Raw genomic sequence first — 114691 nt, forward strand, 5'->3', positions numbered from 1 at the left:
GACATCTCTGGAGCTTCCTCGCCGGGCTGGTGGTGGCGCCCATCACCTGGGTGCTCGTCACACTGGGGCAGGACGGGTCGAGCCGGACGGTCGACCGCTGGGTGGAGACCGGCACGTTCAACACCGCCAACCTGATCGAGCCAGCCGTGTACCTCGGTGTCGGCGGCGTCCTGCTGGGCCTGCTGGCCACGCTGCGCTTCTCGCCGCTCGGTCCGCTGGTGGCCGGATTGCTGCTGGTCACCCCGTACATCGGGATGTTCGTGGCGCCCTTCGCGGTACGGGACGCGATCCCGTACGAGTGGAAGGTGGCCGGCGATCCGTTGCCGCTGCGGCTGCCCGTGGAGAACGGCACACTCTTCCTGATCGGCCTGCTGCTGCTGATGGCGACCTTCAGCGTGCAGCGTTGGCGGCAGTGGCCGCGCCCCGCCACCGAGCCGGCCGTGGCGCCGGTGTCCGCGCCGGGCGCCGGCCCCCGCGACGACGACTTCACGCTCACCGACTGGCCGTCCCACACCACCCCGGAGCGCGACACCGCCCCGCTCACTCTGGGTTACCCGGCCGAGTCGACACCGACCGAGCCGTTGCCGCGCCGGGTGGGTGGCGAGTCGCCCTGGTCCGCCCCGCCGCGCGGCCAGCCGCGCCCGGAGGACAACACCACGGAGATTCGCTGATCGTCGGGCGGGCCGGGCAACCGGCCCGCCCGATTTCTAGTGCACGGCGACCGCCAGGTCCGGGTCGACGGTGCCGAGGTCGGCGCGGGGCACGACGAGGAGCATGACGATCAGCGCGGCGGCCATGCCGCCCGCGATGACGATCGCCATCGGTACGCTCCCGGCGCCGAACAGGCCCGCCAGCGGCGCCGAGAGGGCGCCGACACCGAACTGCACGGCACCGAGTAGCGCGGCGGCGGTACCGGCGGCCGCACTGTGCCGGCTCATGGCCAGCGCCGGAGCGTTCGGCAGGGCCAGGCCCGCCGCGGCCAGGACCAGCCACAGCGACGCGAGCAAAGTGCCCAGGCCACCGAAGCCGGTGGCCGCGAACATGACGAGCAGGAGGCCGGCCGCCGTTCCCGCGATGAGCGCGCTGACCAGGATCTGCTGCGGGGTGTAGCGGCGCAGCAGCCGGACGTTGAACTGGGTGGCCGCGATCAGGCCGACGGCACCGGCCCCGAAGGCCAGGCCGAACTGCTGCTCGTCGAGGCCGTACTCCCGTTGGAGCACGAACGACGACCCCGCGACGTACGCGAACAGGGCCGCCATCGCCAGCCCGGCGACCAGCACCAACCCGACGAACGCCCGGTCGTTGAGCAGCCCCCGGTAGTCGCGCAGGGTGGCAACGATCCCTCCGTGCCGCCGACGCGCCACCGGGAGGGTCTCCGGGAGCCGCCGCGCCGCCACGACGATCAGCAACGCGCCCAACACCGCCAGCGCCGCGAAGACGCCCCGCCAGTCGGTCCAGCTCAGCAGGCCGCTGCCCAGGGTCGGCGCGAGGATGGGGGCCAGGCCCATGACGAGCATCAGCCGGGAGAAGATCCGGGCGAACGACGCGCCACTGAACAGGTCGCGGACGACGGCGGTCGCGACCACGGTGGCGGCCGCGACGCCCAGCCCCTGCAGGACACGCAGCGCGCCGAGCACGGCGATGGTGGGCGCGAAGACGCACAGCACGGAGGCCACGATGTGCGCGGCCAGCCCGGCCAGCAGCGGCACCCGCCGTCCGACCACATCGGAGAGCGGCCCGATCAGCAACTGGCCCAGCGCCAGGCCGACAAGCGTGCCGGTCAGCGTCAACTGCACGGCGGTCTCGGTGGTCTGCAACCCGGCCGTGATGGCGGGCAGCGCGGGCAGGTACATGTCGATGGTCAACGGCCCGATGGCGATCAACGCACCGAGCACGAGGACGAGTTGCGCTCGCTGACGGTTGGTCATCAGGTCACCGGGCAGCACCTCCCCGGTCGTGGGCGGGGGTGCCGTGCGAGTGCCCGGTTCGGTCTGGTCCACCAACTGCTTCATCATCTCGGTCTCTCTGCGGAAGCTTCTACGTCGTTACGGCGTCAGCGCGTCCGCAACTGCCGGGCGTGTGTCGGCAACGCCCGCAGCCCGTACGACGTTCCCGCTGTGGGGGGCATCACGCCGCGTCGGCCCGATCCGAGTACGGAAGAAATGTGACCGGGGTCACCGTCGGGCCAGAACCGAAGTGGAGGGTCGCATCGTCTTGCCTGTCGTGAGACGAAGTCTGGACGGACTCGACGAGGGTGAGTTGCTTCGCCGCGTCGCCCGCGGCGACCGGCGTGCCTTCGACGCACTGTACCGGCGTACCGCCCCGTGGCTGACCACGCGGCTCCGTCGGCGGTGCGCCGACGAGGACGTGGTGGCCGAGGTGTTGCAGGAGACGTACCTGGCGGTGTGGCGGTCGGCCGGCAGCCAGGCGCAGTCCGCGGGCTCCGGCAGCGCGGTGGGCTGGTTGTGGACGATCGCCGCGCACCGGCTTGTCGACGCGTTCCGCCACCGGGCCCGACGGGAGCGGATTCCGTCGGTGCAGACCTACGACGCCGTGGCTCCGGCGGCCGAGGAGGAGGCGCTCGCTGGTGGGTTGGACGCCAACCTGGAACAGGCCCTGCAGGCACTGCCGGCGGAGCTGCGTCAGGTGCTGCGCGCGATGGTCCTCGACGGGTTGACCGTGCGGGAGACCTCGCTGCTGCTCGGCATGCCGGAAGGAACCGTGAAGACCCGCGCGCGGCGGGCCCGGATCGCGCTGCGGGAGGCGCTGTCATGACCACTCATCCCACCAAGACGATGATCTCCGAGTACGCCTCGGGTGGTCACGGCGTCGACGACACGACCAGCTGGGCGGTCGAGGCGCACCTGGAGTCCTGCGCCGCCTGCCGGGCGGTCCTGGCCGACGCGGTCGACCCCGCCACCCGTGACCTGCTGGACCGGGTGGCCGACGGCATCGCCACCGGAATCGCCACCGGCCCTGCTCCGGTGCGCCGGCGGCGACTGCGGCGGACCGGGGTCGCCGGGCGGATCCTGCCGTGGCTGGCCACCGCCGCCGGCCTGATGCTGGCCGCGGTGCTCTTCGAGACGACCTTCGACAACCTGCCGTCGCTGGTGCTGCTCATCGCGCCGATGGCACCGCTGCTACCGGTGGCCGCGCTCTGGAGCCGGCGACTCGATCCGGCCTGGGAGCTGATGGCGACCATGCCGCGTACCGGGTTGGCACTGCTGCTGCGCCGCACGTTGGCGGTCCTGGTGGCGGTCATCCCGGTGCTGGCCGTGGCGGGCTGGGGCACCGGGCACTCCCCGGGTCTCTGGCTGCTGCCGGCGCTGGGCTTCACCGCCGGGGCGCTGGCGCTGGGCGGACTGGTGGGGGTGGACCGCGCCGCCGCCGTACTGGCCCTCACCTGGTCCGCGGGTGTCGTGACGCCGAGTCTGGCCGGCGGGCGGCTCCCGGCCGTCCTCGCGGACAGCAGCTCGCCCTGGTGGGCCGCCAGCACCGTGGCGCTGGTAGCCGTGGTGCTCGTCCTGGCCCGGCGACGTCCGCTCGGAGAACCTCCCCGCACGTCGTGACCAGCTGACAACACGAACCACAGACCGAATGGAGACGTCATGATGCGTATCGTCAGCGCGGCGGAGACCAGACCGTCCACCCATCCGTGGGCGGTGCGAACCGAGGAGTTGCAGGTCCGAGCCGGACGACACCTGGCGGTCAACGGGCTGGACCTGGCGTTGGGCACCGGCGTGCACGGGTTGCTCGGCCCCAACGGCGCCGGCAAGACGACGTTGATGCGAGCGCTCGCCACGGTGGTGAAGCCCGCCGGTGGCCGGTTGAGCCTGCTCGGCGAGGACATCACCGCCAAGGCGGACCTCCGTCGGGTCCGGCGTGGCCTGGGCTACCTGCCGCAGCACTTCGGCTTCTACCCGCGCTTCACCGTCCGGGAGTTCGTCGAATACATGGCCTGGCTCAAGGAGATGCCGAAGACGGTCATCCCGGGCGCGGTGCAACGGGCCGTCGAACGGGTCGGCCTCGCCGACCGCGCCGACTCCCGGATGAAGACGCTCTCCGGCGGGATGCTGCGCCGCGCCGGCATCGCCCAGGCGATCGTCAACGATCCGGAGGTGCTGCTGCTCGACGAGCCGACGGTCGGCCTGGACCCGGAGCAGCGCCTCGACTTCCGCGAGCTGTTGCGCGAGATCGGTCTGGACAGCTGCGTGCTCGTCTCCACCCACCTGGTCGAGGACGTCGCGGTGGCCTGCACCGACGTGGTGCTGGTCCACGAGGGTCGCCTGGTGTGGCAGGGCACCACCGGGCAACTGGCCCAGCAGGGCGGCGCGGACGATGCGGGCGACAGCGCCACCGAACGTGGCTACTCGGCGCTGCTGCGCTCCCACCGTGGGCAGGTGCCGGCATGACCGGGCGCATCCTGCGCATCGAGCTACGCCGGTCGGCGGCGCTGGGCGTCGCGCTGCTGTTGCTGGTGACTGGCGTGCCGTTGCTGCTCACGTCCACCCAGTTCTTCACCGGCCGGTGGATGCAACTGGCGGTCATCGCGCGGTCGATGCTCGTGCTCCTGCTGCCGCTGGCGCTCGCCGGTGGGGCGTGGCTGGGTCGGCGCGACGCCCGGTACCGGGTCGGCGAGTTGTTCACCAGCACCGCTCGACCCCGGTGGCACCGCACCACGGTGACCGCCAGCGCGCTCGCGATCACGGTGGTGGCCGCGTACATCCTGGTGTGTCTCGTCGCGGCCGGCTGGGTGGTGCCGACGGCGCACTACTTCCCGGGCGCCACCATCGTCGTCGCCGCCGTCGGTGTTCCGGCCCTGATCGCCGCCGGCTGGCTCGGCATGGCCGCCGGTCGGGCCGTACCCCGGGTGATCACCGCACCCGTCGTCGCGGTGGCCGGGTTCGCCCTGCTCGGGCTCGTCCCCGAACTCGTGGCGCAGCCCGACCCCGACACGGCGGTCATCCGGCCCGAACCTGCGGCGCTGCTGCTCATCCCGGTCATCAACGAACTCGACGACTTCCAGACGATCATGCCGCGGGTCAGCGCGCTCCAGACGTTGTGGCTGGTGGCGCTCGCCGCCACCGGACTGCTGCTGCTGGGCACGGTCCGCCGCCGAGCCATCGCGCTGGCCGTCCTCCCGGCGGTGCTCGGCGCCGCGGTGGCCGTACCGCTCCTGCCCATCGGCGGCACACGCGGGGCAGCGGTCGTCGACCCGGCCGCCATCGAGCTGGTCTGTGACAACGCCGGCCCGCAGGTCTGCGTGACGCGGGTACACGCCGAGCTGCTGCCCGACGTCGTCGGCCCGGCCCGCCAGGCTCTCGCCATGATGGCGGCCAAGCTGCCCAACGCACCCGTCCGGGCGGTGCAGACCCAGCAGGTCACCTACTGGGCGCGGCTGGACCCGCGAGCGGCACCGGCACCGCACTCCGCCGACACGATCGTCTTCGACACCCCCTCGTTCGACCGCCTCGGCCGCGCCGACCTGTCCGGCGACTACTTCCTGCCGTCCCTGCTCGAGGCCGCCTGGCAGCAGGAGTGCGCCGAACAGTCGATTCAGGGCGACGAGTACCGGGCCCGGATCGTCGCCGCCGCCTGGCTGACCGGCCGACCACCGGCCCCGACCGGATGGGACCCCACGGAGGTGGAGCGGCTGGTGGGCGCGTACCAGGCGCTGGTGAGTCTCCCGGAGGCCGAGCAGCGGCGTCGGATGGCGGCGGCCCGCGAGGCGGCACTGGCCTGCCAGGGCGACGGCCTCGTGGCGGTCCTGCCCGAGGGCCAGCCGTGAGGTGGCTTCAGCTCCACCTACGCTCCCGCCGGGTCCCCCTCGCGCTGACCACCGCGACCGCGCTCATCACGGTGGCGTGGGCCCTGTCGCTGGCCTACACCGACTCGACGACCATCAACACCCGCACGGCCAGCCTCGTCATCATGCTGGCGGTGGTCGCGGCCGGCACCACCCTCGGCGGCGCCGACGACGCCCTCGACCGCACCGCGGCGGTCAACTGGCCGCTGCGACGCGCCGGGCACCTGCTGCTCGCCGTCGCCACGATCACCGCCCTGCTGGCCCTCAGCACGGTCACCGACGCGCACTACGAACCGTTCAGCCTGATGCTGCGCAACACCGCCGGGCTCCTCGGGCTCACCGCCCTCGGTGCCGCCCTGTTCGGTGCCGCCCTGTCGTGGATCTGCCCGCTGACCTGGACCCTCATCGCGGTCCTGCCGCTGCTGGGTCCGAGCGGGGACCTGCGGGTACAGGTCGCCGGATGGCTGATCCAACCCGCCGGCACCACCGCCGCCACCGTCTGCGCCGCCACCCTGGCGGTGGTCGGTCTGCTCGCGTACGCGCTGCGTGGCGGCCCGCTGCGGCCCGCCGTGGAGATGTCCCTCGACAGGTGACGGGCCGCCTCGCCGGGTCGATCGCGAGCGGGCGGCGGGTGGGGACCGATGCCGGTCCCCACCCGCCGCCCCAGCTCACCGCAGGCCGAAGGCCCGGGTGATGCGCTGCTCCACGCTGTTGCCCCGGGCGTCCCGGGCCGTGGCGCGCAGGGTGACGAAACCTGCCGTACGCGGGGCGTCGATCCGCGTACGCCAACCGTCACCCTTGTGCTGGAGGTTGGCGTGGTGCCAGCTCGCACCGTCGTCGTAGGACACGTCCAGCGTCACCGTCCGGATGGCGGACGCCTCGGTCGCCGTCGGCAGGTGCAGTGCGGTGACGGTGAGGTCGGCGTTGCGCTTCGCCCTGCCGTCGACATCGGTGTCGACGGCGTAGTCGAGCTGGATCAGGGACGGTTCCCACGCCAGGACGCCAGGTTTGATCCGGGCGGAGGTGAAGCCCCATTCCGTCCTGGTGGCGGTGGAGTACGGGCCGGCCCAGCCGTCCCGCCTGTTGTCCGACACGAGTCGGTACGGCAGCGGCTCCGGGCTGAGGACGCTGCTGCTCATCATCGGGTGGAAACGATCGGCCTCGCCGACGAGCGTGTCGCCCTGGTAGAGCCGAAGGCTGTTGTCGACGGCCATGTTGCCGGAGGTGCTGCCCTCGTGCGCGGTGCCCGAGTCGCCCCAGCCGGGGATCAGTGCGGAGATCGCGTCACCGTCCCCCCGGAAGACGGTGTTGGTGGTCAGCAGCCGAGGCCGTTGCACCGGGCCGAACCACCGCTCCTGCTGGACCGAACCGGCCCGATAGGTGGTGGGCGCCGTCTGCTGGGACTGCTCGTCCGGCACCGCGACGTTCGTGGTCCACCGCGTCCCGGCGCTGACCCAGTCGGTGCGGTCGCCGCGCGCCGCGACCTCGTGGTAGTCGAGGCCGCTCATCGATCCCGACGCGGTGAGGCCGTTGCGCGTCTCCACCGCCCGGCCGGGACGCCAGTTGCGCAGGGACATGTCGACCCGGGCCAGTTCACGCTTGGTGACCCGCTGGGCGAGGTCCGCCGGGATGGCACCGACGTAGTCGCGGATCAGGTCGTAGACGTACTCGGTGGTCGGGTGGGAGGTGACGTCGAGCCGGACCCGCTTCTCGCGCGTGATCCGGGTGATCAACTGCTCACCCTCGTCCCGGGTGAGGGTGGCCACGGTGACCGGCGGCGGGTCCTGGGGCACCCACACCGAACCCGGCCACGCCGCGAGGCGCCCGGCGCCGTCGTTCACCACGAGCAGGAGACGAGCGCCGGCGGCCGCCGCCGCCGCGGCCTGCCTCTCCACGGGTACGGCGTCGTTGCGGCGTACCACGGCGGCCTTGCCACGGGCGTTCAGCGTGGCGTAGCCGCTGCTGTCCCCGTCGCCGGCGAACACCGCGTCGAGGTGCTGATCACCGCGGGGCAGCGGCGTCGCGGCCCGCTGCACCCGAAGGTCGTCGTAGTCACGGCCGTCGTCCGTCACCGTCACCGCGGGCTGCACCGTGCGCCACTGGGTGCTGAAGCTGAACGTACCCGTCGTGACCCCACGGTCGCTGGGCAGCACCCAGACGCTGTCGTGCGCGGGATCCAGGAGCCAGCCGTCGGTCCAGACGTTGCCGCCGAATCCGCGGGACACCTCGATGCGGGCGCCGTCCAGGGTCGACTCCTGCGGCGTGGTCACCGAGACCCGGCGGGCCTTGGTGGCGTCGAACGCGACGGTGCGGTCCTGGTCGAGGGTGATCTCCGGTACCGGCAGCACGGCGAGCCCGCGCGAGTTCGGCCCGTTCGCGCCCTCGACCTCGGTCCTGAGCCACGCCGCGTACGTGCCGGCGGGAAGCCGCAGCTCCAGGGTGCCACTGGCGTCGATCTGCTGCTGGAGGACGGTGTTGTCCTGCCCGAGCAGGAGGAGGTCTCCGCCTGTCGGTCTGCCACCCCGGTCCTTGGCCGTGAAGGTGAGGCGGTGGCGTACGCCCTCCCGGCCGATGGCGAGCGCGGTGCGGGTGCGGACCGCGCCGGAGGCATCGGTGGCGGTGAGGAAGCCCGCGAGGGGGTTGTCGGCCGGTACGCGGTCGAAGTCCGTGGCCACGGTCACCGAGGTGACGCCGCGCGCCGGGACGGTGATCTGCCGGGACGACAGGGTGAAGAGGTTATTCGGGGCACCGTCGACGGTCGCGGCGAGGTCGAGGGTGACAGCGTTGTCACTGAGGTTGCGATAACTGACCTCCCGTTCGACCGTGCCCTCGGGGGCGGTCGGCCACTCGGGGTACCCGAAGTCGGCGCTGGTGCTGGCGACGACGGACGCGCCCGTGGTCGCGGCGATGTCCAGTCGACCGTTGCCGCCCTGGTACGGGTTGAGGCCGGCGAGCGGCTTCGCGGTGCTGACCAGAGCTTCCTTGAGCTGCTTCCCGCTGAAGTCGGGATGTTGGGCGGCCAGCAGCGCGGCGGCGCCGGCGACGTGCGGGGTGGCCATCGAGGTGCCGTCGCCGAGGCGGTACCAGCCTTCGCCGGCGGAGGCCTGCGAGCGGGCGGCCAGGACGCCGACACCGGGCGCGGTGAGGTCGGGCTTGAGGGCCCGGTCGCCGATCCGCGGACCCTGGCTGGAGAAGTCGGCGAGGGTGTCGTTGCCGTCGACGGCGCCGACGGTCAGCGCGGCGTCCGCACTGCCGGGGCTGCCGATCGTGTACTGACTGGGACCGGTGTTTCCGGCCGCGACGACGAACAGCGCGCCGGTCTCTTCGCTCAGCTCGTTGAGCGCCACACTCATCGGGTCGGTGCCGTCGGTGGGGTCGGCCCCGAGGCTCATGTTGACGATCTTGGCGTGCTGCTCGCGGACGGCCCACTCCATGCCGCTGATGATCCAGGAGTCCTGGCCGGAGTTGTTGTCGCCGAGGACCTTGCCGACGTGCAGCCGTACGCCCGGGGCGACGCCCTTCTCCGTGCCGCCCGAGGCCGCGCCGGTGCCGGCGATCGTGGAGGCGACGTGCGTACCGTGGCCGAAGACGTCCCTGACCGTCTCGCCGGGAACGAAGGACTCGGTGGCGGCGATCTGGCCGGCGAAGTCCGGGTGGCTGACGTCGATGCCGGTGTCCAGGACGGCGACGTCGACGCCCTTGCCGGTGTTCCCGGACGCCCAGACCTGCGGGGCACCGACCTGCGCGGTGCTGTCGGCGAGGTCGGCCTCGACCTTGCCGTCCAGCCAGATCTTCGCGATGCCGCCGCGGAGAGCGGGCCGCCCGCCGGTGGAACGGGCGGTCGCCTCCCCGCCGCCGGTGATCGACGACCAGAAGGTCTCCGATCGGTCGACGTTCAGGGCGGCGCCCTGGATGCTGTCCAGCCGACGAACGTCGCGGGCGCCCGCGGGCGCCGAGGCGCTACGGGAACGGGCGGCGGCAGCGGTGTAGGTGACGATCAGCGGAAGGTGGTCGCGCCGCGCGTCGTCGTAGCCGTCCGCCAGCAACTCCGAGAGATTGAACAGTTGCTTGTCGAGCAGCCCGGCGCCCACGTACGCCAGCACGCCGTGCGGGTAGACGTAGGTGTCCCCTCCCACCCGGGACGAGGTGAACCCGGTCAGCCGTCCCTCGGCGTCTCGCACCTGTGGGCTGAGACTTCCGTCGGCCGACCGGGTGGCGGTGACCTTCTCCCCGGTGATCAGGGTGACGGTGGGGGTGGTCGCGGGAGCCGGGGGTGCGGCAGACGCGTGGGCGGATGGGGCCGAGGGGGCAGCGGGGCCGGGTGCGGCCAGGGCGGGCGACGGGGCGAGCACCGCGAGCGCGGTGCACAGCGCTATCGGCAGTCGTCCGCGCAGACGTGGAGGTAGCAATACGATTCCTCAAGTTGATCAACACAGGAAAGGCAGATGCTAATCTCCCGGCCGCTTGTTTCCGCTGTGGATCTTGGATGTTTCGCGACGGGTGGGCACCGGCGGTCGAACCCGCCCCGAGCACCACATCGATAGGATGCCGTCGATGAGAGTTCTCCACTGGATTCCGGCAACCCCAGACGATGCCGTGCCACTGGCGGCTCTCTTTCGACGGGCCGAGGCGCACGCCCCCGTCGGCCTCGATCAACGCGCCGAGGACGCCGGCAGACGGCTGGCGAGCCTCGGTCCGGACCTCGCTCGGCACACCCTCGTCGGCGTCGCTGACGACGGGGCCGTCGCCGCGTACGCGGAAGCGGCTGACATGGGGGCTCGCACGGCAACGTAAACCCGGGCGGCCACCCCGGCTGTCTGCCTCATCGAAGGCGTCGCGGCACGCGTCGCGCAACGCCTCCTCGCGATGACCGCCGCGATCCGGCACAACCTGGCCACCGGCCCACCCGTAACCAAGTCCTTGATCGCCTACGGGCGGCACGCAGCCGTCAGGCAGTGGCCTGGCCAGGCATCGGTCCGACCCGTCAGCCCCGGAAACGACGCAGGCGGTAGCAGCGCCGGGCGGAGCGGCAGTTACAGGCGGGGGGACCGGTGAGTCGCGCGACCGTCCGCGATGGCCGGTCCGGACCCCGGACCGGCGCCGAGGGTGCCGGATCACTCCGGCGTCCTCCGACTCAACCTCGGGACGGGCGGACGGCGTTGATACGGGTAGGACGCAGAAGGGGGCAGGATGAGTGGAGCGGACAGGTACGCCGGGTTCCGCGAGTTCGCCCTCGCGCGCGGACCGGCCCTCTCGCGGACAGCCTACCTACTCGTCGGCGATCACCAGGAGGCGCAGGACCTGCTTCAGGAGGCGCTGGCGAAGACGGCCCGGCACTGGCGTCGGGTGCAGGCCGGCGGCCACCCGGAAGCCTACGTCCGCACGGTGATGCTCAATCAGCTTCGCTCCTGGCGCCGCCGGCGGCGACCCACCGAGGTGACCTCCGAGCGGGTTCCCGACGCGGCGTCCGGCGACGACCTCGCCAGCGACACCGCCGTGCGGGTCACGGTGGCATGCGCACTCGCTACCCTGCCCGCGCGCCAGCGGGCGGCGCTGTACCTGCGCTTCTACGAAGATCTGTCGGAAGTGGAGACCGCCCGTCTACTCGGGTGCAGCGTCGGCACTGTGAAGCGGCACGTCCACGACGCCCTGGTCCGCCTGCGACGGCACATCCCCTCGACTCCGCCCACCGCGCTCGAAGGCGTCCAGCCGTCGGAGGTTGACCATGTCTGATGCGTTCCGTCGTGTTTACCAAGATCTGGCCGAGCACGGCCGCAACTACGCCGATCCCGACCGGGCGATCGCCGTCGCTCGGCGCCGCCGAATGAACCTCACGGTCGGGGTGTCTGCCTGCGCCGGGGTCCTTGCGGTGGTGACGGCGGCGGGGGTCGTCATGCAACCGTTCGGGGAGGTCGGACCGACCACGCCGGGGTCGACAGCCTCCGGCAGGCCGGCCGGCCTCGCACCGCCGGCGGTCGATCCGCTCGCCCCGGCGCCAGCACTGCCGTCCACGGGCGTCGGCCACGCCACTCTCGTCTACGCCACGTGCGCGGCCGGTTGCGCACCACGGCTTCTGCTCCCGGACGGCCAGCAGTTCACGCTTCCGGTGGCCAGTCCGATCGGCGTGGCCCTGTCCCCCGACGGACGGTGGTTGGGCTATCCCGACGCAAGCCGGTACCTGGTACGCGACCTGAAGGGCGGGCAAGTCCTGTCGATCGAGCCGAAGTCCACGGGTGGTCGGGTCACCGGACGGGCTTGGGCGCCGGACTCGGGCTGGCTCCTCCTCGACGAATCCGCGTCGGCAGAAGGCGGAGAGTTCGTCCTCGTCCGTCTGAGCTCCGGCACGCAGCGACGGATCCCGGGGTCACCAACCGAGGTGATCGGGGTGATGCGGGGAGGCGAACCGCTGTCTATCCCACGCCGGCGGGATCAGACGCGCCTGACCACGCTGACCGTCACCGCCGGCCTGGCGGGCACATCGCCCCCGGTCACGGTCGAGGTCGGGGACCGGATCGGACCCGACGAAACGATCGACCGGTCCGGCATGTTGTATCCGAGCCGCGACGACAGCCGGCTACGGGTCGTCGTCACGACGATGGACGGTGATCGTCCTACTCGGGTGCTCGATGTCGACCGGAGCGGTCGGGTCCACTCCGAGCAGCAGGTACCGATGGACTCCGGCCGCTGGTACGTCATCGGCTCGGACGGCGAGCGGATCTTTCTCGGCCGGCAGGTCAATCTGAGCTCGGACGGCCCTCGGACGATCGTGCTGTCGATGGACGGCCTCAACCTGCGTGAGGTGGCCACCCTCCCGCAGGACGCCATCGTGGTGATGCCCGGCGGACGCACCGGCTGACCCAAACTCGGCTGCGGTACCGCACCTGTGCGGCAGCCCCGGAGGGGGACATGTTGCGGGTTGGCGACCCTCTTAGGGGAGAATGACACAACGGCGGCAGCGGGCCTCGTACGTGTAGGTCCCGTCGTCCGGCAGCGCGGTTGACGGCGCGAGTTCTCGGATCATCGGCTTGCCGTCCTCGAGTACCTGCGTGTGTGTCGCGTCGAGAGACCGACAGACGTCGCACACCGCACGCCGATACAGCACCTTCGCTGGCGCCAGTTCGAACAGCGCCTTCACCGGAGCGAACAGGCATCCCCGGTGATCCAGATCGATGCCGGCGACGACGACCTGAATTCCCGAACGGACCGCGGCACCCAGCACGGCGATGTCATCGACGGTAAACATGTGGATCTCGTCGACGCCAATGACTTCGACCTCAGCGTCGGCGGCGCCTCCAAGTGAGCTGACCTTGACCGTCTGCAAACTGCCCCCGGAACGTGAGGTCACCGCAATGTCCCGGCTGTGCCGAGTTGACTGGTAGATCCGGTGCGGGATGCCGGCGTGCCGGAGCGGAGACAGCAGGCTGATCATTTCCAGCGACTTGCCGCCCTTGACCGGGCCGAGGATAACCGTCAGGTCCATGGGCCCAACCCTGCCATCAACCACCCCGCTTACGGTCGGCACCCACTCGCCCCGAGACCGCTCTTACACCGCGAGGGACAGCCCGGGTCGCGCCGCCGTCCAGGACCTACCCGGAACGGCAGGCTCGGATCATCGAGCGATCCGCGAGCGGCTCACCGCACTGGCGCGAGCAGCCGGCCGCCCTTCAGGGCCGCCTCGGTGCCGGTCCAGCGTGCCTGAAACAGCCGGTCGTGCGAGACCACCACCACCGCGCCGGAATAGTTGGCAAGTGCCTGCTCCAACTCCTCGACCAGCATCAGCGACAGGTGGTTCGTGGGCTCGTCGAGCAGCAGCACGTCGGCCTCGACGGCCAGCAGGCGGGCCAGAGCCAGCCGGCGCCGCTGCCCGACGGACAGCGCGCCGACCGGTTTGTCGAAGTCACCGGCGCGGAACAGGCCCAGCGATTCCAGCCGCTCGGCGTGCTCCTGGCGGGTGCCGACGCGGCCGGACGCAAACGCCGACAGCAGGCTGTGCGATGGGGCACCGACCGCGCTCTCCTGCGGCAGGTACCCCCGACGCCCCCGGCGCCGCACCGTCCCTTCGTCCGGGGTCAGCACACCGGCCAGCACATCGAGCAGGGTCGACTTGCCGGCCCCGTTCGGCCCGGTGACCAGCAGCCGCTCACCGGCGGTGACGGTCAGCTCCGGCACCCACAGCCGGCCGGCGACCCGGACGCCGCACGCTGTGAGGACGGTGCCCTCCCGAACTGCCGCGTCGAGCGGCGCGTGCAAGCGCAGCGGGTCCGGCGGTCGGGGCACCGGTTCGGCGTGCAGTCGGTGGAGGCGTTCGGCGGCGCTGCGTACCCGGGTGGAGATCGACGCTTGGACTCGGCGGCCGTCACCGTTGTACTTGCACTTGTTGTGGTCCCTGATGGCGCGGCCGGGCGCCACCCGGTACGCCGTCGTCGTGCCCCAGTCGGTCCAGTGTGCGATCTCGGCGGTCCACTCCGCGTGGGCCTGCTCCCACCGCTGCCGCGCCGCCCGCTTCTCGGCGAGGTATCCGGCGTAACCGTTGCCGTAGCGCACCACCGTGCCCCGGTCCCCGTCGACCTCCAGGATCGTGGTGGCCACCCGCTGCAGCAGCAGCCGGTCGTGGGTCACCACCACGAGCGTGCCCCGGTGCCGGCGCAGCCGGTCCTCCAGCCAGGCCAGCGCCGTCCCGTCGAGGTTGTTGGTGGGCTCGTCGAGCAGCAGCAGTTCGGGGTCGGCCGACAGCACCCCGGCCAGCGCGAGCCGCGCCCGTTGCCCACCGGAGAGCGTGCCGAGTGCCCGGTCCGGCGTCAGCTCGCCGATCCCGAGGGCGGACATCGCCGCCCGCACCTGCGCATCGGCCCGATATCCGCCGCGCAGTTCATAAGCGGTGACCATTTCTCCGTACGCGTGGAGTAGCCCAGCCTCGCCGGCGCTGAGCTCCTGCTCCGCCTGAGTGATCCGGCGCTGGAGGTCGCGCAGGTCCGCGAGCGCCGCGTCGATCGCGTCGGCGACTGTGGCCGTGTCCGGCAGGTCGAGGACCTGGCCGAGGTATCCGATCCCGCCGTCGGCGGTGACCACTATCTCGCCCTCGTCCGGTAGCTCTTGCCCGGCGAGCAGCCGCAGGAGGGTGGACTTCCCGGCGCCGTTCTCGCCTACCACGGCGGCCCGTTCGCCGTCGCGGACGGTGCCGGACACCGCGTTCAGCACCCGGCCGTGGGCGTACGCCTTACTCACCGCGTGCAGTGTGAGTTGGGTGGACATGGCACTCCTCTCCGGCGATCAGGCCCGGACGCGGCCGTCGAGCAGGGTCAGTTCGGGGCCCTGCCAGCCGCGGCGCAGCCAGCGGTCGTGGGAGGCGACGACGACGCCGCCCGGCGCGCTGCGCAGCGCCTCTTCCAGCTCCTCCACCAGGCGCAGCGACAGATGGTTGGTGGGTTCGTCGAGCAGCAGAACGTCCGGCGGCCGGGCCATCAGCATTGCCAGGGCGACCCGGCGGCGCTGGCCGGTTGAGAGTTGTCCGATCGGCCGTTCCACGTCACCGCCGACCAGCAGGCCGAGCCGGGACAGCGGCACCGCGGGGTCGTCGCCGGCCGCCTCGGCGTAATACGAGTGGGCAGTCCGCTGCGGGTCGGGGAACTCGACGTCCTGCTCGAGCAGCGCGACGCGCAGCCCCTCCGACCGGTACGCGGCGCCAGCGTCCGGCTCCAGGTCACCGGCGAGCACCCGCAGCAGCGTCGACTTGCCAGCCCCGTTGGGCCCGGTGATCAGCAGACGCTCGCCGGTCGCGACGGTCAGGTCGTCGATCTTGAGCCGGCCGTCGACGCGTACCCCGCGCAGCGAAACACTGCCCTCGTGCGGGCCGAGCCCGGTCACCGCGGCGGTGAGGCTGAGCTGGGCCGGGGGCCGCTTGGCCTGGTCGGCGGTGAGTTCGTCCAGACGCTGCTGGGCGTTGCGCACCCGCCGGGAGATCTGTTTCTGGACTCGGCTGCCGTGCCGGTCGTACCCAATCTTGTTGTTGTCCTTGATGGAGCGTGCGTGGTTGACGTCGGGCGCGGTGGTGGCCACGGCCTGTCGCAGCTCCTTCAATTCTTTCTGCTCGGCCGCGTACTGCTGCTCCCAACGCGCCCGCTCGCGGCGTTTGACCTCGAGGTAGTCGGAGTAGGTGCCGCCGTAGCGGGTGACACCTCCCCGGGACGGGTCGAGGTCGACGATGTCGGTGCAGGTCCCGTCGAGGAATGCCCGATCGTGCGAGGCCACCACTACCGCGCCCGGAAGTTCGGCCAGCCGCTGCTCCAGGAAGCTGACCGCTTCCTCGTCGAGGTGGTTGGTCGGCTCGTCCAGCAGCAGCGCCCGCGGCTGCCGGATCAACAGCGCTGCCAGGCCGAGGCGCGTGCGCTGCCCACCGGAGAGCGAGCCGAGCGGACGGGTCATGTCCGTAACGGATAGACCGAGGCCGTCGAGCACCAGCTTCGCCCGGTGGTCGGCGTCCCAGAGGCCGTGGCCCTCAGCCCAGCCGAGTAGATCCCCGTACTCGGTGAGGGCAGCCTCGTCGTCGGGCCGCTCGGCCAGGATCTCACCGAGATCGTCGAGCCGGTCGCGGACTCGGTGGAACTCCTGGAGCGCGTCGTCGACGACGGCGCCGAGCGGGGCATCAGCCGGGAACGGAAACTCCTGACGAAGAAACTCGGTATCGGCCGCGCGCTGCACCTCACCGCTGTCCGGCTCCTCCTCGCCGGCGAGCAACCGCAGCAGGGTGGACTTGCCGACCCCGTTCTCACCGACCAGGCCCAGCCGCTGGCCGGGCCCCGCGGAGAGCGAGACACCGTCGAGAACGATGCGATCGCCGTAGACCTTCACCAGGTCTTGGGCATGCAGAACAGACACGTTTGACACGCGGACACCAATCGCCGAATCAAGTGGGGATCGACTGCCCGCCGGGGCTCGACAACCACGAGAAGGTGGCGTGCCACGGCAGCGGGCTGGGTGCGTGTCAGTAGATCACCCGGCCATACTCACACGAACCAGGCAACCCGACAACCTGTTTGCCGGGCCGCCGAGACGGTTCCGCAGCGTCCGCGACCCACGACGGCATGCCGATGCGGCGCACCGTCACCGGCTGCACGAGCTGCCTGGGCTGCTACAACTTCGCCGCTCGGCGCAAGGGCCACCTGCCCGGCGGGCACCGCTCTCGACATCCGGCGCAGCCGAAAAATCCGCAGAGCAACCGGCCGGATACGAGATGTGACCGAGTCGATCGACTCGGTCACATCCGCTCTGAGCTGCAAAACAGCCGCAATCAGCCCTTCAGCAGCTCCCGTGCCATGACGATCCGCTGCACCTGGTTCGTTCCTTCGTAGATCTGGGTGATCTTGGCGTCGCGCATCATCCGCTCGAGCGGGTAGTCCCGCGTGTAGCCGTAACCGCCGAGCAACTGCACCGCGTCCGTGGTGATCTCCATGGCGGCGTCCGAGGCGAAGCACTTGGCCGCCGCGCCGAAGTAGGTCAGATCGGCGTCGCCACGCTCGGACTTGCCGGCAGCCGCGTAGGTGAGCTGCCGGGCAGCCTCCAGCTTCATGCCCATGTCGGCGAGCATGAACTGGATGCCCTGGAACTCAGCGATCGCCTTGCCGAACTGACGGCGCTCAGCCACGTACCCCTTGGCGTAGTCGAGCGCGCCCTGCGCGATCCCGACGGCCTGCGCGGCGATGGTGACCCGGGTGTGGTCCAGGGTCTTCATCGCGGTGGCGAAGCCGGTGCCCTCCGCGCCGATCATCCGGTCGGCGGGGATCCGCACGTTGTCGAGGTAGACCTCGCGGGTGGGCGAGCCCTTGATGCCGAGCTTCTTCTCCGGTGCGCCGAAGCTCACACCGGCGTCGGACTTCTCCACGACGAAGGCCGAGATGCCCCGGGATCGGGCGGCCGGGTCGGTGACGGCGAAGACGGTGTAGTACTCGGAGACACCCGCATTGGTGATCCACCGCTTCACGCCGTTGAGCACCCAGTGATCCCCGTCACGCACTGCCCGGGTCGTCATCGACGCGGCGTCGCTGCCCGCCTCCGGCTCGGAGAGGCAGTACGAGAACATCGCGTCCCCGGCCGCGACCGGCGTCAGGTAACGGCGCTTGAGGTCCTCGGAACCGGACAACAACAGCGGCATGGTGCCGAGTTTGTTCACCGCCGGGATCAGCGAGGAGGACGCGCAGGCGCGGGCCACCTCCTCGATCACGATGGCGGTGGCCAGCGCGTCCGCGCCCGCGCCGCCGTACTCCTCGGGGATGTGCGGGGCGTGGAAGTCGGCTGCCCGCAGTGCTTCGTAGGACGCCTTGGGGAACTCCCCGGTCTCGTCGGCCTCGGCGGCGTGCGGGGCCACCTTCGCCGTGCAGACCTCTCGGACCGCGTCCCGGATCGCCTGGTGCTCCTCGGGCAACCGGTAGACGTCGAACGACTCGCCTGCGGCCATGTTGGGTCCCTTCCCTTCACCGCTATCATGCGCAGTCTGTGGCGACTCCTGACCGCCGACCGCGCAGACTGAAGACTAGCTACTGCAGTTCAGGTGATGTTACCGGCGCGTAGGTATGGGCATGAGGGTGCACCCAGGCCGCTGGGCAATGATGGAGGACAACAGTGAGCCACCCCTCCGGTGCCCCGCCAGGCGCCGCAGCAGAATGCGACGCGACGACGCGCCGCCAGTGCGAGCGGAGAAGACAGGCGTGACGATCCCCTACCCCACCATCCAGCCGACCCCCGCCATCGCCGCGGTGACACCGCCCTCAGGCGCGCCTCGACCGCGGGTGACGTTCCTGGGAACCGGCTACCTAGGTGCGACGTACGCCATCTGTTACGCCGAACTGGGCTACGACGTGCTCGGATTCGACGTCGACGCGGACAAGATCGCGATGCTGAACGCTGGTCAGGTGCCGATCCACGAGCCCGGCCTGGACGAGTTGCTGCGGCGTAACCTCGCCGCCGGCCGCCTCCGGTTCAGCACCGACATCGCCGAGACCGCCGACTTCGGTGACGTGCACTTCATCTGCGTCGGCACCCCGCAGCGGGCCGACGGCATGGGCGCCGACCTGTCGTACGTCGAGGCGTCGGTCACCAGCCTCGCGCAGCACCTCACCCGCAAGGCGCTGATCGTCGGCAAGTCCACCGTGCCGGTCGGCACCGCCGAGTGGGTGGAGCAGCTGGTCGGCAAGCACACCCCCGGAGACCTGGGCGTCGAGGTGGCGTGGAGCCCCGAGTTCCTCCAGGAGGGCTTCGCCGTCGACGACGTCCTGCGCCCCAACCGGATCGTGGTCGGCGTGAAGAGCGAGTGGGCCAACGGCATGCTCTACGCCGCGCACAAGGGCGTGTTCGACCTGGCCGCCACCGAGGACCGCGAGGTGCCCCTGGTGGTCACCGACTTCGCCACCGCCGAGCTGGTCAAGGTCGCCGCGAACGCCTTCCTGGCCACCAAGATCTCCTTCATCAACGCGATGGCCGAGGTCTGCGAGGCCTCCGGTGGCGACGTCACCCAACTCGCCCGCGCGATCGGCTACGACCCCCGGATCGGCAACCGGTTCCTCCAGGCCGGCCTCGGCTTCGGCGGCGCCTGCCTGCCCAAGGACATCCGGGCCTTCCAGGCCCGGGCCCAGGAGTTGGGCGCCGGCGAGGCGTTGCGCTTCCTGCACGAGGTCGACCTGATCAACCTGCGCCGTCGTACCCGGGTGCTGCAACTCGCCTCGGATCTGCTCGGCCGCCGCTCCGGTCCGGCCGGCCCGGACTTCTCCGGCACCCGGATCGCCGTGCTCGGTGCGACCTTCAAGCCCAACACCGACGACGTCCGCGACGCTCCGGCGCTCGCCGTCGCCGCGTTGTTGCACAAGGCCGGCGCCGAGGTGCACGTGTACGACCCGCAGGGCAGCGAGAACGCCCGCCGCGCAGTGCCCGAGCTGATCTACGAGAGCGGCATCAACGAGGCGGTCACCGGCGCGGACCTGGTCTGCGTCCTCACCGAGTGGGCCGACTTCCGCAACGCCGACCCGGTCGTCCTCGGCGAGTTGGTCAACGGTCGCAAGGTGGTCGACGGTCGTAACTGCCTCGACTCGGCCCTCTGGACCCAGGCCGGCTGGGAGTACCGGGGCATGGGCCGCCCCTGATCGGACCACCCCACCGGCCGGCCATCGAACGTATCGGTGGCCGGCCGGTGTCGTTGTTTGCCCCGGACCCGCCGACAAGAGTCGAAATCCGGGCCAGCTTTGGGCATGCTGCGACAGTGGGAGTCCACAGTGCGGGTGGAGGGGTGTCGTGGCGAACTTTCAATGCTCCTCGTGCGGCCGGGAGATCAAACCGGCCGTCCACTGCCCACACTGCGGGGCTGACCAGCCGCAGTGGGTCGAGCACCTGGCGGACATCGAGCGTTCGATCGCGGAGATGAAGCGGCGCGACGCCGCCATCGCCAGCGAGCAGCGGCAGATCGCCGCGAAGATGCAGGCCGCGCTCTTCCAGCGGGACATCCTCGCCCACGCCGGTGAGGAGCGGCTCAAGCAGGCCACCCGGCCGCGCCGCGTGCTCCGCCGCCGCCCCGGCCGGCGCCCATCGGCCGCCGGTGCCTCGGTGCCGCCCCGGGTCCCCCGGCAGGGCACCCCGTCCGCCCCCGAGGACCCGCCGCCGCCTCCACCGAGGCCGAGCTGGCTGGACGCGGACGACCCGGCGCACCCACCGGAAGCCTCGTCGCGCGAAGTACAGAACATCCCCCTCGGGCTGGGCGCGTTGCTGCTCGCGGTGGCCGCGGTGGTCTTCGCCGCCGTCGCCACCAGCTCGATGGACGCGCTGGCCCGGCTCGGCATCCTGCTCCTGGCCACGGTGCTGATGCTGCTCGCCCCACCGGTGCTGGCCCGGCGTGGGCTCACCTCCACCGCCGAGACCATCGCCGCGGTCGGCCTGCTGCTGGTGCCGCTCGCCGGCAACGCCCTCTGGGCCGTGGACCGGATCGGCGCGGGCGGCGCCTCCGGCACCGTCTTCGCCGGGGTGCTCTTCGCGGTCACCGCGGGAGTCGCCTTCGGGTACGCCGGCTGGACCGGTCTACGCGCACCCCGCTTCGCCACCGTGCTCGCCGCGCAGCCGGTGCTGCCGCTGTTGGCGTACGACCAGATCACCGGCCCGGGTGGCTGGGCGCTGGTGCTGGCCCTGGTCGCCCTCGTCGACCTCTGGCTGGCCCGCTCCGGCGTGGCCCTGGAACGCCCCGTCCGGCAGGATCTGCCACCGTCGGACACCACGTCCGCGCCCCGCCAACGCGGCGCCGAGACCCGGCCGGAGGGCGACGCGGAGGAGGCCGCCGAGCTGATCGACGCCAGCACGGGTTCGACCGACACCCGGCCGAGCCGCCCGGTCCCCGGGCTGGGCGAGCTGACCTGGGTGCTGCACGCGGTGGCGGTCGCGGTCGCCCTGGCGTACGCGGTCACCGCCCTGCTCCGGGCACAGACCGTGCCGACCGCGACCGGCGCCGGGGTGGTGCTGCTGCTGGCCGCCACGATCGGGCTGGCCGGCGCGCTGGTGCTGCGTCGCGCGCCGCTGCCCGACGTCGCGGCGGGCATCGTCACGCTGGCCGTGATCGGCGCGCTGAGCCGCATCGCCTCGGTGGCCTTCCCGGGCCGGGCGCTGCTGCTGATCGCCGCGGTCATCACGGTGACCGGGCTGGCCGTGCGCGCGGTCCCCGAGGCGGCCCGACGCGGCCCGCAGCTCGCCTCGGCGGTGGCGCTGACCGTCAGCGGGCTGGTGGTCGCCGGTGGCGCGCTACGCGCCGGGTTGGCGCCGGTCCGGGCGGCACTGCCCGCCTGGGATGCCGACCTCGACCGGTTTCCGGCCGCGCTGGCCGCCGCGGTCGGGCCGACCACCTGGCAGCTCGCGGGTGCCGCCTTCCTGCTCACCATCGCGGCGGTGCTGGCCCTGCCGGCGGAGATCCGCCGGGAGTTCGCGGTCGCCGGCGCGGCGCTGACCGCGCTCGCCGTGCCGGCCTCGCTCGGTCTCGGTTGGGCCGCGGCACCCTGGCCGATGGTGATCACCGCGATCGGCATCGGGGTCATCGGGCTCTCCGCCCGCACCGACCGAGCGGCGGCGGCGCACGCCATCGGAGCGGCCGTGGTGGGCCTGCTCGGCGCCGGTGCCAGCCTGTCGCGCCCCGCGCTCACCGCAGCGGTCCTGCTCACCCTGTTCACGGCCGGCACGCTTGTCGCGCTGGCACCCCGGATCCGGATCGCCTCGGCCGCCTCCGACACGGTCACCGCCTGGGCCGCCGGAGGGGCTGCGTTCGCGCTGCCCGGGGCGGTGGCCGCGTTCGTGGCCGCCACCGTGCCCACCGACCCGACCCCCACCCCGGCCAGCCTCCGCGAGGTGACCGTCCCGGTGCTGGCAGCCAGCTTCCTGGCGGTCTGCGTGACCCTCGGCTACGCCGCCGTCGTGCAGGTCTCCCAGCGCCGCATCCCCGCACCGCTGTCGGTCGGCACCGGGCTGGGCGCGTTGCTGGTCACCGCCGCCGCGTTCGGAGCGCCCGGCGCGACCGTCGCCGACGCCTGGGTGGGCGCTTTGCTGCTGGTCGCCGCAGTGCTGCTGTTCCTGGCCCCATCCATCGACGCCGGCCGTCGCGCCGACCTCACCCTCGACGGCTCGGACCTGGCCGCCGCGGCGGTCACCACCGCCCTGATCGCCACGCTGGTACGGATCGGGGCGGTACTCGCCCCGGGCGGGCAGTTGGCGATGGCCGCCGCACTGGTCCTGGTGGTCGCCGTGGGAGCACGCACCATGCCGGAGGAGTGGCGACGCGGACCAATCCTCGGCCTCGCCGCCGGCGGTCTCCTCATCGGCGTACTCGCCGGCTGGTCGGCGATTCGCGGTGGGGTCGGTGTGCTGGCCACCCCCGGCCCGATCTGGCAGGGCGACCTGAGCGGCTGGCCGGCCGCGCCCGTTGGCGGGGCCACCTGGCAGGCACCTGTCGCGTTGGCGCTGCTGGCCCTCGCCGCCGGCATCCTGCTCCCGCCGCCCTGGCGGTGGGACGTGTCCGGCGCGGCCGTGGTGCTCGCCACGATCGGCGCGCCGGCCGCGTTCGATCTGGCCTGGTGGTCGCCGGTCCTGGTCGGCGCAACTGTCGCCACCGTCTACGGGATGGCGGCGGCAGCCAGCGAGGAGGCGCGCGCCGGGCTGTCCCGGGCGACCGTGGCCGGAGTGGTCGCGCTGCACGCCGCCGGAGCCGGCCTGGTCCAGCCCTGGACGACCGCACTGGCCCTGGGCAGCATCGCGCTGATCGGCGTGGTGGTGGCGACGGTGGCACGCGTCCTGGCCGGCCCACAGGTGGCCGACATCGACACCGAGGGGATGCCGCCGCACCTGGTGCAGATCGGTGGCGCGGCGATCGGTGCGGCCGTGCTGGCCCTCCCCGGCGCGGTGGCGGCACTGGCCGCCGAATTCGAGAACTCGGCGCAGGTGGTGCTGACCGCCGCGCTGGCCGCGTCCAGCCTCGGCCTCGCCGCCGTGGCCGCGGTCCGCCGTCAGGTGCCGCAATATCTGCCCTGGGTCAGCGTCGCGGTGGTCGGCGGGGCCAGCATCAGCGCCCTCGCCGCCATCCCCACCGGCCTTCCCGCGGGCGTCTACGCGGCTGCCGCCGCGCTGCTCGGTGTGCTGGCCGAGCTGATCCGAGCGGCCACCGTGCCGCCCACCGGCTCCGCCCAGCCGGTTCGGCGCTGGGCGGTACGGCTCGACGGCGCGCTCCGGCGACTGCCGGACGACCCGGAACGACGCCGGTGGCGGGTCAACCCGGCCGCGGGTGCACTGGCCGCGGCGGCCCTGCCGACCGCCCTGGCCCTCGCCTCGATCGCACCGGCGCTGGTCACCGCGCTGGTCGAGCCCCACCGCACCCTGACCCGGATCTGGCAGGGTCCGCTGCCGGAGCTGCTCACCCCGCCGCCGGACGTGGTCAACCCGACGCACGTGTTGACGGCGCTGCTGCTCACCGCGACCGCCGCGCTGGCCGCCACCGGGTTCAGCGGCGGGCGGCGGTCCCGGGCCGTGCCGGTGGTGCTGCCCGGGGCAGCCGTCACCCTGCTGATCGCACCCATCGCGTTGGGTCGGGGCTGGCCCGCCAGCACGGTCGCCGCGCTCTCCGTCTTCACCATCGCGATGCTCGGTCTCGCGCTGACCCCACCGCCGCCGCTGGCCGAGCGGGCCCGCTCGCTGCGGCTGGCCCGGGTGCTGGTGTTCGTCATCGGTCTGGCCGGCGGCAGCGCCGGACTCGCCGGCAGTCTGGCCGATCGGCAGTTGACCCTGTTCACCCTCGGCAGCGCTGTCGCGGTGGGGGCGGTGGGGGCGGTGTTCGGCACCACCCAGCGGGCGCGCATCCTCGGTTGGCTCTTCGCCTCACTCATGGCGCAGCTCTTCGTCCTCACCGCCGGCCTGGTCGCCGGGCTGGCCGCGGTCTGGTCCGCGTTCGGGGTGCTCGCGGTCGGGGCGGTCCTGCAGGTGCTCGCCGCGACCCTGCCCCGGCTGCGCCGTCCCGAGGCGCAGCGGGAGGCGTCCACCGTGGAGTGGACCGGTTACGCCGCCGCGCTCATCGCGTTGGCCCTCGCCTTCGACTCGCCCCGACACATCGCCGCCCTGCTGGCCGCCTGGGGTGCGGTCCTCGGCGTGGCGGCGACCCGGCCCGGCCGCCGGCCGGTGGAACGTCGGATCCTGTTCTGGGCCGTGGTGATCTGCGAGATCACCGCGTGGTGGATCCTGATGCGGGTCGCCGACGTGGCGCTGCCCGAGGCGTACACGCTGCCGTTCGCCGCGCTGGCCCTGCTCGTCGGGGTCCTGGAGCTGCGCCACCGACCGGACCTGAGCAGTTGGGTGGCGTACGGACCGGCGCTGGTCGCCGCCTTCGTGCCGACGCTGGCCATCGTGCTGGCCACCGAGTCCAGCACGGTACGGCAGATGCTGCTGCTGCTCGGTGCGGTCGCAGTGTTGATCTTCGGCTCGTCCAGCCGGCAGCAGGCACCGGTGATCGTCGGCGCGTCGGTCACCGCGATCGCCGCGATCCACGCGCTGGTGAGCCTCGGCCCGTGGCTGGCGCTCATCCCGGTGGGCATCCTGCTACTCGTGCTCGGCGCGAGCAACGAGCGCCGCCGCCGCGCCCAGGAACGCCTCCAGACCGCCCTGCGCGGCATGAGATGAATCGGAGGGTCACGGCGGCGTGGGTGCGTGGGGGCGGTGAGTGGGCCGGGTTCGTGGGGGCGGTGAGTGGGCCGGGTTCGTGGGGGCGGTGAGTGGGCCGGGTGCGTGGGGCCTCGCGGGGGTACGGCTAGCGCAGGGTTGCCTGGAGGGCGGCTTCCTTGTCGGCCACCAGCTTCTCCAGGTTCTGCTGGTAGGTCGTCATGCTGGCGCGCAGGGTTTCGTCGTGGGCGCCGAGGATCCGTACGGCGAGCAGGCCCGCGTTGCGGGCGTTGCCGATCGACACGGTGGCGACCGGGATCCCGGCCGGCATCTGCACGATGGACAGCAGCGAGTCCATGCCGTCGAGGTGCTTCAGCGGCACCGGCACACCGATCACCGGCAGCGGCGTCACCGAGGCGACCATGCCCGGCAGGGCGGCGGCACCGCCAGCCCCGGCGATGATCACCTTGAGGCCCCGGTCGGCGGCGTCCCGGCCGTACTCGATCATCGCCACCGGAGTGCGGTGCGCCGAGATGACCCGCACCTCGTACGCCACGCCGAAGTCGTCCAACACCTCGGCGGCGGCGCGCATGGTCGGCCAGTCCGAGTCGCTACCCATGATCAAGCCGACCGTGCTCACCGAGGTCTCCTTCTCGACCGAGGGGCTCACTCGTGCCCCTCGCGCAACCAGCGGGCGGCCCGCGCGGCCCGCGCCCGTACGTCGTCCAGGTCGTCGCCGAGCACCGTGACGTGCCCGACCTTGCGGCCCGGTCGCACCTGCTTGCCGTAGAGGTGCACCTTGGCGCCGGGCTCGGCGGCGAAGAGGTGGTGCAGCCGCTCGTCGATCGAGATGCCGCCCGGCTCTCCACCGAGCACGTTCGCCATCACCACCACCGGCGCGGTCAGCGAGGTGTCACCCATCGGGTAGTCCAGCACCGCCCGCAGGTGCTGCTCGAACTGCGAGGTCCGGGAACCCTCGATGGTCCAGTGCCCGGAGTTGTGCGGGCGCATCGCCAGCTCGTTGACCACGATCGCGGGCCGGCCGGCGTCGTCGCGCACCTCGAACAGCTCCACGGCCAGCAGGCCGATCACCCCGAGCGCGGTGGCCAGGTCGATGGCGAGTTGCTGGGCGGAGACCGCCAGCTCCTCGTCCAGGCCGGGCGCCGGGGCCAGCACCTCCACGTTGATGCCGTCCCGCTGCACCGTCTCCACCACCGGGTACGCGGCCACCTGACCGAACGGCGACCGGGCGACCTGCACGGCCAGCTCCCGACGCAACGGCACCCGCTCCTCGACGATCAGCCGGGTGCCGCCGGCGAGCAGCGTCGCGGCCAGCTCGCTGGCCTGGGTGGCGTCGTCGACCATCCACACGCCCCGGCCGTCGTAGCCACCGCGCGCCGCCTTCAGCACCACCGGCCAGCCGACCTGCTCGCCGAAACCGACGAGGTCGGCGGGCGCACCGACCGGCCGCCACGCCGGGTTGGGCGCACCCAGCTCGGTCAGGCGTTCCCGCATGACCTGCTTGTCCTGGGCGTGCAGCAGCGCGTCCGCCGGCGGATAGAGGGTCACCCCTTCCGCCGTCAGCGTGCGGATGTGCTCGGAGGGCACGTGCTCGTGGTCGAAGGTGACCACATCACAGCCCTTGGCGAAGGTGCGCAGGGCGGCCAGGTCGGTGTGGTCGCCGTACTGGACGTCGGCGGCGACCAACGCCGCGCCGTCGTCGGGGGCGGTCGCGAGCACACGCAGTGACTGGCCGAGGGCGATCGCGGCCTGGTGGGTCATCCGGGCCAACTGGCCGCCACCCACCATGCCGACAACAGGCAGACCGGTACGGGAATCCATAGCGCGGCCAGCCTATCCGGGGCCTCGGCACGCCCACCCGGTGGGCCGGCGACCCGCCCCGGAAGCGCCGCGGCGGCCGCCCGTCGTGCGGCGTGGGCAACTACGGTGCGCTCAGCCGAGCTCGGCGACCAGCTCCTCGGCGGAGGTGACCGGCCGTTGGCAGACGAACCCCCGGCAGACGTACGCGGCGGACCGCCCGTCGACAAGCGGACGGTCCGCGAGCAGCGGCACCCCGGGCTGGTCCGGTTGCCCGGCGACGACCACCGCCCCGGGCGGGGCGTGCCGGTGGGCCGCGGCCACCAGGGGATCACCCGCCGGGTCGTCCGTCACCACGGCGATCTCGAACGGCCCGGAGAGCAGCGCCTCACCGACCATTGCCGCGTACCCGGTGAACCGGGGGTGCTGCCCGACGATCGGCGCGACAGTGGCGAGCGCCGCCTCGGCGGCCTCCCGGTAGCGCGGCTCCCCGCTCAGCGCCGAGTACGCGACCAGCCCGGCGACCAACGCCGACCGTCCGGACGGGGTGGCGTTGTCGGTCGGGTCAGCGGGCCGGGCGACCAGCCGCTCCGCGTCGTCGGCGGTGTCGTAGAAGGCGCCACCGGGCGCGGCGAAGCGCGCCAGCGCGGTGTCCAGCAGCTCGCCGGCCAGCGTGAGCCAGCGCCCCTCGCCGGTGAGCTGGTGCAGCGCGCAGAAGGCCTCCGCCACACAGCCGTAGTCCTCCAGGACGCCGGCCGGCTCGCCGACCTTGCCGTCCCGGGAGACCCGGCGCAGGCGGCCGTCCACCAGGTGCACGGTGGCCAGGTGTTCGGCGGCGTCGCGCATCGCGCCGTCGGCGACGATCGTCACGCCGTCCATCAGGTTGGCGTCCTCGTCCTGCGGGGAAGCGGACAACGCGGCCACCTGGAGGAACTCGACGACGGCGGTGATCGCCAGGCCGTTCCAGGCGGCCACCACCTTGTCGTCGCGGGCCGGCTGCGGGCGGGTGTCCCGGGCGCTGAGGAGCCGCCCGACCACCTGCTGCCAGCGGGACCGCACCTCGGGTGCGGCGTCGTCGACGTCCCGGGCGAGCCTGAGCACGCTCATGCCGTGCTCAAAGGTGCCCTCGTCGGTCACCGTGAACAGGTCGGCGGCGAACCGGCCGTCCTCCTCGCCCAGCGCCTCGACGAGCTGCGCGGGTGTCCAGGCGTAGGTGAGCCCCTCGACGCCCTCGGTGTCGGCGTCCAGCGCGGACAGGAAGCCCTCCCCCGGCCGGTGCAGCTCGTCGGCGAGGAAGCGGGCGGTGTCCCGGGCCACCCGGCGGGCCAGCGGGTCACCGGTGAGCCGCCACAGCTGGGTGTAGACCCGCAGCAGCAGCGCGTTGTCGTAGAGCATCTTCTCGAAGTGCGGCACCGTCCAGTGCGCGTCCACCGAGTAGCGGGCGAAGCCGCCGGCGAGCTGGTCGTAGATGCCACCACGGGCCATCGCCTCGGCGGTGTGCCGGGTCATCTCCAGGCTGCGCGGGTCGCCCGTGCGCTGGTGGTGGCGCAGCAGGAACAGCAGGTTCATGTGCGGTGGGAACTTCGGGGCGCCGCCGAAACCGCCGTTCGTCGCGTCGTACTCGCTGGCCAGCCTGCCGGCCGCGGCGTCGAGCAGCGGCGCGTCCAGCGGGGCGGTGGGGCCACCCACGGCCTGTGCGCCACCGATGGCCTCGACCACCGCGGCGCCCTGGCGCACCACCGCCTCGCGCTGCTCCCGCCAGGCGGTGCTGACCGACTGGAGCAACTGCATGAAGTTCGTCCGCGGGAAGTAGGTGCCGCAGAAGAACGGGGTGCCGTCCGGGGCGGCGAAGACGGTCATCGGCCAGCCGCCCTGGCCGGTCATCGCCTGGGTCGCGGTCATGTAGACCGCGTCCACGTCCGGGCGCTCCTCACGATCCACCTTGATCGACACGAAGTTGTCGTTCAACAGGGCCGCCACCTGCTCGTTCTCGAACGACTCGTGCGCCATCACATGACACCAGTGACACGCCGCGTAGCCCACCGAGATGAGCACCGGAACGTCGCGCCGTCTCGCCTCGGCGAACGCCTCGTCCGACCAGGGCCACCAGTCGACCGGGTTGTCGGCGTGCTGGAGCAGGTACGGGGAGGTGGCGTCGACGAGTCGGTTCACCCGACGACCATAACCAGCCGCGGCGCGGACCGCGCGGGCTCCACCCGAGCCGGTCAGGAGGCGCCGTCGGCGCGCAGCCGGAACACGTTCGACTCCGCCGAGTCACGCAGCGACCCGAGCACCGCGCCGATCTTGTCGGCCGGCATCGGCTTGAAGAAGTGGTAACCCTGCGCCGAGGTGCAGCCCAGCTCGGCCAGGGCCAGCCGCTGCTCGGCGGTCTCCACCCCTTCGGCGACCACGCGCAGCCCCAACTCGTGGGCGAGCCCCACAGTCGTCCGTACGATCGCGGCGGCCTCCGGCGAGTCCGTCATCCGGATCACGAACGAGCGGTCCACCTTCAGCTCGTCCACCGCGATCCGGGTGAGGAAGGTCAGCGACGAGAAGCCGGTGCCGAAGTCGTCGACGGCGAGCTGCACGCCCATCGACCGGAGCGTGGCCAGCACCTCGTCGATGATTTCCAGTTCACTCATCACCACCGTCTCGGTGATCTCCAGGACCAGCCGGTGCGGTGGCACCTGATGTCGGCGCAACACCTCGGCGATCTCCGCCGGCAACCGGGGATCGAGCAGGCTGCGCGCCGACAGGTTGACCGAGATCGGGACGTCGAGCCCCTCCCGGGCCCAACTCGCGGCCACGCCGAGAGCCTTGTCGAGCACGTAGCGGGTGAAGGTGCCGAGCTGCTCGCTGTTTTCCACCGGCCGGATGAAGTCGGCCGGACCCAGCCATCCGCGCCGGGGATGCTGCCAGCGGATCAGCGCCTCCACCCCGGTGGGCGCACCGGTGGCCAGGTCGACAGCCGGTTGCAACGCCAGCACCAACTGGTCGTCGACCTTCAGCGCCTCGCGTAGCTCGGCCAGCAGGGCAAGCTGGTCGGTGCTTGCCGCGTCGCGGGTGCCGTCGTACGCGGCGACGTTGCCGCCGCCCTCCTTGGCCTGGTACATGGCGATGTCGGCCCGGCGCAGCAGCTCGGTCAGGTCGGCGGTGCCGGCGTCGGCCACCACCACCCCGACGGAAACCTCGATCGACATCCGGACGCCGGCCACCTCGGTCGGCGCGGCCAGTCGTTCGGCGATCTCGCGGGCCTGCCGCAGTGCGTGAGCCATCGGGGCGGCCCGGTCCCCGAGCACCGGCACCGCGGTGAGCAGCAGAGCGAACTCGTCGCCGCCGAGGCGGCCGAGCAGGTCACCGGGGCGGGCCAGCGCACTGAGCCGGTTCGCGGTCAGTCGCAGCAACTGGTCGCCGGCGGCGTGACCGAGGGTGTCGTTGACTTCCTTGAACTGGTTGATGTCCAGCAGCAGCAGCGCCACCGGGTGATCGTGTGCGAGTTGTCGCAGCGACTGATCGCCCTTGCCGAGCATCGCCGCCCGGTTCGCCAGCCCGGTGAGCGGGTCGTGCACCGCCTCGTACGACGAACGGGCGGTGACCAGCCGCAGCTCCCGGTGGGTCGCGGCGTCGTGCAGCGCGGCGGCGAGCGCGTCACCGAACGCGGCCACCGCATCGCGTTCCCGGGCGTTGGGCGGAGCAGATCGCGGGAACCGGACCCGCAGCCGACCCACCGGCGCGGCACCCACCGACAGTGCCCGACTCAGCTCGTGTTCGTCCGGCTCGGACCGGTCTGGCGGGTCCGTCTCCCGGTCGACGAACTGGCCGGTGGCGTCTCCCCGGTACCGGTGCCACCGGCCGTCGGTCCGAGCGACGTCGATGTCCACGAGTTCGGCGTTGAACAGCGTCAGCGCGCCGGTGACCGCCGCACTGGCCACACCTCGTTCGTCGAGCTGGTTGAGGGCCGCGGTGGCTTCGGCGAACGCTCGCCAGGTGCGGTGCTCCTGATCGGAGCGCAGCCGGTAGCGGTAGGTCTGTTGCAGGAGCCAGAGCAGCGGTGGGAGCAGCAGCAACCACCGTGGGTCGAGCTCCATCAGGGCGACGACGACGAGGCCGACCGCGACGTTGCCGACGAACATCAGGAGTTTGCCGCGCAGCGCGGCGAGCAGTGGCGGCCCGATCGGCAGCCCGTGCCGCAGGCCGAGCGTCACCCCACCCAGCCAGGCGGTCACCAGGAGGTAGGTCACCGACCCGGCGATCACGGCCGACGCCAGCATCGGGGTGGGCGGGGCGAGCAACGGCCGCCCGAGCGCGGTGGCCACGGAGGCGGCCAGTGCCGTCGCGGCGGCCAGCGACGCGGCGATCCGGAGGACATCGAGGGCCGGACGGCGGTCGTTGTGCAGGGAGAGAATCGTCCAGGCCAGGCCGGTGCCGAGCAGCGTGGCGGACGGCAGCCAGCCGGCCGGCGTCAGATGAAGGCAGACGATCAACGCCGCCTCGCCCCAGGTGATGCTGACCATGCCCGCCGACGACCGGAAGCGCAGCCGGGCGAGCTGGGCGAGCGCGAGGACGGCGACCGCGATGCCGAATCGGGCCGGCCCGCCGAGGGGATCGTCGGCCGGCAACCGGGCGGGAAGGGTCAACCCCACCGCGGAGGCGGCCAGGGCTGTCAGGGTGACGGCGGCGGTGAGCACGAGCAGACGGCCCGGTGTGCCCCGCACCCCGAGCCGGTCAGACGAGCGGCCGGCCGGACCGGAGGTCATCGACCTCCCCCGTCAGTCGACCGACCGACGGTACGGCGGGCGGCCGGTGCTGTGCGTGTCATCGGCGCCCCCTCCCGCACACGGCTCGGAGACTTTTGGTCCCTCGGCGGAAGGCTAAGGCAAACCGGGTGGCCGCAACAGGGGGCGACCACCCGGTTCGGCGTGATTCACGCGCTGGCTACCCGTTCCGGTGCTGCTGGTGCCCATTGGGACCGGTGGCGGATGAATCACGCCCGGTGGTCCCGTCTGTCGGATCGACGACTGAAGCGTCGACCCTGGTCGGGTCGGACGGCGTCGCCTGCTGCGGGAACCGGTCCGGCAGGCGGCGCAGCCGGGCGTTCATGTTGCGGATCAGCAGGATGGTCGCGGCGGCCAGCAGCAGGATGAGGAACAGGCCCATCGGCCCGGCCAGACCACCCGTGCGGGTGTCTCCGAAGTTGTTCTCCGCGAGCACCTGGGCAGCGGTCAGCATGGCGTTCCTCCGATGTGCGGTTGGTAACCAGGGTAGCTCTGCCCGGAATCAGCGCGCGTGCGCCGTCTCCCGCACCCCCGCGAAGAGATCGGACTCGGGCAGCGGGCTGTCGACCATTGATCGGGCCAGCTCGAAGTCCTCGGTCGGCCAGGCGCGGCGCTGCAACTCCATCGGCACGTGGAACCAGAAGCCGTCCGGGTCGACCTGGGTGGCGTGGGCGCGCAGCGCGTCGTCGCGGACGGGGAAGAACTCGGAGCACTCCACCCGCGTGGTGATCCGTGGACCCTTGTCGGGCCGGTCCTCCCAGCGCTTGATCCACTCCTCGTAGGGCGACTCCTTGCCCGCGGCCAGCATGCCCTCGTGCAACGCCATGATCTTGGCCTTGGAGAAGCCGATGTCGTAGTAGAGCTTCAACGGCTGCCAGGGCGCGCCCAGCTCCGGGTAGCGCTCCGGGTCGCCGGCGGCCTCGAACGCGGCCACGCTCACCTTGTGGCACATGATGTGGTCCGGGTGCGGGTAGCCACCCTCCTCGTCGTACGTGGTCACCACGTGCGGACGGAACTCGCGCATCAGCCGCACCAGTGGGCCGGCGGCCACCTCGACGTCCTGCAGGGCGAAACAGCCCTCGGGCAGCGGCGGCAGCGGGTCACCCTCGGGCAGCCCGGAGTCGACGAAGCCGAGCCAGGCCTGCTCGACGCCGAGGATCGCCCGGGCGGCGTCCATCTCGGCGCGGCGGATCTCGCCGATGTTGGCCCAGACGTCGGGACGGTCGAGCTTGGGGTTGAGCACGCTGCCGCGCTCCCCACCGGTGCACGTCACGACCAGGACGTCCACGCCCTCGGCGACGTACTTGGCCATGGTCGCCGCACCCTTGCTCGACTCGTCGTCGGGGTGCGCGTGCACGGCCATGAGTCGCAGCTGCTCTGCCAACTTCGGCACTCCTCGTCTGTGCCGGCCGGTGGACCCGACCGGGCTCGACCGGCTGACCTGCCGGGATCGTTGCTCACCGCACCCTGTCGCCGGCCAGCACCGCAGGGCATGACCTGCCATTCCTGCCGCTGGACCGGGTGGGAGGATGGACCTTGTCATTCTTGCCGATGCTGCCGACAACAACGCCAGGAGATACCCGCCGGTGACCGAGACGCACGCCACAATTTCACCCGGCGCTCCGGTTTTCCCCGCCGGACGCTACGGCCGTCGCCGCGCACCTGGCGGCGAACGCCGACGCAGCCTGCTCGCCGCGCTGGTGCTGCTGGCGCTCGTGGCGACGCTGACCGTGATCTCGGTGCGGCTCTACCGCCAGTACGGCGACCCGGTCTACGACGCCCAGGTCATCACTTACACCGACATCACAGACACCCAGGTGCTTGTCGACTTTCGGGTGACCGTGCCGGCGGGCGGCTCAGCGGTCTGCGTACTGCGCGCCCGGGACCGCGCGGGGGCCGAGGTGGCCCGTGACCAGATCACCGTCACCGCCCGGCCTGGCGACCGGCACGTCACGACCCAGCACCGCCTGACCACCACCGCGCGGCCGTTCATCGGCGAGGTTCTGCGCTGCCGACCCCCGTCCTGAGCTGCCACAACAGCCTCAGCGACCGGCCTCGGAGGGTGCCTACCCGGGGTGTCGGAACCGGACACCGGCGGTAATGGCCGACACGCTGTGTCGTACCGCACTGGTAACTTGGTAGTTCACCTGTCAGCCAGCCACGCACATCTGAGGAGAACGCCTGTGTCCACTGGCAACGAGGCGCCCGCCACCTGGCTGTCCCAGGACGCGCACGACCGCCTCCAGGCCGAGCTCGACGAGCACATCGCCAACCGCCCGGCGATCGCCGCCGAGATCAACGCTCGGCGCGAGGAGGGCGACCTGCGGGAGAACGGCGGCTACCACGCCGCCCGCGAGGAGCAGGGCAAGGCCGAGGGACGCATTCGCTACCTCCAGGAGTTGCTGCGTACCGCGAAGGTCGGCGAGGCGCCGTCCGCGGACGCGGTGTCGCCCGGCATGGTCGTGACGATCTACTTCGACGACGACGCCGACGACACCGAGACCTTCCTGCTCGGCTCGCGCGAGATCGCGGCCACCACCGACCTGACCGTCTACAGCCCCGAGTCCGCGCTCGGCAAGGCGATCCTGGGCGGTCGGCCCGGGCAGACCTGCACCTACACGGCACCCAGTGGCGCCGACATCAAGGTGACAGTGGTCAGCTTCGAGCCCTTCTCCGGCTGACGTCGCCGGCTGCACCGCAGGCCCAGACGCACCGCCCCGAGGCGTGACACCCACCGGTGTCACGCCTCGGCGGCGAAGACCACCTGGTAGCCGCTGGCCCGCAGCGCGCTGATCAGCGTGTCCGAGTGCTCCACGCCCCGGGTCTCCACCGACAGCGCCACCTCCACCTCGCCGAGACTGAGGTGCGGGTTGGCGCGCTGGTGCTCCACGTCCACCACGTTGGCCCGGTGCTCGGCGATCTGACTGAGCAGCGACGCCAGTTGTCCCGGCCGGTCCGAGCAGCGCACGGTCACCCGCAGGTAGCGGCCCGCGGCGGCCAGACCGTGCTCGATCACCCGGAGCATCAGCAGCGGGTCGATGTTGCCGCCGGAGAGCACCGCGACCACCGGCGTCTCCACCTCGACCACGCCGGCCAGCAACGCGGCGACGCCGACCGCCCCGGCCGGCTCGACGACCTGCTTACCGCGCTCCAGCAACATCAACAGCGCCCGGGAGATGTCCTCCTCGGAAACCGTGACGATCTCGTCGACGAGCTTGCGCACATGGTTGAAGGTGATCTCACCGGGCCGACCGACCGCGATGCCGTCGGCGATGGTGAAGAACGCCGGCAGCCGGACCGGCTCCCCGGCCACCAGCGAGGGAGGAAACGCCGCCGCGCCGGCCGCCTGGACGCCGATGATCCGGACGTCCGGTCGCAACGCCTTCACGGCGACCGCCATGCCCGAGATGAGACCGCCGCCGCCGACCCCGGTGATGATCGTCTTCACGTCCGGGCACTGTTCGAGGATCTCCAGCGCGACCGTGCCCTGACCGGCGATCACGTCCGGGTGGTCGAACGGGTGGATCAGCACCGCTCCGGTGCGCTCGGCGTAGGTGTGCGCGGCGACAAGTGACTCGTCGACGGTGTTGCCGGCGAACTCGACCTGCGCGCCGTACCCCTTGGTCGCGGCCACCTTCGGCAGCGGCGCGTTGACCGGCATGAAGACGGTGGCACGCGTGCCGACCAGGCCCGCGGCGAGAGCCACGCCCTGCGCGTGGTTGCCCGCGCTCGCCGCGACCACGCCGCGCTCCCGCTCCGCCGCCGACAACCGGGAGATCCGCACGTACGCGCCGCGCACCTTGTACGAGCCGGCGCGCTGCACGTTCTCGCACTTGAGCCAGGTCGGCCCGCCCAGCGCCGCGCTGAGCGGGCGGGAGGGCTCCAGCGGGGTGGTCCGGATGACACCGGCGAGCAGTTCCCGTGCAGCCCGCACGTCGTCGAGACCGACCAGTTCCGTCATGCCCCGATCGTGCCACCCGCCTCCGGAGCCCTCTGCGGCGACACCGCTTCCGGCAAAGGCCCCCGCTCCCGTTCGACGGCTGATCCACTCGACATCACCGAAACCGCGGTATCAACCTCGTGTGACAGCGCGGTTTCAGCAATCCCGTGTCGATCATGCCCGGGACGAGGCCTCCGGACCCACGGGCGGAGCCACCGGACCTGCGGGCGGAGCCACCGGACCCGCAGGCGGAGCCACCGGCCAGGCCTGAACCGCTGGCCAGCCGGGGGCGGCCGGCCATGCGGGCTGCGCGCGGGCGATGCGGGCCTCCTGTGCGGCGGAAATCCGCTGGATCAGCAGGTAGAACGTCACGGCGGCGAGCACACAGGCCACCGCCGGCACCGCGTTGCGAAGGAACGAGTCCCGGTAGTAGTCGGCGTACGCCTGATAGTCGCCGGCGGTGGCGGGGGTCTCCGGCAGGGCGTCGTAGGCTCGGCTGTCGAGGCGACTGGCCAACCTCTCGCCGACGCTGAACACCAGCCAGGAACTCCACCAGACGATCACCAGGGGCGGGGTGACCCGCCGCCAGAGGCTGTCCCGCGCGACGTTGCCCACCACGCGGGCCGGCACCACGAAGTTCGCGAACGGCACCAGCCAACCGGCGATCGCCCACCCGGCGCCCAGCGTCGGCAGCGCACCCGGGAACGCGTCGGTGTTCTTCCGCGCCCGCCACGTCCAGATGATCACCAGCACGGCGGCGGTAAGGTACGCCACCACCATGGGCAGCGCCGCCAGCACGCCGACGACCGCCGCACCGAGCAGCAGATCCGGGTCGTTGTCGGCCTGTGCCCGCCGGGACATCGCCCACCCGAGCAGCGGGGAGAGTGCCACCAGGAGGTAGAGCACCGCAGTCGCGCCGACCGCGATGCGCGCGGCCAGCCCGATGCCGCGTACGGAGTAGGTCGGCAGCCCCGGAGTGACGGCGGGTTGGCCGAGCGGCGTGTGGCAACGCTGACACTCGTGGAACGCGGAGGACGCGGTGTCCCCGCAGGTCTGGCAACGCATGGCTGTCTCCCGCTCAGAGCGACGGTGCGCGCACACCGTAGACGATCAGGCGGCAGCCGGCGACCCTGTTCCGACCCGGGGGTAACCGGGAGCGTGACGAGTCCACGGCGCGGCCATCTCGAACTGGCCGGCCACCCCGAGCAGCAGCAGTTCCGAGCCGGGCGGACCGACGAGCTGCACGGCGACCGGCAGACCGTCCGGGCGGCGGCCGACCGGCACCACGATCGCCGGCAGACCGGCGATGTTCCACGGTGCGGCGTACGGGGCGTACCGGATGTTGGCCGTCATGTTCGCCCGCCAGGACCGGTCGGACCAGCGGGCCGCCTCCGGTGGCGCGCTGGCCAGCGCCGGGGTGAGCAGCAGGTCGACCGAGTGGTCGGTGAAGAAGTCGACCGACCGTTGCCGCCACGCGGCCCGGTCGGCCTCCCGCACGTAGCCGCGACGCTGCGCCCACTCGCCCAGCGCGACATGCCGTCGGGTACGTCGTTGCAGGCCACGGCGGTCCAACCCGGCGGCCCGCACGTCGGTGGCGGCGGCGGCGAACCAGGTGGCGATGCCCTGCAGGCCCAGCGCGGTGGGGTAGACCGGATCGGCCGGCACCGTGTCGTGCCCGGCGGCGGCGAGGAGCCGACCGGCGGCGGCGACCGCGTCCCGGTTGGGCGCGTCCGGTGCGACACCCCGCACCGGGGAGCGCAGCGAGACACCCACCCGCAGCCGCTGCGGCGGAACCAGCTTCTCGGGACGCCGGCCGGCGAGCACCGAGAAGCCCACCGCCGCGTCGGCGACCGTGCTGGTCAGCATGCCGTGCTCGGTGAGGCCGAACCAGTCGTCCGTGCCGAGCTGGCAGGGGACCACGCCCCGACCCGGCTTGAGCCCGACCAGCCCGCAACAGGCCGCCGGGATCCGGATCGAGCCGAGGCCGTCGTTGCCGTGCGCGATCGGCACCAGCCCGGCGGCCACCGCGGCGGCCGCGCCGCCGGAGGAACCACCGGGGGTACGCGTGCTGTCCCACGGGTTGCGGGTCACCGCGCTGTCGTCGTCGGTGAGCGCCCACAGCCCCAGCTCCGGCATCCGGGTCACACCGAGGATCACCGCACCGGCGCCGCGCAGCCGACGTACCACCTCGTGGTCGGCCTCCGCCACGTCGCTGCGGGCGGCGGCCGAACCGTTCCAGGTGGGCAGACCGGCGACCGGAGTGTTCTCCTTGACCGCCACGGGCACCCCGGCCAGTGGCAGGTTGGCCAGGTCCTCCTGCTCGTCGACCTTCTCCGCCTCGGTGATCGCCTCGCCACCGCGAACGGCGCGGAACGCGGCCAGCTCACGGTCGGCTCGGGAGATGTATTCGAGGTGGTCGGCGACGACCTGGGTCGCCGAGACGTCACCTCGGCGTACGCCCCGGGCGATCTGCTTGGCGGTCGCCCCGACCCAGGTCGCCATGATGTCCTGCACGGCCATCCTCCCCCAGCGGTCAGCCCAGCGCCTGCTCCAGATCGGCGAGTAGGTCGTCGACCGTCTCGATGCCGACAGACAGTCGCACGAGATCGCCGGGAACTTCAAGCGGCGAGCCGGCAGCACTTGCGTGTGTCATCCGACCCGGGTGCTCGATCAGGGATTCCACGCCGCCCAGCGACTCGGCGAGCACGAAGAGCTTGGCGCGGTTGCAGATGTCCACCGCGTGCTCCTCACCACCGGCGGCACGGAACGAGATCATGCCGCCGAACCGGCGCATCTGCTTGGCCGCGACCTCGTGACCGGGGTGCGAGGGCAGCCCCGGATAGAGCACCTCGGCGACCTTGGCGTGCCCGTCGAGGTACGCGGCGAGCCGCTCGGCGTTGTCGCAGTGCCGGTCCATGCGTACCCCGAGGGTCTTGATGCCGCGCAGGGTGAGCCAGGCGTCGAAGGGGCCGTTGATCGCGCCCATCGCGTTCTGGTGGTAGCGCAACTCCTCGCCGAGCGCGGTGTCCGCGACGACAAGCGCGCCGCCGACCACGTCGGAGTGCCCGCCGATGTACTTGGTGGTGGAGTGCACCACCACGTCCGCGCCGAGCGCGAGCGGCTGTTGCAGGTACGGCGAGGCGAAGGTGTTGTCCACCACGAGCAGCGCGCCCGCGTCGTGTGCCACGGCGGCCAGGGCGGCGATGTCGGCGATGCTCAGCAGTGGGTTGGTCGGCGTCTCCAGCCAGACGATCTTCGTGCGGCCGGGCCGCACCGCCGCCCGGATCGCCGCCGGGTCGGAGACCTTCGCCGGGGTGAACTCCAGGCCCCAGCGCTGGGCGACCCGGGCGAACAGCCGGTACGTGCCGCCGTAGGCGTCGTCCGGGATCACCACGTGGTCGCCCGGCTGGCAGACGGCCCGCAGCAGGGCGTCCTCGGCCGCCAGACCGCTGGCGAAGGTGAGCCCCACCGGCCCGCCCTCCAGCGCGGCCAGGCACTCCTGGAGCGCGTCCCGGGTCGGGTTGCCCGAGCGGCTGTACTCGTAGCCGAGCCGGGGCGCGCCCACGGCGTCCTGGGCGTACGTGCTGGTCTGGTAGATCGGTGGAATCACCGCGCCGGTCCGCGCCTCGGGGTCCTGACCGGCGTGGATCGCGAGCGTGTCGAAGCCGTGGTTCATTCTGGTGAGGCTAGTGCCCCGCCGGAGTTGACTGGAACGGAACCCGCGCTCCCGGGCGCGGGGCCGGACCGTCTGGCCCGGCCCCGCGTACGCCGACCATCCGTCGGCGGGCCGGTCAGCCGGCCGGAACGGGCAGGACGTGCAGGGTGACCGGGTGGTCCCCGGTCCAGTCGTAGGAGACCGCGTAGACCCGGGCTCCGTTGGGCGCCCAGGCCAGCGCTCCCGGGCTGAGGTCGTCGTTCAGCTCGAAGTGGGCCAGCTCGGTGCCGTCGACCCGGAAGACGAACACGTCCGGGTCGTAGGAGGCGTCCGCTCCGCCGGCGATCCTGGTGCCGTCGCGGGACACCTCGACCGCATTCGGGTACGCACCGGTGGGATAGGTCACGGACGGGGTGCTGATGTCGGCGAACGGGAACGCCTGCACCACGTACGGGGCGCCGGACGCGGTGAAGACGGTGGTGCCGGTGGGGTCGAGCGCGACGTCCTGCAGGTTGCTGCCGACCGCCATGAAGTCGTTCTCCCTGGGCGCGCTCAGTGCTCCCCCGGTGCCGATCGTGTACGCGTACACCGACGCGGGGCTCAACCCGGGCTGCCCGGCCAGGAGCACCGAACGATTCTGGCTGGCGGCGGTCAGCAGCGGGGCGTCGTAGAAGTCCTGACCGGTGGCCACCCCGGTGGTCACCACTGCCGGTTGCCGGCCCAGATCGATCCGGCCGATGTTGCCGCCCCACTGGTCACAGCCGTAACCGAACCACAGGTACCGCCCGGTCAACGCGAGCGACGACGGGCACTCCCCCGCGCCGGTGTCGTACCGGGCCGACTCGGCAAGCGTTCCGGTGTTGAAGGCGGCGATGGCGTTGGCGCTGGGCAGCGCCACGTAGAGCGTCTGCCGGTCGGCGCTGAGCAGCAGGTCGCTGGGGCCGGGAAGCCCCGACAGGGTGCCGATCACCGTGCCCGTCGCGCTGGTCACCACGACCTCGGTCGAGGAGTAGCCGCCGCTGACGAAGACCCGGTCACCGGCCGACACCACGTCGGCCACGCCCGGCAGTGACAGCGGGGTGGCCGTCTGCGCGGGAGCTGCCTGGGCGGGAGTCGAGATCGTGGCGGTCAGCAGGCCGACGGTCAGGGCGGCCAGCGCCAGGGTCGGACCTCTTCTGATCTGCAAGGTGCGTCCTTTCGGAGTCTCGACGAGCGAGACCGCGACGGCCCGGGGTCCTGAGGTCGCAACGGAATCGGATCGTCGTCGTGAGGGCGCAGTCCAAGCGGCAGCCCGCCTCGGCCGATCGGCCGGGCGTCGCTGCCGCGACAGCACGTCACCCCCGTGTGCTTATCCAGACCGGTCAATGATTATCACAGTCGATGCGCGCGTGGGGGGCACCGTGATCCGTCGGCTCGTCGGCATAGCCTGAGCGGATGAGTGGGTGCGTGTTCTGCGGGATCGTGGCGGGTGAGGTGCCGGCGTTCCGGGTCGCCGACACCCCGGACGGGGTGGCGTTCCTGGACACCCGGCCGGTGTTCAAGGGACACGTGCTGGTGGTGCCCCGAGTCCACCTGGTGACCCTGGCCGAGTTGCCGGCGGACCTGCTGCCCGGCTACTTCGCGCTGGTGCAGCGCCTGGCGGTGGCCGTGGAGACCAGTCTGGGCGCCGGCGGGACGTTCGTGGCGATGAACAACAAGGTGTCCCAGTCCGTCCCGCACCTGCACACCCACGTGGTCCCGCGCACCAAGGGCGACGGGCTGCGGGGCTTCTTCTGGCCGCGCACCCGCTACGAGGACGACGCCGAGGCCGAGGCCTACGCGGACCGCGTCGCCGCCGCACTCCCGGACGGGGCCTGACTCACACCGGCGCGGGTAAGGAAGGTGGACCCACCGGTGTTACACGCTGGGAGAGGTACGAGAGGAGATCCCCACGTGTTTTTGCGCCGTATGAACGCTGAGATGGTTTCGCCCGACCAGGCCCTGCCGGGCCGTCCGATCGCCATGCCGGTCGCCGACCGCCACGAGGTGCTGGGCACCCCGCTGAAGGGCCCGTTCCCGGAGGGCCTGCAGGTCGCGGTCTTCGGCATGGGCTGTTTCTGGGGAGCCGAGCGGCTGTTCTGGACGCTGCCGGGCGTCTACACCACCTCCGCCGGCTACGCGGGTGGCATCACCAAGAACCCGACGTACGAGGAGACGTGTTCCGGCCGGACCGGGCACGCCGAGGTCGTCCAGGTGGTGTACGACCCCAGCAAGATCAACTATGAGGACCTGCTGAAGGTCTTCTGGGAGAACCACGACCCGACCCAGGGCATGCGCCAGGGCAACGACGTGGGCACCCAGTACCGCTCGGCGATCTACACGACCACCGACGAGCAGCGGGCCATCGCGGAGTCGTCCCGGGACGCGTTCCAGCCGATCGTGAACCGGGCCGGCAAGGGTGAGATCACCACCGAGATCGCCCCGCTCGGCGACTATTTCTTTGCCGAGGACTACCACCAGCAGTACCTCGCGCCGACCAAGAACCCGAACGGGTACTGCAACCACGGCCCGAACGGCCTGAGCTGCCCGGTCGGCGTGGCCCGAGTCGGCGGCTGAACCGAGGCGTTAGGCTGAATCGAACATAGGGAGGGCACGATGAGCGGCGACAGCGCTAGCCGTCCGTACGGTTACGCCAAACCGGTCGTCGTGCCCGAATCCCTTGATCAGCTTTGCGGGCCGACATCCGGCACAGTCCAGCTACCACGCCACTTGAAGTGGTCCGGCAACCCTCGTTACGACCTAACGCAGCCCGGGCGCATCGGCGACCTGTACCGGACGGTCCTCAATGAGGCTGCGAGTCCGGCCGACCTCCACACCTACGTCAGCCGCGACTCCCTGATCCAGCTCTGGCCGTCAATGTGGTTACCCCAGGCCGTTCGCCGAGCCTGGGAAGAACGCTTCCCTCAACTCCGCAGCGCCCCTCCCCGCGCAGCCTGAACGATGCTGCCCAGTCATCTAAAGATCACCAGGATCGCTCTCGGTGCGGCCGGCCGGTTTGGCTTCGCCCTGGCCGGTGGATACGCGGTGAGCGCTCACGGGATGGGAAGTCGGCTCAGCGGCGACGTGGATCTCTTCACTGATCGGAATGACACGTTTGCCCGCCTGCTCGTCTACGGCAATGATCCAGGCGGGGAGCCGGACAAGCTGGAGATGTCGGCGGACTGGCGAGCGCACGCTCCGGTCATGTCCCCCGTCGGCCCTGTTCTCCATCCCGACGACGCCGTCGCGAACAAGATGTGTGCGCTCTTCGGCCGCGCCGAGGCTCGAGACTTCCTCGACGTGGACGCCGCGCTGCTGAGCGGCCAATACACGAGGGAACGCCTACTCGAGCTGGCTGCGGCTGCGGATCCCGGCTTCGACCCGCGTGCCTTCGCGGACGCACTGGGCGCGTTGACCCAGATCACGGACGAGGACTTCGACTGCTACGGCCTACCGGCCGCCGAGCTACCCGCCGTCCGCGACCGGTTCGCGCACTGGCGACGCGAACTCACCGACACTCCGTAGGCGCAGCGGCTGAGACCGCGTCTGCCTGTTCACATGCAATGCCCGGCCGCCGATGAGGTGGCCGGGCATTCCCGTCTGACCCTGTGATCGAAATCCGTTGCCGACCCCGCCCGGAACTCGATAACGTGGCCGTACACGTGAAAGGAGGTGGTCCAGACTTGTATAGCAATCGGACTCGTGAGGTGGCTGTCAGCTAGCCGCTGTCCTCGACAGTGATCGGTCCGCCGCAAGGCGGGCACCAGCACCATCGTCGAGACCGTGTGGCAGCGGTGCGGCGAATCCACGACAGCCACCCGACCCCCGGGGTGCCGGCCAAGTCCAGCCGGCCCGCGCACCTGCGCGGAGCGCCCCGGGGGTCGCTCCATCTCCGGGGAGCGGCGATGTCCATGCGCGAGCTGGTGATCCTCGGAACGGCCAGCCAGGCGCCGACCCGTCAGCGCAACCACAACGGGTACGTGTTGCGCTGGGACGACGAGGTGATCCTCTTCGACCCGGGTGAGGGCAGCCAGCGTCAGCTCCTGCACACCACGGTCACGGCCACCGACCTGACCCGGATCTGCGTCACCCACTTCCACGGCGACCACTGCCTCGGCCTGCCCGGCACCATCCAGCGGCTCTCCCTGGACCGGGTGCCGCACCCGGTCGCCGTGCACTTCCCGGCGGGCGGCGCCGAGTACTTCGCCCGGCTGCGGCACGCCACCTCCTTCTACGAGACCGCCGAGTTGCAGGTCACCCCGATCGAGGAGGACGGGCAGCGGATCGCGCTGCGCTGCGGCACGCTGGAGGCACGCCGGCTGCGGCACCCCATCGAGACGTACGGCTATCGCCTGGTCGAGCCGGACGGCCACCGGATGCTGCCGGAGCAACTGGCCGCGTACGGCATCAGAGGGCCGGCTGTCGGCGAGCTGATCCGCGTCGGGCACCTGGACCTCGACGGGCGTCGCGTCACCCGCGACGAGGTGAGCGTGCCCCGGCCGGGCCAGCGGTTCGCGTTCGTGATGGACACCGGCCTCTGCGACGGGGTGTACGCCCTCGCCGAGCACGCCGACCTGCTGGTCATCGAGTCGACCTTCCTGGAGTCGGAGGCCGCGCTCGCCGCCGAGGTCGGCCACCTGACCGCGGCGCAAGCCGCCCGGGTGGCCACCGAGTCCGGGGTACGCCGGCTCGTGCTCACCCATTTCTCCCAGCGCTACTCGGACCCGCGCCGGTTCCACGACGAGGCCCGCGCACACTTCGACGGTGACCTGATCATCGCCGAGGACCTGACCACGGTGCAGCTCCCACCCCGCCGGGTAGCCTCGACCGGATGATCGTCACGCTCCGCCCCGCGACCGCTCGCGACCTGATGGCGGTGGGCGCCCTGCACCAGCGCTCCCGGGTCGCCGCGTACTCGGCCTTCCTGCCGGCCGAGGCGTTGGTCGACCCGACGCCGGAGGCGATGGGGCGGTACTGGGCGGAGCGGTGGCAGTGGGAGCGGGAAAACCACCGGATGACCGTGGCCGAGCGGGCCGGGACGCTTGTCGGGTTCAGCTACCTGGGTCCGGACGACGAGGACGACCCGACCACCGGACTGCTCAACGCGATCCACCTCGACCCGGCCGAGCAGGGCCGGGGCACCGGCCGCCTGCTCATGGTGGACGCCCTGGACGCCATGCGGGCGCAGGGCTGGCGACGCGCGGTGCTCTGGGTGCTGGCCCAGAACGCGCGCGCCCGCGCCTTCTACGAGCGCGGTGGCTGGACCCCCACGGGCGACGAACGGGACGAAGCAATCGGATCAGCACAAACCCGCCAACTCCGCTACACCCGCCCCCTCTAAGCACCACCCCCAACCCCCACCCCCACCCCCACCCCAACCCCGACCCCGACCCCGACCCCGACCCCGTCGATCTTGGAGTTGTGGTGGGGACTTTGGGCATGGGTGCCCGAATTGCGCACCACCACAACTCCTTGATCGACCAGGCAGGGTGGGTGGGTGGGTGGGTAGGTGGGTGGGTAGGTGGGTGGGTGGGTGGGGCAGGGTTGGGGTTGGGGTTGGGGTTGGGTTAGTGGGCGCCCAGGTGGGCCAGGAGGTCCTGGCGGGTCAGGACGCCCTTGGGCTTGCCGTCGACCAGGACCAGGGCGGCGTCGGACTTCTCCAGCAGGCCCACCGCCTCGCTCACCGGCTGACCGCCACCGATCATCGGCAGCGGGTCGCCCATGTGCCGCTCGATGGTGTCGTGCAGGTGGGCCTGGCCGGTGAAGAGCGCGTCGAGCAGGTCCCGCTCGGCGATCGAGCCGGCCACCTCACCGGTCACCACCGGCGGCTCGGCCTTGAGGACCGGCAGCTGCGAGACGCCGTACTCGCGCATGTAGTCGATGGCGTCGCGGACCGTCTCGGTCGGGTGCACGTGCACCAGCTCGGGCAGCCCGCCCGGCTTGCTGGCCAGCGCGTCGGCAACGGTCGGCTCGGCGCCGGAGTTGTCGAGGAAGCCGTACCGGGCCATCCACGAGTCGTTGAAGATCTTGGAAAGGTAGCCCCGGCCGCCGTCCGGCAGCAGCACCACCACCACGTCGTCCGGGCCGGCCTTGCGGGCGACCTCCAGCGCGGCGACCACGGCCATACCGCAGGAGCCGCCGACCAGCAGCCCCTCCTCGCGGGCCAACCGCCGGGTCATCTCGAAGGAGGCCTTGTCGGAGACCTCGACGATCTCGTCGGCGACACCCTGGTCGTACGTCTCCGGCCAGAAGTCCTCGCCGACGCCCTCCACCAGGTAGGGCCGGCCGGTGCCGCCGGAGTAGACCGAACCCTCCGGGTCGGCCCCGATGATGCGCACCCGACCCTCGGACGCCTCCTTGAGGTAGCGCCCGATGCCGGAGATGGTGCCGCCGGTGCCGACGCCGGTCACGAAGTGGGTCAGCCCACCCTCGGTCTGCTTCCACAGCTCCGGGCCGGTGGTCTCGTAGTGCGAGCGCGGGTTGGCCGGGTTGCTGTACTGGTTGGGCTTCCAGGCGCCGGGAATCTCCCGGGTCAGCCGGTCGGAGACGTTGTAGTACGAGCGCGGATCCTCCGGGGCGACGGCGGTCGGGCAGACCACCACCTCGGCGCCGTACGCCCGGAGCACGTCCTGCTTGTCCTGGCTGACCTTGTCCGGGCAGACGAAGACGCACTTGTAGCCCTTGAGCTGGGCCACCAGGGCCAGCCCGACGCCGGTGTTGCCGCTGGTCGGCTCGACGATGGTGCCGCCGGGCTTGAGCAGGCCGGCGGCCTCGGCGTCCTCCACCATCCGCAGCGCGATCCGGTCCTTGACCGAGCCGCCCGGGTTGACGTACTCCACCTTGGCCAGCACGGTGGCCTGGATGCCCTCGGTGACGTTACGCAGACGTACCAGCGGGGTGTTGCCGATCATGTCGACGACGTTGTCGTAGTACTGCACGGTGTGCCCTTCGTTGCGGCGCCGGCAACGGCGGCCGGGCAGACGTTTCCTCGTCGCCCAGCGTACGTGCCGTCAGGGCACCAGCCCCCCGGGGATGACCGAGCTGCGGCGGGCCTCCCACTCCAGGAAGCGATCGGTCTCGGCGAGCACGCTGCCCGCCAACCACGTGATCATGACAGCGTCGTCGGCGAGCCCGAAGATCGCCAGCGGGATCTCCGGGAGCAGGTCGATCGGCGAGACGATGTACGCCGTCGCCGCCGTCATCAGGGCCAGCCGAAGGCCGCCGTCGTACTCCCCCTTGGTGGTGGCCCGGATCATCCGGGGCAACGCAGCCAACCGCGTGCCCAGCGACGGCCCCCCGCGTGCCCCGGCCGTCAGTGCCCGCGCCAGGGCCGCGAAGGCCGCGCTGCGCTTCAGTGTCTTCCCCATCGTCGCGCTCCTCTCCGCCGGATCAGCGTGGCGGGTCGGCGCAACTCGGCCGGCCTCTGCCGTACCGATACCCCGCCGCGTCGGTTTCCAGGCACTCGGGAGCCGTCACGACGACAGCGGCGTGTCGGACCGGCGCGATAATGTCGTGGTATGGGGGTGGCTGATTCCGTCGTACCCGGTGAGCGCTGGCGGCAGACCCGGCGGTTCGCCCGCCTGGCGGCGATCGGGACGGGCGCCACCGCGGCGGCCGCGGTGGCGACCGGCGGGGTGCTGCTCGGCCAGGCCCGGCAGGCCCGACGCACCATCCCGATGGCCGAGGCACCGCCGCCGCGCTGCGACGGGATCTACGGCGCGAAGTTCCCCGGCCCAGCCCTCACCATGGTCGTGCTCGGTGACTCGTCGGCCGCCGGCTACGGGGTGCACCGCCGTCGGGAGACGCCGGGCGCGCTGCTCGCCACCGGCCTGTCCCGTCGACTGCACCGGCCGGTTCAACTGCACCGCTTCGCGGTGGTCGGTGCCATCTCGTCGGCACTTCGCCACCAGGTGGAGGCGGCGCTGGAGTGCCGACCCGACATCGCGGTGATCCTCATCGGCGGCAACGACATCACCAACCGGACCCCGCGTGGGCTGGCGGTGCGCTACCTCGTCGAGGCGGTGCACACGCTGCGCGACAACGGCTGCGAGGCGGTCGTCGGCACCTGCCCCGACCTGGGGGCGATCCGTCCGATCCAGCCTCCGCTGCGGTGGCTGGCGCACCGGTGGAGCCGACAACTCGCCGCAGCCCAGACGGTCGCGGTGGTGGAGGCGGGCGGTTGGACGGTCTCCCTCGGTGATCTCCTCGGCCCCCGGTTCGCGGCGGAGCCGACCCGGATGTTCGCGTGGGACCGGTTCCATCCCTCCGCCGAGGGGTACGCGATGTGCGCCGCCGCTCTCCTGCCGACGATGCTGTCCGCGCTCGGCGCGGGGCAGGAGCGCCGGGCCACACCGACGTGGGGAGAGGGCGTACGGTCGCTGCCGGAGGCCGCGCAGGAGGCGGCCCGGCACGCCGGCACCGAGGTCAGTGGCACCCAGGTCCGGGGCCGCGACCGAGGGCCGGCCGGCCGGTGGGCGCAGTTGCGCCGCCGGGCGTTCTTCGGTGTCGTCGCGGTGCCGCAACACGGATCCGCCCCCGACGCCTCGACAGTGGAGGGACTGGCATGAACGAGCGCAGCGACCGGGGCGTGACCGCCGGCCTCGCCGGCCGGCTGGGTCGGGCAGCGGCGTTCTCGCTGCTCGCCGGCACCGTGGGCGGCGCAGCCGTCCTGGCTGGTGAGGCGTTCGTCGCCCGGCACCGGCGCTACGCCCAACCGGAGCTGGGGCTGGTCCTGCGGGCCACGATCGGCCGGGCGGGCGCTCCGCCGCTGCGGCTGGTGCTGCTCGGCGACTCGTCGGCGCTCGGCGTGGGCGTCGACCGTCTCGACGACACCATCGGCGGGCAGTTGGCCAACCTGCTCGCCGAGGGTCCGGCCGGCCGACGCGTACACCTGTCCAGCGTCGGCGTCTCGGGCTCCCGCTCGACGGACCTCGCCACCCAGGTGGCCCGGGCCCTGCTCGGTGAACGGCCCGACGTGGCGCTGATCCTGATCGGCGCGAACGACGCCACCGGGCTGCGCCGTCCCTCCGACGCGGCGGCCTATCTCGCCGCCGCTGTGCACCGGCTGCGGGAGGCGCGGGTCGAGGTGGTGGTGGGCACCTGCCCCGATCTCGGCGCGGTGCGTGCCATCGCGCCGCCGCTGCGCCAGGTGGTCGGCTGGTCGGGCCGTCGGATGGCCCGCGCGCAGACCGCCGCCGTGCTGGACGCGGGCGGCTCGGTGGTCGACCTCGCCACCGAGACCGGGCCGGTGTTCCGGGCCGACGCGGGGACGCTCTGCCACGACGGCTTCCACCCGTCCGCCGACGGCTACCGGGTGTGGGCGCACGCGCTGCTGCCCGCCATCGTCGCCGCGGCGACGGTCGCGACCCGGCGCTAGATCGTCTCCGGCCAGGGTGACATTTCCCGCCGCGTCGGCTTCTTCCGCGCCATGTTACTGGCGGGTTAACGTTGGCTCATGCCGATTGAGTCGTCCCGCGACGCCGTCATCGTCGCCACCGCCCGCTCCCCCATCGGCCGGGCGCACAAGGGGTCCCTGCGCGACGTCCGCTCCGACGACCTCGCCGCGACAATCGTCCAGGCGGCCCTGGACAAGATCCCCCAACTCGACCCGACCACGATCGACGATCTCTACCTCGGGTGCGGCCTGCCCGGGGGCGAGCAGGGCTTCAACATGGCCCGGGTGGTGTCCACCCTGCTCGGTCTGGACACGGTGCCCGGCGCCACGCTGACCCGCTACTGCGCCTCGTCGTTGCAGACCACCCGGATGGCGATGCACGCGATCCGGGCCGGCGAGGGCGACGTGTTCGTCTCCGCCGGTGTGGAGATGGTTTCCCGCTATGCCCGGGGCAGCTCCGACGGGCTGCCGCCGGAGGCGCAGGCCCTGGTCGGCGGCGGCTGGGAGAACCCGCGCTTCGCGGCGGCCGGCGAGCGCTCGAAGCAGCGCGCGCAGGGTGGCGCCGAGGTGTGGACCGACCCGCGCGAGGCCGGTGAGCTGCCCGACATCTACCTGACCATGGGGCAGACCGCGGAGAACCTGGCCCAGGTTCACGACGTGACCCGCGCCGACATGGACGAGTTCGGCGTACGCAGCCAGAACCTCGCCGAGAAGGCCATCGCCGACGGTTTCTGGGCCCGGGAGATCACCCCGGTCACCACGCCGGACGGCACCGTGGTGAGCACCGACGACGGTCCCCGGGCCGGCGTCACCCTGGACGCGGTCGCCGGCCTGAAGCCGGTGTTCCGTCCGGACGGTCGGATCACCGCCGGCAACTGCTGCCCGCTCAACGACGGCGCGGCCGCCGTGGTGGTGATGAGCGCCCAGCGGGCCGAGGAGCTGGGGCTGACCCCGTTGGCCCGGATCGTCTCCACCGGGGTGACCGCCCTGTCACCGGAGATCATGGGCCTCGGGCCGGTCGAGGCGTCCCGGCAGGCGCTGCGCCGCGCGGGCATGACCATCGACGACGTCGACCTCGTCGAGATCAACGAGGCGTTCGCGGCGCAGGTCATCCCCTCCTACCGCGAGCTGGGCGTCCCGGAGGAGAAGCTGAACGTGATGGGCGGGGCGATCGCGGTCGGTCACCCGTTCGGCATGACCGGCGCCCGGATCACCGGCACCCTGCTCAACGCCCTGGAGTGGCACGACAAGACCATCGGTCTGGAGACCATGTGTGTGGGCGGCGGCCAGGGCATGGCCATGGTGCTCGAACGGCTGAGCTGAGCTGAGGCAGCCTGCCCCCGCGCCTCACGGAGTGGGCCTCAGAGCGCGCTGCGGGTCGCCGTCACCTCGCCGGCGGCCCGCGCCAACACCTCGTCGCCGGCTCCGGTGGCCCGCAGGTCGGCCGTCACCACCCGCAACTGGTCGGGCAGCGCCAGGTCGTTGTCCAGCCGGGGCACGCTCCGGCGCGGTTCGCCCTCGGCGTCGGCGGCCAGGTTGGCGAGCTCCTGCACCAACCGGTGCACCAGGTCGGCGCGGGGCACGTTGCCGGTCGTCGCGACGGCCGCCCAGCGCGGCTGCTGCCAGTGCCCGACCTGACCGACCAGCAACCGTACGGCCTGTTCCAACTCCGCTGCGCTCATCGCCGCCGAGTCTACGGCCGACCCGCGCGCCGGTCAGCGACGCAGGTAGCTGAGCAGCCGCAGCAGCTGCCAGTAGAGGAAGACCAGACCGGTGAGCAGGCCGAACGCGCTCAGCCACGCGTACCGGCGGGGGCGGCCGTCGCGCACCGAGCGCTCGACGAGGTCGAAGTCCAGGATGAAACTGAACGCCCCGGCGATGATGGCCACCACCGAGAAGGCGTACGGCAGCCAGCCCACCTGACCACTGACGCTGTAGACCGCCAGACCCGGCCGGCCGGAGATCAGGTACGACACCAGGTTGACCACGCTGAGCACGGCGATCCCGAGCAACGTCCCGATCACCAGGCGGGCCAGCCGGGGCGTCGCCCGGATCACCCGGGCCCGGTAGAGCGCCGCCATGCCGAGGAAGACGCCGAACGTGCCGGCCACCGCCTGCACCACGATGCCCGGGTAGACCTGCTCGAAGGTGCGGCTCGCCACCCCGAGCAGCAGGCCCTGGAGCACGGCGTAGCCGACGATCGGCACCGGGTTGGTGATGCCCCGCAACGAGATGACCAGGACCAGCGCGATCGAGGCGAGCGCGCTGCCGGCCAGCGCGGCGCCGAGCCAGGCCGCGTCCGGGATCACCGCCCAGGACACCGCCGCCGCCACACCGGTGACCAGCAGCAACCCGACGGTACGGGTCACCACGTCGTCGACAGTCATCGGCTCGACGTCGCGGGCGCCGAGCACCCGGGCTTCGACCTGGCCGGTCTCGTCCAGCCGGTTGAGTACCGGGTTGTTGCTGCGCACCGCCGCCTCCTTCGCCCGCGTACCCCCAGGGCATGTGGCCCTCGCAGTCACTCTGCCCCGGGCGGACCGGCGGCGGCGGGGAAACGGCGCTGACGACGGCGCCCGCCCCCGCCGAAGCGGGAGCGGGCGCCGGTCGGCAGTGCGGACGAGGTCAGTCGTCGCCCTGGAAGTAGCTCAGCAGGCGCAGGATCTCGATGTAGAGCCAGACCAGGCTGACCAGGATGCCGAACGCGGCCACCCAGGAGTAGCGCTGCGGCAGGCCCATCCGGACGCCGTCCTCGATCTCCTTGAAGCTGAGCACGAAGCTCAGCGAGGCGACCACGATGCAGACCAGGCTGAAGCCGATGGCCAGCGGGCTGCCGTCGCGCAGGCCGGTGTTGACGCCGAACAGCGCCAGCACCAGGTTGATCATCATGACGGCGAAGAGGCCGACCATCGCCGCGATCATGCCCTTGACGAATGCCGGGGTGGCCCGGATGACCTTCGCCCGGTAGAGCATCGCCATCAGGAAGAAGATGCCGAAGCTGGCCACCGCCGCCTGGAGCACGATGCCGTCGTAGAGCGTCTCGAAGGCCTTGCTGACCATGCCGACGAAGACGCCCTCGACGACCGCGTACGCGATGACGAGCGCCGGGTTGGCCATCCGGGAGAACGAAATGATCAAGCCGAGGACCAGGCCGACGACCGCCGCGCCGATCCAGGCGGTGCCGACGAGCGCGTCGGGCACGAGCACCCAGGCGGCCGCGGCGGTGATGCCGAGGATGCCGAGCAGAGCGACGGTCTTGACGACGACATCGTCGACCGTCATCGGCGCCACGGTGGGCGGCGCGGCCGGGTAACCGGCCTGGGACGGGTACTGCTGGGGAATGCCGGGCTGTCCGTACGGCCCGGCCGGGGCGTACCCGGCGGAGCGCTCCCGCTCGGCCGCCTGGCCGAGCCGGGCGAGCACCGGGTTCGAGGTCTTCACTGTCTGGCCTCCCTCAGGGGGTCGTTTGCACGTGAACGTGCCCTTCAAGAGTAGACGGCACGGCCAAGTCCTGGTGATCACGAATGAGAATGTGTCGAGCTGGTGGGTGCCCGGGGCGGGGGTCGAACCCGCACGCCTTGCGGCAGCCGCTTTTAAGGCGGCCGTGTCTGCCTTTCCACCACCCGGGCGGGTGGCACCGGCGCGTCGACACGCGAGGTGCAGTGTCACCGTAACCGGTTAGCGGCGACCTGACGTACCCAGCACGGCTGGCCACATTAGGGTCGGTGCCGTGAGCAGCGCAGCCCCCACGGCCCCTGAGCAGGCCTTCCGCCTCGACCGTCAGGGCGACCGCCGGCCTCGGGCGGCTCGCCTGCTGGCCGCCGTCCACCGACACCGGGCGGATCTGCTCGTCGCTCTGGCCTGGGTGGCGCTCGCCGGGTGGCTCACCCACGGGCTGTGGCCCGATCCGGCCGGCCGCACCCTGGCGCTCAACCCGGAGGACCAGACCCTCTACGAATGGTTCCTGGCGGTCGACGCCCGCGCGCTGCTCGGGGACTTCGACCTGCTCACCGACCGGCTCAACGCGCCCGACGGCGTCAACCTGATGGCCAACACCACGGTGATCGCGCTCGGCATCGTCGTCGCGCCGGTCACCCTGCTGCTGGGCGCACCTGTCAGCTTCGCGCTCCTCGCCGCCGCCAACCTCGCCGGCACCGCTGTCGCCTGGTACCTGCTGCTGCACCGGATGCTGCGCGCCCGCCGACTCGCCGCCGCGCTCGGCGGTGGCCTGTGCGGCTTCGGTCCCGGCATGGTCTCGCAGACCAACAGCCACCTGCACATGACCGCCCAGTGGCTGGTGCCGGTGATCGTCTGGCTGGTGGTCCGGCTACTGCGGGCGGCCGACCCGGGGCCGGTGCCCCCCGACGAGACCGGACGGACCCGACCCGGCGGCCCGGATCGCCGACGGATGGTCACCTCGGCGGCCGGGCTGGCCGGCGCGGTCAGCGCGCAGGTGTTCATCGGTGAGGAGGTGCTCTTCCTCGCCGCCGCCACGCTGCTGGTGATGGCGATCAGCTACGCCGTGGCGGACCGGGACCTGGCCCGGCGGGTGCTGCCCGGCTTCGCCGGTGGGCTGGCCATCGCCGCCGGGCTCTCCCTGCTGGTGCTCGGTTACCCGCTGTGGTTCCAGTTCGCCGGCCCGCAGGGGGTCGCCGACGGCATGTTCACCCCGGCCTACTTCTCCGCCGACCTGAGCAGCTGGTGGGCGGTCTCCCCGCTCTCGGTGGCCGGCAGCGCCGAGGCGGCCCGGCTGACCACCGGTCCGGCCGAGTACAACACCTTCCTGGGCTGGCCCCTGCTGCTGGTCACCGTGGCCTGCGCGAGCTGGGCCGGGCGGCATCGCCGGTTGGTTTTCGCGTGCGTCGTGGCGGGCCTGGTGATGGGTGCGCTCTCGCTCGGCCCCGAGGTGGTGCTCGGTGGCACCAGGACCGCGATTCCCGGCCCGTACGCCCTGATCGGCGGGCTGCCGGTAGTGGACGGCGCGCTGCCGATGCGGTTCGCGTTGGCGTTGCTGCCGATCGTCGCGACGCTGCTCGTGCTGGCGGTGGACCGGGCTCTGCGCGGCACCGGTCGGGCCCGACGGCTGGTGCCCCTGGCCGTCTGCGCGGCACTGCTGCCGATCTTCCCCACTCCCCTGCCGACGATCGAACGGACCGCCGTGCCGGAGTTCGTCACCGGCGGCCACTGGCGGCAGTGCGTGCCACCCGGTGGGGTGTTGGTGCCGGTGCCGCTGCCCACGCCCAAGGAACCCGGACCGATGCGCTGGGCCACGGCCGCCAACGCCGCCTTCAGCCTGCCCGAGGGGTTCTTCATCGGCCCGTACGGGCGGCGCGGCACCGCGGCGATGGGCACCTTCAAGCAGCCCACGTCCGCTCTGTTGGCGGACGTCGCCCGACGCGGTGACCAACCGGCCATCGGCGAGGAGCAGCGCCGGCAGGCCACCGTGGACGCGGACTTCTGGGGCGCCTCGTGCGTGGCGCTGGCCGACGACGCCCCCCACGCGGAGAGCCTGCGAAACACCCTCGAGCAGCTCTACGGCCCCGCGACCCGGATGGCCGACGCCTGGATCTGGCGGGTCTGACCACCGCCGTCGCACAGAGAAAGGCCCCTCCCCACCGCAACCGGCAGGAAGGGGCCTTACTCGTGCGTGTTCGGGTCAGACGCGGGGGGCACCGACCGGCTGGGACGCCTCGACGAACTCCTCGCGCGGGTCGTGCAACTGCCCCAGGGCGACCACCTCACGCTTGAGGAAGAACGCCAACGACCAGTCCACCACGACCCGGACCTTGCGGTTGAACGACGGGATCCGGCTCATGTGGTACGTCCGGTGCATGACCCAGGCCGGCCAGCCGGTCATCTTGATGCCGTACACCTGGGCGACGCCCTTGTGCAGACCGAGGCTCGCGACGCTGCCGACGTGCTTGTGCTTGTAGTTGACCGGCTCGCGGCCCCGGACCACGGCCACGATGTTGTCGGCCATCCGGGCGGCCTGACGCACCGCGTGCTGGGCGCTCGGCGAGCAGAAGTTGCCCGGCTCCTTGGTGAGGTCCGGCACGGCGGCGCAGTCACCGGCGCTCCACGCGCCCTCGACCACCTGGTCACCGTCGACCACCTGAAGGGTGGGCAGGCAGGTGATCCGCCGACGGTCGTCGCGCGGGAAGTCGGTCGCGTCCAGCATCGGCGACGGCTTCACGCCAGCGGTCCACACGATCGTGTCGGACCGGAAGCTGTCACCGTCGGAGAGCTTGACCACCCCGTCGACGCAGGACTCGAGCCGGGTGTCCAGCCGGATGTCCATGTTGCGCTTCATCAGCTGCTGGACGGTGTACGCGCCCATGTCCCGGTCGACCTCGGGCAGCACCCGCTGGGTCGCCTCGACCAGCACCCAGCGAACCTCGTCCTGGTTCAGCTCCGGGTAGTAGCGCAGGGCGTCGCGGGCCATGTCCTCCATCTCGGCGAGCGCCTCGATGCCGGCGTACCCACCGCCGACGAAGGTGAAGGTCAGCGCCGACCGTCGGACGTCCGCATCCGCCGTGGCGGCTGCCACGTCGAGCCGGTCGAGGACATGGTTGCGCAGGTAGATCGCCTCGCCGATGGTCTTGAACCCGATGCCCTGCTCATGCAGACCAGGGATCGGCAGGGTGCGGGAGACCGACCCCGGGGCCACGACCACGTGGTCGTAGGTGATCTCCCGGGCCGGGCCGCTGATCGGCTGCACGGTGGCGACCTTGCGGTCGTGCTCGATCCGCGTGACCGTGCCGGCCACCATCTTGCACCGCTTCAACTCCCGGCGCAGCGGCACCACGGAGTGCCGCGGGGAGATGTTGCCCGCCGCGGCCTCGGGCAGGAACGGCTGATAGGTCATGTGCGGCTGGGGGTCCACCACCATGACCTCAGCCTCACGGGAGCTGAGCTTCTTCGACAGGCGCAGCGCCGCGTACAGACCGACGTGCCCGGCACCCACCACAAGGATCCGCTTCGGATTCACGTTGTCTATCTTTCCCCGGCCGGCTCAGGTAATGCCGCTCGCGGCCCCCATCTGTGACGGAGCACAACCCGTGTGACCTGCGTAACCCTCAGATCGCAGCCGTCACCGCCGTCGCAGCAGCCAGCCCAGCAACGCCGCCGTCCCCACGGCCAGCAGCAGCCCCAGCAGGGTCACCCACTGGTATCCGGCCTCCCCACCCATGCCCGCGGCCTGCAACAACAGCACCCCCAGCACCGCGGTGCCCAGCAGGACGCCACCCGCCCGCAGCAACCACCGGCTGATCAGCGCGGGGTCCACCACCGCGTCATAGGGCAACAGTGCGGCCAGCGCGCAGAGGGTGTGCGCCAGGTAGAGCAGGGCGGCGACGGCGAGCAGCCGCCAGAGGGCGACCGGGCGGCCGTACCCGTCGGTGGCGAGCAGCCAACCGCCGACCGTGACCAACGCCGTGAAGACCGCCCAGACCCGGCGCGGACCGAGCGCGGGCAGCAGCGCGGTCACCGCCAGAAAGAGGAGCGGTCGGCCGGAAAGCACCTCGGAGGGGAAGGCCAGGACGAACCCGGCAAACACGATGACGAAGATCCCGGCCCGCACCAGCAGCGGGGTGACACTGATGCGGGCCACCGCGTTCTGGGCGGCCCGAACCCGCCCGGTCACCGCGTCGATCATCTGCCACCAACCCTCGGAGCCGTCGCCAAACGGGCCACGTCCCGCAACACCTGGTCCAGACTGCCGGCACCGGCCCAGCGCACCACAGGTACGCCGTGCTCCCGGAGCTGCCCGATCATGACCTCCCGGTCCAGGCGCCACAGCCGGTACGCCACCTCGGCCCAGCCCAGGTCCTTCGGTGACGCCAGGTCGGTCGGCAGTGTGTCGACGGCCACCACGAACCGCCCGGCGCGGGCCAACCGGGCGAGCATCTGCGCCGACCGTTCGTCCAGCAGCGGAGTCAACACCACCACGAGCGCGTCCGAGGAGAGCAGTTGCGGGCCGAAGACCTGGTCGTACGGCTCGTGCGAGGACGGATGGACGTGCACGTCGAGCAGCCACTCGAGAACGGTCAGGTACTGCCGACGCCCGGCGGCCGGACGCAGTCGGCGAGCGCCCGGCCCGTACTCCAGCAGGGAGACCCGGTCGCCGCGGTGCAGGTAGTGCTCGGCGATCGCGGCCGTGGCCCGGACCGTGGTGTCCAGCACCGAGGCGGCACCGCTCACCCCGCCGGACCGGCCAGCCTCGGCGAGCACGTCGAGCAGCACCACCACCTCCGCGTCGCGGTCGGAGAGCGTGGCTGCCACGTGCAGCTGCCGGGCGCGCAACGACACCCGCCAGTCGATGCGACGCAGCCGGTCCCCCGGGGCGAAGATCCGTACGCCGGCCAGCTCGCCGCCCTCGCCGGGCCGGCGGGAGTGGTGCGCCCCGACCAGCCCGGCGGCGCGGGGCATGGCCTCGACAGCCTCGAACGGCTCGGTACGCGGGTACACCCGCACCCGGACCGGCTCGGTGAGCACCGCCCGGGAGACCAGCAGGCCGCCCGCCGTGGCGACCCGCGCACCGGCCGGTCCCACCGGATGCCGGCCCCAGCGCACGGCCCGGCCGGCGAGTTCCAGATCCGCCACCGTCCCGGTGGGCACCGCTGTCACGAACGGCCGGTCGGCGATCGAACGGCCCCGGCCGCTGGCCGGAGCCCCACCGTCGGCCGGCGTCGTGGCGGCGGACGGCACGTCGTCGACGGCCCCGTCGCGGGCGAAGCCGGCCCGGGTGATGCGCAGCCACGGCGACACGCGGGAACGCACCACCACCAGGTCGTAGTCGACGCTGTCCGGGTTGCCGACGCTCACCGCCGCCGTCACGTCGCCGCCCTCGACCAGCGGCCCGTCCTCATCCTGGCTGATCCACACCTGCGGCAGCGCCGTGGGCCGCCGGCGCAGCGCGTACGCGGTGCCCAGCGCGAACGGGGCGGCCAGCACGATCAGGTCGACCCGTCCCAGCAGCACCCCCGCCACCAGCAGCAGGCCGGCGAGCAGCACCGCCCGGCCGAGCGCCCAGGTGGGTGCCCAGCCAGCAGCCGGTTCCGGCTCGGTGGCCATCGGCGCGGTCGGTCCGGTCATCAGTGCCGAGGCCCGCCCGCGGCGTAGCTGGGCAGCGCGCCACTCGCCGGAGCGGGGGTGGCCTCCAGCACCTCGCCGACCACGAACGCCGGGTCGACCCGGCGCAACCACATCTCCGGGCGCAGGGTGATCCGGTGGGCCAGGGCGGGAGCGGCCACCTCCTTGACGTCCTCCGGCACCACGTAGTCCCGTCCGCCGAACACCGCGCGGACCCGGGCCAGCAGCAGCAGCGCCAACGATCCGCGCGGCGAGGCGCCGACCAGCACCGACGGGTGCTCCCGGGTGGCCGCGGTGAGGGAGACGATGTAACGGCCGATGGAGTCCTCCACCACCACGTCCTCCAGGGCGGCCTGCATGGCCCGCAGCGTGGCGGCGTCGACCACCGGCTTGATGTCCGCCTCCTCACGGCGACGGCTCATCCGGCGGCGGAGCACCTCCCACTCCTCCTCGTGCTGCGGGTAACCGAAGGAGACCCGCAGCAGGAACCTGTCCAACTGGGCCTCGGGCAGCGGGTACGTGCCCTCGTACTCGATGGGGTTGGCGGTGGCCAGCACGTGGAACGGCTCGTCCAGCTTGTAGGTCACCCCCTCCACCGAGACCTGCTTCTCCTGCATCGCCTCCAGCAGCGCGGACTGCGTCTTCGGCGGCGTCCGGTTGATCTCGTCGGCGAGCAGCAGGTTGGTGAAGACCGGCCCGGCCCGGAAGGTGAAGTCGCCGTTGCGCTGGTCATACAGGAACGAGCCGGTGACGTCGGCGGGGAGCAGGTCGGGGGTGAACTGCAACCGGCGGAAGTCCAGGCCCAGCGCCTGGGCGAACGAGCGAGCGGTGAGCGTCTTGCCCAGCCCCGGCAGATCTTCCAGCAGCACGTGGCCACCCGCCAGGATGCCGGCGAGGACCAGCTCCAACGCGTCCCGCTTGCCGACCACGACGGTGCCGACCGCGTCCAGGACCGCCCGAGCCAGGTGGCCGACCTCGGCGGGGGCAATACTCCGGTCCACGTCGTTCATCAGATCTTCTCCAGTTCGGCGACGATCACCGCGAGGTCGCGTGGCGACGGGGTGCGGCGAGGCGGGGTCTCCAGGAACGTCCACAGCCGGTCACCCAGCAGGACGCGGGCGCGGGCCGGGTCCGACTCGCGGGTGACGCCGTGCTTCAGGCGCATCCGCTCGTCGGCCAGTTCACCGATCCGGGGCAGGACCACCCCGGTAAAACGTTCGGGTCGGTTCGAGGACCAGTCCAGCGGCCGTTCCCACTGGTTGATCGCGCCACGAAGCGCGTCCCGGGTGGCCCAGTTGTAGCTGCCGTCCTCCTCACCCGTGCCGGCCCGACGAGCGGGCGGCGGCGGGGGTGGCGGCGCGAGCAGGGCGGTGATCCGGCGGACCCCCAGCACGGCGAGCACCCCGGCGATGAGTACCGGCAGCGAGACCTGGAGGCCGACCGCGCGGAGGCCGACGAGCAACACCGCGACCACCGCGGCGGCCGACAAGAGGGCGCGTACCACCGGGCCGGTCCGGGAGCGGGGTGCCTGCGGGCCTTTCGGCGCCGCCTCCTCGTCGAACGCGAGCAGGTCGTCGATGCTGGTGCTGCTCATGAGGCCACCGCCGTGAGCTCTCCGCGCAGCCGACGAAGTGCGGCGCGGGCCTGGTCGCGGGTGCGTTCGTCGACCGGGCGGGTGGCGTAGCGGGCCTCCCGGTAGACGTGCGCGAACTCGGCCAGCACCTCGGTGCTGACGATCGCCGGAACGCCGGCCGCCGGGTCACCGTGCAACAGCCGGCTGACCAGGTCGGTGGGGGTGTCCCCGGCGAGCCGGGGCACGCCGGCCGCGGCGGCGGCCTCCTCCAGGCGCACCCAGCAGGCGATCACCGCCACCCGGGGGTCGGTGTCCCGGTCGTCGAGCTCCACCAGGCCGGCGTCGAGGGCGGCGACCACCTCCCGGGCGGTGCCCTCGGCGGTACGCCGGGCCCGCTGCGTCGGCAGGGCCCGGTTGGTGCGTTTCAGTGCGCCCCGGATCAGGATCCAGGACAGGTAACCGAGGGCGGCGAGGATGGCCAGCCCGAGCAGAGCCATCGCCACGGTGGCGACCCACTCCGGGATGTGTGCCTGCGTGGCCTCACCGGCGGTACGCGGCTCGACCGGGATGGACCGCGACGGCTCGGCGGTCGGGTACTCGGGCACCCACGGGACGTCCTCCGCGGCTGGCGGGATCCGGCTGGCCCCGATCGACGAGTGCCCGGACGCCAGCGCGGCACCGCCGAGCAGTGCGGCGACCGCGGCGACCGGCCACCACCGGCGAAGCAGACCGAGCGCCGAGCGCGACACCCCCGGCTCGGCGGCCGGCAACGAAGTGGGGGCGCGTGTTCCGTCGGTCATCGCCACCACCCCACGCGCGTCTCAGTCCACCCCGGCCAGCTGCTTAGCCTGGCCGAAGACGTCGTCCAGCATCTTTGGTGTCAGCCGCCCGGTGAAGGTGTTCTGCTGGCTGACGTGGTAGCAGCCGAGCAAGTCCGGAGCGGCCGTGCCGGACCAGTGTGCCCCATGACCGAACCTCGGTCGCGGGCTGGGCGGGCGCTGCCCGTACACCTCGCGAAGCACCGGCCACCACGAGGCCCAGGCGAACGCGCCAAGCGCGACGACGACACGCAGCGTGGGCTGGATCAGCGTGACCTCGCGGTGCAGCCAGGGCGCGCAGTTGTCCCGCTCGGGCGGGGTCGGTTTGTTGTCCGGCGGCGCACAACGGACGGCCGAGAAGATCCGCAGGTCTCGCAGGGCGAGCCCATCGTCGGCGGCGACGCTTGTCGGTTGGTTGGCCAGCCCGGCCCCGTGCAGCGCGGCGAACAGCACGTCACCGGACCGGTCACCGGTGAAGATCCGGCCCGTGCGGTTGCCGCCGTGCGCGGCGGGTGCCAGCCCGAGAATGGCGATCCGGGCGTCCCCGGTGCCGAAGCCCGGCACCGGGCGACCCCAGTACTCCTGGTCGCGGAAGGCAGCCCGGCGGGTGCGGGCGACCTCCTCCCGCCACCGGACCAAGCGGGGGCAGGCGAAACAGTCGCTCACCGCCGCGTCCAGGTCGGCCAGGTCGGTCGCCCGCGCTGCGCGGGCGACCACCTGCTCGGGGGTACGGGACTCAGCCAAGCTTGGCCCGGAAGAGTTCCAGGGTGCGGGCCCAGGCACTGGCGGCGGCGCGCTGGTCGAACGCCTCCGGGCGGTCGTCGTTGAAGAAGGCGTGTGAGGTGCCCGGATAGTCGTAGAGGTGGCAGTCTCCGCCGGCCTCCTCGATGGCCCGGCGGGCGGTCTGCACGCCCTCGGCGGCCGAGGTGCCGTCCTCTTCGGAGCAGTGGACGACCGCGGCCTTGCCGGCATAGTCGGCCCAGTCGGGGCGCATCGACTCCCACGGCAGCACCGGGTAGAAACCGGCGGTCGCGACGATCCGCTCGGAGACGGTGGCCGACCAGAGGGCGAGGCTGCCACCGGCGCAGAAGCCCACGGCACCGACCTTACCGGTGACCTCCGGCCGCCCGGCGAGATAGTCGGCCGCGCCGGCGATGTCCTTCGCCGCCTCGTCCATCCGCATCGCCATCAGCAGTCGCTGCGCCTCGTCCGGCTCACTTGTCGTCTCACCGTGGTAGAAGTCCGGGGCGAGAGCGACGAAGCCGGCTTCGGCGAACCGCTCCGCGACCGACCGGATGTGCGGGACCAGCCCCCACCACTCCTGGATGACGATGACGGCGGGGCTGGCCAAACCACTGGCGGGTATCGCGAGATACCCCTCGCTCGTACCCCCGTTGCTGCGGTAGGTCACCATTTCGCCCATGGGCCGTCCTCCTAGCGGTCAGTCATCGTTGGCTGGTCGCCCAGTGGTTCCAGTGCCGGTAGCCTGCCATGCCGCGCCGCCGCCGGGAAGACGCCGGAACAGTGGCATTCACCTCCTGTTCGCCCGCCGGTGACTCCGGGTACGCCGACGGCGGCGGGGTGGGTTCCCCGCCGCCGTCGATGCCGATCCACCGCTGTGGTCAGGCCTTCTGTGGTCAGGCCTTCTTGGTCAGGCAGAGCACGTAGCCCGTCTTGCCGGGCAGGATGGTGGAGTAGATGTAACCCTGTTCGTCCGGCTTGAAGTACTGCTCGCAGGCCGTGCCGGCTCTGGCCTGGTCCTGGGTCTGGTCGTCGACCCGACCGACCACGTTGTACACCGCCTCGGTGGAGGCGCACCCGACGATCCTGGCGTCGGTCACCTTCTCCTGCTTGGTGCCGGTGACCTCGGGCAACTTGGCGATACAGTCACCGGCCCTGGCGGCAGCCGTCTCGTCCTTGTTGATGACGTTGCCGATCGCCGAGACGACACCGAACTTCAGGCCGGCGACGACGGCGACCGCGAGGATCGCGCCGACGATGCCGAGGACCTTCATCGCACCGAACTTCTTCACCTCCGGCTCGACCGACTCGGGCTCGGCCGACTCCGGGTCTGCCGACTCCGGGTCTGCCGAACGCGGCTCGGCCGAGTCGGGGTCGGTCGACTCCGCGGCGGTGACGCGCGGCTTGGGCACAATCGGTTCGGCCGATTTCGACTCGACCGACTTCGGGTCTGCCGGGCGCGACGCGGCCGACTCCGACCCGGTCGACTCTGACCCGGCCGACTCCGGGTCGGCCACACGCGGCTTGGGCACAACCGCACCGGCCGATTTCGACTCGGCCACACGCGGCTCGACCGACGCCGACTCGGCCGGACGGGACACCGCCGCCTGCGGCTCGGTCGGCTGCGGCGTCTCGACGGCCGGCTCAGCCGGTGCGGCGTCGGACGCGGACTGCGGTGCGACCTGCTCTGGCACGGGGGTTCCTTCCGAGGGGTGGATGAGCAGACGACACCGTAACGATCATTGATTTCCGGTGCCGTCCCGCTCGCCTCGTCCGTTCAGTTATTTCCAGCCTCGCCCGCATGATCCAATTCACACACCGTGACTCAACTCGTGGGGGTGGGACTCGGTGTCTTGGTGGGCTCCGCCGAGGGCTCGCCGGTCGTCGTTCCGCTCGACGGCGTGCTGGTCGGCCCGGCCGGCGGCGTGCTGGTCGGCTCCGCCGTAGGCGTGCTGGTCGGCCCGGCCGGCGGCGTGCTGGTCGCGGGCGGTGTTGTCACGGTGGGATTGGACCCGGCCGGACCGCGGGGGCCGAAGGGCGCCCGGTCCACGCAGTACGGGTACGGCCGCAGTAGCGGATTGCCGTTCTCGCTGACTGGACCACAGTCCGGGTAGCCGAGGCGGATCGGGTTGCCGTCCTGGTCGAAGAGTCGGGCGTTCTCCACCAGCCGGCCCTCACTGTCGTAGACGAAGACGTCCCGGACCTGGCTGTACTGGCTGTCGACCGAGGTCTGGTCGTAGTAGTAGTCGTCGGCGTGCCTACCCTCAGCGTCGACCAGCCCGATGAGCGCGAAGACCACCAGCACCGCGCTGCCCACCTGCACCGCCGATCGTGGCCAGCGGGCCAGCTGGGCGGACCGGCGTCCGAGCCAGATCGAGGCGAGGACGAAGCCGACCAGCATGATCAGGCCAGCCAGCAGCTCGCCACCGAAGCGGGGCAGCAGACCAATGCCGCCACCGCTGCTGACCACGCTGACCAGCATCGCCGCCAGGTAGCCGCGCAGCACCCACCAGCCGGGGCGCAGCAGGCGGAGGAAGTCGCTGGCGTGCGCGTACCCCAGGGGTGGACCGAGCCGGGTGTCGATCGCGCTCAGCCGGCTGCGCAGCCGGACCAGCGCGGCGGTGACCCGGTGGTCGAGATTGCGGCCACCGCCGCCCGGGGCGGCGCCGGCCGCGGCGCGCAGCTCGGCGGCGTACGTCTCGGGCTCGCCCAGCCGCTCGACCAGGGTGCCCTCGGCCTCGGCGGCGACCTCGGTGAGGTGGTCGGCGAGATCCTCGGTCAGCTCGTCGCGTTGTGTGGCCGGCAGGTCGGCCAGAGCGGCCCGGACCCGCGCCACATAGTCGGTGATCTCCTGCTCCGCGACGGTCATGCCGCCATCCCCCGATCGTCGAGCAGACTGTCCATGGTGGTGGCGAACGAGCGCCAGAGCTTGCCGGAGCGGGTCAACTGGTCGCGCCCCGCGGCGTTGAGTGAGTAGTACTTGCGGTGCGGCCCGGACTCGCTCGGCACGACGTAGGTGGTGAGCAGGCCGGCGGCGAAGAGGCGGCGCAGCGTCCCGTAGACCGAGGCGTCACCGACCTCCTCCAGGCCGGCCTCACGCAACCGGCGCAGGATGTCATAACCGTAGCCGTCCTCCTCTCGGAGGACAGCCAGGACGGCCATGTCGAGCACGCCCTTCAGCAACTGTGTGGTGTCCACGCAATGCACACTACTGTGCAATGCGAAGTACCGTCAACGATTACGCCCCGACACGCCGGGCGGACGCGGGCACGGGCACGGGCACGGGCACGAGCGCCCCTTGATCGTGCTCGATCAGGGATGTAGTGGCCTCAGCGTATGGACGATGCCACTATTTCCGTGATCGAGCACGATCTTGGCGTGTGGCGAGTCCGTGGTTGTCCGCAAAACGGGGCATCCACGCTGCCCGGACACCCCGGCTACATGGAGGGCGAGTCGATCAACGCCTAGCGCTCGGTGGTTGGCTGGAGGCTCCAGGCGATGCCGTCGAGAATGTCGTGCTCCGAGGCGACCACCGACGGCATCCCGGCCCGCTCCATGATCACGCGGAGCACCAGCGCTCCCGCACCGATCACGTCGGCCCGGCCCGGGTGCATCACCGGGATCGCCAACCGCTGCGCACGGGTCTGGCCCAGCAGGTCCGCCGTCACCTGGGCGACCGCCTCGTACGACACCCGGGCGTGGTGGATGCGCTCCGGGTCGTACTCCCGCAGGCCCTGCGCGATGGCGACCACGGTGGTGACCGACCCGGCGAGGCCGACCAGGGTGGCCGCCTCGCGGCCGGGCACCACGGCGAGCGCCCGGTCCACCGCGGCCGCGATGTCGGCCTCTGCCGCCCTGACCTGCTCGGACGTCGGCGGGTCGCCGGGCAGGTGCCGCTCGGTCATTCGCACACAGCCGATGTCCACCGAGATCGCCGTGCGCACCCCCGCGGCCCGGTCACCGACCACGAACTCGGTGGAACCACCGCCGATGTCGACGACCAGGAACGGCTCCTTCGCGTCGGTCGGCAGGCCACGCACCGCGCCGGTGAACGACAGCCGGGCCTCCTCGTCGCCGGTGACAACCTCCGGCGCGACGCCGAGGGTGCCCCGCACCATCTCGGTGAAGTCGTCGGCGTTGGCGGCGTCCCGGGATGCCGAGGTGGCGCACATGCGCACCCGCTCCGCGCCCAGCTTCTCGATGTCGACCGCGTACGACGCCAGTGCCACCCGGGTCCGTTCGATCGCCTCCGGCGCCAACCGGCCGGTGCGGTCGACACCCTGGCCGAGTCGGACGATCTCCATCCGCCGGGTCAGGTCGGTCAGCGGCGCCCCGGTGGACTCCTCGGGCAGGTCCGCGACCAGCAGTCGGATCGAGTTGGTCCCGCAGTCGATGGCCGCCACACGCGTCGTCACGGCAGCAACCTTACGGCAGGACGGGCGGCCACCCCGGAGCGTGGCCGGGGTGCCGCCCCTCGGACGAGCCGCTCGACAACTGCGCGCCGAGCGCGGTCAGGTGATGCCGAACCGCCCCACCCTCCCGCTCGCTGGCCACCAGACCGGCCGACCGCAGCGCGGTGGCGTGCTCCGAGGCCGAGGAGAGACTGATCCCGACGGCCCGGGACAGCACGGTGGTGGTCATCCCGCCGTCGACCGCCAGCCGACGCAGCACCAGCGCCCGGGTGGCACCGAGCAGTCGACCGAGGGAATCACCCCCGGCGGTGGCCCCGAGCGCGGGCAGCACCGTCGGATAGACGAGCAGGATCGGGTGACCGGGCTGGACCAGCACCCGGGGGCGGGGTCCGGCCAACGGGGAGGGCAGCAGGATCAGCCCGTGGCCGGTGCCGGGCAGGTCCCCGCTCCACCACGTCCGCACCTCCAGCATTGGCTCCCGCCACCGGATCGCCGGGTGCAACCCCGCGAAGAGGCCGTCCAGGCCATGCTGCGCCAGCCGATGGCTGGCACAGGTCACCTGCTGGCGGTACGCGCCGGTCAGATCGGGCCAGAGCGGTGCCAGGACCGCGTCGAACCAGGTGCGGACGGCCCCGCCGAACAGGCCCAACACCTCCGGGTCAGCATCCGCGAACCGCCGCCGCAGCGGGGTGACAGCCGTCTGCGCGTACGACGCGGTGGCCTCGGCCCGGATCCGCCCTGCCGGAGTGGCCCGGATCGCCTCCAGACCGGCCTCGACCGATTCCAGGCCGGCCCACGGGGTGACGAAGTCCGGCAGGCGTCCCCGGGCGGGGAGCAGGTGCCGCAGCGTCGCGGTGGCGGCCCGCGCGGTGCCCGTGCGCTCGACCGTCGCCGCCTGATCGGCCAGCGCCGGTGCCAACGCCGCAACCGTCGGGTCCCGTAGCCACTGACCGGCCAGCAGTGCGGTGCCGACCGGATGCAGCCGGTCGGCGAACCGCACCCGACAGAGGTCGGCCGGCCCGAGCTGGAGACGAAGCATGAGGGACAGCCTGCCCCCCTTCGCCCAGGGCCGAAAGGGTTGTTCCACCAGCGACGCACCTCCAGAGTGGACGCGGGTCTACGGGGGGTGGCCGACGTGCGGCGAATGATGGCGGTGTTGACGGGGCTCTGCCTCATTGTCCTGGTTGCGGCTTGCGGTGAGCGGGGACGGCCCGCGCCGGCCCCGCCCGCCGCGACCAGCGAATCCCCGGCTGCGGGTGACCACGACCTCACCCTGAACCACAACGGCCAGGAGCGCAGCTACCTGCTGCACGCACCACCTGGGTACGACCCGAGCCGGTCGCCCGCGCTGGTCATCGCGCTGCACTTCTATCCCGGAAGCGCCACCGGCATCCGGGAGCTGGCCGGCCTGGAAGCCAAGGCCGACAAGGACAACGCGCTGGTGGCCTATCCCGACGGGGTGGACGGCGGCTTCAACGCGCTGATCTGCTGCGGCAACGCGGACGACGTCGGTTTCCTCAGCGCCCTCACCGACCACCTGGTGCAGACCTGGCACGCGGACGCGAATCGGGTCTATCTCACCGGTATCTCGAACGGCGGCGACATGAGCTTCCGGGCGGCGGTGGAGAGCACCGGCAAGTTCGCCGCGATCGGGGCGGTCAGCGGCGGGTACAGCGGAAAACTGACCACGGCCGAGACCTACGTGCCGAAGAGCCCGGTCTCCGTGATCACCTTCATCGGCGGCCAGGACCGGTACGCTTCGACGTTCCAGGCCGGCATGAAGACCTGGCAGCAGCGGCTCTCCTGCCGGTCCAGCCCGAAGGCGTCCGGTGTGCCGGGCGTGACGCACACGCTGGCGAGCTGCAAGGACGGCAGCGACGTGAGCGTCTACACCCTGCCCGAGATGGGCCACAGTTGGCCGGGGGCGACGACCGGTTCGCTCGCCGACTCCTCCGCAGGACTCTCGGCCACCGACCTGATGTGGGAGTTCTTCGCCGCGCACCCCCGCAAGGCCTGACCTACAGGCGCAGCAGCATCCGGGTGTTGCCGAGCGTGTTCGGTTTGACCCGCTCCAGGTCGAGGAACTCCGCGACACCCTCGTCGTACGAGCGCAGCAACTGCTCGTACACCGGTTGCGGCACCGGTGCGCCGTCGATCTCCTGGAAGCCGAACGCGCCGAAGAACCGCGTCTCGAAGGTGAGCACGAAGATCCGGGCCACCCCCAACTCGCGGGCCGCGTCGATCAGCTCGCCCACCAGCCGGTGCCCGATCCGTCGGCCCCGACAGACCGGGTCCACCGCGACCGTACGGATCTCGGCCAGGTCCTCCCACATGACGTGCAGCGCACCGCACCCCACCACCGCGCCGTCGGCGGGGCGGACCGCCACCCGGAACTCCTGCACCTGCTCGTAGAGGGTGACCGTCGCCTTGCTCAACAACCGCCGGTCGTTGGTGTAGGTGTCGACCAGCTGCCGGATGCCGCGCACGTCGCCGGTGCGGGCGCGCCGCACCAGGATCTGGCTCTCCGGCGCCGAGGACCCGGCCGGCGCGTTCACTCGGCCGCCGGGACGTCCACGCACGGGCCGGCCGTCCACCAGGGCTCGACCAGCTCCAACGTCTCGTCACCGAACGGGTTCACCCCCGGGCCGGCGCCCAGCGCGTGACCCAGGTGCACGTGCAGGCACTTCACCCGGCCCGGCATGCCACCCGCCGAGACACCGGCGATCTCGGGCACCTCGCCGATCGCCTCTCGGCGGGTGAGGTAGTCCTCGTGGGCGGCCCGGTAGTGGGCAGCCAACTCGGGATCCGTCGTCAGCCGGTCCGCCATGTCCTTCATCAGCCCCGCCGACTCCAGCCGGCTGCACGCCGCGGTGGCCCGGGGACAGGTCAGGTAGTAGAGCGTGGGAAACGGCGTGCCGTCGGCGAGACGGGGAGTCGTCTCCACCACGTCCGGGAGTCCGCACGGGCAACGGTGGGCCACCGCCCGGGTGCCCCGGGGCGTCCGGCCGAGCTGCGCGGCCACCGCGGCCAGGTCCGCCTCGGTGGCCGGCTCACGCTGCGGCAGGGGTACGGAATCCGCCGCCGGCTCCGACGGTGGTACGACAGTCACGGTCTCTCCTGGTGCGTCGATCGGTGGATCACTTGCCCGGCTGCTGGCTGTCCGCCGCCTGCACGCTCGACCAGAGCGTGTCGTACCAGGTCGTTGGCCCCGCCGGGGCGGCCGAACCGGCCGACTTCCCGGCGTCCCGGGCGGCGCCCTCCGGGTCGTTCAGCACCACCATCATCTTCTCGCCGGGGCGGCCCATGAAGAACCGCTCCCGGGCCTTGGTCTCGATGTACGCCTCGTCCTTCCAGTTGGCGGCCTCGGCCTCGAGCTTGGCGATCTCCGCCTCCTGCACCGCCTGCGCGGCCTCCATCCGCTCGATGTCGGCCTGCTGGTCCAGATAGACCCGGACCGGGTAGGTGTAGGCCAGCGCGAGCGCGATCAGGACCGCGAACAGCACGGTGGCCCGACCGGTGAAGCGACGAGGGTGGGGTGCGGTGAGCCGCTTGACGGCGCCACCGGCGGCGGTACGCCGAGCGGCGGCGGGACGATTCGCGGAGCGGACGCCCTCGGCGCCCCGGGCCGCGCCCGGAGCCCGACCAGCGGTGCCGCGCGGCTCGGCGCGGACGCCGGTCTCGCGGACCGATCCCCGGGTGGCCCGGCCGCCACCCGACCGACCGGATTGACCCGGCCGGCGGGCGGGACGCTGACCACCCGGTGTGCGGCGCTGCTGCATCGTCACACCCCTCCCCCGAGGCTTCGCGCGCTCAGGCCGAACGGTAGCGCGGGAACGCGCCGGCGCCCGCGTAGCGCGCCGCGTCGGCCAGCTCCTCCTCGATCCGGAGCAACTGGTTGTACTTCGCGACGCGGTCCGAGCGGGCCGGCGCGCCGGTCTTGATCTGGCCGCAGCCGGTGGCCACCGCCAGGTCGGCGATGGTGGTGTCCTCGGTCTCGCCGGAACGGTGGCTCATCATGCACTTGAAGCCGGCCCGGTGGGCCAGGTCCACGGCGTCCAGGGTCTCGGTCAGCGAGCCGATCTGGTTGACTTTGACCAGGACCGCGTTCGCGGACTTCTCCGCGATGCCGCGGGCGATGCGCTGCGGGTTGGTCACGAACAGGTCGTCACCGACGATCTGCACCCGGTCGCCGATCGAGGCGGTCAGCGTCTGCCAGCCACTCCAGTCGTCCTCCGCCAGCGGATCCTCGATCGACACGATCGGGTAGTCACCGGCCAGCTTGGTGTAGTAGTTGCTCATCTCCTCGGCGGACTTCGCGGCACCCTCGAAGGTGTAGGTGCCGTTGTCGAAGAACTCGGTGGCCGCCACGTCGAGCGCGAACACGATGTCGGTGCCGAGCCGGTAACCGGCCTTCTCGACCGCCTCGGCGATCAGGTCCAGGGCTGCCGCGTTGGTCGGCAGGTTCGGCGCGAACCCACCCTCGTCGCCGAGCCCGGTGGACAGGCCCTTCTTCTTCAGCACCGACTTCAGCGCGTGGTAGACCTCCGCGCCCGAGCGCAGCGCCTCGCGGAAGGTGGGCGCGCCGATCGGCGCGACCATGAACTCCTGGATGTCGACGTTCGAGTCGGCGTGCGCGCCACCGTTGAGGATGTTCATCATCGGCACCGGCAGGAGGTGGGCGTTCGGGCCGCCCAGGTAGCGGAAGAGGCTCAGCTCGGCGCTGCCGGCAGCGGCCTTCGCCACCGCCAGGGAGACCCCGAGGATGGCGTTCGCGCCCAGCTCCGACTTGCTGTCGGTGCCGTCGATGTCGAGCATCTTCTGGTCGATGAGCCGCTGCTCGCTGGCCTCGTACCCGATGATCTGGTCGACGATCTTGTCTTCGACGTTGGAGACCGCCTTCTCCACGCCCTTGCCCTGGTAGCGGTCGGCGTCACCGTCGCGCAGCTCGATCGCCTCGAAGGCGCCGGTGGAGGCGCCGGAGGGCACGGCGGCGCGGGCGACCGTGCCGTCGTCCAGGCCGACCTCGACCTCGACCGTGGGGTTGCCCCGCGAGTCGAGAATCTCCCGGGCGACGATTCCCTCGATGGTTGCCACTAAGTCGCTCCTCGTTGTTGTGATCCGGTCCGTGGGTGGGCCGCGACGGTGCGGCTGAGGCAGGTGTTGAACGCAGCGTATCGGGCGGCGCGAACGGGCACGGCGTCGCCCGCGCACCCGAGTCGCCCCGCGTTGACGGACATTCCCGGATTTCCGGGCGTCAACCGGCAACGGGTTTGCGCTGCGCGGACCAGATCCACCAGGCTGGTCGTCATGCCCGCCGCCTCGACCACCCTCCGCATGCTCGCCGTGTCGGTCATCGCGTCGCTCACGGTCACCGGCTGTCAGACGTTCGAGGACGCCGGAGTCGCCATGGGTCGCTCGGAACTCGTCAACGACCTCGCCGCCCGGCTCGACCGGGCGCTGGAGTTGACCTACTCGGCCGACTACCAACTTCCGGGCGGCCAGCGCGCCGCGATCGTGCAGGCCCAGGATCCGGCCCGGTCCGCGTACACCTACCCGGGCGGGCGACTCACCGTCACCCCGGAGGCCATCACCAGGTGTACGACGACAGGCGCCCGCCCCGAGTGCACGCTTGTCGCCCCGCCCACACCGGGCAGCAAACCGACCGTGACGCTCTTCGGCGAGGCCAACCAGAAGGGCCTCGCCACCCCACCCGTGGTGGTCGGGCTGCTGACCGCCGCCGCGCTCGACCCACAGGCGGTCATCAAGCAGAGCGACACCACGGTCGCCGGGCACCACGCCGCCTGCGTCGAGGTGCAGGGCTCGTCGTCCGGCGACTTCACCGCCTGCGTGACCACGGAGGGCGTACTCGGCAGCTTCACCGGGCCGGTCGACGGCAAGCCGGTGGACCTGGCGCTGAGCCGTTACTCCGCGACCGTCGACACGGGCGCGTTCGACCCGCCTGCCGGCGCCGGTGTCGTGGACCGTCGCCCCAGCGGCTCGTGACCGACCGGACGGGCCTGCCCCCGTCCAGCGCAGCGCCCGACGGGTTCCGGCCGGGAGCCGACCGGAGCCGACCGCCCGCCCCCGGCGACCTGGCCCTGCCGGTGACCGGCGCGAAGCTGCTGACCGCCGCCGACGGCCGACCGCTCCGGGTGGTCGACCTGCCGGCCGACACCGACTGGGTGCCGCTGGGCACCCTGGACGGAACACCCGCGTGGGCCACCGACGTGCCCAGCGCCGACGATCTGCCCGGCCGGGCGCGCGGCTGGGCCTCGCTCGCCGCCGAGGTGCCGGAGCCACACGCCTCGCTCGCCGGCCGGGCACTGGCGGTGGTGACGTGGCGGCGTACCCACCGGTGGTGCGGCGCCTGCCGTGCCGAGCTGACCGACCTGCCCGGCGAGACCGCCCGGCGATGCCCCGCCTGCGGCCTGTACGTGCCGATGCAGCTCTCCGCCGCGGTACTGGTGGCGATCACCCGGCCCGGCCCCGCCGGTCGCGCCGACGAGCTGCTGCTGGTCCGGCACGCGACCGGGCCGACCGGGCTGTGGGCGCTGGTGGCCGGCTTCGTCGAGGCCGGCGAGACACTGGAGGCGGCGGTGCACCGGGAGGTTGGCGAGGAGGTCCGGCTGCCCGTGGACCGCCTGGCCTACTTCGGCAGCCAACCGTGGGCGATCTCCGGGCCTGGTGTGCTGCTCGCCGGGTTCACCGCCCGGGCCGCGGACCCGCACGCCGAGCCGGTGGTCGATGGCCGGGAGCTGACCGAGGCCCGGTGGTTCGGCCTGGATGCGCTGCCGGCGGAGCTGCCGCCCGCGTACTCCATCTCGCGCTGGCTGATCGACGCGACGGTGACCGCCCGGCGGCGCTGACCCACGCGCGCGGCAGGGCGGGCTCAGATCCCCAGCAGGGTGCGCAGGTGGCGCGGGGGCGGGCAGTCGTGGGCGAGCATCGCGTCGTGCCAGTCGCGGACCGACACCCCGTCCGGGCGGGCCGCGGCGATCTCGGCCACCTCGCTGTACCCGACGAAGTAGGTGGAGAGCTGGGTGGAGGTGAGCAGCGCCCGGCGCCACTTGCCGGCCGCCTCGCCCTCCTCCTGAAAGCCGCGTTCGGTCATCAACGCCATCGCCTCGGCCTCGGGGAGGTCCTCGGCGTGCACCAGCTGGTCCAGCAGCGCGTTGATGGTCATCCGGAGCTGCATCTTGAGCTGCTGCAACCGCACCGGGAGGCCGCCGAAGCCGAGCCCCACCATCAGCTCCTCCGCGTACACCGCCCAGCCCTCGATGAACGGCCCGGACTCGGCCAGGGCCCGGACCCGGGTGCCGCCGACGTAGCGGCGGGCGTGGGCGAGCTGGAGGAAGTGCCCCGGCATGGCCTCGTGCACCGTCAGGTTGCGGATCATGTGGTCGTTGTACTCGCGGTAGAACGACTCGACCCGGTGCGGCGGCCAGTCCGAGGGGGTGGGCGCGATGCAGTAGAAGGTGGGCACGGGCGCGGTCTCCAGCGGACCTGGCGAGTCGCAGTAGGCCACCGCCACGCCCCGGGCGAACTCCGGCATCTCCTGGATCACGCACCGGTCGTCGACGAGGGTGACCAGGTCGTGCGCGCGCACGAAGTCGGTGGCCTCGTCCAGCGTGATGCCGGCCAGGTCGACGATCGTCGCGTCGTTCGGGTGCTCGGCGGCCAGCACGTCGAGTGCGCGGCGGACGGCCGCGTCGTCGGCGGGGCCACCGACCAGCTGGACTGCCGCCTCGCGGATCTCGGCGGTGACCCGGTCCAGGTTGGCCCAGGCGCGGCGCTGGATCTCGGCGGCGCTCAACTCGGTGTCGAGGGTGTGCCAGAGGCGGGCCTCCCAGCGGCGTCGGCCCAGTCGCGGGTCACGGCCCGGGGCGGCGTCGTCGGCCAGGCCGACGCGCAGCCAGGCGACGAACTCCTCCAGCGCGGCGATCGCCGCGGTCGCCGCCGGCTCGACCCGGTCGAGGGTGCTCGGCGCCTGGGCGAGCAGTGCCGGCAGCTCGTCGCGGATCAGCGCGGCCGTGCCGGTGAACTGCCCGACCGCCGTCTCGGCGTGGATCCGCGGCATGTCCCGCAGCGTCGCGCGGGCGGTGGCGAGAGCGTCCGGTACGGCGGCGAGCCGGCCGGCCAGTTGGGTCAGCCGCACCTCCGCCGGGGCGTACGGGCGGGCCAGCAGCGGGTGCAGGAGCGCACCGGGGTTGTGGCGCAGCGGATCCCACTCGTGCGACCGGATCTCGGTCAGCTCGAACAGCTCCCGGTCCACGAATGAGCTGAGCAGCGCGTGGTCGACCTGCTCGTCCAGGTCGAGCGAGTCCGGGTCCAGTTCGGACAGCGCGTTGGCCGCGTCGGAGAGCATCGCCCGGTCGGCGGCCAGCGCGTCGACGGACAGGTCCGGCAGCCGGTCGTCGAACCGGTGGTCCCCGGCAGCGGTGGCAACCCCCGGCCGTGACTCCAGCAGTGCCTCGACAACCCGCTCAGCTAGTACCCCAAACGCCTCCACCCGGCCCACCCTACCGACCGGCCCACCCACTGCCACCTGTTACGTCGATCATGAAGTTATTGCCGTCGACCTCGGCGTGTCGTGGCAACAACTTCATGATCAACGCGGGTCTGGGGGTTCGTGGGTGGGGGTTCGGGGGTGGGGGTTTAGGCGGGTGGGCTTTCGGCGGTTCGGATGGCCTCTGCGTAGGCCAGGGTGGCGCGGCGCAGGGCAGCTTCCGGGTCGATGCCCGCCTCGCGGGCCGCCGCTACCGTGGCCAGGAGGCTCGCGCCCAACCTTGCTTCGGCGTCCACCTGGGTGTCTGCCAACGGCGGTGGGACCTCGATGCCCCTGCGGGCGGCGCGCTTCAGGATCTGCGCGGCCAGGGCCAGGGCGGGCTGGCTCAGGGCCACGCCGTCCAGCACCGAGTCGCGTGACTTCTCAGCGCGCTTGATCCGCTCCCAGTTCTCGGTGATGTCCTCCAGAGTGCCCGCCTCGGCACCCGCGAAGACGTGCGGATTGCGCCGGATCATCTTGTCGACCAGGCCACCGGCCACGTCGTCGATGGTCCACCGCTCGTCCTCGGGCAACTCCTCGGCGAGCCGCGCGTGCAGCACCACCTGCAACAGGACGTCACCCAACTCCTCGCGGAGCGCGTCGGTGTCGTCGGCGCTGATCGCGTCGTACGCCTCGTAGCTCTCCTCCAGCAGATAGCCGGCGAGGCTGCGGTGCGTCTGCGCGCGTTTCCACGGATCGCCGCCCGGCGAGGCCAGCCGGTCCATCACGGCCACCGCGTCGAGCAGTCGGGCGCCCGGCGGATCCCACGAGCCGTACATCAGCTCCATCTCGGCCAACCCCGGCTGCCGGGCCAACCGCAGACCCAATTCACGGGCCAGCGCCTCGTCGCCCGCCGGACCGGCCAACCACACCACAGTGCCGTGCGTCGCCACCGCATCCAGCAACGGCTGCGTCGCCGGCCCCTCCACCACTGTGACCTCGGCGCCCGCCTGGCGCACGGCCGTGACCAGCTCGCTCTCCGCGCCGGTCAACACCGGGTGCTGGCGTACGACATCCCAGGCCGCGGAGGTCAGCAGGCCGGCGGGCAACCGGGGTGAGGTGACCAGGAGGACGATCCGTGCCGTCATGCTCAGCTGGCCGTGCCCTGGTCCGGCGCTGGGCCCTCGGCACTCGGGGAGTCGGTCGACGGCACCAGCTCCGGGGTGGAGATGTCGGTGACGGTGCCGTCCTCGTTGATGTACGGCAGCGAGTAGAAGATCACCGACTGGCCGGTACTCACCAACGACGGCACCCCGACCGCCCGGAAGCGCGGGTTGATCGAGACGTCGACCCGGTCGGCCTCCTCGCCCAGTGCGGCGCCGAGGGCGGTGGCGGTGCGGACGAAACCGCCGTCGCCGAACGCCTTGCGGACGTCGGCCACCGACATGCCGGCGTCGATCGCCCCGGTCTTGACCAGGGCGCCGTAGACGGCCATCAGCGAATCGTCGCTCAGATCGGCGGGCGGAAGCTGCTGGTTGAGCACCTGAAGCAGGTCGACCCACTCGCCCCAGAGCTGGGCGTACTCGGTGGTGGCCGGCACCCGCAGGTTCTGCTCCAACTGCTGCGGGGTGACCTCGTCGGGAACCTGGAGGTTCTTGGCAGCTGCCACCCGCTTGCCCAGCTCCAGGCTGACCAGGAGGTTCACCACGTCCTGACGGGTGACCGTGGAACGCAACTGCTCCGGCGACGGCGACGCACCCGCCTGGACCGCCTGCTGCCGGATCGCGTCGCCGTACTTCGTCTGCACGTCGGCGTAGATCGCGTCGACCCGCTCCAACGAATAGGTGGTGTCACCGACGTACGCGGCGACGTCCGGTGCGGACTTACCGCAGGCAGCGAGGGAAAGGACACCCAGGGCCGCGACGCTGGCGGCGGCGATCACACGGCGAGCACGCATGCCCGTCACTCTCTCATGCCCTCGTCCGTGTTGTGACGGCCCCCACCTCACCCCGGCCCCCACCTCAGCTCGCCGCGACGGCGAGCGGGGCGGGGGCACCCAGCACATCGGAGAGCAACTGCGCGCACCACTGGAGCAACGCCTGGTCCCGCAGCGGCTCCCCGCCGACCCGACGGGTACTCGGCCGAGGCACGCTCACCTGGTCGGTGGCCAGCTTGTAGACGGCGTCCGGGTGGTAGCGCTTGAGCCGCATCTGCTTCGAATCCGGCAACGGCAGCGGACCGAACCGCACGTGTTTTCCCTGCATGGACACGTCGGTGAGGCCGTACCGGCGGGCCAGCAGACGGAACCGGGCCACCTCCACCAGGTTCTGTACCGGGGCCGGCGGCTCGCCGTACCGGTCGGTCATCTCGGCGACCACCTCGGTCAACCGCTCCTCGTCGCGTGCCTCGGCGAGCTTGCGGTACATCTCCAGGCGCAGCCGTTCCACGCTCACGTAGTCGTGCGGCAGGTGCGCGTCGATCGGCAGGTCGATCTTGACGTCGGGCTCGTCCTCCGACCGCTCACCCTTGAACGCGGAGACCGCCTCGCCGACCATCCGCACGTACAGGTCGAAGCCGACGCCCTCGATGTGCCCGGACTGCTCGCCGCCGAGCAGGTTGCCGGCACCCCGGATCTCCAGGTCCTTCATCGCCACGTACATGCCGGCGCCCAGCTCGGTGTGCTGCGCGATGGTCGCCAGCCGCTCGTGGGCGTGCTCGGTGAGCGGCTTCTCCGGCGGGTAGAGGAAGTACGCGTACGCCCGCTCCCGGCCCCGGCCGACCCGGCCCCGGATCTGGTGCAGCTGGGCCAGGCCGAGCAGGTCGGCCCGCTCCACGATCAACGTGTTGGCGTTCGGGATGTCGATGCCCGACTCCACGATCGTGGTGCAGACCAGGACGTCGAACTCCTTCTCCCAGAAGCCGACCATGACCTTCTCCAGGGCGTCCTCACCCATCTGGCCGTGCGCCACCGCGACCCGCGCCTCGGGCACCAGCTCCCGCAGCCGCCGCGCCGCCCGGTCGATCGACTCGACCCGGTTGTGCAGGTAGAAGACCTGGCCGTCGCGGAGCAACTCGCGGTGGATGGACGCCGCCACCTGCCGGTCGTCCTGCGCGCCCACGAAGGTGAGCACCGGGTGTCGCTCCTCCGGGGGCGTGGCGATCGTGGACATCTCCCGGATGCCGGTGATCGCCATCTCCAGTGTGCGCGGGATCGGGGTGGCCGACATGCTCAGCACGTCGACCGAGGCCCGCAGCGTCTTCAGGTGTTCCTTGTGCTCGACACCGAAGCGCTGCTCCTCGTCGACGATCACCAGCCCGAGCTGCTTGAACCGGGTGGCGGTCTGCAACAGCCGGTGAGTGCCGATGACGATGTCGACGGTGCCGTCGGCGACCATCTCCAGCGTCCGCTCGGTCTCCTTCGGGGTCTGGAACCTCGACAGCTGCCGGATCTGCACCGGGAACTGGCTCATCCGCTCGGCGAACGTGTTGTAGTGCTGCTGCACCAGCAGCGTCGTCGGCACCAGCACCGCCACCTGCTTGCCGTCCTGCACGGCCTTGAACGCCGCCCGTACCGCGATCTCGGTCTTGCCGTAGCCGACGTCGCCGCAGATCAGCCGGTCCATCGGGACGGTCTGCTCCATGTCCCGCTTGACCTCGTCGATCGCGGCGAGCTGGTCCGGCGTCTCCTGCCAGGGGAAGGCGTCCTCCAGCTCCCGCTGCCACGGCGTGTCCGGGCCGAACGAGTGACCCTTGGACGCCTTGCGGGCGGCGTACAACTGGATGAGCTGCGCGGCGATCTCCCGGACCGCCTTGCGGGCCCGGGCCTTGGACTTCTGCCAGTCCGAGCCGCCCATCTTGTGCAGGGTCGGCTGCTCGCCGCCCACGTAGCGGCTGAGCTGGTCGAGCTGGTCGGTGGGCACGAACAGGCGGTCGCCGGGCTGGCCCCGCTTGCTGGCCGCGTACTCGATCACCAGGTATTCCCGGCTGGCGCCGTTGACGGTGCGCTGCACCAGCTCGACGTACCGGCCGATGCCGTGCTGCTCGTGCACCACGTGGTCGCCGGCCTTCAACTCCAGCGGGTCGATGGTGTTGCGTCGCCGGCTCGGCATCTTGCGCATGTCCCGCGTCGAGGTGCCCCGACCGCCGGTCACGTCATTGCCGGTGAGCAGCACGAAGCGGGACGCCTCGTCGACGAACCCGCTGCTCAGCGCACCACAGGTCACCACCAGCTCGCCGGGGACGGGCGCGGTCGGCACCTCCTCGGTCAACCGGGCGCCCAGGCCGGCGTCGCGCAGCACCTCCACCGCCCGCTGGGCGGGGCCGTGCCCCTCGAAGACCAGCGCGATCGACCATCCCTCGCCGGCCCAGCGCTTGAGGTCCTCGACCACCCGCGAGGTCTCCCCGTGGTAGAGCGGGGCCGGCTGGGCGGCGAGGGTCACCGCGATGGCGTCGTCCGGGGTGACGGCGGCCTGCTCCGGCGCGTCCTCCCAGGGCTGCCGCGTCTCGGCCGCCGTCTCCCCCTCGACCAGACCGAACGGCGACAGCGTCCACCACGGCTGGCCGAGCCTGCCCGCGGCGGCGCGTACCTCGCCGAGGGTGCGGAAGGCGGCAGCGCCGACGTCCACCGGGGCCAGGCCGCCGACCGCGGCGGCGGCCCAACTGGCCTGCAAGAACTCCTCCGAGGTACGCACCAGATCGTGCGCCCTCGTGCGGATCCGCTCCGGATCGCAGAGCAGCACGTGGGTGCCGGCCGGCATGGCGTCCAGCAGCAGCTCCAGCGAGTCGGGGCCGACCAGCACCGGAGCGAGGGACTCCATCCCCTCCACCGGGATGCCCTCGGCCAGCTTGTCCAGGATCTCGGCCAGCTCGGGGTGCTGCTCGGCCAGGGCGGCGGCCCGGTCGCGGACCGCCGGGGTCAGCAGCAGCTCACGGCACGGCGGCGCCCAGAGCAACGGGACCTGCTCGATGGTCCGCTGGTCGGCGACGGCGAAGGTGCGGATCTCCTCCACCTCGTCGCCCCAGAACTCGACCCGCGACGGGTGCTCGTCGGTGGGCGGGAAGACGTCCAGGATGCCGCCGCGCACGGCGAACTCGCCGCGCTTGGTGACCAGGTCGACCCGCGCGTACGCCATGTCGACGAGGCGGTGGGCGACCTCCTCCAGGTCGGCCTCCTCGCCAGCGGCGAGCTGCACCGGCTCCAGGTCGCCGAGCCCCTTGAGCTGCGGTTGGAGCAGCGAACGGACCGGGGCCACGACCACCCGCAGCGGCCCGGTGCCGCCGTGCGCGTCGGTCGACTCGGGGTGCGCGAGGCGGCGCAGCACAGCCAGCCGGCGACCCACGGTGTCCGAGCGTGGGGAGAGCCGCTCGTGCGGCAGCGTCTCCCAGGAGGGGAAGACCACCACCTGATCCGCCGGCAGCAGCCCACCCAACGCGGCAGCCAGGTCGTCGGCCTCGCGGGTGGTGGCGGTCACCGCCAGCACGGGCCGCCCGGCCCCGTCGTTGTCGGCCGCGACCGCCGCGACCGCGAACGGGCGCAGCGCGGCGGGGGCGGTGATGTCGAGGCCGTCGACCTGGGCGGCACCGGAGCGCGCCAGGTCACGCGCCCGGGTCAGCCCGGGGTCGGCCAGGGCTGCGGAGAACAGACCGGTGAGCAAGAGAGACCTTTCCGGGGAGTCGACGCACACGACGGCGGCCCCTCGTCCAGCCGGACGGGGGGGCACCACGCAAGCCTATCCCCGTCCACCGACACACACCCCCTTCCGCCCAGGTCCGCGTCGCGTCGCGCTCGACACCCCACCCGCGGACCCATTCGCCCAGGTCCGCGCCAGGCCCCCGCCGAGCGCGCGCACGCACGCCGCGCCGCGATCCCGCGCCGCCGCCTTCGCGCGGGCATCACCGATCAAGATCGTGCTCGATCCAGGATGTAGTGGTCTCGAAGCCGGCGGATCCCACTCTTTCCTGGATCGAGCACGATCTTGGCCAGCTGGAGAACGGCGGACTTCGGACAACGGCGGACACATACCCCAGCGCGGCACGGCCGGACGTAGATCTTGACCGATCGGCGGCTGCCGTGGTCGGGTTGCGGGTGTGAAACGGCAGTGGCGGGCACAGTTCGACGCGCAGGTGAGCTTCGCCAACGGCGGCGGACTCCGTACCGAGGAGTTCCGGCTGGACATTCCGGGTCCGGAGATCAGCGACGACGACCTGGCGGCGTTGTTCGTCCGGCACCTCGGGCTGCTGATGGTCGCCGAGGTCCGGATCAGCGCGAAGACGATCATCGAAGAGCCGCACAAGGGCGGCCGGGGCGTCGCGGTCGAGGAGTCCGGCTCCGATCGTCGACTCGTCGAGTTGAGCCACGTGATCAGCGACGGGATGATCACCCTGCCGGGCTGGCCGGCCCCGCGGATCAGTGACTGGTTGACCTTCGCGGCGTCCCGGGCGAACTACGCGCCGGGCACCGAGTTCCACGTGGCCCGGATCGACATGATCGCCAACACCGGCACGTACCTGGACACCCCCGCCCACCGCTGGGCCGGCGGTGACGACCTGGCCGGGGTGTCACTGAGCCGCCTCGCCGACCTGCCCGGTGTGGTCGTTCGTGTGCCGGCCGGCACACGGGCAGTGGACCGGCTGATGCTGGCGCCGTACGAGGTGGCGGGGTGTGCGGTGCTGCTGCAGACGGGGTGGGACGTGCACTTCGGCACCGAACGGTACGGCGCGCCGGAGGCGCCGTACCTGACCGGGGACGCCGCCCAGGCGCTGGCCGACGCCGGCGCCGCCCTGGTCGGCATCGACTCGATCAACATCGACGACATGAGTCCGGCGGCCGGCGGCGTACGCCCCGCGCACAGCGCCCTGCTCGCCGCCGGAATCCCGATCGTGGAGCACCTGACCGGCCTGGACGCGCTGCCGCCGAGCGGATTCCGGTTCACGGCGGCCCCACCGAGGGTGGCCGGCATGGGCACCTTCCCGGTCCGCGCCTTCGCCAGCCTCGATCGCTGAACCGCCAGCCGCGACCATCCGCCCCTCAGCCGGACCGAAGGTGACGCAGGACCGCGATGACCCGGCGATGATCGCTCTCGGACGGGGGCAGGCCGAGCTTGCCGAAGATGCTGGTGATGTGTTTCTCCACCGCCCCCACGCTGAGGAACAGCGCTGCGGCGATCGCCGCGTTCGAGCGCCCCTGGGCCATCAGGGCCAGGACGGTCCGTTCCCGCTCGGAGAGGCGGGCCAGGTCCTCGCCACCGCGAGCCGCACCGAGCAGTTGGGTCACCACCTCCGGGTCGAGCACTGTCGCCCCGGCAGCGACCCGGGTGAGCGCGTCGACGAACTCGCCGACCTCGGCCACCCGGTCCTTGAGCAGGTAACCGACGCCCCCGGCACCACCGGCGAGCAGCTGCGCCGCGTACCGGGTCTCCACGTACTGGGAGAAGAGCAGCACCGGCGTGCCGGGATGGGCCGCGCGGACGGCGAGCGCCGCCCGCAGCCCCTCGTCGGTGTACGTGGGTGGCATCCGGATGTCGATCACCGCGATGTCCGGCCGGTGCTCGTCGACGGCGGCCCGTAGCGCCTCCGGATCGGCAACGGCGGCGAGCACCAGGTGTCCCCGGTCGGTGAGCAGGTAGGTGAGCCCGTCACGCAGGATCCCGGAGTCCTCGGCGAGGACCACTCGCAGCCCGGTCATGGCCGTACCGGGAGTTCCACGGTGACCAGCGTCGGCCCGCCGGGTGGGCTGTCTATCCGCATCGTGCCGTCCACGGTACGGGCTCGGTCACGGAGGCCGGCCAGCCCGCCGCCGGGCAGGGCGTGGGCCGTCGACCCGACCCTGGCGCCTCCAGCACCGTCGTCGGAGACCTGCACCCGCAGCAGGCCGCGCTCCTGGCGTACCTCGACTGTCGCCCGCCGGGCGGTGGAGTGTTTGGCGACGTTGGTGAGCAACTCGGCGACGCAGTAGTAGACGATCGTCTCCACGGCCGGCGACGGTCGCGCACGCAACGCGACACGCACCTCCACGGGTACGGCGCCCCGGGCCGCCAGGGTGGCCAGCGCCGCCTCCAGCCCGTTGTCGAGCATCGGCGGGTGAATGCCCCGGGCCAGGTCCCGTAGGTCGGTGATCGCGGTCTTCGCGTCCCGGTGGGCGGTCTCCACGAGTGCCCTGGCTTCCGGCCCGGCGCCGTCGGCGAGCTTCTCCTTGACCATTCCCAACTTCATGGCCAGGGCGACCAGTTGCGCCTGGGTGCCGTCGTGCAGGTCGCGTTCGATGCGGCGCAGCAGCGCGGCGGCGTCGTCGACGGCCAGGGCACGGGTCCGTTCGAGGGTGTCGACCCGGTCGTCGAGGCTGGTCGGGCCGAGCAGGCTGCGGATCAGCAACTCGTCCAGGAACAGCACGCCGCGCAGCAGCCAGGGACCGGCGAGAAGCATCCCGGCGCCAATCCCGGCCAGCAGGAACGATCGGGGCCACGTGTCGAAGAAGAAGTCCCCGAGTTGCAGGGCGGCGCGGTGCGGCCGGCCAAGGCTGTCGGTGTTGACCGGCTGGACGAACGTCCACCAGAGGGGATGGCTGAGCAGGAACACCGGGTAGCAGAGAAAGACCGCGACCACCGCCGCCGCGAGCACGGTCACCGGCAGCTTGACGATCAGATAGGCCATCGCCCGCCACCCGGTGGCATCGCCCAGGCCGGTGCGGACGTACCCCACCGGGCCGGGCCGTCGGCGGACCGGGCGTGGCGCGTCGACCCGCAGCCCGAGCGCCGCGCGGGCGAGAGCGCGGTGCAGCCGGCCCCAGCCGCGAGCGCCGAGGACGCCGGAGGACAGCAGCGGCAGGCCGAGCAGCGTCAGCGAGAACAGGCCGCCGGCCACGACCGTGAGAGCGGCGTACGCGAAGCCGACGACCGCCAGCGGCAGGCCGGCCAGCACGTACCCAACCTGGTGGCGGAGTTGCCGGAGACGTGTCATCTGATCCTCCCGACCTGCCGGACGACGGCACGCCGGCTGCCATCGTCCCGGACGGGGGCCAGCGCCGGGTGCCCCGCCGAGCATGCTCGGCGCGCACGCCACCCGCCCAGCCGGTCAACCCGTCGTGATCTGTCGGGTTAACCCCACCCGACCGGCGGGAGAGCCGCATTCACCCGCGGGCCGTGGGTCGACAGGGTCGACGGGGACAGAAGTCGTCACGTCGATGGGAGCAAGGTCATGATTCGTCAGCTGTGGACCGTGGTGGTGTCGGTCGGCTCGTTGGTTACCGCACTCGCCGTCGCACCGGTGCCGGCCCATGCCGGCCCACCAGGGGCGGAACGTCAGGCGATGGCCGCCGCGCTCGACCAACTGGTCGCCGACGGTTTCCCCGGCGCGGTGGCGTACGGCCGGGTGGACGGCCGACGGTGGCAGGTCGCGGCGGGCGTCGCCGATCGGGCCACCGGGGCGCGGGCCCGGCCGGACGACCGGTTCCGGATCGCCAGCAACACCAAGGCGTTCGTGTCGACGGTGCTGTTGCAGCTGGTGGGTGAGGGTCGGTTGACCCTCGACGATCCGGTCGAGCGGTGGTTGCCGAGGGTCGTGCGGGGTAACGGCAACGACGGTTCGACGATCACCGTCCGGCAGTTGCTCAACCACACGAGCGGCATCTGGGACCCGACCGGCGAACGGAGCTTCTGGGCGCCGTACCTCGACGACCACGACTGGGACCGGGTCATCGCACCCCGCACGGTGATCGCCCTGGCGGTGGCTCACCGGCCGGACTTCGCCCCCGGCGCCTCGTGGGGCTACTCGAACACGAACTACCTGCTGGCCGGTCTGATCATCGAGGCGGTCACCGGCCGGGACGCGGCAAGCGAGGTACGGCGGCGGATCATCGGTCCGCTGGATCTGCGGCACACCTCGTTCCCGATCACCGACCCGGAGATCCACGGCCGGCACCTGCACGGCTACGACCTGGGCGGGCGAGACGTGACCACCTTCAGCCCGTCCTACGACTGGACCGCCGGAGCGATGATCTCGACGGTGGCGGACCTGGCGCGGTTCCACCGGGCGCTGTTCGGCGGGCGACTGCTCGCGCCGGCCCAGCAGCGGGCGTTGGAGACGCTGGTGGCCACGGACGACGGACCGGACGGGTACGGGCTGGGCGTGCAACGCATGACTGTCCCCTGCGCCGAGGGCCCGACGTCGGTGTGGACGACCGACGGCGGCGGGCCGGGCTTCACCAGCCTGGCGGCGACCAGCCTGGACAACTCCCGGCAGTTCGTCCTCGCCGGCAACGTCTACGACATCGACGCCGACGTTCGGGGGCTGCCGCCGGTGCCGGCGAGCGCGGGCGCCCTGGCCGCGCTGCGATCGGTGTTCTGCGCGACCGACTGACACCTGCGGATTCCGGCGCACGCACTCCCGACGGGGTGCGTGCGCCGCGCGCAGGTCCGTCAGTAACGCACCGAGATCCGGCGGTCGACGGCGTCGACCCGGATCGCGCCCCGTACGGTTTTCGCCCGGCGAACAGCGAACCTACCCATACGCTGACAATATGGCTGAAAATCCGCAGGGTCGAGCCCGGGACTGGGCACCACGCAGCATCGGCCTGCTGCTCGGCACCCTCGCGCTGGCCACCGCGTTCATCGCCGCCTACGTCGGCGCGCTGCACCAGCCCACCCCGCGGGACCTGCCGGTCGGCGTCGCCCTCGGCGACCAGCGCGCCCAGGCGACGCTGGACGCCGTCCGGGGTCAGAGCACGATCATCACCCCAATCCGGTACGACGACGCTGGCGCCGCCGAGGACGGCCTGCTCAGCCGCGGGGTGTACGCGGTGCTCAGCACCGGCCCCGACAACGGCCTGCTCCTCACCGTCGCCAGCGCCTCCGGTCCCTCCGCCACCAGTGCGATCCGGGAGGTGCTCACCACCGCCGCCGCCCGCAGCGGCACGCCGCTACAGATCGTCGACCGGGTGCCCGTCACCTCGGCCGACCCGCGCGGGGTGGTGCCCTTCTACCTGAACGTCGGCTTCGTGCTCGGTGGCTACCTCGCCTCGACCGTGCTCGGGATATCCGTCGGCACCACCCCGCGTACGGCACGGCGGGCCGGGTTGCGGATCGCCGCCCTGGCGGTCTACAGCGTGCTGCTCGGCCTCGCCGGCGCGGTCGTGGTCGGGCCGGTGCTGGACATCTGGCACCACGACGTACCGACGATCGCCGCCATCGGCGCGCTTGCCGTCTTCGCCGCCGCGCTGATCGCCAGCGCCATCCAGGGCTGGCTCGGTGTCGCGGGCACCGCGCTTGTCATCCTGCTCCTGGTGGTGCTCGGCAACCCCGGCTCCGGCGGCATCTACGCGCCCGAGTTCCTGCCCGGCCTGCTACGCGGCATGCACCGGTGGAACATCCCCGGGCTCGCGAACGACCTGACCAAGGCCGCGGTCTACTTCGACTGGCGATCGGCCGGCTGGCCGGCGATCGCCCTCACCCTCTGGGCGGTGCTCGGCGCACTCGGCCTGGTCAGCGCGAGCCTGGTGCGGGGCCGCCGGACCGCCACCGCCGGCCCCGGGTCGCCCCGCCCCGCCGCCGGGTCCGCCTCCGACGGCCCCGGATCAGCCCGCGACGGTGGCTGAGATCACGCCCGGAAACACCACCTCGGAGACAGTGGATCACCAGGGGGCCCTCCAGACACCCGGTGCGCGCGGATACCATCCAGTAAGTCGGACAGCGCTGTCCTTCGTATCCACGTGAGGGAGCGCACCGTGACTGACCAGCACGACCACGACGGCCCCGACGCCGCGCTGCGTGCCGACATCCGCCGGCTCGGCACCCTGCTCGGGCAGACGCTGGCCCGCCAGGAGGGTCGGCCGCTGCTCGACCTCGTCGAGGAGATCCGCGCCCAGGTCCGCACCGACGCCCCGGCGGCCGCCCAGCGTCTCGGCGGGCTCGACGTGACCACCGGCACCAAGCTGGCCCGCGCCTTCTCCACCTACTTCCACCTCGCCAACATCACCGAGCAGGTGCACCGCGCGCGGGACCTGCGCCGCCGCCGCGCCGTACAGGGCGGTTGGCTGGACCAGGCCGCCAAGATGATCGCCGAGCGCGGGGTGCCCGCCGAGGAGATCGCCAACGCGGCACGCCGGCTGGCGGTGCGCCCGGTCTTCACCGCCCACCCGACCGAGGCGGCCCGCCGCTCGATCCTGTCCAAGCTGCGGGCCATCGCCGACGAGTTGGACACCGAGACCGCCAACGCGATCCTCTACGGCGCCAGCGACGAGGGTCCCGCCAACCGCCGGCTGGCCGAGCTGCTGGACCTGATGTGGCAGACCGACGAGCTGCGCCTCGACCGGCCGGACCCGACCGACGAGGCCCGCAACGCCATCTACTACCTGCGCGACCTCTACGCCGAGGCCGCCCCGCAGGTGCTCGACGACCTGGCCGACACGCTGCGCACCCTCGGCGTGGAGACCTCACCGACGGCCCGGCCGCTGAGCTTCGGCACCTGGATCGGCGGCGACCGCGACGGCAACCCGTTCGTCACCCCGGCGGTCACCCGCGACGTGCTGACCATCCAGCACGAGCACGGCATCGCCGCCACCGAGAAGGCGATGGACCACCTGATCAACGAGGTGTCCGTCTCCCGCCGGCTGCGCGGGGTGTCGCTCGACCTCTCCGCCAGCCTCGCCGCCGACCTGGACGCGCTGCCCGAGGTGGCGACGCGGTTCCGCCGGGTCAACGCGGAGGAGCCGTACCGGCTCAAGGCGCGCTGCGTGAAGGCGAAGCTCGCCAACACCCGGCAGCGGTTGCGCCAGGGCACCGCGCACGTGCCGGGCCGGGACTACCGGGGCTCCGCCGAGCTGATCGCCGACCTGGATCTGCTGCGCGCCTCGCTGGCCCGCAACTCCGGGCAGCTCACCGCCGTCGGTCGGTTGGCCTCCACGATCCGTACGGTGTCCGCGTTCGGCCTGCACCTCGCCACCATGGACGTCCGGGAGCACGCCGAGGCGCACCACGCGGTGCTCGCCCAGCTCTACGAGGCCGTCGGCGAGGTCTCCGACTACCCGTCGCTGACCCGGCTGGAACGCACCAAGCTGCTGGCCGACGAGCTGACCGGCCGTCGACCGCTGTCCACCCTCGACACTCCGCTCACCAAGCCGACCCGCAAGACGTTCGACGTGTTCAGCACGATCCGGGAGGCCCAGGACCGGTTCGGCACCGAGGTGATCGAGTCGTACATCATCTCGATGACCATGGGCGTCGACGACGTGCTGGCCGCGGTGGTGCTGGCCCGTGAGGCCGGCCTCGTGGACGTGCACAGCGGGCGGGCCCGGGTCGGGTTCGTACCGCTGCTGGAGACCCCGGCCGAGCTGAACGCCGGCGGCGAACTCCTCGACGACCTGCTGTCGCTGCCCGCGTACCGGGCGCTGGTGAGCGCCCGAGGCGACGTGCAGGAGGTCATGCTCGGCTACTCCGACTCCAACAAGGAGGCCGGGATCACCACCAGCCAGTGGTCGATCCACCGGGCGCAGCGCGCGCTGCGCGACGTGGCCGCCCGGCACGGGGTGCACCTGCGGCTGTTCCACGGCCGGGGCGGCACCGTGGGGCGTGGCGGCGGGCCGACGCACGAGGCGATCCTGGCTCAGCCGTACGGCACGCTGGACGGCGCGATCAAGGTGACCGAGCAGGGCGAGGTGATCTCCGACAAGTACACCCTGCCGTCCCTGGCCCGGGAAAACCTGGAGCTCACCCTGGCCGCGGTGCTCCAGGCGACCCTGCTGCACACCGCACCACGGCAGCCGGCCGAGATGTTGGAACGCTGGGACGCCACCATGGACGTGGTGTCCGAGTCGGCGTACCGGTCCTACCGCTCGCTCGTCGAGGACCCGGACCTGCCGGCGTACTTCTGGGCGTCCACCCCCACCGAGTTGCTCGGCGCGCTGAACATCGGCTCCCGGCCGGCGAAGCGCCCGAACACCGGCGCCGGGCTGTCCGGTCTGCGGGCCATTCCGTGGGTGTTCGGCTGGACGCAGACCCGGCAGATCGTGCCGGGCTGGTTCGGCGTGGGCTCCGGGCTGGCCGCCGCCCGCGAGGCCGGGCTGGCGGACGTGCTGGCCGAGATGCACCGCAACTGGCACTTCTTCCGCACGTTCCTGTCGAACGTCGAGATGATGGTGACCAAGACCGATCTGAGCATCGCCCGCCGGTACGTCGAGACCCTGGTCCCGAAGAAGCTGCACCCGATCTTCGAGCAGATCGAGCAGGAGTACGAGCTGACCAAGCGGGAGGTGCTGGCGGTGACCGCCTCGCCCGCCCTGCTGGAAAACTCGCCGGTGCTCCAGCGCACCCTCGCCGTCCGCGACACCTACCTCGAGCCGCTGCACCATCTCCAGGTGGCGCTGCTGCGGCAGTACCGGGAGTCCGGCGCCGCCGGGCGGGCGATCGCCACCGCGCCGGGCGGCCGACGCGCACCGAGCGACGGCACCGCCCTGGAACGGGCACTGCTCACCACTGTGAACGGCATCGCCGCCGGGATGCGCAACACCGGCTGATCAGGCCGAACGCGGAACGGACCCCGGTCGCTGCGACCGGGGTCCGTTTCGTCAGATCCGCCCGACGGTCAGAAGTCTCCACCGCCGAAATCGCCACCGCCGAAGTCCCCGCCACCGAAGTCGCCACCGGCGTAGTCGCCGCCGACGTCCCCACCCTGGTCGCCGCCACCGAAGTCGCCGCCCTGGTCGCCGCCGTCGCCGCCCTGATCGAAACCGTCGCCGAAGCCCTCCTGGTAGCCGGCGTCATAGCCGTAACCGGGGTCGGCGAAGGCCGGCGAGAACAGCGCGTCGGCGATCAGGATGCCGCCGAGCACACCGGCGCCCGCCCCCAGCGCCGTCTTCCACCACGGCGTCGAATACCAGCCGGCCGGCACCGGTCGACCCTGATAACGCCCACCCGGGTAGTAGTAGGGCGTTTCCCGGCCGGGTTGCGGACCGGCCCGGAAGGTCTGCCCCTGCACGTCGACCTCGCGCTCCCTGGTGAGCTGGCCCACGCCACGGGCGGCGGCCAGCGCCGGCACCTCGGGACCCGGGTCGATGCCCAGCGCGGTACGCGCCGCCCGGATGTACGCGAGCCCCTCCAGCGCGGTCTCCCGGGCCAGCGCGAACTGGTTCGGCGTACGCGCCTGCTCCAACTGCGAGCCGGCCGCGTTGTACCGCTCACCGGCGTCGGCCAGCGCCTGACGTACCGCTGGCTCCTCGCCGTGCAGGTTCATCAACTGGCCGCCGAGGCGCTCGTACCACCGCTGCGCCTCCGCGCGGGCGTCGCCGAGCGCGGTCCGTTGGCGAGCCCCAGCCTGGGCGCGGACGAGCGCCGCGGCGCCCAGCGCGCCGACCAGCACGACGACGAGGCAGAGCACAAGTTCCATGCCAACGAACGTACCCCCGCCTCGCACGTCGTACCGGTCTGGCAAGCTCCGGTGATGGACGTCTCGACGCTGCTCGTGGTGGTCGTGTGCCTCGGCGCCGGCGGAGCGGTCGGTTGGCTGGCGGCCCGGTCCCGGTCAGCGGCCGACATCGCCCGCCTCGATGCCACCCTGGCCGCCACCCGGGAGGGCGAGGGCCGGCTGGAGCAGTCCATGCGGGCGCTGGGTTACGAGGCCACCGCGCAGTCCCAGGAGGCGGTGGCCCGAGCGGTCGCGCCGCTGCACGACACCCTGCGTCGCTACGAGCAGCGGGTGGCCGAGCTGGAGCACGACCGGGTCGACGCGTACGCCGAGCTGCGCGAGCAGGTCCGGTCGATGACCGCCGTCTCCGGTGAGCTGCGCACCGAGACCAAGCAACTGGTGGCAGCGCTGCGCGCGCCGCAGGTGCGGGGCCGGTGGGGTGAGCACCAGTTGCGTCGGATCGTCGAGGCGGCCGGGATGTTGGAGCACTGCGACTTCTCCGAGCAGGTCACCGCCGCCACCGACCAGCAGGTCGTCCGACCGGATCTGGTGGTCCGGCTGCACGGCGGCCGATCGGTGGTGGTGGACGCCAAGGCGCCGTTCGACGCGTACCTGACGGCCATGGAGGCCCGTGACGAGCGGGGTCGCGACACCCACCTCGACGCGCACGCCCGGCACCTGCGGGGGCATGTGGACGCGCTGGCTGCCAAGTCGTACTGGTCGGCGTTCGACAACTCACCCGAGTTCGTGGTGCTGTTCGTCCCCGCCGACCCGTTCCTCGACGTCGCGCTCCAGCGTGACCCGACGCTGCTGGAGCACGCCTTCACCCGCAACGTGGTGCTGGCCACGCCGGCGACGCTTGTCGCCCTGCTCCGCACTGTCGCCTACTCGTGGCGGCAGGAGGCGCTGGCCCGCAACGCGCTGGCGGTGCACACCCTCGCCCGCGAGCTGTACGGTCGGCTCTCCACGCTGGGCGACCACGTGGGCAAGCTCGGGTCCTCGCTGGCCGGGGCGGTGACCGCGTACAACCGGGCGGTCGGCTCGTTGGAGGCCCGGGTGCTGGTCAGCGCGCGCAAGCTCGCCGAGTTGGGCGTGTCGGACGACGAGTTGGCCACGCCCGCGCAGGTCGAGTTGACGCCCCGGCAGCCGCAGGCGCCCGAGCTGGTTGATCCGTCCGACGACGAGGTCGCAGCCCGCTAGCCGGGCTGGTCAGGACCGGATGGCGTTCGACACGACGAGCGGGATGCCCTGCTGGCAGGTGGTCATCATGTCGGGCTCGGCCCGACCGGTGACCTCCACCCGCGCGCCCGGGGTCAGCACGTCCCGCGGCCCTCCGAGCAGCAGGTAATCGCCGAGCAGGACGCAGTTGGGCTCCACCCCGCTCTGCACCACCCCGGTCACGGTGGTGGCCCGGACCCCCGGGGGCGTGCTCGGCCCGCCCGGCTTCGGGCTCGACTGCCGGGCGGTCGGTGCGGGGTCGACGATCGACGGCGTGCTGGTCGGGTCGGGGGTGGGCGAGTTGGTCACCGGCTGCGTCCCGGTCGGCATCGGCGGGGGGTTGCCGCGTTCGGCGTCCTGGCCGCCGCAGGCGCTGAGCGCCACGCAGATGGTCAGCGCGGAGACGACGAGCCGAAGGGTTCTCATGCCAGATCTGACGTACGCCGGGCCGGGTTCGTTCCCGTGCTCAGCCGCGCGCCGCCGCGGCCTTCATGTCCCGCTTGAGTTCCTGCGGGAGCGAGAACACGAGCCGCTCGTTGGCGGTGGTGATCTCCTCCACGTCGGCGAAGCCCCGCGCGGCGAGATAGGCCAGCACGTCCTGGACCAGGTCGTCCGGGACGCTCGCGCCGGAGGTCAGGCCGACCGTGGTGGCCCCCTCCAACCAGGCGTCGTCGATCTCGTGGGCGAAGTCCACCAGGTGGCCGGCGCGCGCGCCCGCGTCCAGGGCGACCTCGACCAGACGGATGGAGTTGGAGGAGTTCGTCGAGCCGACCACGATCACCACGTCGCAGTCGGGGGCGATCTCCTTGACCACGTGCTGCCGGTTGGACGTGGCGTAGCAGATGTCGTCGCTGGGCGGCGACTGCAACAGCGGCAGTCGCTGCTTGAGCCGGGCCACGGTCTCCAACGTCTCGTCGACCGAGAGCGTGGTCTGGGAGAGCCAGACGACCTTCTCCGGATCCCGGACGGTGACCTTGTCCGCGCCGTCCGGGCCGTCGACCAGTTGGATGTGGGCGGGGGCCTCGCCGGCGGTGCCGATGACCTCTTCGTGCCCCTCGTGGCCGATGAGCAGAATGTCGTAGTCCTCGGCGGCGAACCGCTTCGCCTCGTGGTGCACCTTGGTGACCAGCGGACAGGTCGCGTCGATCGCCTTCAGCGAGCGCTGCTTGGCCTGCTCGTAGACCTCGGGAGCGACGCCGTGCGCGGAGAAGATGACGGTGGACCCCTCCGGCACCTCCTCGTTCTCCTCCACGAAGATCGCGCCCTGGGCCTCCAGGGTCTGCACGACGTGCTTGTTGTGCACGATCTGCTTGCGCACGTAGATCGGGGCACCGTAGAGCTTCAGTGCCTCCTCGACCGTCTGCACGGCGCGGTCGACACCGGCGCAGTAGCCCCGGGGCTTCGCCAGGAGCACGCGCTTACCGGTCCGGGGAGTCGCCTCAGCCTCAGTCACCCCCCCATCGTACGTGCCGCCGGTCAGCCCCGGTGATCAAGAGGTTTACGTCAGAAACGCGCCCGATGCTGACGCAAACTTCTTGATCACCGCGAGGGTCCGTAGGGTGGGCGGGTGACTGAGGGGGCGCGCAGCAGCGCGGAGGAGCCCTGGCCGGTTCGGGTGGTCAGCCAGAAGGTGGGGGCCTGGATCGCCAAGCTGGGCTGGGTGTGGGTGGACGGGCAGGTGGCGCAGATCAGCCGCCGCCCCGGGGCCAGCACTGTCTTCCTCACCCTGCGTGACCCGTCGGCCGACCTGAGCCTGACCGTCACCACCAACCGGGACGTGCTCGACGCCGGCGCACCGGAGCTGCGCGAGGGCGCCCGGGTCGTGCTGCACGCCAAGCCGGAGTTCTACGCCGCCCGGGGCACGTTGAGCCTGCGCGCCGACGAGATCCGTCAGGTGGGGCTCGGGGAGTTGCTGGCCCGGCTGGAGAAGCTCAAGAAGCTGCTCGCCGCCGAAGGGCTCTTCGACCGCGCCCGCAAGCGCCGGCTGCCGTTCCTGCCCGGCCGGATCGGGCTCATCACGGGTCGGGCGTCCGCGGCGGAGCGGGACGTGCTGACGAACGCCCGGCGGCGCTGGCCGGCGGTGGAGTTCCGCACGGTCAACGTGGCCGTGCAGGGCCCCTCCGCGGTGCCGCAGATCGTCGACGCGCTCCGGGTGCTGGACGCCGACCCGAGCATCGACGTGATCATCATCGCCCGCGGCGGCGGCGGCATCGAGGATCTGCTGCCCTTCTCCGACGAGGCGCTCTGCCGTGCCGTGTTCGGCTGCCGTACTCCGGTGGTCAGCGCCATCGGTCACGAGACGGACGCGCCGCTGATCGACTACGTCGCCGACGTCCGCGCCTCCACCCCGACCGACGCGGCCAAGCGGGTCGTCCCCGACCTCACCGAGGAGGTACGCCTCATCGGTCAGGCCCGGCACCGCCTGGAACGGGCGGTGCGCAACCTCGTCGATCGGGAGACCCACCGGCTCGACGGGCTGCGGTCCCGGCCGGTGCTGGCCCGACCGCAGGTGATGGTGGACCAGCGGGCGACCGAGCTGACCGCGTTGCGCCAGCGGGCCGGCCGCTGCCTGGAGCACCGGCTCGTCGCCGCCGACGACGATCTGCGCCACACCCTCGCCCGGCTGCGCGCGCTCTCCCCCGCCGCCACCCTGGACCGGGGGTACGCGATCGTGCAGCGCGCGGACGGCCACGTGGTGCGCGCGGCGGCGGAGGTCGGCAAGGGCGACGCTCTACGGGTACGGCTGGCCGACGGTGAACTGGCCGCCACGGTCGACGGCGCAGTGGCGACGCGGTGACCGGGCGAGCGGTGTGCTGAGATGGGTGCGATGACTGACGACACGAAGGCCGGGCCGGACGAACGGCTCAGTTACGAGCAGGCCCGCGCCGAGCTGGCCTCGGTGGTCGAGCGGCTGGAGGCCGGCGGCACGTCCCTGGAGGAGTCGCTGGCGCTGTGGGAGCGCGGCGAGGCGCTGGCGGTGATCTGCCAACGCTGGCTGGATGGGGCGCGGGCGCGGATCGACGCCGCCCGGCAGGAGCCCGCTTCCTGACCGACCGCCGGTGGGGCGGCCGGAGCCGCCCCACCGGACACGTCAGTTGAACAGGTTGTACAGCTCGGCCGGCGCCTCGACGACCTCGGCAGCCGGCGGCTTCTGGGCAGCGGTGGCGGCACCGTAGTCGGCGTACGTCATCTTGACCTCCTGGGCGGCGGTCTGCCCGGCGGCCGGCAGCTGTAGCACCAGCTCGCTGAGCCGGCCCTGCGGGTCGACCTTCGCGGTGAAGGGAACCGTCTTCGCCTGGGTGCCCAGCGCGGCGATCGTGGCGGCGTTCAGCGAGCCCGCCTCGGCGGCCTTGGTGACGTCGATGGTGCCCGCGTACGCGCCGGTGCCGGTGCTGCGGACCTCGGTGATGCCCTGGGTGAGCACCGCGCTACCGGCCGGGTCGACCTTCTCGAAGTCGAACCCGAGGCTGCGGTTGCCCTTGATCCGGGACTGGTCCAGGTGCTGGTACTTGCCGAGGTTGAGCTGCTTGATGGTGGGCAGGCTGTCGGCGGTGGCGCCGCTCAGCTCCAGCTTGACCCAGCTGTCCGGCTTGTAGTGGATCACGTCGAGCTTCATTGCCAGGTCGGACGAGGGTCCGCCGATCGCGACCTTCATCGTCGCGCTCTGGCTCGGCTGGTGCACCTGGCCCTCCGCCGTCGAGCCGGCGCCGGCGAGGGTGAATCGGAAGTTCCCGTTGCTGATCTCCTTGGTGGAGTCGAGCAGGGCCTGCTTGGCGTCGCCCGCCGCCGGGGCACCAGACGGGCTCGCCGTGCCGGAGGCGGTCGCCGTCGGAGTGGCGGTCGATCCGGCGCTGCCGGTCGTACCGCTGCCGCAGGCGGCCAGGGCGGGCGTGAGCAGAGCGGCGGCTACCAGGCCGGCGCCGAGTCGTCGAACAGTCATACGTGTCTCCCAAGAGGGTCACCCGACGACCTGGACGGCGCCGGAAACCGGGCGACGCGGCAGCACCGTCGGCCGCGACGCGCGATCCGGGTCGAGTCAGCGCGCCCGGATCACTCCCTCTCTGTTCCCTGTCGACGGGTCGGACAATCGCCCTTCTGTCCGATCAGTGCAGCGAGCCGGCCAGCTCGCGTAGTTCGTTGTTCCCGGCATCACCGACGACGATCACCGTGCGGGTCGGTTCCAGCAGGACCAACGCCTGCTGGTTGCCCCGGGCCGCGTAGAGCTGCCAGGTCCGCCCGGCCAACTCGGTCGGCCCCTGGGGCTGACCCTGGTCGGTCAGCTCGGCGGGGAGCAGCCGCTCGGCCGGCACACTGCTCTGCAGGAGTTGGACGCCCCGCCCCTCCGGGGTGAGGTAGCCGATCCGCAGGTTCGCACCGCCGTCGACGGTCTGGTAGCGGGCGCTGACCGTCGACCAGTCGGAGCCGAGCCCCTCCGGCTGGCTCACCGGAAACACGTTCGCCGACCGGGCCTGTTCGATGGCCGGGGCCGGATCGACGGTCGTGGCCTGATCACCACCCAGAAAGCCCCGGTAGAACGCCAGCAGCAGCGCGATCGGGACGAGCAGCACCAGCAACGAGATCGCCATGTCCTTCGGCGACCGCTCGGATTTGGCGGGCGCCGCCCGCTGCGGTGGCGTCGGGTGATCGCCGGCGCTCTCACCACCGGGGGCGACGGGGACGTCGACCGGCGGCTGACCGTCGGGTGGCGTGCGGTCGGCGGGTACGCGGTCGGCTGGCTGTGCGGGCTCCACCCCTCCATCTTCGCAGCCGCCCGACCGGCGGTATCCAGGCCATCACCGCCCCGCGCCAACGCCCGGTCGGCCATCGTGTGAGGATCAGCGACAGAGCCGGCAGCGGGGACCGCCCCGCCGCCGGTCGTCCCCGCACCGTCGCGAGGAGGAGCAGCCGTCATGACCAACACCAGGACGCGGATCCCACAGGATCTCGACCGAAACCTCGCCCTCGACCTGGTCCGGGTCACCGAGGCCGCCGCGATGGCGGCCGGTCGGTGGGTGGGCCGGGGCGACAAGGAGGGTGGCGACGGCGCGGCCGTCGACGCCATGCGCAAGCTGATCAACTCGATTCAGATGCGTGGCGTGGTGGTGATCGGCGAGGGCGAGAAGGACAACGCCCCGATGCTCTTCAACGGCGAACACGTCGGCGACGGCACCGGCCCGGAGGTGGACGTCGCCGTCGACCCGGTCGACGGGACCACGCTGATGAGCAAGGGCATGCCGAACGCCGTCGCGGTGCTCGCCGTCTCCGAGCGGGGCGCGATGTTCGACCCCAGCGCCGTCTTCTACATGGAGAAGCTCGCCGTCGGGCCGGCGTACGCCGACGTGATCGACATCAACGCCGGAGTGGCCGAGAACCTGCGCCGGATCGCCAAGGTCAAGGGCACCGACGTCTCCGAGGTGACGGTCTGTGTGCTGGACCGGAGCCGCCACGACGACCTGGTCACCCAGATCCGCCGGACCGGGGCGGGCATCCGGTTCATCTCCGACGGCGACATCGCGGGCTCCATCGCGGCCGCGCGCGGCGAGTCGGAGGTCGACGTGCTGATGGGCATCGGCGGCACCCCGGAGGGCATCATCTCCGCGTGCGCCCTGAAGTGCATGGGCGGTGCGATGCAGGCCAAGCTCTGGCCCCGCGACGAGCAGGAGCGGGAGAAGGCGCTCGCCGCCGGGCACGACCTGGACCGGGTGCTGGGCACCGATGATCTGGTCACCGGTGACAACTGCTTCTTCGTGGCGACCGGGGTCACCTCCGGAGATCTGCTGCGCGGGGTGCGGTACCGGGCCGGCGGCGCGTACACCCAGTCGATCGTGATGCGGTCGAAGAGTGGCACGATCCGGGTGATCGACTCGTACCACCGGCTGGAGAAGCTGGCGCTCTACTCCGCTGTCGACTTCGACGGTCGTCCGCTGGCCGAGCAGGAGTGACAGCCACCAACACGGAGACACCGCAGATCCTGTCGGCCGCCCGCCGGGTCACCGGCGTCGCGTTGGCGTCCGTCTCCGGGGTCGCGGTGGCGGTGCAGTCCCGGATCAACGGCGAACTGGGGGTACGCCTCGCCGACGGCTTCGCCGCCGCGGTCGTCTCGTTCGGCATCGGCCTGCTGGTGCTCCTGGTGCTGGTGCCCGCCACCCCCGGTGGGCGGCGTGGGCTGGCCGCGACGCGGCGTGCCCTGGCGACGGGAACGCTGCGGCCGTGGCAGTGCCTCGGCGGGATGTGCGGGGCTTTCCTCGTGGCCACCCAGGGGCTCACCATCGGCACGCTCGGCGTGGCGGTCTTCACCGTGGCGGTGGTGGCCGGCCAGACCGGCAGCAGCCTCGCCGTGGACCGGGCCGGGATCGGGCCGACCGGCCGGCAGCCGGTCACCCGGCAGCGGCTGGCCGGCGCGGTGCTCACCGTGCTGGCGGTCGGCCTGGCGGTCGGCGACCGACTCGGCGACCCGGGCGCGTTGGCGCTGGCCCTGCTGCCGCTGCTCGCCGGGGTGGGCATCGCCTGGCAGCAGGCCGTCAACGGCCGGGTCCGGGCGGCGGCCGACAGCGCGTTGACCGCCACCCTCGTCAACTTCGCCGTCGGCACCGTCACCCTGCTCGTCGCGTTCGCCATCGACATCGCCGTCCGCGGCTTGCCGAACGGCGACCTGCCGAGCGAGCCGTGGTTCTACCTGGGCGGCCCGATCGGCATCGTGTTCATCGCGATCGCCGCCGCGATCGTGCGCTTCACCGGTGTGCTGCTGCTCGGTCTGGCCACCATCGCCGGCCAGATCGTGGGGGCGGTCCTGCTGGACCTGGTGCTGCCCACGGCGGCCTCCCACCCCGGTGTGAACACCCTGCTCGGGGCAGCGCTGACCATGGTTGCGGTGCTGATCGCCGCGTTGGCGCCACCCGCCCGCCGCTGACCACCCGCCCGCCGGGGGGCAGCCGCATGTCGGAGGTTCACGGCGGCGGCGATTGCGACGGGTACGGCGGATCAGGGACCCTCGGTGGGTACGCAGGGTAGGGCGCAGGCGGATAGGGCACGTGCGGTGGGTAGGGCGGGCGCGGTGGGTACCGGCGCTCGAACCCACGGGCCGGATCCACGAGCCGCGCGATCCGGGTGGCCAGCAGCACGCCCGGCACCGTGGCCAGCAGGGCGAGCGCCACCGCGAACCGGGTCCGCGAGGGGGTGCCGTACAGCCAACCGACGAGCGGCAGCACAGCCAGGAGCGCGGTGAGCAGGAGCCCGGTGAGCGCCCAGCCGATCCAGCGCCGCAGAGCGCCCTGGTAGGAGGCTCGAACGATCATGGCCACCACGGTGAGGACGCCCACCGCCAGCACGAACGGCACGGCCATGAACGCCAGGGTGTCGTCGTCGCGCTCCCAGGCCGCGGTCAACACCATCCCCGCGACCAGCATCGACGCACTGCTGACGACCCCCCACCAGCGCGGACCTCCACCACGGCGGATCACGAGATGACCGGCGAGCGCAGTGACCGCGCAGCCGAGAGTCAGCGCCAGCGTGACGGCGAGCAACAGGTCCAGCTGGCGGTCGCCGGGTCCGCCACCGCCCAGCCGGGGCGGTTCGTCCCACGACGCGCCGAGCTCCTCGAAGAGGAACCCGTCGCGCTGCCACCCACCGTCGGGCAGGCGGCGGAGAAACCCGTCCCGCCCGTTGGCGACGAGCACCTCGTGCCCACCCCCGGCGTGGGGGTAGACGACCAGATCGCGGGAGGCGAAGTGGCGCTGGAAATCGCCCGGGTTCGGCGACCGGCGGGCCAACTCCTCCCGCTGCCCGTCGGGCACCTCCCAGGCCACCCGCCAGGTCGCGCCGGCGTCGTCGCTCTCCTCGACCCGTAGGTGCCCGGTGACGATCCGATAGCAACGCCGGGGCGCGTCCGACGCGCACGCCTGCTGCTGCCCCACCTCCTGGCGGGACAGTCGCCGCTGCTCGTCCTCCGTGGCCGGCCGCCAGGTGGCCGCGCCGTCCTCGCTGACCGCCCACTGCCCGTCCAACGGGCTGGCCGGCCAGTCCGAGTTGCTGTAGCCGCTGCCGACCGAGATCGCCGGGTGGCCGTCGAGCGTCGCGGTGCTCACCGCGTACGGGTAGTAGATCGGGCTGGTGGCGGCTACCGCCAGGACCGCCGGTGGCAGCACCACCAGCAGTCGGACCAGCCGGGCGGTCCGTTGGCGCACCGGTCGGCGGCGCGACCGGTTCCAACTCCACCAGGCCAGGCCGAGCACCGGCAGGGTGAGCAGGTCGGTCCGGTCGGCCCGGACCAGCGACGGCCCGGCCAGCACGGTCCAGGCCGACGAGGCCAACTCGGCGGCGTACCCGCTGGATTTGACGAGCGCGAACCCGGCGCCCACCGCGACCAGACCGGCCAGCGCGGCGGCCCGGGCCGGCATCCGCGGCACCAGGAGGGTCAGCAGCACCGCGACCAGCGGCGGGGCGAGCACCAGACCGGCGAGGTCGCTCAGCTTGCCGGTCAGCAGGCCGGGGTGGGCCGCCTTCAGTACGTGGTCGTTGAGCAGCAGCAGGACCAGGGCGATCACGGTGGCGGGATGGCAGAGCCAGGACAGCGTGGTGGGTGCGCCATCCTGCGGTTTCTCGGAACCCGTCATCCGGACAGGATCCGGTCGACCTGTCTCGATCCGGACTCAGGTCGGTCTGGGTCCGATACCGACCGTCAGCCGGCGTCGGAGGAGTGCCCCGGGAAGAGGTGTGCGCTCGGGTCGATGGCCACGGCCGCGTTGTTGACAGCCGTCGCCGCCTCGCCGAAGCCGGTGGCGATCAGCCGCACCTTGCCCGGGTATTCGGTGATGTCGCCCGCCGCGAAGACCCGGGGCAGGTTGGTGGCCATCGCGCTGTCCACCAGGATGTGCCGGCGGTCCAGACGCAGCCCCCACTCGGCGAGCGGTCCCAGATCGGCGGTGAAGCCCAGCGCGGCGACCACGGTGTCCACCGGCAGTGTCTCGGTGGCACCACCGCGGACGGTCACCTCGGCGGCGGTCACCGCGCCCTCCCCGATCAGCCGGCTGACCTCGGCGTTGACCACCACCCGCACCGGTAGGGACAGCACCCGGGCGACAGTCGAGGCGTGCGCCCGGAACTTTTCCCGGCGGTGCACGAGGGTCACCGAACGGGCCAGTGGTTGCAGCGCCAACGCCCAGTCGAAGGCGGAGTCGCCACCACCGACGATCAGCACGTCCCGGTCGGCGAGCGCGGCCGGCTCGGTGACGAAGTAGACGATCCCGGTGCCGGGAGCGCCGTCGGCGCACGGCAGCGGCCGCGGGCTGAAGCTGCCGAGCCCGCCGGTGACCACCACCGCACCGCAACCGAGCTGCGCACCCCCGGCCAGGCCGAGCACTGGGCGGTCGTCGACGTACGAGAGTTTCTCGGCACGGGTGTCGAGCAGGTATTGCGGTGCGAACGGGGCGGCCTGTGCGACCAGGTTGGCCACCAGGTCCCGGCCCTTGACAGCGGGAAAGCCGGCCACGTCGAGGATCAACTTTTCCGGGTACATGGCGGTGACCTGACCGCCGGGCTCGGGCAGCGCGTCGATCACCGCCACCGACAGACCTCGGAACCCGGCGTAGTACGCGGCGAAGAGACCGGCCGGACCGGCCCCGATCACGGCGACATCGACCTCGCGCATGGCGTACCGTCGCTTTCCGCTTACGGATCAACGCAGGCTGATCTTCGACGGTAGGCGGGTGTCGGTGGTCCGGCAAGCACCCCTCCGGGGCGCGCCGGGGAATTGGTCAGGGCAGGCGGAGGGTGTCACCCGAGTAGTCCGGCCCATCCAACGCTGGGCGTCGACGGCGGAACAGGATCGCCGCCACCACCCCTCCGAGCAGGCCGAACAGGTGACCCTGCCAGGAGATCCGCTCGTCGGTGGGGAGGATGCCGACCAGTTGCCAGCCGTAGAGCAGGCCGACCAGCAGGAAGACCGCGAAGTTCCACCAGCTGCGTTCGACGATGCCCCGGGTGAGCAGGATGCCCAGGTAGCCGAAGATGACGCCGCTGGCACCGACCACCACCGAGTTGGGCGAGCCGGTGAACCAGACGCCGAGCCCGCTGACCAGGATGATGACCAGGGTCGACCAGAGGAAGCGGCGGGCGCCGGCGGCCAGGACGAACGTGCCCAGCAGGATCAGCGGGATGCTGTTGCTGTAGAGGTGGTCGAAGCCGTGGTGCAGGAACGGGGAGAAGAAGACCCCGTCCAACCCTTCGATGCGCTGCGGGATGATGCCGGCGTTGGCGTCCAGGCCGAACGCGAGCCCCTGGTCGACGGCCTCGATGAGGAAGAGGAACGGGACGACCGCGCACATGGCGACGAACGCCCGGCCGAGCGCGGCGTAGAACGCCTCGGTGCCGAACCGGTAGGGGTCGCCGCTTGACGGGTGCAGGGTCACTCCACAACTGCTATCAGCAAAAGCGGCCGACCGCCACTCACGTCCCGTCCGAAGTACGCGCGAAGGCGGGGCGAGTGGAGACCCACCCGCCCCGCCTTCGAGAGCTGTCAGTAGTGGTTGTTGTTCTGGAAGAAGGTCCAGGCGCCGCAGGGCGTCTTGTACCTGCCCTTGATGTAGCCCAAGCCCCACTTGATCTGGGTGGCCGGGTTGGTCCGCCAGTCGGAGGCGACCGAACCCATCTTGCTGCCCGGCAGGGACTGCGGGATGCCGTACGCACCGGACGAGTTGTTGGCGGCCTTGTGGTTCCAGCCGCTCTCCTTGGTCCAGAGCTTCTCCAGGCAGGGGAACTCGGAGATGCCGAAGCCCGAGTCGATCATGAGGGCGCAGCCGATCTTGCGGTTGCCGCTGTACTCCTCGCAGGACGCCGGGATCGGTCCGTCGTACGGCTTGGCGGGCGCGTTGGCGGCCGCGCGTTCGCGCTTGCGGGACGCCGCGGCGGCCTCGGCCCGACGGGCCCGCTCGGCGGCCTCCTTCGCGGCCTGCGCCGCCCGCAGCTTGGCCTGGTACTCGGCGGCCCGCTGCTTGGAGACCTGCACCTGGTGGGCGGCCTGCCGTTCCCGCTGGTACGCGAGGTCGGCCTGGTCGATCTCGCGGCTAACCTGCTCGGTCAGGCCCTGTTGCTGGGTTTCCCGGTCTTCGCCCAGGTAGAAGCCGCCGGCAACGCCCACGGACAGCAGGGCGACAGCAGCCGTACGGGCACCCAACCGGCTCCACAGCCGACTCACGAAGTGGTCCCTTCGTCGGGAGCAAGGACGTGGCGCGGCCGGGCCACAGGTGGGCTGCCAACCGTGCCACGAGCGTCCCGACCGATTGCCGGTCGCGCCGACACACCGACCGCCGCCGATGTCGCCCGCCTCGCGACGAACGATCACCAACGATCCGGGTGGTGCGTGGACGCTCGTGGGACACGATTGCGCACAGTGAGGCCGATGGGAAACCGACCGGCGCCTTTGTGATCTGCGCCACACGTTTAATGCGGACAAAAGCCCACAAAAGCACCCGTCAGATCGGGATGTCCTCCAGGAGATCGGTGACCATCGCGGCGATCGGCGACCGCTCCGAACGGCTGAGGGTGACGTGCGCGAAGAGCGGATGACCCTTGAGCGCCTCGATGACGGCCGTCACGCCGTCGTGCCGACCGACCCGCAGATTGTCCCGCTGGGCCACGTCGTGGGTGAGCACCACCCGGGAGCCCTGCCCGATCCGGGACAGCACCGTCAACAGCACCCCGCGCTCCAGGGACTGCGCCTCGTCCACGATCACGTAGGCGTCGTGCAGGCTGCGACCCCGAATGTGGGTCAGCGGCAGCACCTCCAGGATGCCCCGCGAGGTGACCTCCTCCAGCACGTTCTCGTGCACCACCGCGCCGAGCGTGTCGAAGACCGCCTGCGCCCACGGCGACATCTTCTCCGACTCCGAACCGGGCAGGTAGCCCAGCTCCTGGCCGCCGACGGCGTACAGCGGGCGGAACACGATCACCTTCTTGTGCCGGCGGCGCTCCATCACCGCCTCCAGCCCGGCGCAGAGCGCCAACGCCGACTTGCCGGTGCCCGCCCGGCCGCCCAGCGACACGATCCCGATCGACTCGTCGAGCAACATGTCGAGGGCGATGCGCTGCTCGGCCGAGCGGCCGTGCAACCCGAACGCCTCCCGGTCACCCCGCACCAGCCGGACCGACTTGTCCGGCAGCACCCGGCCGAGCGCGGAGCCCCGCCCCGAGTGCAACACCAGGCCGGTGTGGCAGGGCAGACCGGCCGCCTCGTCGAGGTCGAGCGTCTCGCCGGCGTACAACGACCCGATCTGCTCCTCGGTCAGGTCCATCTCGGACATGCCGGTCCAGGTCGGGTCGCTGGCCTGACCGTGGCGGTACTCGTCGGCCCGCAGGCCCACCGAGGCCGCCTTGACCCGTAGCGGCATGTCCTTGCTGACCAGGGTGACCTCCCGGCCCTCGCCGGCGAGGTTGAGCGCGACGGAGAGGATCCGGGCGTCGTTGCTCTCGGTCCGGAAACCGGGTGGCAGCACGCCGTCGTCGGTGTGGTTGAGCTCCACCCGCAGGGTGCCGCCGACGTCGTTGGCCGGCACCGGTCGGTCGAGTCGACCATGCCGGACCCGCAGGTCGTCGAGCATCCGGAGCGACTGCCGGGCGAACCAGCCCAGCTCCGGATGGTGCCGCTTGCCCTCCAGTTCGGTGATGACCACCAGAGGCAGCACCACCTCGTGCTCCGCGAACCGGTGGAACGCCGCCGGATCGGAGAGCAGCACGGACGTGTCCAGGACAAAGGCCTGGCCGGCTGGTCGCGGCTCCTTCGGGTCGGCCGGCGCGGCGGCCGCCGTGCGGCGGCTCCTGGTGGCACGGCGGTTCGTGGCAGTCGCGGCCGGGGTCTGGTCGGCACCGGCGGTGGTACGGCGAGTCGTCACAGGCCTGCTCCGACGGATGGGCATCCGCCACCCGTGTTCCGGCTCCTCCGGTGCCCGGGGACACGGGGTCGGATGCGGAACCCCATGCGCGAGGTCGCAGATCCGGGCGGACCGGCTGGCTCGGGAGAACCCCGTGCCATGCCTAGACGCTAGCCCCGCCGGACCCTTCCGGCTAGGGGGCCGACGTGGATCTACCTAGACGGGCGTGTGAACACGGCTTCGCGGGGTCCCGCACCACCGGGAAGGCCGGCGGTGGGCGCGGCGGAACCGGCCGGGATGCATGCCCCCTGCGCGCACCCCGGCCGGTCTGGGGTCACCGTCACCGGTCTGACGTGACCCCGACGGTGCGTGTCCGCCGCGGACGACGCACCGCGTCGGTGGTGTCGGTCGGCGGGATCGTGCCCGCCGACCGACCTCAACCGGTACGTCGAACGAGCGTGCCGGTCGGGTGCCGCCCGGTGATCGGGGCGGCCGGCGCACTGAACGACGAGCCGGTGTACGTGGTGCCGGGGCGGGCGACGGTGCTGGCCGAGCGGACGACGCCCGCCGGGGAGACCGACAGGGCGGAGGCGATCGCGGCCTGGGCGTCGCGGCGACGGCGGTTCCAGGCGCCCCGGTCACCGTCGAAGTAGCCCTGCCGGTAGCCGAAGCGGTAGCCGATGCGGTAGCTGAGCTGCCCGTGCAACCGGCCGGCCGCGTAGCTGGTCGCGCCGAGCACCAGGACGAGGAATACCGCGAGAAACGGGCTCATCGGGCGACCCCGGCCCGGCCCGGACGCCCGGTCACTTCTCCTCCGGCTCGATCGTGGTGGGATCCGCGACGAGCAGCCGGTCCAGGTCGTCGGTGCTGACCTCCTCGACCAGCTCGACGCTGATCCGGCAGCCGTCCAGCATGATCTCGGCCACCGAGGAACGGCGGATCTCGCCGCCTGCGTCGTAGACCCGGACGCTCAGCTCCGGGCAGCCGAGGTGGGTACGCCAGGCGTTCCACTCGGCGCGGTCGCCGACACTCAGCGACAGGTAGCGGCAGCCTCGGGCGAGGTAGAGGCGCCAAGGGGCGGTCAGCCCCGCGGCCACCCCCTCGGCGATCAGCCCGAAGGCCTGGGCGCGGGTGGCGAGCTCGGTCACCACACCCCCTCCGAACCGGGGGTGTGACGCATGTGAGCACCAATCGTCTCATGCACGTGACACACCGTAGATTGTCCCATGGGCGTGACAGTATCAGCTTTTCGTCCGCTTACGCTTGCCACTACGGGCATCTATTCTGCCCGCGTGACACCCCTCGACAGTGGCACTGAATCGTTTACCGGAAATCCGAAGCTACCGTCACGTAGGCGTGACAGTGGCGAGCCGGGGCGCGCGCTCGTCACCGGCTGGCCGTACGGTCACGGGGTGACCGAGACGGCCAATGCGCGGAAAATCGCCTTCGCCACCTTCGTCCGCCGCGCCCTGGACGAGGCACGAGCGACCCGAGCCTGGAGTGGCACCGAGGTGTCCCGGCGCACCGGGGTCTCCCGGCAGACCATCAACCGGTGGGTCCGGGGCGACTGGGCCAGCGACCCGGAAGCCGAACGGGTGGTCGCCTTCTGCGAGGGCCTGGGGCTGAACCCGGCGGCCGCCTTCGCCGCACTCGGCTGGGACCGCACCGCGGCCGGCCCCCGCGGTGGCCAGCCCGCCCCTCCGATGGACCCGGACGTGGAGGCCCTGCTCCGCCGCCTGGTCGACCCGAACGTCTCGGACGCGGAGAAGTTCCACATCCGCGAAACCATCAGATATCTCGCATACCGCCCAACGCTGCCGGTCGATGTCCGAAATAGAGGCAATCAAGCAGGGTAGTTCCTCAGATGGCGAAAGAACGCCTGGTCAGGTTCATTCGTTTGCCTCCGGGGCCGGAACGGGCACGCTAGCGTCCGTACTCGTACTGCTTGGGCTCGTCATCGGCGGGGGGACGGGACAAGGCCGAACCCAGCCCTGCGGGACAAAAGGAGGGGTCTGTCCATGACCCTGAAGTGGTTGGCAGTCGTGGTCGCGACGGTGTCGATGACACTGTGGGCGACCGGCAACGCGGTGACCCTCGCGGTCGACGGCGGGCAGCTTCCGCTGCTCGTGAACCTCTTCGTGCTCATCACCGCCGGCACCGCGGTCATCCTGGCCGTCGTCGCCGAGCTGCACGAGCGGATGAACGACCGGATCAGCGCGCTCACCGAGTTCCTGGTGGCACGGCTCAACGAGATCGAGAACCACACCGGCGATCGCAACACCGGGTTTGTGGAGGGCTACCTGTTGAGCCACGGCCAGGACGCGGCGGTGGTGCCGTTCGGCCGACGTGGACGAGGAGCCGCCGAACGCTGATCGCCCACCGCGTAACGGGTCCGCTCGGCCAGGAATGAGCCTTCGTCGCCGGGGTACGCTGACGCGCGTGCCGCCGTTGAATCTGGGCAATCATCAGCCGAGAACCCCGTTGAACGCCGACCAGGCCTGGCGGACCACCGCCAGCCGGGCGGCCGGGACCGTGCTCTTCTTCGACTTCGACGGCACGCTCGCGCCCGTCGACGACGATCCGACCGCGGTACGCCCGGCTCCCAAGGCGTTGGCCGCGATCGAGGCACTCGCCCCGGTCGTGCAGCGGGTCGCGATCGTCTCCGCCCGACCCGTCGAGTTCCTTCGGGATCAGCTCGGCGGGCTCACCGGCGTGGACCTCTACGGCCTCTACGGGCTGGAGCACAGCCATTCCGGCGGGGAGACCGTCACCGAGCCGGCCGCGCTGCCCTGGGTGCCGACCATGACGGAGCTGGCCGACCTCGCGCGGGCTGAGCTGCCACCCGGCACGCTCGTGGAATACAAGCGGCTCTCGGTCGCCCTGCACTGGCGTACCGCCCCGCAGCTCGGCTCGACCGTGCAGCAGTGGGGGCAGGCGCAGGCCGACCGCCTGGGGCTGCGCGTGCAGGCCGGGCGGATGGTGCTGGAGCTCAAACCGCCTGTCGACCGGGACAAGGGCATGGTCATCGGCGAGGCGATCAAGGGTGCAACCGGCGCCTGGTATTTCGGTGACGACGTCTCGGACATCAAGGCCTTCGCCGCGCTGCGCGCCCGCGCCGCCGCCGACCCGGACTTCCTCGGCATCTGCGTGGCCGTGGCCAACCCGGAGACCGGCCACGAGGTGGCAAACGCCGCCGACCTGACGATCGAGTCCCCGGCCGCCCTCGGCGACTTCCTCACCCAGGCACTGACCCACCTGCCCTGACCCGGCCGCGCGGCGACGGACACGTCGCCCGCCGCCGGTTCAGGCGCCGTAGCGGCGTTGCCTGGTCGCGTACGAGCGCAGTGCGCGCAGGAAGTCGATGTGCCGGAAATCCGGCCAGTTGAGCTCGCAGAAGTAGAACTCCGAGTGCGCGGACTGCCAGAGCATGAAGCCGGACAGCCGCTGCTCCCCGCTGGTGCGAATGACCAGGTCAGGATCGGGCTGACCACGGGTGTAGAGGTGCTCGGCGATGTGCTCGACGTCCAGCACCTCGGCCAACTCCTCGATGGTGCCGCCGGAGGCGGCGTGCTCCAACAGCAGCGAACGGACCGCGTCGGTGATCTCCCGCCGACCGCCGTAGCCCACCGCGATGTTGACCTCCGCGCCGCCGGTGCGCTCGCGGGTGCGTTCCTCGGCGCCCTTGAGCGCCGCCGCGGTCTGCGCCGGGAGCAGGTCGAGCGCCCCGACGATGCGCAACCGCCAGGGGTTGCCCTCCTCGGAGAGCTCCACCACCAGGTCTTCAATGATCTTGAGGAGGGGGTCCAGCTCACTGGCCGGTCTGCGCAGGTTGTCGGTGGCCAGCAGGTAGAGGGTCACGTGCCCCACGCCGGCCTGGTCACACCAGCCGAGGACATGCTTGATCTTCGCCGCGCCGACCCGGTGTCCGTCGTTCGGGTCGACGAAGCCCATCTCCCTCGCCCAGCGGCGGTTGCCGTCGCACATCACCCCGACGTGCCGGGGCACCGGCTTACCCGCGAGCTTCGCCGTGAGCCGGCGCTCGTACACGGAGTAGATAAGGTCCCGCAGCGTCATCACCTAGCAGCGTAGCGACCCTTCGCCCAGATCACCGCCTCGGAGCCCCATCCCCGCCGACCAGACCGATGCCGATCATCGCCAGCGTACGGGCGGTGAGGCGTCCGTCACCCAGTCCCAGCTCGACCACGTCGTAGAACACCCGGTCGTCGCGCCGGGCGGCCCGGACCGCCGCGTCCACCACTCGGCCACGGCGCGCCAACCAGGCCGCGACCGAACTGTGCCGCAGGTGGGTGCCGAGGCGGCGACGCAACCCGTGCGCGTACCTGCCGGCTGCCGACTCGGGCGCCTCGGCCGCCGCCGCACCGGCGAGCGCACCGGAGAGCAGCGCGTAGAAGATGCCCTCGCCGGTGAACGGATTGATCAGTGACAGCGCGTCCCCGGCCAGCAACGTGCGGCCACGCCCCGGTGCCGGCCGGTGGGTGGACAGCGGCAGGTGATGGGCGCGCAACGCGGTCACCGTCCCCAGGTCGGTGCCGGGCAGCAGCGCGGCCAGCCGGTCCAGCAGGTAGGCCCTGCTCAGCGACTCACCGCGCAGCACCTCCCCGTACCCGACGTTCGCCCGCCCGTCGCCGATCGGAAAGGACCAGGCGTACGCCGGCCAGCGCGCCTTCGAGGTGACGATGAGCTGCTCGGACGGGCCGGGCAGCGCCGGCGCGTATCCCCGGATGGCAAGCGCCAGGTGCCGGTCGGGATTCTGCGGGTGGCCGAGCGCCCGACGCACCACCGACCCGGCGCCGTCGGCGCCCACCACCACCCGCCCGGACACCTCCCCGTCGAGCACCACCCGGTCGGCGCGCGGCTCGACCCGGCGCACGGTGTGCCGGCGCAACTGCGCGCCGGCCGCCACGGCCGCCGCCACCAGGCGCGCGTCGAAGACCTCCCGGGGCACGGTGTACGCGGGTCGGGGCAGCGCCCGGGCCACGGCACCGCCACCCGGCGAGATCATGCGTAACGCGGGCAGCGGCGCGTAACCCGCCACCGCCTCGGTCACCCCCAACTCGGTCAGCACATCCACCGAGTGCGCGGCGATCCCGTCGCCACACGCCTTGTCCCGGGGGAAGTCGGCCCGGTCCAGCAGCAGCACGCTGGCGCCCGCCCGCCGCGCCGTCAACGCGGCGGCCGCCCCGGCCGGCCCCGCTCCCACCACCACCACGTCGAATTCGTCGCTCACCGCGCGCCTCCCTCCGTTCGGTGGGCGGCCCGCTCCTGCCCCGCCCGCGCCGCCGACATCGACCCCGGTGACCGGCGTCACCCGCCATCCTGCCCGCTGCCCGCTCACCCAGACCGATGCCGCACGGCGCCGCACCCGGACCCGCGCCGTCGATCATGGAGTTGTGGTGGACGACATAACTCGCGTAAAAGGGCAAGTGAGGCACCACAACTCCATGATCGGCGCGGTCCGGCACGGGCTGACGAGGGCCGGGCGTCAGATCCAGCCGTTGGCTCTGGCGTGGTGGGCCGCCTCGATCCGGTTGCGGGTGCCGGTCTTGCCGATGGCCGCCGACAGGTAGTTGCGGACGGTGCTCTCGGACAGGTGCAGTCGGGCGGCGATGTCGGCGACGGTGGCACCGTCCACGGCGGCGGTCAGCACGTCCCGCTCCCGGTCGGTGAGCGGGTTCGGCCCGGCCGACAGCGCCGCCGCCGCGAGCGCCGGATCGATCACCCGCTCGCCGGCCAGTACCCGGCGGACGGCCACCGCGAGTTCCTCCACCGGCCCGTCCTTGACCAGGAAACCCGCCGCGCCGGCTTCCATCGCCTGGCGCAGGTAACCGGGCCGGCCGAACGTGGTGAGGATCAGCACCCGGCACTCGGGCAACTGCTCCCGCAGGATCGCCGCCGTGTCCAGACCACTGCCGTCGGGCATCTCGATGTCCAGCAGTGCCACGTCCGGACGGCTCGTCCGGGCCGCCTCCAACGACTCGGCCACGGTGCGGGCCTCGGCGACCACCTCCATGTCGTCTTCGAGGTTCAACAGCAGGGCCAGCGCGCCGCGCATCATGCCCTGGTCCTCCGCGAGCAACAGCCGGATCATCCGGTCACCGTCGCGATCCGGCTCGTGGGAACCCGAACGGTGAGCAGCAGACCCCCGTCGCGCGCCGGGCCGACCTCCAGGGTGCCGCCCGCCTGCTCCAGCCGCTCGGTCAGACCACGCAGACCGTTGCCGAAGGCCGGCCGGCCACCCACCCCGTCGTCCCGAACGGTCAGCACCGACCCGTCGGCGTCGGCGTCGACCCTGATGTCGCACCGGGACGCCCGGCTGTGTCGCAGCACGTTCGTCACCCCCTCCCGGAGCACCCAGGCGAACACGTCGTCGGTCTCGACATCGAGCTGCCCGTCCGTCCGCACGGTAACCGCGATGCCGACATCCGCCAGGACGGTACGGGCGTTGTCCAGTTCCCGGCCGAAGCTGTGCTCGCGGTAGCCGGTGACCGCCTCCCGCACCTCGGCGAGGGCGGTGCGACCGATCCGCTCGATGTCGGCTGCCTCCACGGTGGCCCGCTCGGGGTCCGTCGGAGCCAGTCTGCGTACCACCTCGGCTTTCACCACGACCAGCGACAACGTGTGGCCGAGCAGGTCGTGCAGGTCCTTGGCGAACCGGAGTCGTTCCCGCTCCACCACCGTGCGGGCCAGCTCCCGCTGGGTGCGGCGCAACTCGTCGACCAGACGGGCCACCCGGGCGAACGCCAGCGTCATGGCACCCGCGAGCAACGTGACCAGCGCGATCTGGACCATGTTGTCGGCCGGCAGGCGTCGGGCTACCCCGATCACCAGCACCGCCACGACGCTGCCACCGACCCAGCCGAAGCCCCAGCCGACCTGGACCAGTCCCACCGCGCCGGCGGAGCACACGTACATCAGCAGGGCCAGCCAGCCCTCCGAGGCACCGGCGTACGCGGCAGCGAGCGTCACCCCGAGCAGCGCGAGCAGTGCCAGCCCGGCACGAAACAGGAGCGGTCGAACGGCCAGTCCGGCCACCGGCACCGCCACCAGGGCGAGATAGAGCAGGGCGAAGAGGGTCAGCCCGGCCGCTGCCACCGGCACCGGGTGGACCTGTCCTCGCACGATCGCGGTGGCCGGCGGCAGCAGCAACCACAGCCACAACGTGTGAGCCAGCACGAGCACGACGCCGCGGCGCCGCCGACCACGGTCGACGGACGCCGTCGTCTCGGCGGCACCAGGCAGGTCGGCGACACCAGGCATGGTGGAAACCGTAGCGGTGGTCAACGGCCCACGGCCGCGCGCCGGTAGGCCCATGCCGCGACTGCCGCGAAGAGCAGCGTCCAGGCCAGGAGCAGGCCCAACCCGGACGGGGTGGGTGCCAGCCCGGCGACCGACCGCCAGCCGAGTTCGGCGTACCGGTACGTCGGTAGTGCGTGCGCCAGGTGCCGCAACGCGGCGGGGAAGTACGTCACCGGCAGCAGCAGGCCACCGAGGACCGACAGGCCGAGGAAGGCCAGGAAGTTGACCACCTGGGCCAACTGCGGGGCGAGCCCGTAGCCGATGGCGAGCCCGAGCAGGGCGAACGGTACCGAGCCGGCCCACAACAGCAGCAGTAACGCGGTCCAGCGGGCAGCATCCAGGTGGACGTCCTGCTGCAACCGCCCGGCGACACCGACCGCGACCACCGACGGCACCCCGGTCAGCGTGCTGACCAGCGCCTTCGTCACGACAGCCTGCCAGGGCGGCAACGGGGTGACGCGGAGTTGGTGCAGCCAGCCGACCGCCCGCTCCTGCGCGACCGACGACCCCACTGAGAGCACGCCCGCGACGGCGCCGTAGCCGGCCAGGCCGACCATCAGCGCGGCGGGCGCGGCCACACCCTCCAGTTGGTCACCGCGTCCGGCGAACCCGGAGAAGATCAGGTACGTGAGCACCGGCCCCAGGACGGAGAACAGCATGAGACGTGGGTCCCGGACCAGCCGACGCAGCTCGAATCGTAGATAGGCGCGCATGTCAGTGCTCCCCTCCGGCGGTGGTGAGAGTGAGGAAGGCGGGCTCCAGTGCGACGGAGACCTCCAGTCCGCGGAAACCGCGGGTGCCCGCCAACGCCATGACCGTGGCGTCGGCGTCGTCGGTGGTGAGCACCACCCGGTCGCCCCGCACCTCCACCGACCGGACACCGGGCAGCAGGTCCAGCCCGGTGACGGACGCACCGGCAACGTCGAAGGCGACGGTACGGCTGCCCGCGAGGGCACGGAGCTGGGCGGGCGGCGCGTCGGCCACCACCCGACCGGCGGCCAGCACCACGACCCGATCGGCGTACTCGTCCGCCTCGGGTAACTGGTGCGTGCTGAACAGGACGGTGTTGCCCTCGGCGGCGTACCGGCGGAGGGCAGCCCAGAACTCCCGCCGGGCGGCGACGTCCATGCTCGCGGTGGGTTCGTCGAGGACCAGCAGTTCCGGGCCGCCGGCCAACGCGAACGCGAACCGGGCACGCTGTGCCTCCCCACCGGAGAGCCGGTCCAGCCGACGGTTCGCCTGGCCGGTCAGTCCCGCCGTCGTGAGGATCCGATCGGTCGGCGACGGATGCGGATACAGCGCGCGGGCCAACTCGATCACCTCTCGGACGGTGGCGGCGGAGACGACCCCGGCCCCCTGCAGCATCGCGCCGACCCGGCCGGCCCGGACCGCCTCCGCAGGAGACCCGCCGAACAGGGCCACGGTCCCGGCGTCGGCCGGGGCGAGACCGAGCAGGATCGAGATGGCTGTCGTCTTGCCCGCGCCGTTGCGCCCGAGCAGTGCGACGATGCTGCCCCGCGCGACGCTCAGGTCCATGCCGGCAAGGGCTCGCACGGACCCGAACGACCGGGTAAGTCCAGTGAGACGTACGACGATGTCACCCATGCCCAGCACGCTACGAAGGGTTGAAGCCCTTCCGGCAGTGCCACCGGTACCGGGTGCGTGATGACAAATGTCCCGGGGCAGGCCGGGGTCAGGCCGCAACGACGTCGGGGGCGCGGGCGGCGCGGCGGAGGCCGTAGAGCGCCAACCCTGCGGCGGCGACCAGCGGGGCGCCGTCGCGGACCAGGCCGTCCACGCCCAGCAGCCACCAGCACAGCGGCAGATCCACGGCGAGCACGACCAGGGTCACGCCGACCAACAGGCCCCGCGCCCAGTCCTTGCCCCGCATCAGGAACGCGGTGCAGAACAGCACCGCGTAGCTGGCCACGATGCCGGCGCCGAACCAGAGCAGCACGGCCGGTAGTGCGGTCAGCCGCCCGTCCAGGATGGATCCCCCGGCCACCAGGGCCGGCACCAGCATCAGGGGGCTGTAGGTGAACGCCGCCACCCGGCTGGTCAGCAGCCAGGCGCTGGCCTGCGGTCGGCGCGGAGGGGTCTCCCGCCAGGAGACGCCCTCGCGGTCGATGACGAGGCGGGGCCGGTGCCGGACCAGGTGCCCGGCCAACGCCGACGAGCGGTACAGCAGCCAGACCACCGCCACACAGAGCGCGCTGAGCACGGCGAAGCCGAGCAGGCCGGGCAGCGGCGGCACCCCCTGCCGGGGCACGATCAACCGGCCCACGGCGAAGACCGTGGTGACCGCGAGGATCAGCCCGAACGGGCGAGCCACCGTTCGACCCCGGCGCACGTGCCCGATCAGCAGCAGGAAGCCGAACGAGCGCAGCATCGCCCAGCCGGTCCGTACGGCCAGCCCGAAGCCCTGCTCCGGGGCGTACCACCAATTGAGCAGCTCGACCACGACGGTGGCCGCCGCCGTCGTCGCGAGCAGGAAGGTGAGCACCCGGACGGCGGACGGCCGCCGGACCTGGGTCTCGGCGGCCGTCGTCATGGGATCCGTTGTTGCCCGCGAGGGGCGCTCTTCACACCTACCGCTGCGGCTGTGCGGCGTCGAGGCGGGCGCGCAGCGCGTCCAACTCGGCCCAGAGCACGCCCGGCAGCTTGTCACCGAACTTCTCGAACCACTCGGTGATCATCGGGAGCTCGTCGCGCCACTCGTCCGGGTCGACCTTCAGGGCGATCCGGACGTCCTCCGGGGTCATGTCCAGGCCCTCGACGTCCAGCGACTCGGGCGTCGGCACCATGCCCACCGGGGTCTCGACCGCGTCGGCCGTGCCCTCGATCCGCTCGACGACCCACTTGAGCACTCGGGAGTTCTCCCCGAAGCCCGGCCAGAGGAAGGAACCGTCCGGGTCCTTGCGGAACCAGTTGACGTAGTAGATCTTCGGCAGCTTCGCCTCGTCGCCGTCGGTGCCCTTGCCCATCTCGATCCAGTGCCGGAAGTAGTCACCGGCGTGGTAGCCGATGAACGGCAGCATCGCCATCGGATCCCGGCGGACCACGCCGACCGCGCCGGACGCGGCGGCCGTCGTCTCCGACGAGAGCGTGGCACCCATGTAGACGCCGTGCACCCAGTCGCGGGCCTCGGTCACCAACGGGATGGTGTCCTTGCGACGGCCACCGAAGAGGATCGCGTCGATCGGCACGCCGTTGGGGTCGAAGTACTCGTCGGCGAGGATCGGGCACTGGGTGATCGGGGTGCAGAACCGGCTGTTCGCGTGGGAGGACAGGCCCTCGCTCTCCGGCGTCCAGTCGTTGCCCTTCCAGTCGATCAGGTGCGCCGGCGGCTCCCCCATGCCCTCCCACCAGACGTCACCGTCATCGGTGAGGCCCACGTTGGTGAAGACGGAGTTGCCCCGGTCCAGGGTGCGCATGGCGTTGGCGTTGGTCTTCCAGTCGGTGCCGGGCGCGACACCGAACAGGCCGTACTCCGGGTTGACGGCGTAGAGGCGGCCGTCCGGGCCGAACCGCATCCAGGCGATGTCGTCGCCGATGGTCTCGACCTTCCAACCCGGGATGGTCGGCTCCACCATGGCCAGGTTGGTCTTGCCACAGGCCGAGGGGAACGCGCCGGCGATGTGGTGGACCTTGCCCTCCGGCGAGGTGATCTTGAGGATCAGCATGTGCTCGGCGAGCCAGCCCTCGTCGCGACCCATGACGCTGGCGATGCGCAGCGAGTAGCACTTCTTGCCGAGCAGCGAGTTGCCGCCGTAACCGGAGCCGTACGACCAGATCTCCCGGCTCTCCGGGAAGTGCGAGATGTACTTGGTCTCGTTGCACGGCCAGGCGACGTCCTGCTGGCCGGGGGCGAGCGGGGCGCCGATCGAGTGCAACGCGTGCACGAAGTCCGCGTCGTCGCCCAACGCCTCGAGGACGCGGGTGCCCATCCGCGTCATGATGCGCATCGAGGCGACCACGTACGGGCTGTCGGTGATCTCGACACCGAACATCGGGGACTCGGCCTCGACCGGACCCATGACGAACGGGATGACGTACATGGTCCGGCCCCGCATCGAGCCGCGGTACAGCTCGGTCATCGTCCGCTTCATCTCCGCCGGCGCCATCCAGTTGTTGGTGGGGCCGGCGTCCGCCTCGTCGACGGAGCAGATGTAGGTGCGTTCCTCGACCCGGGCGACGTCCGTCGGGTCGGTACGCGCGTAGAACGA

Annotated in this window: 102 protein-coding genes and 1 tRNA gene (2 of these 103 running past the window's edge); 37 read left to right on the forward strand and 66 right to left on the reverse strand. The window is 72.1% G+C overall.

The features are described 5' to 3' along the window. Positions 1 to 671, forward strand: partial view of a hypothetical protein gene (locus AB0O48_RS01875; RefSeq protein ID WP_357241871.1) — the 3' portion only. It extends 4 nt beyond the left edge of the window; the window shows 671 of its 675 coding nt (coding positions 5–675); its start codon lies off the left edge, out of view; its stop codon occupies positions 669 to 671. A gap of 36 nt (positions 672 to 707) precedes the next feature. On the opposite strand, the gene AB0O48_RS01880 is transcribed toward AB0O48_RS01875, so the two are convergent. Next, positions 708 to 1928: a multidrug effflux MFS transporter gene (locus AB0O48_RS01880; protein ID WP_357572556.1), complete on the reverse strand. Its 1221-nt coding sequence runs from the start codon at positions 1926 to 1928 to the stop codon at positions 708 to 710. A gap of 295 nt (positions 1929 to 2223) precedes the next feature. On the opposite strand from AB0O48_RS01880, the gene AB0O48_RS01885 reads away from it, so the two are divergent. From AB0O48_RS01885 to AB0O48_RS01905, 5 genes are read left to right on the forward strand one after another with little or no spacing between them, the layout of a single operon-like run. Next, the gene (locus tag AB0O48_RS01885) at positions 2224 to 2775 is read left to right on the forward strand and encodes an RNA polymerase sigma factor (RefSeq protein WP_357241868.1); all 552 of its coding nucleotides are present in this window, start codon (positions 2224 to 2226) and stop codon (positions 2773 to 2775) included. Next, positions 2772 to 3569 carry a zf-HC2 domain-containing protein gene (locus AB0O48_RS01890; RefSeq protein WP_365062390.1) on the forward strand — a complete coding sequence of 266 codons (798 nt, stop codon included), beginning with the start codon at positions 2772 to 2774 and terminating at the stop codon, positions 3567 to 3569. The genes AB0O48_RS01885 and AB0O48_RS01890 overlap by 4 nt, the downstream gene beginning before the upstream one ends. 42 nt (positions 3570 to 3611) lie before the next feature. Next, complete coding sequence (locus tag AB0O48_RS01895; protein WP_357242416.1) at positions 3612 to 4412, forward strand: ABC transporter ATP-binding protein; 801 nt, start codon at positions 3612 to 3614, stop codon at positions 4410 to 4412. Then, complete coding sequence (locus AB0O48_RS01900; RefSeq protein ID WP_365062392.1) at positions 4409 to 5788, forward strand: hypothetical protein; 1380 nt, start codon at positions 4409 to 4411, stop codon at positions 5786 to 5788. Before AB0O48_RS01895 ends, AB0O48_RS01900 begins: the two co-directional genes overlap by 4 nt. Next, a complete protein-coding gene (locus tag AB0O48_RS01905; RefSeq protein WP_357241859.1) occupies positions 5785 to 6399 on the forward strand; it encodes a hypothetical protein in 615 nt (204 codons plus the stop codon). Before AB0O48_RS01900 ends, AB0O48_RS01905 begins: the two co-directional genes overlap by 4 nt. A gap of 75 nt (positions 6400 to 6474) precedes the next feature. Here the strand turns inward: AB0O48_RS01905 and AB0O48_RS01910 are convergent, their stop codons facing one another. Beyond that, positions 6475 to 10215 (reverse strand): S8 family serine peptidase, encoded by a 3741-nt coding sequence (locus AB0O48_RS01910; protein WP_365062394.1) that lies wholly within the window; start codon positions 10213 to 10215, stop codon positions 6475 to 6477. 145 nt (positions 10216 to 10360) lie between these two features. On the opposite strand from AB0O48_RS01910, the gene AB0O48_RS01915 reads away from it, so the two are divergent. The 3 genes from AB0O48_RS01915 (at position 10361) to AB0O48_RS01925 (ending at position 12662) form a co-directional block, all read left to right on the forward strand. Further along, positions 10361 to 10600: a hypothetical protein gene (locus tag AB0O48_RS01915; protein ID WP_365062396.1), complete on the forward strand. Its 240-nt coding sequence runs from the start codon at positions 10361 to 10363 to the stop codon at positions 10598 to 10600. Between the two features lie 396 nt (positions 10601 to 10996). Beyond that, positions 10997 to 11539 (forward strand): SigE family RNA polymerase sigma factor, encoded by a 543-nt coding sequence (locus tag AB0O48_RS01920; RefSeq protein WP_365062398.1) that lies wholly within the window; start codon positions 10997 to 10999, stop codon positions 11537 to 11539. After that, positions 11532 to 12662, forward strand: coding sequence for a hypothetical protein (locus AB0O48_RS01925; protein WP_365062400.1), 1131 nt, complete (start codon positions 11532 to 11534; stop codon positions 12660 to 12662). Before AB0O48_RS01920 ends, AB0O48_RS01925 begins: the two co-directional genes overlap by 8 nt. A gap of 72 nt (positions 12663 to 12734) precedes the next feature. Here AB0O48_RS01925 and AB0O48_RS01930 read toward each other — a convergent pair whose 3' ends face one another. The 4 genes from AB0O48_RS01930 to AB0O48_RS01945 form a co-directional block, all read right to left on the reverse strand. After that, complete coding sequence (locus AB0O48_RS01930; RefSeq protein ID WP_357241847.1) at positions 12735 to 13286, reverse strand: thymidine kinase; 552 nt, start codon at positions 13284 to 13286, stop codon at positions 12735 to 12737. A gap of 152 nt (positions 13287 to 13438) precedes the next feature. After that, on the reverse strand, positions 13439 to 15058 hold the full coding sequence (locus tag AB0O48_RS01935; protein WP_365062402.1) for an ABC-F family ATP-binding cassette domain-containing protein: 1620 nt from the start codon (positions 15056 to 15058) through the stop codon (positions 13439 to 13441). Positions 15059 to 15076: 18 nt separating this feature from the next. Then, positions 15077 to 16681: an ABC-F family ATP-binding cassette domain-containing protein gene (locus tag AB0O48_RS01940; RefSeq protein ID WP_365062404.1), complete on the reverse strand. Its 1605-nt coding sequence runs from the start codon at positions 16679 to 16681 to the stop codon at positions 15077 to 15079. 412 nt (positions 16682 to 17093) lie between these two features. Next, entirely contained in the window at positions 17094 to 18257 is a 1164-nt protein-coding gene (locus AB0O48_RS01945; RefSeq protein ID WP_357572529.1) for an acyl-CoA dehydrogenase family protein, read from the reverse strand. Positions 18258 to 18507: 250 nt separating this feature from the next. Between AB0O48_RS01945 and AB0O48_RS01950 the strand changes: the two genes are divergently transcribed. Together AB0O48_RS01950 and AB0O48_RS01955 are read left to right on the forward strand one after the other, a co-directional pair. After that, the gene (locus tag AB0O48_RS01950; protein WP_357572528.1) at positions 18508 to 19935 is read left to right on the forward strand and encodes a UDP-glucose/GDP-mannose dehydrogenase family protein; all 1428 of its coding nucleotides are present in this window, start codon (positions 18508 to 18510) and stop codon (positions 19933 to 19935) included. Positions 19936 to 20083: 148 nt separating this feature from the next. Continuing rightward, on the forward strand, positions 20084 to 24979 hold the full coding sequence (locus AB0O48_RS01955; RefSeq protein WP_365062407.1) for a permease: 4896 nt from the start codon (positions 20084 to 20086) through the stop codon (positions 24977 to 24979). 127 nt (positions 24980 to 25106) lie between these two features. Here the strand turns inward: AB0O48_RS01955 and purE are convergent, their stop codons facing one another. The 6 genes from purE to mca all read right to left on the reverse strand — a co-directional run bounded on the left by purE (position 25107) and on the right by mca (position 32935). Further along, entirely contained in the window at positions 25107 to 25598 is a 492-nt protein-coding gene (gene purE / locus AB0O48_RS01960) for a 5-(carboxyamino)imidazole ribonucleotide mutase (protein ID WP_357241831.1), read from the reverse strand. 26 nt (positions 25599 to 25624) lie between these two features. Beyond that, on the reverse strand, positions 25625 to 26800 hold the full coding sequence (locus AB0O48_RS01965) for a 5-(carboxyamino)imidazole ribonucleotide synthase (protein ID WP_357241828.1): 1176 nt from the start codon (positions 26798 to 26800) through the stop codon (positions 25625 to 25627). Between the two features lie 111 nt (positions 26801 to 26911). After that, on the reverse strand, positions 26912 to 28948 hold the full coding sequence (locus AB0O48_RS01970) for a thioredoxin domain-containing protein (RefSeq protein WP_365062410.1): 2037 nt from the start codon (positions 28946 to 28948) through the stop codon (positions 26912 to 26914). Positions 28949 to 29001: 53 nt separating this feature from the next. Then, positions 29002 to 31533 (reverse strand): bifunctional diguanylate cyclase/phosphodiesterase, encoded by a 2532-nt coding sequence (locus AB0O48_RS01975; RefSeq protein WP_357241822.1) that lies wholly within the window; start codon positions 31531 to 31533, stop codon positions 29002 to 29004. A 178-nt stretch (positions 31534 to 31711) separates the two neighbouring features. After that, on the reverse strand, positions 31712 to 32005 hold the full coding sequence (locus AB0O48_RS01980; RefSeq protein ID WP_357241819.1) for a hypothetical protein: 294 nt from the start codon (positions 32003 to 32005) through the stop codon (positions 31712 to 31714). A gap of 48 nt (positions 32006 to 32053) precedes the next feature. Next, a complete protein-coding gene (gene mca, locus AB0O48_RS01985) occupies positions 32054 to 32935 on the reverse strand; it encodes a mycothiol conjugate amidase Mca (RefSeq protein WP_357241816.1) in 882 nt (293 codons plus the stop codon). A gap of 202 nt (positions 32936 to 33137) precedes the next feature. On the opposite strand from mca, the gene AB0O48_RS01990 reads away from it, so the two are divergent. Then, complete coding sequence (locus AB0O48_RS01990) at positions 33138 to 33578, forward strand: DUF4307 domain-containing protein (protein WP_357572555.1); 441 nt, start codon at positions 33138 to 33140, stop codon at positions 33576 to 33578. Between the two features lie 156 nt (positions 33579 to 33734). Next, positions 33735 to 34232, forward strand: a complete 498-nt coding sequence (gene greA / locus AB0O48_RS01995) for a transcription elongation factor GreA (RefSeq protein ID WP_357241813.1) — start codon at positions 33735 to 33737, stop codon at positions 34230 to 34232. A gap of 59 nt (positions 34233 to 34291) precedes the next feature. Here greA and ilvA read toward each other — a convergent pair whose 3' ends face one another. The 5 genes from ilvA to AB0O48_RS02020 all read right to left on the reverse strand — a co-directional run bounded on the left by ilvA (position 34292) and on the right by AB0O48_RS02020 (position 40332). Next, complete coding sequence (ilvA, locus tag AB0O48_RS02000; RefSeq protein ID WP_357241810.1) at positions 34292 to 35512, reverse strand: threonine ammonia-lyase; 1221 nt, start codon at positions 35510 to 35512, stop codon at positions 34292 to 34294. A 153-nt stretch (positions 35513 to 35665) separates the two neighbouring features. Then, positions 35666 to 36556: a DUF4328 domain-containing protein gene (locus AB0O48_RS02005; RefSeq protein ID WP_357572524.1), complete on the reverse strand. Its 891-nt coding sequence runs from the start codon at positions 36554 to 36556 to the stop codon at positions 35666 to 35668. Positions 36557 to 36601: 45 nt separating this feature from the next. Continuing rightward, positions 36602 to 38011 carry an amidase family protein gene (locus tag AB0O48_RS02010; protein WP_357241804.1) on the reverse strand — a complete coding sequence of 470 codons (1410 nt, stop codon included), beginning with the start codon at positions 38009 to 38011 and terminating at the stop codon, positions 36602 to 36604. A 13-nt stretch (positions 38012 to 38024) separates the two neighbouring features. Next, positions 38025 to 39167, reverse strand: coding sequence for a cystathionine gamma-synthase (locus tag AB0O48_RS02015; protein ID WP_357241801.1), 1143 nt, complete (start codon positions 39165 to 39167; stop codon positions 38025 to 38027). 115 nt (positions 39168 to 39282) lie between these two features. Further along, complete coding sequence (locus AB0O48_RS02020) at positions 39283 to 40332, reverse strand: WD40 repeat domain-containing protein (protein ID WP_357241798.1); 1050 nt, start codon at positions 40330 to 40332, stop codon at positions 39283 to 39285. A 248-nt stretch (positions 40333 to 40580) separates the two neighbouring features. Between AB0O48_RS02020 and AB0O48_RS02025 the strand changes: the two genes are divergently transcribed. From AB0O48_RS02025 to AB0O48_RS02045, 5 genes are all read left to right on the forward strand, one after another. After that, positions 40581 to 41003: an HIT family protein gene (locus tag AB0O48_RS02025; RefSeq protein WP_357572523.1), complete on the forward strand. Its 423-nt coding sequence runs from the start codon at positions 40581 to 40583 to the stop codon at positions 41001 to 41003. 75 nt (positions 41004 to 41078) lie between these two features. After that, a complete protein-coding gene (gene msrA / locus AB0O48_RS02030; RefSeq protein WP_357241791.1) occupies positions 41079 to 41741 on the forward strand; it encodes a peptide-methionine (S)-S-oxide reductase MsrA in 663 nt (220 codons plus the stop codon). A 384-nt stretch (positions 41742 to 42125) separates the two neighbouring features. After that, a complete protein-coding gene (locus tag AB0O48_RS02035; RefSeq protein ID WP_365062417.1) occupies positions 42126 to 42689 on the forward strand; it encodes a nucleotidyl transferase AbiEii/AbiGii toxin family protein in 564 nt (187 codons plus the stop codon). 380 nt (positions 42690 to 43069) lie between these two features. Further along, positions 43070 to 43999, forward strand: a complete 930-nt coding sequence (locus AB0O48_RS02040; RefSeq protein WP_357572521.1) for a ribonuclease Z — start codon at positions 43070 to 43072, stop codon at positions 43997 to 43999. Further along, positions 43996 to 44505 carry a GNAT family N-acetyltransferase gene (locus tag AB0O48_RS02045; RefSeq protein ID WP_365062420.1) on the forward strand — a complete coding sequence of 170 codons (510 nt, stop codon included), beginning with the start codon at positions 43996 to 43998 and terminating at the stop codon, positions 44503 to 44505. The genes AB0O48_RS02040 and AB0O48_RS02045 overlap by 4 nt, the downstream gene beginning before the upstream one ends. Positions 44506 to 44731: 226 nt before the next feature. On the opposite strand, the gene AB0O48_RS02050 is transcribed toward AB0O48_RS02045, so the two are convergent. Then, the gene (locus AB0O48_RS02050; protein ID WP_088946256.1) at positions 44732 to 46102 is read right to left on the reverse strand and encodes a cystathionine beta-synthase; all 1371 of its coding nucleotides are present in this window, start codon (positions 46100 to 46102) and stop codon (positions 44732 to 44734) included. A 72-nt stretch (positions 46103 to 46174) separates the two neighbouring features. Next, complete coding sequence (locus AB0O48_RS02055; protein WP_357241782.1) at positions 46175 to 46531, reverse strand: YkvA family protein; 357 nt, start codon at positions 46529 to 46531, stop codon at positions 46175 to 46177. Positions 46532 to 46681: 150 nt separating this feature from the next. On the opposite strand from AB0O48_RS02055, the gene AB0O48_RS02060 reads away from it, so the two are divergent. The 3 genes from AB0O48_RS02060 (at position 46682) to AB0O48_RS02070 (ending at position 49881) form a co-directional block, all read left to right on the forward strand. Beyond that, the gene (locus AB0O48_RS02060) at positions 46682 to 47731 is read left to right on the forward strand and encodes an SGNH/GDSL hydrolase family protein (RefSeq protein ID WP_357241780.1); all 1050 of its coding nucleotides are present in this window, start codon (positions 46682 to 46684) and stop codon (positions 47729 to 47731) included. Then, positions 47728 to 48540: an SGNH/GDSL hydrolase family protein gene (locus tag AB0O48_RS02065; RefSeq protein WP_357241777.1), complete on the forward strand. Its 813-nt coding sequence runs from the start codon at positions 47728 to 47730 to the stop codon at positions 48538 to 48540. Before AB0O48_RS02060 ends, AB0O48_RS02065 begins: the two co-directional genes overlap by 4 nt. A 78-nt stretch (positions 48541 to 48618) precedes the next feature. Beyond that, positions 48619 to 49881, forward strand: a complete 1263-nt coding sequence (locus tag AB0O48_RS02070; protein WP_357572518.1) for an acetyl-CoA C-acetyltransferase — start codon at positions 48619 to 48621, stop codon at positions 49879 to 49881. A 38-nt stretch (positions 49882 to 49919) separates the two neighbouring features. Here the strand turns inward: AB0O48_RS02070 and AB0O48_RS02075 are convergent, their stop codons facing one another. From AB0O48_RS02075 to AB0O48_RS02090, 4 genes are all read right to left on the reverse strand, one after another. Next, on the reverse strand, positions 49920 to 50240 hold the full coding sequence (locus AB0O48_RS02075; RefSeq protein ID WP_365062424.1) for a hypothetical protein: 321 nt from the start codon (positions 50238 to 50240) through the stop codon (positions 49920 to 49922). A gap of 33 nt (positions 50241 to 50273) precedes the next feature. Beyond that, complete coding sequence (locus AB0O48_RS02080; RefSeq protein WP_365062426.1) at positions 50274 to 51032, reverse strand: Bax inhibitor-1/YccA family protein; 759 nt, start codon at positions 51030 to 51032, stop codon at positions 50274 to 50276. Between the two features lie 151 nt (positions 51033 to 51183). Next, on the reverse strand, positions 51184 to 51999 hold the full coding sequence (locus AB0O48_RS02085) for a Bax inhibitor-1/YccA family protein (RefSeq protein ID WP_357241764.1): 816 nt from the start codon (positions 51997 to 51999) through the stop codon (positions 51184 to 51186). Positions 52000 to 52106: 107 nt separating this feature from the next. Further along, positions 52107 to 52187: transfer RNA gene (locus tag AB0O48_RS02090), tRNA-Leu, on the reverse strand. A gap of 101 nt (positions 52188 to 52288) precedes the next feature. Here AB0O48_RS02090 and AB0O48_RS02095 point away from each other — a divergent pair. Next, the gene (locus tag AB0O48_RS02095; RefSeq protein WP_365062428.1) at positions 52289 to 54139 is read left to right on the forward strand and encodes a hypothetical protein; all 1851 of its coding nucleotides are present in this window, start codon (positions 52289 to 52291) and stop codon (positions 54137 to 54139) included. A 75-nt stretch (positions 54140 to 54214) separates the two neighbouring features. Here AB0O48_RS02095 and AB0O48_RS02100 read toward each other — a convergent pair whose 3' ends face one another. The 13 genes from AB0O48_RS02100 to AB0O48_RS02160 all read right to left on the reverse strand — a co-directional run bounded on the left by AB0O48_RS02100 (position 54215) and on the right by AB0O48_RS02160 (position 66231). Continuing rightward, the gene (locus AB0O48_RS02100) at positions 54215 to 55546 is read right to left on the reverse strand and encodes an NAD(P)/FAD-dependent oxidoreductase (protein WP_357241758.1); all 1332 of its coding nucleotides are present in this window, start codon (positions 55544 to 55546) and stop codon (positions 54215 to 54217) included. 102 nt (positions 55547 to 55648) lie between these two features. Next, entirely contained in the window at positions 55649 to 56212 is a 564-nt protein-coding gene (locus tag AB0O48_RS02105) for a hypothetical protein (RefSeq protein ID WP_365062431.1), read from the reverse strand. Beyond that, positions 56209 to 57651, reverse strand: coding sequence for a DUF58 domain-containing protein (locus AB0O48_RS02110; protein WP_357572515.1), 1443 nt, complete (start codon positions 57649 to 57651; stop codon positions 56209 to 56211). The genes AB0O48_RS02105 and AB0O48_RS02110 overlap by 4 nt, the downstream gene beginning before the upstream one ends. Then, positions 57651 to 58658 (reverse strand): MoxR family ATPase, encoded by a 1008-nt coding sequence (locus tag AB0O48_RS02115; RefSeq protein ID WP_357241749.1) that lies wholly within the window; start codon positions 58656 to 58658, stop codon positions 57651 to 57653. The genes AB0O48_RS02110 and AB0O48_RS02115 overlap by 1 nt, the downstream gene beginning before the upstream one ends. Then, a complete protein-coding gene (locus tag AB0O48_RS02120) occupies positions 58658 to 59242 on the reverse strand; it encodes a hypothetical protein (protein ID WP_357241746.1) in 585 nt (194 codons plus the stop codon). The genes AB0O48_RS02115 and AB0O48_RS02120 overlap by 1 nt, the downstream gene beginning before the upstream one ends. After that, on the reverse strand, positions 59239 to 60021 hold the full coding sequence (locus tag AB0O48_RS02125) for a DUF4129 domain-containing protein (protein ID WP_357241743.1): 783 nt from the start codon (positions 60019 to 60021) through the stop codon (positions 59239 to 59241). The genes AB0O48_RS02120 and AB0O48_RS02125 overlap by 4 nt, the downstream gene beginning before the upstream one ends. A 21-nt stretch (positions 60022 to 60042) precedes the next feature. Continuing rightward, complete coding sequence (locus tag AB0O48_RS02130) at positions 60043 to 60756, reverse strand: uracil-DNA glycosylase (RefSeq protein WP_357572554.1); 714 nt, start codon at positions 60754 to 60756, stop codon at positions 60043 to 60045. Positions 60757 to 60775: 19 nt separating this feature from the next. Continuing rightward, positions 60776 to 61462, reverse strand: coding sequence for a dienelactone hydrolase family protein (locus AB0O48_RS02135; RefSeq protein ID WP_357572514.1), 687 nt, complete (start codon positions 61460 to 61462; stop codon positions 60776 to 60778). Between the two features lie 214 nt (positions 61463 to 61676). After that, a complete protein-coding gene (locus AB0O48_RS02140; protein WP_357572513.1) occupies positions 61677 to 62474 on the reverse strand; it encodes a hypothetical protein in 798 nt (265 codons plus the stop codon). Between the two features lie 131 nt (positions 62475 to 62605). Continuing rightward, on the reverse strand, positions 62606 to 63649 hold the full coding sequence (locus AB0O48_RS02145) for a hypothetical protein (RefSeq protein WP_357572512.1): 1044 nt from the start codon (positions 63647 to 63649) through the stop codon (positions 62606 to 62608). Continuing rightward, on the reverse strand, positions 63646 to 63978 hold the full coding sequence (locus AB0O48_RS02150) for a PadR family transcriptional regulator (RefSeq protein WP_030328782.1): 333 nt from the start codon (positions 63976 to 63978) through the stop codon (positions 63646 to 63648). Before AB0O48_RS02150 ends, AB0O48_RS02145 begins: the two co-directional genes overlap by 4 nt. Positions 63979 to 64244: 266 nt before the next feature. Continuing rightward, positions 64245 to 65183, reverse strand: coding sequence for a Ppx/GppA phosphatase family protein (locus tag AB0O48_RS02155; protein ID WP_357572553.1), 939 nt, complete (start codon positions 65181 to 65183; stop codon positions 64245 to 64247). 22 nt (positions 65184 to 65205) lie between these two features. Beyond that, positions 65206 to 66231, reverse strand: coding sequence for a helix-turn-helix transcriptional regulator (locus AB0O48_RS02160; RefSeq protein ID WP_357241729.1), 1026 nt, complete (start codon positions 66229 to 66231; stop codon positions 65206 to 65208). A gap of 105 nt (positions 66232 to 66336) precedes the next feature. Here AB0O48_RS02160 and AB0O48_RS02165 point away from each other — a divergent pair, with 105 nt between their 5' ends. Then, entirely contained in the window at positions 66337 to 67209 is an 873-nt protein-coding gene (locus AB0O48_RS02165) for a polyhydroxybutyrate depolymerase (RefSeq protein ID WP_357242402.1), read from the forward strand. Position 67210: 1 nt separating this feature from the next. Here AB0O48_RS02165 and AB0O48_RS02170 read toward each other — a convergent pair whose 3' ends face one another. From AB0O48_RS02170 to eno, 4 genes are read right to left on the reverse strand one after another with little or no spacing between them, the layout of a single operon-like run. Then, positions 67211 to 67708 (reverse strand): amino-acid N-acetyltransferase, encoded by a 498-nt coding sequence (locus AB0O48_RS02170; RefSeq protein WP_357242399.1) that lies wholly within the window; start codon positions 67706 to 67708, stop codon positions 67211 to 67213. 35 nt (positions 67709 to 67743) lie between these two features. Next, positions 67744 to 68301 carry a DUF501 domain-containing protein gene (locus AB0O48_RS02175; RefSeq protein ID WP_357572511.1) on the reverse strand — a complete coding sequence of 186 codons (558 nt, stop codon included), beginning with the start codon at positions 68299 to 68301 and terminating at the stop codon, positions 67744 to 67746. 28 nt (positions 68302 to 68329) lie between these two features. Beyond that, positions 68330 to 68971 (reverse strand): septum formation initiator family protein, encoded by a 642-nt coding sequence (locus tag AB0O48_RS02180; RefSeq protein ID WP_357242396.1) that lies wholly within the window; start codon positions 68969 to 68971, stop codon positions 68330 to 68332. 31 nt (positions 68972 to 69002) lie between these two features. After that, entirely contained in the window at positions 69003 to 70286 is a 1284-nt protein-coding gene (eno, locus tag AB0O48_RS02185; protein WP_184181511.1) for a phosphopyruvate hydratase, read from the reverse strand. Between the two features lie 213 nt (positions 70287 to 70499). Here eno and AB0O48_RS02190 point away from each other — a divergent pair, with 213 nt between their 5' ends. Both AB0O48_RS02190 and nudC read left to right on the forward strand, forming a co-directional pair. Further along, a complete protein-coding gene (locus AB0O48_RS02190; RefSeq protein ID WP_357241722.1) occupies positions 70500 to 71195 on the forward strand; it encodes a hypothetical protein in 696 nt (231 codons plus the stop codon). Next, positions 71192 to 72058: an NAD(+) diphosphatase gene (gene nudC / locus AB0O48_RS02195; RefSeq protein WP_357572510.1), complete on the forward strand. Its 867-nt coding sequence runs from the start codon at positions 71192 to 71194 to the stop codon at positions 72056 to 72058. Before AB0O48_RS02190 ends, nudC begins: the two co-directional genes overlap by 4 nt. A gap of 23 nt (positions 72059 to 72081) precedes the next feature. Here the strand turns inward: nudC and AB0O48_RS02200 are convergent, their stop codons facing one another. From AB0O48_RS02200 to mfd, 4 genes are all read right to left on the reverse strand, one after another. Then, a complete protein-coding gene (locus tag AB0O48_RS02200) occupies positions 72082 to 73701 on the reverse strand; it encodes a DUF885 domain-containing protein (RefSeq protein ID WP_357572509.1) in 1620 nt (539 codons plus the stop codon). A 146-nt stretch (positions 73702 to 73847) separates the two neighbouring features. Beyond that, positions 73848 to 74825, reverse strand: coding sequence for a nucleoside triphosphate pyrophosphohydrolase (locus tag AB0O48_RS02205; protein ID WP_354983478.1), 978 nt, complete (start codon positions 74823 to 74825; stop codon positions 73848 to 73850). Between the two features lie 2 nt (positions 74826 to 74827). After that, on the reverse strand, positions 74828 to 75634 hold the full coding sequence (locus tag AB0O48_RS02210) for a hypothetical protein (RefSeq protein WP_357572508.1): 807 nt from the start codon (positions 75632 to 75634) through the stop codon (positions 74828 to 74830). Between the two features lie 64 nt (positions 75635 to 75698). Beyond that, entirely contained in the window at positions 75699 to 79331 is a 3633-nt protein-coding gene (gene mfd, locus AB0O48_RS02215) for a transcription-repair coupling factor (RefSeq protein ID WP_357241708.1), read from the reverse strand. 433 nt (positions 79332 to 79764) lie between these two features. On the opposite strand from mfd, the gene AB0O48_RS02220 reads away from it, so the two are divergent. Then, positions 79765 to 80679, forward strand: coding sequence for a cyclase family protein (locus tag AB0O48_RS02220; protein ID WP_357572507.1), 915 nt, complete (start codon positions 79765 to 79767; stop codon positions 80677 to 80679). 25 nt (positions 80680 to 80704) lie between these two features. On the opposite strand, the gene AB0O48_RS02225 is transcribed toward AB0O48_RS02220, so the two are convergent. After that, positions 80705 to 81352, reverse strand: coding sequence for a response regulator transcription factor (locus AB0O48_RS02225; protein WP_357572552.1), 648 nt, complete (start codon positions 81350 to 81352; stop codon positions 80705 to 80707). A gap of 5 nt (positions 81353 to 81357) precedes the next feature. Continuing rightward, entirely contained in the window at positions 81358 to 82632 is a 1275-nt protein-coding gene (locus AB0O48_RS02230) for a sensor domain-containing protein (protein ID WP_357572506.1), read from the reverse strand. A 237-nt stretch (positions 82633 to 82869) separates the two neighbouring features. Here AB0O48_RS02230 and AB0O48_RS02235 point away from each other — a divergent pair, with 237 nt between their 5' ends. The 3 genes from AB0O48_RS02235 to ppc all read left to right on the forward strand — a co-directional run bounded on the left by AB0O48_RS02235 (position 82870) and on the right by ppc (position 88180). Then, positions 82870 to 84030 (forward strand): serine hydrolase domain-containing protein, encoded by a 1161-nt coding sequence (locus tag AB0O48_RS02235; RefSeq protein ID WP_357572505.1) that lies wholly within the window; start codon positions 82870 to 82872, stop codon positions 84028 to 84030. A gap of 160 nt (positions 84031 to 84190) precedes the next feature. Continuing rightward, positions 84191 to 85264, forward strand: a complete 1074-nt coding sequence (locus tag AB0O48_RS02240; RefSeq protein WP_357572504.1) for a hypothetical protein — start codon at positions 84191 to 84193, stop codon at positions 85262 to 85264. Between the two features lie 129 nt (positions 85265 to 85393). Continuing rightward, positions 85394 to 88180 (forward strand): phosphoenolpyruvate carboxylase, encoded by a 2787-nt coding sequence (gene ppc / locus AB0O48_RS02245; RefSeq protein WP_357241696.1) that lies wholly within the window; start codon positions 85394 to 85396, stop codon positions 88178 to 88180. Positions 88181 to 88248: 68 nt separating this feature from the next. Here the strand turns inward: ppc and AB0O48_RS02250 are convergent, their stop codons facing one another. Next, positions 88249 to 89049, reverse strand: coding sequence for a hypothetical protein (locus tag AB0O48_RS02250; protein WP_357241693.1), 801 nt, complete (start codon positions 89047 to 89049; stop codon positions 88249 to 88251). Between the two features lie 54 nt (positions 89050 to 89103). On the opposite strand from AB0O48_RS02250, the gene AB0O48_RS02255 reads away from it, so the two are divergent. After that, a complete protein-coding gene (locus AB0O48_RS02255) occupies positions 89104 to 90267 on the forward strand; it encodes a DNA recombination protein RmuC (RefSeq protein WP_357241690.1) in 1164 nt (387 codons plus the stop codon). 9 nt (positions 90268 to 90276) lie between these two features. On the opposite strand, the gene AB0O48_RS02260 is transcribed toward AB0O48_RS02255, so the two are convergent. Together AB0O48_RS02260 and AB0O48_RS02265 are read right to left on the reverse strand one after the other, a co-directional pair. After that, positions 90277 to 90711 (reverse strand): hypothetical protein, encoded by a 435-nt coding sequence (locus tag AB0O48_RS02260; RefSeq protein WP_357241687.1) that lies wholly within the window; start codon positions 90709 to 90711, stop codon positions 90277 to 90279. A gap of 40 nt (positions 90712 to 90751) precedes the next feature. Further along, positions 90752 to 91738 (reverse strand): 4-hydroxy-3-methylbut-2-enyl diphosphate reductase, encoded by a 987-nt coding sequence (locus AB0O48_RS02265; protein WP_357241684.1) that lies wholly within the window; start codon positions 91736 to 91738, stop codon positions 90752 to 90754. 114 nt (positions 91739 to 91852) lie between these two features. On the opposite strand from AB0O48_RS02265, the gene xseA reads away from it, so the two are divergent. Then, positions 91853 to 93082 (forward strand): exodeoxyribonuclease VII large subunit, encoded by a 1230-nt coding sequence (xseA, locus tag AB0O48_RS02270; protein WP_357241680.1) that lies wholly within the window; start codon positions 91853 to 91855, stop codon positions 93080 to 93082. Between the two features lie 30 nt (positions 93083 to 93112). Beyond that, the gene (locus AB0O48_RS02275) at positions 93113 to 93334 is read left to right on the forward strand and encodes an exodeoxyribonuclease VII small subunit (protein ID WP_030328827.1); all 222 of its coding nucleotides are present in this window, start codon (positions 93113 to 93115) and stop codon (positions 93332 to 93334) included. Positions 93335 to 93376: 42 nt separating this feature from the next. Here the strand turns inward: AB0O48_RS02275 and AB0O48_RS02280 are convergent, their stop codons facing one another. Further along, positions 93377 to 94225, reverse strand: a complete 849-nt coding sequence (locus AB0O48_RS02280; protein ID WP_365062446.1) for a hypothetical protein — start codon at positions 94223 to 94225, stop codon at positions 93377 to 93379. 163 nt (positions 94226 to 94388) lie between these two features. After that, entirely contained in the window at positions 94389 to 95036 is a 648-nt protein-coding gene (locus AB0O48_RS02285; RefSeq protein ID WP_365062448.1) for a DUF4245 family protein, read from the reverse strand. 159 nt (positions 95037 to 95195) lie between these two features. Here AB0O48_RS02285 and glpX point away from each other — a divergent pair, with 159 nt between their 5' ends. Both glpX and AB0O48_RS02295 read left to right on the forward strand, forming a co-directional pair. Next, positions 95196 to 96227 carry a class II fructose-bisphosphatase gene (gene glpX / locus AB0O48_RS02290; protein WP_357241672.1) on the forward strand — a complete coding sequence of 344 codons (1032 nt, stop codon included), beginning with the start codon at positions 95196 to 95198 and terminating at the stop codon, positions 96225 to 96227. Continuing rightward, complete coding sequence (locus AB0O48_RS02295; RefSeq protein WP_365062451.1) at positions 96224 to 97195, forward strand: DMT family transporter; 972 nt, start codon at positions 96224 to 96226, stop codon at positions 97193 to 97195. Before glpX ends, AB0O48_RS02295 begins: the two co-directional genes overlap by 4 nt. Positions 97196 to 97232: 37 nt before the next feature. Here AB0O48_RS02295 and AB0O48_RS02300 read toward each other — a convergent pair whose 3' ends face one another. From AB0O48_RS02300 to AB0O48_RS02330, 7 genes are all read right to left on the reverse strand, one after another. Continuing rightward, positions 97233 to 98897 carry a hypothetical protein gene (locus tag AB0O48_RS02300; RefSeq protein WP_357572499.1) on the reverse strand — a complete coding sequence of 555 codons (1665 nt, stop codon included), beginning with the start codon at positions 98895 to 98897 and terminating at the stop codon, positions 97233 to 97235. 65 nt (positions 98898 to 98962) lie between these two features. After that, on the reverse strand, positions 98963 to 99931 hold the full coding sequence (locus AB0O48_RS02305) for an NAD(P)/FAD-dependent oxidoreductase (RefSeq protein WP_357572498.1): 969 nt from the start codon (positions 99929 to 99931) through the stop codon (positions 98963 to 98965). Positions 99932 to 100037: 106 nt separating this feature from the next. Then, positions 100038 to 100691, reverse strand: a complete 654-nt coding sequence (locus AB0O48_RS02310; protein ID WP_357241660.1) for a rhomboid family intramembrane serine protease — start codon at positions 100689 to 100691, stop codon at positions 100038 to 100040. Positions 100692 to 100798: 107 nt separating this feature from the next. Beyond that, positions 100799 to 101476, reverse strand: a complete 678-nt coding sequence (locus AB0O48_RS02315; RefSeq protein WP_357241657.1) for a lytic transglycosylase domain-containing protein — start codon at positions 101474 to 101476, stop codon at positions 100799 to 100801. Positions 101477 to 101753: 277 nt separating this feature from the next. Continuing rightward, positions 101754 to 103169, reverse strand: a complete 1416-nt coding sequence (locus AB0O48_RS02320) for a PhoH family protein (RefSeq protein ID WP_357241654.1) — start codon at positions 103167 to 103169, stop codon at positions 101754 to 101756. Between the two features lie 415 nt (positions 103170 to 103584). Next, positions 103585 to 103920, reverse strand: a complete 336-nt coding sequence (locus AB0O48_RS02325) for a hypothetical protein (RefSeq protein WP_357076516.1) — start codon at positions 103918 to 103920, stop codon at positions 103585 to 103587. Between the two features lie 31 nt (positions 103921 to 103951). Beyond that, positions 103952 to 104296: a hypothetical protein gene (locus AB0O48_RS02330; protein WP_357241651.1), complete on the reverse strand. Its 345-nt coding sequence runs from the start codon at positions 104294 to 104296 to the stop codon at positions 103952 to 103954. A 264-nt stretch (positions 104297 to 104560) separates the two neighbouring features. Here AB0O48_RS02330 and AB0O48_RS02335 point away from each other — a divergent pair, with 264 nt between their 5' ends. From AB0O48_RS02335 to otsB, 3 genes are all read left to right on the forward strand, one after another. After that, positions 104561 to 105004 (forward strand): XRE family transcriptional regulator, encoded by a 444-nt coding sequence (locus AB0O48_RS02335; RefSeq protein ID WP_357241648.1) that lies wholly within the window; start codon positions 104561 to 104563, stop codon positions 105002 to 105004. A 162-nt stretch (positions 105005 to 105166) separates the two neighbouring features. Further along, positions 105167 to 105520 carry a hypothetical protein gene (locus AB0O48_RS02340; protein ID WP_357241645.1) on the forward strand — a complete coding sequence of 118 codons (354 nt, stop codon included), beginning with the start codon at positions 105167 to 105169 and terminating at the stop codon, positions 105518 to 105520. 67 nt (positions 105521 to 105587) lie between these two features. Beyond that, on the forward strand, positions 105588 to 106412 hold the full coding sequence (gene otsB / locus AB0O48_RS02345; RefSeq protein ID WP_357241642.1) for a trehalose-phosphatase: 825 nt from the start codon (positions 105588 to 105590) through the stop codon (positions 106410 to 106412). A 39-nt stretch (positions 106413 to 106451) separates the two neighbouring features. Here the strand turns inward: otsB and AB0O48_RS02350 are convergent, their stop codons facing one another. The 8 genes from AB0O48_RS02350 to AB0O48_RS02385 all read right to left on the reverse strand — a co-directional run. After that, a complete protein-coding gene (locus AB0O48_RS02350; protein ID WP_357572497.1) occupies positions 106452 to 107222 on the reverse strand; it encodes an isoprenyl transferase in 771 nt (256 codons plus the stop codon). Positions 107223 to 107253: 31 nt separating this feature from the next. After that, a complete protein-coding gene (locus tag AB0O48_RS02355) occupies positions 107254 to 108396 on the reverse strand; it encodes a geranylgeranyl reductase family protein (RefSeq protein WP_357241636.1) in 1143 nt (380 codons plus the stop codon). Between the two features lie 255 nt (positions 108397 to 108651). Next, positions 108652 to 109257, reverse strand: coding sequence for a response regulator transcription factor (locus AB0O48_RS02360; protein ID WP_357241634.1), 606 nt, complete (start codon positions 109255 to 109257; stop codon positions 108652 to 108654). Further along, on the reverse strand, positions 109254 to 110426 hold the full coding sequence (locus AB0O48_RS02365) for a sensor histidine kinase (RefSeq protein ID WP_357241631.1): 1173 nt from the start codon (positions 110424 to 110426) through the stop codon (positions 109254 to 109256). The genes AB0O48_RS02360 and AB0O48_RS02365 overlap by 4 nt, the downstream gene beginning before the upstream one ends. Before the next feature lie 20 nt (positions 110427 to 110446). Continuing rightward, positions 110447 to 111178 carry an ABC transporter permease gene (locus AB0O48_RS02370; protein ID WP_357241628.1) on the reverse strand — a complete coding sequence of 244 codons (732 nt, stop codon included), beginning with the start codon at positions 111176 to 111178 and terminating at the stop codon, positions 110447 to 110449. Between the two features lies 1 nt (position 111179). Next, positions 111180 to 112070 carry an ABC transporter ATP-binding protein gene (locus AB0O48_RS02375; RefSeq protein ID WP_357241625.1) on the reverse strand — a complete coding sequence of 297 codons (891 nt, stop codon included), beginning with the start codon at positions 112068 to 112070 and terminating at the stop codon, positions 111180 to 111182. 88 nt (positions 112071 to 112158) lie between these two features. Further along, positions 112159 to 113016 (reverse strand): hypothetical protein, encoded by an 858-nt coding sequence (locus AB0O48_RS02380; RefSeq protein ID WP_357572496.1) that lies wholly within the window; start codon positions 113014 to 113016, stop codon positions 112159 to 112161. 37 nt (positions 113017 to 113053) lie between these two features. Further along, on the reverse strand, positions 113054 to 114691 hold the 3' portion of the coding sequence (locus AB0O48_RS02385) for a phosphoenolpyruvate carboxykinase (GTP) (protein WP_357241620.1). It continues 207 nt past the right edge of the window; only the last 1638 of its 1845 coding nucleotides appear in the window; its start codon lies beyond the right edge, outside the window; the stop codon is at positions 113054 to 113056.

Origin of the sequence: Micromonospora sp. NPDC085948 (assembly GCF_040686315.1) — a bacterium.
Classification (GTDB): Bacteria; Actinomycetota; Actinomycetes; order Mycobacteriales; family Micromonosporaceae; genus Micromonospora.

What these genes read in the sequence shown, in the direction of transcription:
- AB0O48_RS01915 (WP_365062396.1), top strand. Translation starts at nt 10,361, where the DNA reads ATGAGAGTTCTCCACTGGATTCCGGCAACCCCAGACGATGCCGTGCCA.
- AB0O48_RS02055 (WP_357241782.1), bottom strand. Translation starts at nt 46,531, where the DNA reads ATGGGGAAGACACTGAAGCGCAGCGCGGCCTTCGCGGCCCTGGCGCGG.
- ilvA (WP_357241810.1), bottom strand. Translation starts at nt 35,512, where the DNA reads ATGACGGAACTGGTCGGTCTCGACGACGTGCGGGCTGCACGGGAACTG.
- AB0O48_RS02065 (WP_357241777.1), top strand. Translation starts at nt 47,728, where the DNA reads ATGAACGAGCGCAGCGACCGGGGCGTGACCGCCGGCCTCGCCGGCCGG.
- AB0O48_RS02120 (WP_357241746.1), bottom strand. Translation starts at nt 59,242, where the DNA reads ATGAGCAGCACCAGCATCGACGACCTGCTCGCGTTCGACGAGGAGGCG.
- AB0O48_RS02260 (WP_357241687.1), bottom strand. Translation starts at nt 90,711, where the DNA reads ATGAGAACCCTTCGGCTCGTCGTCTCCGCGCTGACCATCTGCGTGGCG.
- AB0O48_RS02125 (WP_357241743.1), bottom strand. Translation starts at nt 60,021, where the DNA reads ATGACCGACGGAACACGCGCCCCCACTTCGTTGCCGGCCGCCGAGCCG.
- AB0O48_RS01980 (WP_357241819.1), bottom strand. Translation starts at nt 32,005, where the DNA reads ATGCTGACCGCTGCCCAGGTGCTCGCGGAGAACAACTTCGGAGACACC.
- AB0O48_RS01925 (WP_365062400.1), top strand. Translation starts at nt 11,532, where the DNA reads ATGTCTGATGCGTTCCGTCGTGTTTACCAAGATCTGGCCGAGCACGGC.
- AB0O48_RS02110 (WP_357572515.1), bottom strand. Translation starts at nt 57,651, where the DNA reads ATGACCGGACCGACCGCGCCGATGGCCACCGAGCCGGAACCGGCTGCT.
- AB0O48_RS02305 (WP_357572498.1), bottom strand. Translation starts at nt 99,931, where the DNA reads ATGCGCGAGGTCGATGTCGCCGTGATCGGGGCCGGTCCGGCCGGTCTC.
- AB0O48_RS02010 (WP_357241804.1), bottom strand. Translation starts at nt 38,011, where the DNA reads ATGGCCGTGCAGGACATCATGGCGACCTGGGTCGGGGCGACCGCCAAG.
- AB0O48_RS02235 (WP_357572505.1), top strand. Translation starts at nt 82,870, where the DNA reads ATGATTCGTCAGCTGTGGACCGTGGTGGTGTCGGTCGGCTCGTTGGTT.
- glpX (WP_357241672.1), top strand. Translation starts at nt 95,196, where the DNA reads ATGACCAACACCAGGACGCGGATCCCACAGGATCTCGACCGAAACCTC.
- AB0O48_RS02190 (WP_357241722.1), top strand. Translation starts at nt 70,500, where the DNA reads ATGCCCGCCGCCTCGACCACCCTCCGCATGCTCGCCGTGTCGGTCATC.
- AB0O48_RS01930 (WP_357241847.1), bottom strand. Translation starts at nt 13,286, where the DNA reads ATGGACCTGACGGTTATCCTCGGCCCGGTCAAGGGCGGCAAGTCGCTG.
- AB0O48_RS02135 (WP_357572514.1), bottom strand. Translation starts at nt 61,462, where the DNA reads ATGGGCGAAATGGTGACCTACCGCAGCAACGGGGGTACGAGCGAGGGG.
- AB0O48_RS02040 (WP_357572521.1), top strand. Translation starts at nt 43,070, where the DNA reads ATGTCCATGCGCGAGCTGGTGATCCTCGGAACGGCCAGCCAGGCGCCG.
- AB0O48_RS02070 (WP_357572518.1), top strand. Translation starts at nt 48,619, where the DNA reads ATGCCGATTGAGTCGTCCCGCGACGCCGTCATCGTCGCCACCGCCCGC.
- AB0O48_RS02375 (WP_357241625.1), bottom strand. Translation starts at nt 112,070, where the DNA reads ATGGGTGACATCGTCGTACGTCTCACTGGACTTACCCGGTCGTTCGGG.
- AB0O48_RS01935 (WP_365062402.1), bottom strand. Translation starts at nt 15,058, where the DNA reads ATGTCCACCCAACTCACACTGCACGCGGTGAGTAAGGCGTACGCCCAC.
- AB0O48_RS02340 (WP_357241645.1), top strand. Translation starts at nt 105,167, where the DNA reads ATGACCCTGAAGTGGTTGGCAGTCGTGGTCGCGACGGTGTCGATGACA.
- AB0O48_RS02105 (WP_365062431.1), bottom strand. Translation starts at nt 56,212, where the DNA reads ATGATCGACGCGGTGACCGGGCGGGTTCGGGCCGCCCAGAACGCGGTG.
- AB0O48_RS01900 (WP_365062392.1), top strand. Translation starts at nt 4,409, where the DNA reads ATGACCGGGCGCATCCTGCGCATCGAGCTACGCCGGTCGGCGGCGCTG.
- AB0O48_RS02350 (WP_357572497.1), bottom strand. Translation starts at nt 107,222, where the DNA reads ATGACGCTGCGGGACCTTATCTACTCCGTGTACGAGCGCCGGCTCACG.
- AB0O48_RS02115 (WP_357241749.1), bottom strand. Translation starts at nt 58,658, where the DNA reads ATGAACGACGTGGACCGGAGTATTGCCCCCGCCGAGGTCGGCCACCTG.
- AB0O48_RS02015 (WP_357241801.1), bottom strand. Translation starts at nt 39,167, where the DNA reads ATGAACCACGGCTTCGACACGCTCGCGATCCACGCCGGTCAGGACCCC.
- AB0O48_RS02255 (WP_357241690.1), top strand. Translation starts at nt 89,104, where the DNA reads ATGGACGTCTCGACGCTGCTCGTGGTGGTCGTGTGCCTCGGCGCCGGC.
- AB0O48_RS01965 (WP_357241828.1), bottom strand. Translation starts at nt 26,800, where the DNA reads ATGGATTCCCGTACCGGTCTGCCTGTTGTCGGCATGGTGGGTGGCGGC.
- AB0O48_RS02380 (WP_357572496.1), bottom strand. Translation starts at nt 113,016, where the DNA reads ATGACGACGGCCGCCGAGACCCAGGTCCGGCGGCCGTCCGCCGTCCGG.
- AB0O48_RS02300 (WP_357572499.1), bottom strand. Translation starts at nt 98,897, where the DNA reads ATGACGGGTTCCGAGAAACCGCAGGATGGCGCACCCACCACGCTGTCC.
- AB0O48_RS02250 (WP_357241693.1), bottom strand. Translation starts at nt 89,049, where the DNA reads ATGGAACTTGTGCTCTGCCTCGTCGTCGTGCTGGTCGGCGCGCTGGGC.
- AB0O48_RS02365 (WP_357241631.1), bottom strand. Translation starts at nt 110,426, where the DNA reads ATGCCTGGTGTCGCCGACCTGCCTGGTGCCGCCGAGACGACGGCGTCC.
- AB0O48_RS01945 (WP_357572529.1), bottom strand. Translation starts at nt 18,257, where the DNA reads ATGGCCGCAGGCGAGTCGTTCGACGTCTACCGGTTGCCCGAGGAGCAC.
- AB0O48_RS02370 (WP_357241628.1), bottom strand. Translation starts at nt 111,178, where the DNA reads ATGCGCGCCTATCTACGATTCGAGCTGCGTCGGCTGGTCCGGGACCCA.
- AB0O48_RS02075 (WP_365062424.1), bottom strand. Translation starts at nt 50,240, where the DNA reads ATGAGCGCAGCGGAGTTGGAACAGGCCGTACGGTTGCTGGTCGGTCAG.
- AB0O48_RS02280 (WP_365062446.1), bottom strand. Translation starts at nt 94,225, where the DNA reads ATGACTGTTCGACGACTCGGCGCCGGCCTGGTAGCCGCCGCTCTGCTC.
- AB0O48_RS02165 (WP_357242402.1), top strand. Translation starts at nt 66,337, where the DNA reads ATGATGGCGGTGTTGACGGGGCTCTGCCTCATTGTCCTGGTTGCGGCT.
- AB0O48_RS02045 (WP_365062420.1), top strand. Translation starts at nt 43,996, where the DNA reads ATGATCGTCACGCTCCGCCCCGCGACCGCTCGCGACCTGATGGCGGTG.
- AB0O48_RS01890 (WP_365062390.1), top strand. Translation starts at nt 2,772, where the DNA reads ATGACCACTCATCCCACCAAGACGATGATCTCCGAGTACGCCTCGGGT.
- AB0O48_RS02275 (WP_030328827.1), top strand. Translation starts at nt 93,113, where the DNA reads ATGACTGACGACACGAAGGCCGGGCCGGACGAACGGCTCAGTTACGAG.
- AB0O48_RS02240 (WP_357572504.1), top strand. Translation starts at nt 84,191, where the DNA reads ATGGCTGAAAATCCGCAGGGTCGAGCCCGGGACTGGGCACCACGCAGC.
- AB0O48_RS01920 (WP_365062398.1), top strand. Translation starts at nt 10,997, where the DNA reads ATGAGTGGAGCGGACAGGTACGCCGGGTTCCGCGAGTTCGCCCTCGCG.
- AB0O48_RS02205 (WP_354983478.1), bottom strand. Translation starts at nt 74,825, where the DNA reads ATGACGGCACGGATCGTCCTCCTGGTCACCTCACCCCGGTTGCCCGCC.
- AB0O48_RS02210 (WP_357572508.1), bottom strand. Translation starts at nt 75,634, where the DNA reads ATGCGTGCTCGCCGTGTGATCGCCGCCGCCAGCGTCGCGGCCCTGGGT.
- AB0O48_RS02230 (WP_357572506.1), bottom strand. Translation starts at nt 82,632, where the DNA reads ATGACACGTCTCCGGCAACTCCGCCACCAGGTTGGGTACGTGCTGGCC.
- AB0O48_RS02160 (WP_357241729.1), bottom strand. Translation starts at nt 66,231, where the DNA reads ATGCTTCGTCTCCAGCTCGGGCCGGCCGACCTCTGTCGGGTGCGGTTC.
- AB0O48_RS02060 (WP_357241780.1), top strand. Translation starts at nt 46,682, where the DNA reads ATGGGGGTGGCTGATTCCGTCGTACCCGGTGAGCGCTGGCGGCAGACC.
- AB0O48_RS02360 (WP_357241634.1), bottom strand. Translation starts at nt 109,257, where the DNA reads ATGATCCGGCTGTTGCTCGCGGAGGACCAGGGCATGATGCGCGGCGCG.
- AB0O48_RS02325 (WP_357076516.1), bottom strand. Translation starts at nt 103,920, where the DNA reads ATGAGCCCGTTTCTCGCGGTATTCCTCGTCCTGGTGCTCGGCGCGACC.
- AB0O48_RS02025 (WP_357572523.1), top strand. Translation starts at nt 40,581, where the DNA reads ATGAGTGGGTGCGTGTTCTGCGGGATCGTGGCGGGTGAGGTGCCGGCG.
- AB0O48_RS02035 (WP_365062417.1), top strand. Translation starts at nt 42,126, where the DNA reads ATGCTGCCCAGTCATCTAAAGATCACCAGGATCGCTCTCGGTGCGGCC.
- AB0O48_RS01880 (WP_357572556.1), bottom strand. Translation starts at nt 1,928, where the DNA reads ATGACCAACCGTCAGCGAGCGCAACTCGTCCTCGTGCTCGGTGCGTTG.
- AB0O48_RS02180 (WP_357242396.1), bottom strand. Translation starts at nt 68,971, where the DNA reads ATGCAGCAGCGCCGCACACCGGGTGGTCAGCGTCCCGCCCGCCGGCCG.
- AB0O48_RS01975 (WP_357241822.1), bottom strand. Translation starts at nt 31,533, where the DNA reads ATGACCTCCGGTCCGGCCGGCCGCTCGTCTGACCGGCTCGGGGTGCGG.
- AB0O48_RS02005 (WP_357572524.1), bottom strand. Translation starts at nt 36,556, where the DNA reads ATGCGTTGCCAGACCTGCGGGGACACCGCGTCCTCCGCGTTCCACGAG.
- AB0O48_RS01895 (WP_357242416.1), top strand. Translation starts at nt 3,612, where the DNA reads ATGCGTATCGTCAGCGCGGCGGAGACCAGACCGTCCACCCATCCGTGG.
- AB0O48_RS02145 (WP_357572512.1), bottom strand. Translation starts at nt 63,649, where the DNA reads ATGACCGTCGCGGAGCAGGAGATCACCGACTATGTGGCGCGGGTCCGG.